Source organism: Gracilibacillus sp. JCM 18860 (assembly GCF_055395245.1).
In genome coordinates this window covers 288,358-403,700 of the sequence record NZ_AP043868.1, presented here as the reverse complement: position 1 = coordinate 403,700, position 115,343 = coordinate 288,358, and the positions used below count along the sequence as shown (strand labels likewise).

The 115,343-nt window shown below is 36.4% G+C and carries 112 protein-coding genes (2 of these 112 only partly in view); 13 read left to right on the top strand and 99 right to left on the bottom strand.

The window, feature by feature from the left end:
- The 4 genes in view from hisB to ACZ5R4_RS02085 are tightly spaced (at most 3 nt apart) and all read right to left on the bottom strand, a layout consistent with a single transcriptional unit that may run on beyond the window.
- On the bottom strand, positions 1 to 429 hold the 5' portion of the coding sequence (hisB, locus tag ACZ5R4_RS02100; RefSeq protein ID WP_054788435.1) for an imidazoleglycerol-phosphate dehydratase HisB. It extends 159 nt beyond the left edge of the window; the window shows 429 of its 588 coding nt (coding positions 1–429); the start codon lies at positions 427 to 429; its stop codon lies off the left edge, out of view.
- 3 nt (positions 430 to 432) lie between these two features.
- Positions 433 to 1,716: a histidinol dehydrogenase gene (gene hisD / locus ACZ5R4_RS02095; protein ID WP_464368013.1), complete on the bottom strand. Its 1,284-nt coding sequence runs from the start codon at positions 1,714 to 1,716 to the stop codon at positions 433 to 435.
- Positions 1,713 to 2,333, bottom strand: coding sequence for an ATP phosphoribosyltransferase (hisG, locus tag ACZ5R4_RS02090; protein WP_109984354.1), 621 nt, complete (start codon positions 2,331 to 2,333; stop codon positions 1,713 to 1,715). The genes hisD and hisG overlap by 4 nt, the downstream gene beginning before the upstream one ends.
- A complete protein-coding gene (locus ACZ5R4_RS02085; RefSeq protein WP_464368012.1) occupies positions 2,330 to 3,454 on the bottom strand; it encodes an ATP phosphoribosyltransferase regulatory subunit in 1,125 nt (374 codons plus the stop codon). The genes hisG and ACZ5R4_RS02085 overlap by 4 nt, the downstream gene beginning before the upstream one ends.
- A 194-nt stretch (positions 3,455 to 3,648) precedes the next feature.
- On the opposite strand from ACZ5R4_RS02085, the gene hisJ reads away from it, so the two are divergent.
- On the top strand, positions 3,649 to 4,485 hold the full coding sequence (gene hisJ / locus ACZ5R4_RS02080; RefSeq protein ID WP_342767737.1) for a histidinol-phosphatase HisJ: 837 nt from the start codon (positions 3,649 to 3,651) through the stop codon (positions 4,483 to 4,485).
- Between the two features lie 42 nt (positions 4,486 to 4,527).
- Here the strand turns inward: hisJ and ACZ5R4_RS02075 are convergent, their stop codons facing one another.
- From ACZ5R4_RS02075 to ACZ5R4_RS02060, 4 genes are all read right to left on the bottom strand, one after another.
- Positions 4,528 to 8,133 (bottom strand): dynamin family protein, encoded by a 3,606-nt coding sequence (locus ACZ5R4_RS02075; RefSeq protein WP_109984356.1) that lies wholly within the window; start codon positions 8,131 to 8,133, stop codon positions 4,528 to 4,530.
- Between the two features lie 155 nt (positions 8,134 to 8,288).
- Complete coding sequence (gene parC / locus ACZ5R4_RS02070; RefSeq protein ID WP_464368011.1) at positions 8,289 to 10,742, bottom strand: DNA topoisomerase IV subunit A; 2,454 nt, start codon at positions 10,740 to 10,742, stop codon at positions 8,289 to 8,291.
- Between the two features lie 21 nt (positions 10,743 to 10,763).
- Positions 10,764 to 12,716 (bottom strand): DNA topoisomerase IV subunit B, encoded by a 1,953-nt coding sequence (gene parE, locus ACZ5R4_RS02065; RefSeq protein WP_109984358.1) that lies wholly within the window; start codon positions 12,714 to 12,716, stop codon positions 10,764 to 10,766.
- A gap of 110 nt (positions 12,717 to 12,826) precedes the next feature.
- Positions 12,827 to 13,237, bottom strand: coding sequence for a CoA-binding protein (locus ACZ5R4_RS02060; protein ID WP_054788427.1), 411 nt, complete (start codon positions 13,235 to 13,237; stop codon positions 12,827 to 12,829).
- Positions 13,238 to 13,452: 215 nt separating this feature from the next.
- Between ACZ5R4_RS02060 and plsY the strand changes: the two genes are divergently transcribed.
- From plsY to yidD, 3 genes are all read left to right on the top strand, one after another.
- On the top strand, positions 13,453 to 14,037 hold the full coding sequence (gene plsY, locus ACZ5R4_RS02055; protein ID WP_109984359.1) for a glycerol-3-phosphate 1-O-acyltransferase PlsY: 585 nt from the start codon (positions 13,453 to 13,455) through the stop codon (positions 14,035 to 14,037).
- A 219-nt stretch (positions 14,038 to 14,256) separates the two neighbouring features.
- Positions 14,257 to 15,180 carry a GTP cyclohydrolase FolE2 gene (folE2, locus tag ACZ5R4_RS02050; protein ID WP_277678231.1) on the top strand — a complete coding sequence of 308 codons (924 nt, stop codon included), beginning with the start codon at positions 14,257 to 14,259 and terminating at the stop codon, positions 15,178 to 15,180.
- Between the two features lie 3 nt (positions 15,181 to 15,183).
- Positions 15,184 to 15,423 (top strand): membrane protein insertion efficiency factor YidD, encoded by a 240-nt coding sequence (yidD, locus tag ACZ5R4_RS02045; RefSeq protein WP_277678232.1) that lies wholly within the window; start codon positions 15,184 to 15,186, stop codon positions 15,421 to 15,423.
- Between the two features lie 63 nt (positions 15,424 to 15,486).
- On the opposite strand, the gene ACZ5R4_RS02040 is transcribed toward yidD, so the two are convergent.
- The 6 genes from ACZ5R4_RS02040 to ACZ5R4_RS02015 form a co-directional block, all read right to left on the bottom strand.
- The gene (locus tag ACZ5R4_RS02040; RefSeq protein WP_109984362.1) at positions 15,487 to 15,795 is read right to left on the bottom strand and encodes a hypothetical protein; all 309 of its coding nucleotides are present in this window, start codon (positions 15,793 to 15,795) and stop codon (positions 15,487 to 15,489) included.
- A complete protein-coding gene (locus tag ACZ5R4_RS02035; protein ID WP_054859445.1) occupies positions 15,795 to 16,217 on the bottom strand; it encodes a YbgC/FadM family acyl-CoA thioesterase in 423 nt (140 codons plus the stop codon). The genes ACZ5R4_RS02040 and ACZ5R4_RS02035 overlap by 1 nt, the downstream gene beginning before the upstream one ends.
- Entirely contained in the window at positions 16,214 to 18,487 is a 2,274-nt protein-coding gene (locus tag ACZ5R4_RS02030; RefSeq protein ID WP_109984364.1) for an AAA family ATPase, read from the bottom strand. Before ACZ5R4_RS02030 ends, ACZ5R4_RS02035 begins: the two co-directional genes overlap by 4 nt.
- Positions 18,488 to 18,557: 70 nt before the next feature.
- Positions 18,558 to 19,154, bottom strand: coding sequence for a redoxin domain-containing protein (locus ACZ5R4_RS02025; protein ID WP_054788424.1), 597 nt, complete (start codon positions 19,152 to 19,154; stop codon positions 18,558 to 18,560).
- Between the two features lie 150 nt (positions 19,155 to 19,304).
- Positions 19,305 to 22,010: an aconitate hydratase AcnA gene (acnA, locus tag ACZ5R4_RS02020; RefSeq protein WP_464368010.1), complete on the bottom strand. Its 2,706-nt coding sequence runs from the start codon at positions 22,008 to 22,010 to the stop codon at positions 19,305 to 19,307.
- A gap of 284 nt (positions 22,011 to 22,294) precedes the next feature.
- Positions 22,295 to 23,389 (bottom strand): ATP-binding protein, encoded by a 1,095-nt coding sequence (locus tag ACZ5R4_RS02015; RefSeq protein WP_109984368.1) that lies wholly within the window; start codon positions 23,387 to 23,389, stop codon positions 22,295 to 22,297.
- Positions 23,390 to 23,607: 218 nt separating this feature from the next.
- Between ACZ5R4_RS02015 and ACZ5R4_RS02010 the strand changes: the two genes are divergently transcribed.
- Positions 23,608 to 24,093, top strand: coding sequence for a DUF2621 family protein (locus ACZ5R4_RS02010; protein WP_109984369.1), 486 nt, complete (start codon positions 23,608 to 23,610; stop codon positions 24,091 to 24,093).
- Between the two features lie 26 nt (positions 24,094 to 24,119).
- On the opposite strand, the gene ACZ5R4_RS02005 is transcribed toward ACZ5R4_RS02010, so the two are convergent.
- From ACZ5R4_RS02005 to ACZ5R4_RS01980, 6 genes are all read right to left on the bottom strand, one after another.
- Entirely contained in the window at positions 24,120 to 24,545 is a 426-nt protein-coding gene (locus ACZ5R4_RS02005) for a Na(+)/H(+) antiporter subunit B (RefSeq protein ID WP_054789275.1), read from the bottom strand.
- 18 nt (positions 24,546 to 24,563) lie between these two features.
- Positions 24,564 to 25,268: a cytochrome c biogenesis CcdA family protein gene (locus tag ACZ5R4_RS02000; protein WP_109984370.1), complete on the bottom strand. Its 705-nt coding sequence runs from the start codon at positions 25,266 to 25,268 to the stop codon at positions 24,564 to 24,566.
- 161 nt (positions 25,269 to 25,429) lie between these two features.
- A complete protein-coding gene (locus ACZ5R4_RS01995) occupies positions 25,430 to 25,654 on the bottom strand; it encodes a YneF family protein (protein ID WP_054789276.1) in 225 nt (74 codons plus the stop codon).
- Positions 25,655 to 25,812: 158 nt separating this feature from the next.
- Positions 25,813 to 27,813, bottom strand: coding sequence for a transketolase (tkt, locus tag ACZ5R4_RS01990; protein ID WP_109984372.1), 2,001 nt, complete (start codon positions 27,811 to 27,813; stop codon positions 25,813 to 25,815).
- A 150-nt stretch (positions 27,814 to 27,963) separates the two neighbouring features.
- Positions 27,964 to 28,188 (bottom strand): DUF896 domain-containing protein, encoded by a 225-nt coding sequence (locus ACZ5R4_RS01985; protein ID WP_054859451.1) that lies wholly within the window; start codon positions 28,186 to 28,188, stop codon positions 27,964 to 27,966.
- An 82-nt stretch (positions 28,189 to 28,270) separates the two neighbouring features.
- A complete protein-coding gene (locus ACZ5R4_RS01980; protein WP_109984373.1) occupies positions 28,271 to 28,936 on the bottom strand; it encodes a YneB family resolvase-like protein in 666 nt (221 codons plus the stop codon).
- A 258-nt stretch (positions 28,937 to 29,194) separates the two neighbouring features.
- On the opposite strand from ACZ5R4_RS01980, the gene lexA reads away from it, so the two are divergent.
- Positions 29,195 to 29,815, top strand: a complete 621-nt coding sequence (lexA, locus tag ACZ5R4_RS01975; RefSeq protein WP_054789277.1) for a transcriptional repressor LexA — start codon at positions 29,195 to 29,197, stop codon at positions 29,813 to 29,815.
- Between the two features lie 59 nt (positions 29,816 to 29,874).
- Here the strand turns inward: lexA and ACZ5R4_RS01970 are convergent, their stop codons facing one another.
- The gene (locus ACZ5R4_RS01970) at positions 29,875 to 30,006 is read right to left on the bottom strand and encodes a hypothetical protein (RefSeq protein ID WP_277677881.1); all 132 of its coding nucleotides are present in this window, start codon (positions 30,004 to 30,006) and stop codon (positions 29,875 to 29,877) included.
- Between the two features lie 162 nt (positions 30,007 to 30,168).
- Between ACZ5R4_RS01970 and ACZ5R4_RS01965 the strand changes: the two genes are divergently transcribed.
- Positions 30,169 to 30,549: a hypothetical protein gene (locus tag ACZ5R4_RS01965; RefSeq protein WP_054789303.1), complete on the top strand. Its 381-nt coding sequence runs from the start codon at positions 30,169 to 30,171 to the stop codon at positions 30,547 to 30,549.
- A gap of 17 nt (positions 30,550 to 30,566) precedes the next feature.
- On the opposite strand, the gene ACZ5R4_RS01960 is transcribed toward ACZ5R4_RS01965, so the two are convergent.
- The 5 genes from ACZ5R4_RS01960 to ACZ5R4_RS01940 all read right to left on the bottom strand — a co-directional run bounded on the left by ACZ5R4_RS01960 (position 30,567) and on the right by ACZ5R4_RS01940 (position 34,363).
- Positions 30,567 to 30,911, bottom strand: a complete 345-nt coding sequence (locus tag ACZ5R4_RS01960) for an ABC transporter (RefSeq protein ID WP_109984374.1) — start codon at positions 30,909 to 30,911, stop codon at positions 30,567 to 30,569.
- Positions 30,912 to 31,031: 120 nt separating this feature from the next.
- The gene (gene ilvD, locus ACZ5R4_RS01955; RefSeq protein WP_109984375.1) at positions 31,032 to 32,705 is read right to left on the bottom strand and encodes a dihydroxy-acid dehydratase; all 1,674 of its coding nucleotides are present in this window, start codon (positions 32,703 to 32,705) and stop codon (positions 31,032 to 31,034) included.
- Between the two features lie 159 nt (positions 32,706 to 32,864).
- Positions 32,865 to 33,539 (bottom strand): FadR/GntR family transcriptional regulator, encoded by a 675-nt coding sequence (locus ACZ5R4_RS01950; RefSeq protein WP_054859456.1) that lies wholly within the window; start codon positions 33,537 to 33,539, stop codon positions 32,865 to 32,867.
- Positions 33,540 to 33,544: 5 nt separating this feature from the next.
- Positions 33,545 to 33,991, bottom strand: coding sequence for a hypothetical protein (locus tag ACZ5R4_RS01945; RefSeq protein WP_054789305.1), 447 nt, complete (start codon positions 33,989 to 33,991; stop codon positions 33,545 to 33,547).
- 189 nt (positions 33,992 to 34,180) lie between these two features.
- Positions 34,181 to 34,363, bottom strand: coding sequence for a YjzC family protein (locus ACZ5R4_RS01940; protein ID WP_054789306.1), 183 nt, complete (start codon positions 34,361 to 34,363; stop codon positions 34,181 to 34,183).
- Positions 34,364 to 34,593: 230 nt separating this feature from the next.
- Here ACZ5R4_RS01940 and ACZ5R4_RS01935 point away from each other — a divergent pair, with 230 nt between their 5' ends.
- Positions 34,594 to 34,878 carry a YrhK family protein gene (locus tag ACZ5R4_RS01935; protein WP_109984376.1) on the top strand — a complete coding sequence of 95 codons (285 nt, stop codon included), beginning with the start codon at positions 34,594 to 34,596 and terminating at the stop codon, positions 34,876 to 34,878.
- A 168-nt stretch (positions 34,879 to 35,046) separates the two neighbouring features.
- Complete coding sequence (locus ACZ5R4_RS01930; RefSeq protein WP_109984377.1) at positions 35,047 to 35,541, top strand: hypothetical protein; 495 nt, start codon at positions 35,047 to 35,049, stop codon at positions 35,539 to 35,541.
- 132 nt (positions 35,542 to 35,673) lie between these two features.
- On the opposite strand, the gene ACZ5R4_RS01925 is transcribed toward ACZ5R4_RS01930, so the two are convergent.
- Positions 35,674 to 36,174: a DUF3231 family protein gene (locus tag ACZ5R4_RS01925; protein WP_054789308.1), complete on the bottom strand. Its 501-nt coding sequence runs from the start codon at positions 36,172 to 36,174 to the stop codon at positions 35,674 to 35,676.
- 343 nt (positions 36,175 to 36,517) lie between these two features.
- On the opposite strand from ACZ5R4_RS01925, the gene ACZ5R4_RS01920 reads away from it, so the two are divergent.
- The 3 genes from ACZ5R4_RS01920 (at position 36,518) to ACZ5R4_RS01910 (ending at position 38,268) form a co-directional block, all read left to right on the top strand.
- Positions 36,518 to 37,522, top strand: a complete 1,005-nt coding sequence (locus ACZ5R4_RS01920; protein ID WP_464368009.1) for a DUF3231 family protein — start codon at positions 36,518 to 36,520, stop codon at positions 37,520 to 37,522.
- A 34-nt stretch (positions 37,523 to 37,556) separates the two neighbouring features.
- A complete protein-coding gene (locus ACZ5R4_RS01915; protein ID WP_109984379.1) occupies positions 37,557 to 38,027 on the top strand; it encodes a hypothetical protein in 471 nt (156 codons plus the stop codon).
- Positions 38,028 to 38,157: 130 nt separating this feature from the next.
- A complete protein-coding gene (locus tag ACZ5R4_RS01910) occupies positions 38,158 to 38,268 on the top strand; it encodes a YjcZ family sporulation protein (RefSeq protein WP_109984380.1) in 111 nt (36 codons plus the stop codon).
- Positions 38,269 to 38,614: 346 nt separating this feature from the next.
- On the opposite strand, the gene glnA is transcribed toward ACZ5R4_RS01910, so the two are convergent.
- The 8 genes from glnA to mutS all read right to left on the bottom strand — a co-directional run bounded on the left by glnA (position 38,615) and on the right by mutS (position 48,686).
- The gene (gene glnA, locus ACZ5R4_RS01905; protein WP_277677875.1) at positions 38,615 to 39,946 is read right to left on the bottom strand and encodes a type I glutamate--ammonia ligase; all 1,332 of its coding nucleotides are present in this window, start codon (positions 39,944 to 39,946) and stop codon (positions 38,615 to 38,617) included.
- Between the two features lie 23 nt (positions 39,947 to 39,969).
- Positions 39,970 to 40,359 carry a MerR family transcriptional regulator gene (locus ACZ5R4_RS01900; RefSeq protein WP_054859460.1) on the bottom strand — a complete coding sequence of 130 codons (390 nt, stop codon included), beginning with the start codon at positions 40,357 to 40,359 and terminating at the stop codon, positions 39,970 to 39,972.
- Positions 40,360 to 40,439: 80 nt separating this feature from the next.
- Positions 40,440 to 41,681: a methionine gamma-lyase family protein gene (locus tag ACZ5R4_RS01895; protein ID WP_464368008.1), complete on the bottom strand. Its 1,242-nt coding sequence runs from the start codon at positions 41,679 to 41,681 to the stop codon at positions 40,440 to 40,442.
- Positions 41,678 to 42,910, bottom strand: a complete 1,233-nt coding sequence (hflX, locus tag ACZ5R4_RS01890; protein WP_464368007.1) for a GTPase HflX — start codon at positions 42,908 to 42,910, stop codon at positions 41,678 to 41,680. Before hflX ends, ACZ5R4_RS01895 begins: the two co-directional genes overlap by 4 nt.
- A 73-nt stretch (positions 42,911 to 42,983) precedes the next feature.
- Complete coding sequence (hfq, locus tag ACZ5R4_RS01885) at positions 42,984 to 43,208, bottom strand: RNA chaperone Hfq (protein ID WP_054788850.1); 225 nt, start codon at positions 43,206 to 43,208, stop codon at positions 42,984 to 42,986.
- A gap of 38 nt (positions 43,209 to 43,246) precedes the next feature.
- Entirely contained in the window at positions 43,247 to 44,179 is a 933-nt protein-coding gene (gene miaA, locus ACZ5R4_RS01880; protein WP_109984386.1) for a tRNA (adenosine(37)-N6)-dimethylallyltransferase MiaA, read from the bottom strand.
- Between the two features lie 72 nt (positions 44,180 to 44,251).
- Positions 44,252 to 46,093: a DNA mismatch repair endonuclease MutL gene (gene mutL, locus ACZ5R4_RS01875; protein WP_464368462.1), complete on the bottom strand. Its 1,842-nt coding sequence runs from the start codon at positions 46,091 to 46,093 to the stop codon at positions 44,252 to 44,254.
- 7 nt (positions 46,094 to 46,100) lie between these two features.
- Complete coding sequence (gene mutS / locus ACZ5R4_RS01870; RefSeq protein WP_464368006.1) at positions 46,101 to 48,686, bottom strand: DNA mismatch repair protein MutS; 2,586 nt, start codon at positions 48,684 to 48,686, stop codon at positions 46,101 to 46,103.
- 148 nt (positions 48,687 to 48,834) lie between these two features.
- Between mutS and ACZ5R4_RS01865 the strand changes: the two genes are divergently transcribed.
- A complete protein-coding gene (locus tag ACZ5R4_RS01865; RefSeq protein ID WP_109984388.1) occupies positions 48,835 to 49,308 on the top strand; it encodes a DinB family protein in 474 nt (157 codons plus the stop codon).
- A gap of 213 nt (positions 49,309 to 49,521) precedes the next feature.
- Here ACZ5R4_RS01865 and ACZ5R4_RS01860 read toward each other — a convergent pair whose 3' ends face one another.
- The 64 genes from ACZ5R4_RS01860 to fliP form a co-directional block, all read right to left on the bottom strand.
- On the bottom strand, positions 49,522 to 50,085 hold the full coding sequence (locus tag ACZ5R4_RS01860) for an outer spore coat protein CotE (RefSeq protein ID WP_054788851.1): 564 nt from the start codon (positions 50,083 to 50,085) through the stop codon (positions 49,522 to 49,524).
- 218 nt (positions 50,086 to 50,303) lie between these two features.
- Positions 50,304 to 50,720 (bottom strand): YlbF/YmcA family competence regulator, encoded by a 417-nt coding sequence (locus tag ACZ5R4_RS01855; RefSeq protein WP_054859462.1) that lies wholly within the window; start codon positions 50,718 to 50,720, stop codon positions 50,304 to 50,306.
- Between the two features lies 1 nt (position 50,721).
- Positions 50,722 to 52,299 carry a tRNA (N6-isopentenyl adenosine(37)-C2)-methylthiotransferase MiaB gene (gene miaB, locus ACZ5R4_RS01850; protein WP_109984389.1) on the bottom strand — a complete coding sequence of 526 codons (1,578 nt, stop codon included), beginning with the start codon at positions 52,297 to 52,299 and terminating at the stop codon, positions 50,722 to 50,724.
- An 85-nt stretch (positions 52,300 to 52,384) separates the two neighbouring features.
- On the bottom strand, positions 52,385 to 53,299 hold the full coding sequence (locus ACZ5R4_RS01845) for a dipeptidase (RefSeq protein ID WP_464368005.1): 915 nt from the start codon (positions 53,297 to 53,299) through the stop codon (positions 52,385 to 52,387).
- A 69-nt stretch (positions 53,300 to 53,368) separates the two neighbouring features.
- Positions 53,369 to 53,629, bottom strand: a complete 261-nt coding sequence (locus tag ACZ5R4_RS01840; RefSeq protein ID WP_003468886.1) for a stage V sporulation protein S — start codon at positions 53,627 to 53,629, stop codon at positions 53,369 to 53,371.
- A 142-nt stretch (positions 53,630 to 53,771) separates the two neighbouring features.
- Positions 53,772 to 54,569, bottom strand: a complete 798-nt coding sequence (locus tag ACZ5R4_RS01835) for a TIGR00282 family metallophosphoesterase (protein ID WP_109984391.1) — start codon at positions 54,567 to 54,569, stop codon at positions 53,772 to 53,774.
- Between the two features lie 99 nt (positions 54,570 to 54,668).
- Complete coding sequence (locus ACZ5R4_RS01830; RefSeq protein ID WP_464368004.1) at positions 54,669 to 55,487, bottom strand: alpha/beta fold hydrolase; 819 nt, start codon at positions 55,485 to 55,487, stop codon at positions 54,669 to 54,671.
- A gap of 179 nt (positions 55,488 to 55,666) precedes the next feature.
- The gene (rny, locus tag ACZ5R4_RS01825) at positions 55,667 to 57,226 is read right to left on the bottom strand and encodes a ribonuclease Y (protein WP_054859464.1); all 1,560 of its coding nucleotides are present in this window, start codon (positions 57,224 to 57,226) and stop codon (positions 55,667 to 55,669) included.
- A gap of 354 nt (positions 57,227 to 57,580) precedes the next feature.
- On the bottom strand, positions 57,581 to 58,624 hold the full coding sequence (recA, locus tag ACZ5R4_RS01820; protein WP_109984394.1) for a recombinase RecA: 1,044 nt from the start codon (positions 58,622 to 58,624) through the stop codon (positions 57,581 to 57,583).
- A gap of 203 nt (positions 58,625 to 58,827) precedes the next feature.
- The gene (locus ACZ5R4_RS01815; protein WP_464368003.1) at positions 58,828 to 60,078 is read right to left on the bottom strand and encodes a competence/damage-inducible protein A; all 1,251 of its coding nucleotides are present in this window, start codon (positions 60,076 to 60,078) and stop codon (positions 58,828 to 58,830) included.
- On the bottom strand, positions 60,075 to 60,653 hold the full coding sequence (gene pgsA, locus ACZ5R4_RS01810) for a CDP-diacylglycerol--glycerol-3-phosphate 3-phosphatidyltransferase (RefSeq protein WP_054788856.1): 579 nt from the start codon (positions 60,651 to 60,653) through the stop codon (positions 60,075 to 60,077). The genes ACZ5R4_RS01815 and pgsA overlap by 4 nt, the downstream gene beginning before the upstream one ends.
- Before the next feature lie 84 nt (positions 60,654 to 60,737).
- Entirely contained in the window at positions 60,738 to 61,673 is a 936-nt protein-coding gene (locus ACZ5R4_RS01805; RefSeq protein WP_464368002.1) for a RodZ domain-containing protein, read from the bottom strand.
- Positions 61,674 to 61,973: 300 nt separating this feature from the next.
- Entirely contained in the window at positions 61,974 to 62,231 is a 258-nt protein-coding gene (locus ACZ5R4_RS01800) for a DUF3243 domain-containing protein (protein ID WP_054859467.1), read from the bottom strand.
- A gap of 87 nt (positions 62,232 to 62,318) precedes the next feature.
- On the bottom strand, positions 62,319 to 63,038 hold the full coding sequence (ymfI, locus tag ACZ5R4_RS01795) for an elongation factor P 5-aminopentanone reductase (RefSeq protein WP_464368001.1): 720 nt from the start codon (positions 63,036 to 63,038) through the stop codon (positions 62,319 to 62,321).
- A gap of 11 nt (positions 63,039 to 63,049) precedes the next feature.
- The gene (yfmH, locus tag ACZ5R4_RS01790; protein ID WP_054859693.1) at positions 63,050 to 64,333 is read right to left on the bottom strand and encodes an EF-P 5-aminopentanol modification-associated protein YfmH; all 1,284 of its coding nucleotides are present in this window, start codon (positions 64,331 to 64,333) and stop codon (positions 63,050 to 63,052) included.
- Positions 64,323 to 65,597: an EF-P 5-aminopentanol modification-associated protein YfmF gene (yfmF, locus tag ACZ5R4_RS01785; RefSeq protein WP_464368000.1), complete on the bottom strand. Its 1,275-nt coding sequence runs from the start codon at positions 65,595 to 65,597 to the stop codon at positions 64,323 to 64,325. Before yfmF ends, yfmH begins: the two co-directional genes overlap by 11 nt.
- A gap of 261 nt (positions 65,598 to 65,858) precedes the next feature.
- Positions 65,859 to 66,581 (bottom strand): GntR family transcriptional regulator, encoded by a 723-nt coding sequence (locus tag ACZ5R4_RS01780; protein ID WP_109984398.1) that lies wholly within the window; start codon positions 66,579 to 66,581, stop codon positions 65,859 to 65,861.
- Positions 66,582 to 66,670: 89 nt separating this feature from the next.
- On the bottom strand, positions 66,671 to 68,959 hold the full coding sequence (locus ACZ5R4_RS01775; protein ID WP_109984399.1) for an FtsK/SpoIIIE family DNA translocase: 2,289 nt from the start codon (positions 68,957 to 68,959) through the stop codon (positions 66,671 to 66,673).
- Positions 68,960 to 69,114: 155 nt separating this feature from the next.
- On the bottom strand, positions 69,115 to 69,336 hold the full coding sequence (locus ACZ5R4_RS01770) for a YlzJ-like family protein (protein ID WP_245902311.1): 222 nt from the start codon (positions 69,334 to 69,336) through the stop codon (positions 69,115 to 69,117).
- Positions 69,336 to 70,055 carry a ClpP family protease gene (locus tag ACZ5R4_RS01765; protein WP_054788859.1) on the bottom strand — a complete coding sequence of 240 codons (720 nt, stop codon included), beginning with the start codon at positions 70,053 to 70,055 and terminating at the stop codon, positions 69,336 to 69,338. The genes ACZ5R4_RS01770 and ACZ5R4_RS01765 overlap by 1 nt, the downstream gene beginning before the upstream one ends.
- A 111-nt stretch (positions 70,056 to 70,166) precedes the next feature.
- A complete protein-coding gene (gene dapA, locus ACZ5R4_RS01760) occupies positions 70,167 to 71,039 on the bottom strand; it encodes a 4-hydroxy-tetrahydrodipicolinate synthase (RefSeq protein WP_464367999.1) in 873 nt (290 codons plus the stop codon).
- A 102-nt stretch (positions 71,040 to 71,141) separates the two neighbouring features.
- The gene (gene dapG, locus ACZ5R4_RS01755) at positions 71,142 to 72,356 is read right to left on the bottom strand and encodes an aspartate kinase (protein ID WP_342767745.1); all 1,215 of its coding nucleotides are present in this window, start codon (positions 72,354 to 72,356) and stop codon (positions 71,142 to 71,144) included.
- A 27-nt stretch (positions 72,357 to 72,383) separates the two neighbouring features.
- Positions 72,384 to 73,427 carry an aspartate-semialdehyde dehydrogenase gene (gene asd / locus ACZ5R4_RS01750; RefSeq protein ID WP_464367998.1) on the bottom strand — a complete coding sequence of 348 codons (1,044 nt, stop codon included), beginning with the start codon at positions 73,425 to 73,427 and terminating at the stop codon, positions 72,384 to 72,386.
- Between the two features lie 94 nt (positions 73,428 to 73,521).
- Positions 73,522 to 74,112, bottom strand: a complete 591-nt coding sequence (locus tag ACZ5R4_RS01745; RefSeq protein WP_054859694.1) for a dipicolinate synthase subunit B — start codon at positions 74,110 to 74,112, stop codon at positions 73,522 to 73,524.
- Positions 74,113 to 74,266: 154 nt separating this feature from the next.
- Positions 74,267 to 75,142: a dipicolinic acid synthetase subunit A gene (dpaA, locus tag ACZ5R4_RS01740; RefSeq protein WP_109984403.1), complete on the bottom strand. Its 876-nt coding sequence runs from the start codon at positions 75,140 to 75,142 to the stop codon at positions 74,267 to 74,269.
- Positions 75,143 to 75,337: 195 nt separating this feature from the next.
- Positions 75,338 to 75,571: a YlmC/YmxH family sporulation protein gene (locus tag ACZ5R4_RS01735; RefSeq protein WP_109984404.1), complete on the bottom strand. Its 234-nt coding sequence runs from the start codon at positions 75,569 to 75,571 to the stop codon at positions 75,338 to 75,340.
- 27 nt (positions 75,572 to 75,598) lie between these two features.
- Positions 75,599 to 76,813, bottom strand: coding sequence for a M16 family metallopeptidase (locus ACZ5R4_RS01730; RefSeq protein ID WP_464367997.1), 1,215 nt, complete (start codon positions 76,811 to 76,813; stop codon positions 75,599 to 75,601).
- Positions 76,814 to 76,960: 147 nt separating this feature from the next.
- The gene (gene pnp / locus ACZ5R4_RS01725; RefSeq protein WP_109984406.1) at positions 76,961 to 79,069 is read right to left on the bottom strand and encodes a polyribonucleotide nucleotidyltransferase; all 2,109 of its coding nucleotides are present in this window, start codon (positions 79,067 to 79,069) and stop codon (positions 76,961 to 76,963) included.
- A gap of 341 nt (positions 79,070 to 79,410) precedes the next feature.
- Complete coding sequence (gene rpsO / locus ACZ5R4_RS01720) at positions 79,411 to 79,680, bottom strand: 30S ribosomal protein S15 (RefSeq protein ID WP_054788862.1); 270 nt, start codon at positions 79,678 to 79,680, stop codon at positions 79,411 to 79,413.
- A 123-nt stretch (positions 79,681 to 79,803) separates the two neighbouring features.
- Positions 79,804 to 80,748, bottom strand: a complete 945-nt coding sequence (gene ribF, locus ACZ5R4_RS01715) for a riboflavin biosynthesis protein RibF (RefSeq protein ID WP_464367996.1) — start codon at positions 80,746 to 80,748, stop codon at positions 79,804 to 79,806.
- A gap of 133 nt (positions 80,749 to 80,881) precedes the next feature.
- Complete coding sequence (gene truB / locus ACZ5R4_RS01710) at positions 80,882 to 81,775, bottom strand: tRNA pseudouridine(55) synthase TruB (RefSeq protein ID WP_054859470.1); 894 nt, start codon at positions 81,773 to 81,775, stop codon at positions 80,882 to 80,884.
- Between the two features lie 133 nt (positions 81,776 to 81,908).
- Complete coding sequence (gene rbfA / locus ACZ5R4_RS01705; RefSeq protein ID WP_054788996.1) at positions 81,909 to 82,262, bottom strand: 30S ribosome-binding factor RbfA; 354 nt, start codon at positions 82,260 to 82,262, stop codon at positions 81,909 to 81,911.
- 69 nt (positions 82,263 to 82,331) lie between these two features.
- Positions 82,332 to 82,610 (bottom strand): DUF503 domain-containing protein, encoded by a 279-nt coding sequence (locus ACZ5R4_RS01700; RefSeq protein ID WP_054859471.1) that lies wholly within the window; start codon positions 82,608 to 82,610, stop codon positions 82,332 to 82,334.
- Entirely contained in the window at positions 82,610 to 84,721 is a 2,112-nt protein-coding gene (gene infB, locus ACZ5R4_RS01695; RefSeq protein ID WP_109984409.1) for a translation initiation factor IF-2, read from the bottom strand. The genes ACZ5R4_RS01700 and infB overlap by 1 nt, the downstream gene beginning before the upstream one ends.
- Positions 84,722 to 84,725: 4 nt before the next feature.
- The gene (locus ACZ5R4_RS01690; RefSeq protein ID WP_464367995.1) at positions 84,726 to 85,046 is read right to left on the bottom strand and encodes a YlxQ family RNA-binding protein; all 321 of its coding nucleotides are present in this window, start codon (positions 85,044 to 85,046) and stop codon (positions 84,726 to 84,728) included.
- Between the two features lies 1 nt (position 85,047).
- Positions 85,048 to 85,317, bottom strand: coding sequence for an RNase P modulator RnpM (gene rnpM, locus ACZ5R4_RS01685; RefSeq protein WP_464367994.1), 270 nt, complete (start codon positions 85,315 to 85,317; stop codon positions 85,048 to 85,050).
- Between the two features lie 12 nt (positions 85,318 to 85,329).
- Positions 85,330 to 86,478 (bottom strand): transcription termination factor NusA, encoded by a 1,149-nt coding sequence (gene nusA / locus ACZ5R4_RS01680; protein ID WP_109984412.1) that lies wholly within the window; start codon positions 86,476 to 86,478, stop codon positions 85,330 to 85,332.
- A gap of 20 nt (positions 86,479 to 86,498) precedes the next feature.
- Entirely contained in the window at positions 86,499 to 86,969 is a 471-nt protein-coding gene (gene rimP, locus ACZ5R4_RS01675) for a ribosome maturation factor RimP (RefSeq protein ID WP_054859473.1), read from the bottom strand.
- A 303-nt stretch (positions 86,970 to 87,272) separates the two neighbouring features.
- A complete protein-coding gene (locus tag ACZ5R4_RS01670; protein ID WP_464367993.1) occupies positions 87,273 to 91,562 on the bottom strand; it encodes a PolC-type DNA polymerase III in 4,290 nt (1,429 codons plus the stop codon).
- 89 nt (positions 91,563 to 91,651) lie between these two features.
- The gene (locus ACZ5R4_RS01665) at positions 91,652 to 93,349 is read right to left on the bottom strand and encodes a proline--tRNA ligase (protein WP_109984414.1); all 1,698 of its coding nucleotides are present in this window, start codon (positions 93,347 to 93,349) and stop codon (positions 91,652 to 91,654) included.
- Between the two features lie 118 nt (positions 93,350 to 93,467).
- Positions 93,468 to 94,724: an RIP metalloprotease RseP gene (gene rseP, locus ACZ5R4_RS01660; protein WP_109984415.1), complete on the bottom strand. Its 1,257-nt coding sequence runs from the start codon at positions 94,722 to 94,724 to the stop codon at positions 93,468 to 93,470.
- Between the two features lie 52 nt (positions 94,725 to 94,776).
- A complete protein-coding gene (locus ACZ5R4_RS01655; protein ID WP_054859476.1) occupies positions 94,777 to 95,928 on the bottom strand; it encodes a 1-deoxy-D-xylulose-5-phosphate reductoisomerase in 1,152 nt (383 codons plus the stop codon).
- Between the two features lie 24 nt (positions 95,929 to 95,952).
- Positions 95,953 to 96,738: a phosphatidate cytidylyltransferase gene (locus ACZ5R4_RS01650; RefSeq protein ID WP_109984416.1), complete on the bottom strand. Its 786-nt coding sequence runs from the start codon at positions 96,736 to 96,738 to the stop codon at positions 95,953 to 95,955.
- 13 nt (positions 96,739 to 96,751) lie between these two features.
- Complete coding sequence (locus tag ACZ5R4_RS01645; protein ID WP_109984417.1) at positions 96,752 to 97,516, bottom strand: isoprenyl transferase; 765 nt, start codon at positions 97,514 to 97,516, stop codon at positions 96,752 to 96,754.
- A 223-nt stretch (positions 97,517 to 97,739) separates the two neighbouring features.
- Entirely contained in the window at positions 97,740 to 98,297 is a 558-nt protein-coding gene (frr, locus tag ACZ5R4_RS01640; protein WP_109984418.1) for a ribosome recycling factor, read from the bottom strand.
- Positions 98,297 to 99,022, bottom strand: coding sequence for a UMP kinase (gene pyrH / locus ACZ5R4_RS01635; RefSeq protein ID WP_109984419.1), 726 nt, complete (start codon positions 99,020 to 99,022; stop codon positions 98,297 to 98,299). The genes frr and pyrH overlap by 1 nt, the downstream gene beginning before the upstream one ends.
- Before the next feature lie 129 nt (positions 99,023 to 99,151).
- Positions 99,152 to 100,039 carry a translation elongation factor Ts gene (gene tsf / locus ACZ5R4_RS01630; protein ID WP_054859479.1) on the bottom strand — a complete coding sequence of 296 codons (888 nt, stop codon included), beginning with the start codon at positions 100,037 to 100,039 and terminating at the stop codon, positions 99,152 to 99,154.
- Between the two features lie 217 nt (positions 100,040 to 100,256).
- Positions 100,257 to 101,018 (bottom strand): 30S ribosomal protein S2, encoded by a 762-nt coding sequence (gene rpsB / locus ACZ5R4_RS01625; protein ID WP_054859480.1) that lies wholly within the window; start codon positions 101,016 to 101,018, stop codon positions 100,257 to 100,259.
- A 151-nt stretch (positions 101,019 to 101,169) separates the two neighbouring features.
- Positions 101,170 to 101,682 carry a DUF6115 domain-containing protein gene (locus ACZ5R4_RS01620; protein ID WP_054859481.1) on the bottom strand — a complete coding sequence of 171 codons (513 nt, stop codon included), beginning with the start codon at positions 101,680 to 101,682 and terminating at the stop codon, positions 101,170 to 101,172.
- 11 nt (positions 101,683 to 101,693) lie between these two features.
- On the bottom strand, positions 101,694 to 101,999 hold the full coding sequence (locus ACZ5R4_RS01615) for a hypothetical protein (protein ID WP_054789001.1): 306 nt from the start codon (positions 101,997 to 101,999) through the stop codon (positions 101,694 to 101,696).
- A 26-nt stretch (positions 102,000 to 102,025) separates the two neighbouring features.
- Positions 102,026 to 103,387, bottom strand: a complete 1,362-nt coding sequence (locus ACZ5R4_RS01610) for a DUF342 domain-containing protein (protein WP_464367992.1) — start codon at positions 103,385 to 103,387, stop codon at positions 102,026 to 102,028.
- A 33-nt stretch (positions 103,388 to 103,420) separates the two neighbouring features.
- Positions 103,421 to 104,173 (bottom strand): FliA/WhiG family RNA polymerase sigma factor, encoded by a 753-nt coding sequence (locus ACZ5R4_RS01605; protein WP_109984423.1) that lies wholly within the window; start codon positions 104,171 to 104,173, stop codon positions 103,421 to 103,423.
- Between the two features lie 31 nt (positions 104,174 to 104,204).
- Complete coding sequence (locus ACZ5R4_RS01600; RefSeq protein WP_054789004.1) at positions 104,205 to 104,699, bottom strand: chemotaxis protein CheD; 495 nt, start codon at positions 104,697 to 104,699, stop codon at positions 104,205 to 104,207.
- Positions 104,696 to 105,331: a chemotaxis protein CheC gene (locus ACZ5R4_RS01595; protein ID WP_464367991.1), complete on the bottom strand. Its 636-nt coding sequence runs from the start codon at positions 105,329 to 105,331 to the stop codon at positions 104,696 to 104,698. Before ACZ5R4_RS01595 ends, ACZ5R4_RS01600 begins: the two co-directional genes overlap by 4 nt.
- Positions 105,331 to 105,804: a chemotaxis protein CheW gene (locus ACZ5R4_RS01590; RefSeq protein ID WP_054789005.1), complete on the bottom strand. Its 474-nt coding sequence runs from the start codon at positions 105,802 to 105,804 to the stop codon at positions 105,331 to 105,333. The genes ACZ5R4_RS01595 and ACZ5R4_RS01590 overlap by 1 nt, the downstream gene beginning before the upstream one ends.
- A gap of 11 nt (positions 105,805 to 105,815) precedes the next feature.
- The gene (locus tag ACZ5R4_RS01585) at positions 105,816 to 107,819 is read right to left on the bottom strand and encodes a chemotaxis protein CheA (protein ID WP_109984425.1); all 2,004 of its coding nucleotides are present in this window, start codon (positions 107,817 to 107,819) and stop codon (positions 105,816 to 105,818) included.
- A 19-nt stretch (positions 107,820 to 107,838) separates the two neighbouring features.
- Positions 107,839 to 108,897, bottom strand: a complete 1,059-nt coding sequence (locus ACZ5R4_RS01580; RefSeq protein ID WP_109984426.1) for a protein-glutamate methylesterase/protein-glutamine glutaminase — start codon at positions 108,895 to 108,897, stop codon at positions 107,839 to 107,841.
- A gap of 29 nt (positions 108,898 to 108,926) precedes the next feature.
- A complete protein-coding gene (locus ACZ5R4_RS01575; RefSeq protein WP_464367990.1) occupies positions 108,927 to 109,787 on the bottom strand; it encodes a MinD/ParA family protein in 861 nt (286 codons plus the stop codon).
- Positions 109,788 to 110,876 (bottom strand): flagellar biosynthesis protein FlhF, encoded by a 1,089-nt coding sequence (gene flhF / locus ACZ5R4_RS01570; protein ID WP_054859488.1) that lies wholly within the window; start codon positions 110,874 to 110,876, stop codon positions 109,788 to 109,790.
- Positions 110,873 to 112,906 (bottom strand): flagellar biosynthesis protein FlhA, encoded by a 2,034-nt coding sequence (gene flhA, locus ACZ5R4_RS01565; protein ID WP_464367989.1) that lies wholly within the window; start codon positions 112,904 to 112,906, stop codon positions 110,873 to 110,875. The genes flhF and flhA overlap by 4 nt, the downstream gene beginning before the upstream one ends.
- Positions 112,907 to 112,945: 39 nt before the next feature.
- Positions 112,946 to 114,022: a flagellar biosynthesis protein FlhB gene (gene flhB / locus ACZ5R4_RS01560; RefSeq protein ID WP_109984430.1), complete on the bottom strand. Its 1,077-nt coding sequence runs from the start codon at positions 114,020 to 114,022 to the stop codon at positions 112,946 to 112,948.
- 4 nt (positions 114,023 to 114,026) lie between these two features.
- Positions 114,027 to 114,797 carry a flagellar biosynthetic protein FliR gene (fliR, locus tag ACZ5R4_RS01555; protein WP_277677850.1) on the bottom strand — a complete coding sequence of 257 codons (771 nt, stop codon included), beginning with the start codon at positions 114,795 to 114,797 and terminating at the stop codon, positions 114,027 to 114,029.
- A 3-nt stretch (positions 114,798 to 114,800) separates the two neighbouring features.
- Positions 114,801 to 115,070 carry a flagellar biosynthesis protein FliQ gene (gene fliQ / locus ACZ5R4_RS01550; RefSeq protein WP_054787554.1) on the bottom strand — a complete coding sequence of 90 codons (270 nt, stop codon included), beginning with the start codon at positions 115,068 to 115,070 and terminating at the stop codon, positions 114,801 to 114,803.
- Between the two features lie 18 nt (positions 115,071 to 115,088).
- Positions 115,089 to 115,343, bottom strand: partial view of a flagellar type III secretion system pore protein FliP gene (gene fliP / locus ACZ5R4_RS01545; RefSeq protein WP_181397502.1) — the 3' portion only. Its footprint extends 423 nt past the window's final position; only the last 255 of its 678 coding nucleotides appear in the window; the start codon falls outside the window, past its right edge — the gene reads right to left on this strand; it ends in the stop codon at positions 115,089 to 115,091.

The following is a 115,343-nucleotide window of genomic DNA, read 5'->3' as shown; positions in this document are numbered from 1 at the left end:
AAAGGCAAATGCTTGCAAAAATTCCTGAACTAATTCTGTATCAAAATTACCTAGTTTTGAGTTATCAAAGGATGCATCAAATACAAGAAACGGTCTACCACTAATATCCAGTGCAACAAATCCAAGTGATTCATCCATTGGCACATAAGCACTACCGTAGCGATTAATCGATTTCTTATCACCTAACGCTTCTTTTATTAACTGACCTAAGACAATTCCGACATCTTCAACAGTATGGTGACTATCAATATGCAAATCTCCATTTGCTTTTACTTCTAAACCAATTCGACCATGTCGCGCGAATAACTCGAGCATATGATCAAAAAAACCCACCCCTGTATCAATGTTGACTTCACTTGGATCATCTAAATGGACCGATATACTAATCTGGGTTTCAAATGTCTTTCTCTGTTTACTAGCTGTTCTCATCTATTATTTTCCCTCCAAGCGCTTGGAAACGGCTCTTCCGTGTCCTTCAAGCTGTTCTTCATTTGCTATATTAATGACATGTTCACTCGCTTCTTTAAGTGCGGTTTCTGAGTAATAGAGATAGGTAGTTTTTTTAACAAAATCATCGACTGATAGTCCTGAAGAGAATCTTGCCGTGCCGGATGTTGGCAATACATGGTTTGGACCTGCATAGTAATCGCCTAAAGCTTCAGGTGTATAGTGTCCTAGAAAAACGGAACCAGCATGTCTCACCTTATTCAAATAACTGATCGGATCCTTGACTTGAACTTCTAAGTGTTCTGGTGCAATTTTATTTGCGATTTGGAACGCTTCTTCTAGTGTCTTCACTACGACACCTGCACCTTTTTCTGTTAATGCGGCCTCTGCTATGGACTGTCTCGGTAAATCATCACATTGATTCTCAAGCTCTAGCTGTACTTGTTTCATCATTTCAGAAGATGTGGTAATTAAAAATGCACGTGCATTTGTATCATGCTCTGCTTGAGCGATTAGGTCTGCTGCAATAAAGATTGGATTTGCAGTTCCGTCTGCAATAATTGCTACTTCACTAGGACCAGCGATCATATCGATACCTACATCTCCAAACACTAGTGATTTAGCTGCAGCTACATAGGCATTTCCTGGGCCTACAATCTTATCAACTGCAGGGATCGTCTCCGTTCCATAAGCGAGTGCTGCGATTGCTTGTGCGCCACCAACCCGATAAATTGTTGTCACTCCTGCGATATCTGCTGCAACCGAAAGGATCGGTGCAATTTCTTCTCCATTTCTTACTGGTGTGACCATAATGACTTCCTTAACGCCAGCAAGTACTGCAGGAATGGCATTCATTAAAACAGAGGATGGGTAACAGGCTGTACCACCTGGAACATAAATTCCGACACGATCAATTGGACGGAAGAGCTGACCAGAAATAATACCATTTTCCGCTTGCATCATTCGTGAGTTATTAAGTTGCTTTTGGTGAAATGATTTAATATTTTCGGCTGCTTTTTCCAGTGATGTAATGATTTTTTGATCAACCTTATCCCATGCTTGTGTACGTTCAGCCTCACTTACAAGAAAAGAATCTGGTGCTTCTCCATCAAATTTTTCGATAAATTTGCGAACAGCTTCGTCTCCTCCACTTTGGACCTCGGCAATTATTTCACTAGCAGCTTGTATAAATTGCTGTTTATCTTGACTGTTTGTCTTGGTTGGATTGGCATGTGTTAAAAAATCCTCCACTGAAAATAATTTAATCATGCTTCTTTCACCCCTTTTTTGAATGATTCGATTACAGGAACTAATTGATCTCTTTTTATTTTTAAGGAAGAGCGATTGGCAATTAATCTTGCGCTAAAACTTAAGAACTCATCTTCTATTACTAGACCGTTCTCCTTTAATGTCGTACCTGTTTCGACAATATCCACTATAGCATCTGCTAAACCTAAGATAGGAGCTAATTCAACTGAACCTTCGAGTTTAATAATATCGACGGATTCGCCCTTATTACGGAAGTATTCCTTTGTAATATTTGTAAATGTACTAGCAATCCTTTTCTTGCGATTCGGCCATTGGTAGTTTGCCTTCGTAGCTAAGGCCATTCGACATTTGCCAAAAGGTAGTGGAAATAGATTGTAAACATCTGGCTGATGCTCAATTAAAATATCTCCACCGACAATGCCAAGGTCTGCAATCCCGTTTTCTACATAGGTGGTCACATCGGCACCCTTGGCAAAAAAGAAAGAAAATTGCTCTGTTTCCACTTGAAGCTTCCTACCTTTATTGAAAAGTGGCTCTATATCATAATTTAATTCTTGGAAAAATGCTAGAAATTGCTTTTCTAAACGCCCTTTTGTTAAGGCTATAACTGGCTTCATCGTTCAACCACCTTATATTGATTGTTTTCCTGAATAATTTTATAGAGTTTATCATACACCCCATCTGCTTGAACATCATATTGAATATCCACAATAGCTTCTGGCAACTCTTTTCTAAGAGATTCTGCAATGGCATGTGTTTTAGGACTAGCTAATATACAGGCTTTGTTCCTAGACGCCTCTGTAACCATATGCTGTGCAAGAATATCAACATCAAAAGCTAGACCTACAGCGGATGTCTCCTGTTTAAACTGTTTATAGAGTTTATCATATCTTCCGCCAGAAAAGCAGATAGAACCCCCCGATGTTAAAAACCCTCGGAACATAATCCCATCATAATATGGCAAGTTTTTCACACGCCCTAAATCAACGATAACCTCCGTCTCACCAGTCTGTTCTAATAAGTGAATAAGTTGTTCCAAATGGTTTAATATTTTTAATAGCTCTGCTTGGTCGTGCCATAAGTCATGGTATGTTGATAAAATCTCTTTGGAGCCATAGGCATCAATTAATTGTATTAATTGATCCTTTATCGCTAGGAGTCCTTCCTCCTCCACGATTTGTTCGACCAAATCACTTCGTTTATCATGCATCGCTATCCGCAGATTCTCTTCCTGCGCTTCTTTCAAGGAATAAGGTGCAATGATAGTTTCAAAAATTCCCGTATGTCCTAGTTCGATAACATATTGATCGATATTTAATGTATTTAAATATTGGACAGCAGTTAAGAGACACTCACTTTCGCCAAGAAACTGATCAGCATGCACAATCTCAATCCCTGCCTGCCTGCTCTCAATTCCATCTTTATCATTACGAAAAATAGAGCCCTGGTACGACCACTTCTGGAACGACGGATGTTGTTTAGCAATTGCCCGAGCTACTGCTGCCGTCCAATCAGGTCGCAATACTTCGATTTCTCCTTCATGATTAAACCATTTCAGCATGTTTTGAAGGTCCATTCCTGCGATTTCGTTCGTAAATGTATTGGCATATTCCACGACTGGGGTGGAGATTGCTTTGAAATTGCGTTTCTCTACTACTTGTCTAAACGTTTCTGATGCTTTTAAACGATTGGAAATAAGAACACCTGTCTCATCCTGACTACCAGCTGGTAAAAACATTCATTGTCACATCCTACATCTATACTTTATTAGTTTACCACTCTACTGTGGTAAAGCGATATTTTCTTCCTTAACTTTATCAAAACTCCTGTCTCCTGTCAATGCAGTTTTTATGTTAACTTAGATAAATGAAGTTCTTTTCATTTTCATGCAAACAGATTATAATAGCAGGATATAAATAAAGGAGATTAAGCATGATGAAATATTACGGTGATTATCATATTCATACTCATTTTTGCCCTCATGGTACTAAGGATACCATTTCAACCTATATCGAAAAAGCAATATTGCTCGGACTAAAAGAAATAAGCTTTACCGAACACGCCCCTTTACCTGAGGGTTTTACAGATCCAACACCGAATAAGGATAGCGCGATGAGATGGGCCGATGTAGAGGATTATATTCGTCAGATTCAACAATATAAAAAAGAGTACCAATCTGACATAAAAATCAATCTAGGCTTTGAGGTAGATTATATCGAAGGCTTTGAGCAAGAAACAAGGCAATTTCTAAATCTGTTTGGTGTAGAAATCGATGATGCCATTCTTTCTGTGCATATGCTGAAAACACCTGCCCAAAGCTATGTTTGTCTCGATTTTAGTAAGGAGATGTTTGCAGAAATTATCGATGAATTCGGCAATGTGGACAAGGTGTATCAAAAATACTATCAAACGATGGAACAAGCAATTCTTTCCGACCTTGGAACTTATAAACCAATACGTTTAGGGCATCTAACCTTAATTGAAAAATTCAAAAAGAGATACAAACCAAAAGCTGATTATGAGCGTACCATTACTTCATTATTGTCCTTAATCAAAGAAAGGAAAATGGCACTAGATGTTAATACGGCCGGTCTTTTCAAGGAAGATTGTGAGAGTATCTATCCATCTCTGCATTATGTAAGACTAGCTGAAGAAAAACAAATCCCTTTAGTACCAGGATCCGATAGCCACACAGCAGAACACCTAACTCGTGGGTTCGATCATATGCCAGCAGATATCCTATACAGTAGACCAACTGACAGAAAATAGATAGGCCCTCTAAATATGAATGACAAACAGCTAGGAAACTCCCTAGCCGTTTGTCCGGTTCATTAATTCTTGATTCAATTTCTCGAGTAATTCGATATTCTCGAAGTTATCTGTTAAGCCTTTCTTCACATTTTCAAAATAAGTAGATACTTCATTTGAATAATTTGCCCATACCTGTTGATCCTCTTTAATCCAAAGTTGTGCGTAGTGATCCTTTAAAGCTGATTGAATACGTGAAAATTCTTCTTGCCATTGCTTACTAAATACTTGTTTGAGTTCCTCTTCCAGTTTGTCACGATCATTTTGAGCAAAGAATGTTTTCGTATCTTTAAAGATATGGGCAAAACCTTGTACAGTTTTATCCTCTAGATCTATCTTCTGAAAAAGATTAGCTTCTTCTACTGACATTTCTTCTAATTCTGAAAGGGAAAAGCTTGAATCAACTTTTTGAAGCTGTCGATTGATTTCATTCCTCCATTGTTTCCATTCCACATTCCAAAAAGCATTTATTCGAATTAGGATTGCTTCTAATTCATATTTCATTCGTTCATTTATTTGTTTATTGAGTTCTTTAATGGCGATAACTAATTCTTCTTTCCCTTTTCTGCCATTCGATTGAATCGATCCAGGACTAATGAAATCCCGAAACATGTCAATAAATTGGATCATAAAACGTTGCATGACATAAAAGCATTGCTTTTCTAGTTTTTGTTCAATGGATTGAAAATAAGTGGATGTATTCCTTTGTTCAATGATATGGTGCATTTGTGCTTGATTATTTTCATTTTTCGCTAGGAATGCTTCACGCTTTGTTTGATCACTATGACTTAATTCTAGCCATTTGGTCACTAATGCATGAATTCGAGAGATATCGGTATAGATCGATTGCATGCTTAATTGGGTTAGCTCCTCTGTAATAAAAGAATAAAAAGAGCTTTCGAATGCCTTCATTCCAGATGGTGTCGTTGTTTGTCCCTCTTTTTTTAATTGCAATGCTTGCTGACTGGATACAGGGTACATTCTAGGATGATGAATATCAAAGCTTTTTAACTGTGTCTTTACATAGTCTGTAACGAGATTAACCTCCGTTTGATCCTTGGCCAGATCCATTGCATTGACGATGAAGAACATTTTATCCAGTTGAAATGCATCTTTAACACTTCCCAGCTTTTCTAAAAATGCTTTATCAGGCCGCGAAAAGGGATGGTTATAATACGTTACAAATAATATGGCGTCAGCATTTTTAATATAGGAAAAGGCAAGTTCTGTATGTCTAGCGTTCACAGAATCTGCGCCAGGTGTATCGACTAAGGTAATATGTTGCCGAGTTAATGGGCAATCATAATAGAGCTCCATTTCCTTCACAAAGCAGGATATCTGTTCTTCACGCACATAATTAGCAAACTGGTCAAAATGAATCTTAAAGGAACTACCAATTTTATTCTTCAGATTAGGAAGACCTGTATAAAAAGCATGTAGAAAGGTTTTATGTTGATCCTCGATTTGTAGTTTATCTATCTTATGTTTATGAATCCATTTCTCCACTTCGTCTAAATTTTGAAAAGCTACTTCACCCAAAATGGAGGTGATATCTGCAATAAGTTCACCTTCACTCTTTAAGTGAACATAAACTTCCTTGTGTTGAAATTCTTCATTTGGTGGACTTATTTTATTGATCGCTGCTGTCGTTGGGTTTGGTGAAACAGGCAGTACCCTTTCTCCCATCAAAGCATTAGCAAAAGACGATTTGCCTGCACTGAAAGCCCCGAACAGTGCAATGGTAAAATGACGATTTTCTAACCGCTCTCGTTTTTCCATTATTTCTTTTATAAATGGTTTTAATGAGTCTATTTCCTTCGTATGCTCCACCAACCATTCCACATCTTCTAATGTGGATTCCATCTGATAACGAGCATTTTTCTTCAAGGGAGGAACATTCTCATTTATATGTCCATCCTCTGTATCCTGGAAATTCCATTCCTTCTTCATAAGTTTTTTTATTTGCTCGCGCTCTGTTAATGTTCGTTGAAACGCTTCTATTTGTCGTTGATCTATTCTAAAGTCAGATGATAAATGCTCCTCGAGCTCATTTTTATAATGCATGAACGCTAATTTTTCTGCTTGAATTTCTTGTTTGATTTTTTGCGACTGTTCTAACACCTTAATCCTCTTATCTAATTGATCAATTTTTTCATTAAACTCACGAAATATCTCATTACTCTTCTCATGCCATTTGTCTTTATAATATTGTCTATATAGTTTCTTCAATTGGTTGGCAAGCTTGTCAGTATATACTAGAACATATTCACCAGTTGTCCTAACATTATCATTCATTTGTTCTACTAATTGTTCCTGACTAAATTGTTTGTCGAAAATAGACTCATTTAAAGCTGTCGACGTATATGGTAAAAGGAATTCAGTTACCTTATCACGTAGCTTCCATTCCAAAGTGGTTTCCACTTGTTTTTGGAGTGCTTGGTAAAAGGCTTCTAAACGTCTCGTGCGCTCAAGTTCCGTTTTTTGTTTCGATTTGAATAATCCTATTTTAAAAGTTGGCTCATATGCTTGTAGCATATCCTTTGCAAGCTCACGAAGCTCAAACGGCATTAATGGAGCATTTTTCAAGGTCTGCTCCACCATTTTCCTATACGTAGACTCTACATCATTTTTCGCTGTAATTAGATCAGCCTTCTTACTTTGTAGCTCTTGTTTACTTCGATCATCTTGTATTTCGATAGCACCCAATTCATCCTCTAATTCCGTCAGCTTTTGATCCATTTCTTCTTGTTTTTCTGCTATGCTCTCCTGAATGATATGATTAATCCCATGATAGGAGGTTTGATCCACTAGTTCTTGACATGGTTGAACCATTTTTTGTTGAATATTTGTTTGTAAGCTAGACCATTGATTGTCAGTCCATGCTTGTTCTTCTTTTAAAGATGTAAAAAATACATCAGTTGGTTGAATACCCCATTGTTGAAAGACTTTCTCGAGGCTTGATTTAAAATCATCGAAAGAGATTTCCTCTTCTTTATGCTTATCCATTTGATTAATGATCACCGCATAAGGCTTATTTAATGCTTCAAGATGTTTCAAAAATGAAGCATTCACTTCGGATTGGACATGATTGTAATCCATTACATAATAAAGAAAGTCAACGACATGCAGAGCAGATTCGGTCAGAATTCGATCTGCATCATCTGCAGCATCGATTCCAGGTGTATCCATTAGGGTTACCTGTGGTGGCAAATCCGTATTGTTTTTTATTATTTCCACCTTACAGATTTCTTCGCCATCTCGGCACAATGCATGTAACTCACTAAGAGAGATACTCGAATCTAATCTCACCGGCTTTTGCTCGGTAAAATGAATGATGTATGCATCTTCACCACGTTTTATTTCTACAATATTTGCACTGGTCGGAATGGGACTCTGTGGTAACAGTGCTTCATCTAATAAATGATTTAGAATGGTCGATTTACCTGCAGAGAAATGTCCACAAAAGCAGATATGCTGCATTTGTTTTTCCTTTTTCTGATAAAAATCAACCATTTTTTCTTTACGCTCCAATTGTTCATGTTGATCAAAATAGCAATACAATCCAACCATTTGTTCTAATTCATAAGACCTGACAGTTGTTGTCCCCATTTACGAAAACTCCTTCTCTTTAGACAGAAAACGCAGAAATATAATTTAATTATTTATTATACTAGTTTTAACACATTTCGCCAATAGCTCTTTTAACTACTTAAAGCTTTAGCATTATCCTATTTAAAAAAGAAAGCCGAGCACTAGTGCTCGGCTTATCCTTCCTCTGTATGAAAAGGTTTTTGTAACCTTGTATGGAGCCAGATTCTTTCCACTTCACCTTCTGTGTCTGTGTCAATTACGTAAGAACCGTTACTATAGCGCTCACTTAGAGGCAGCTCTAGTGGTGATAAAACGAGAGAGGTACCTTTTCGCGTTCGTAAAGCAACTTCGTCTAATTCATGTAGTAGCTCTAAACCAATTAAACGATGTGGTTTAGACTTTAATTCACGAAGCATGACAGAACCTTTTTTAGCTCGTGAAGATTTATCGAATTGATCTATTTTCATTCTTTTACAAGCTCCCCTTTGGGTCATCACAAATAGGTGCTCTTGTTCCTTCCATTCAGGGAAGACAATACCATTCACCACATACTCGTCTTTCTTCAATTGAATGGCTTTCACTCCAGCAGCTCGTTGGCCAATTGCTGAGACTTCTGTCTCGTCATACCATAGGCCATATCCTTTATTCGTTGCAATAAACAGATTACTGCTACCATTTGTTAGATGGACATTAAGTAACTGATCATCGTTCTTTAAATTTAAAGCAATGAGAGGTCTCGTGTATCGTTGTGATTGATATAAATCTAAACAACTTTTCTTTACCATTCCATTTTTTGTAAAGAAGATCAAGTTTTGTTTGGCATCAAACTCTCGTATTGGTATTGCCTTCACAATCTCTTCCTCTTTATCCGTAGAGGTAATATTGGATATATGTTGGCCCAGATCCTTCCAACGAATTTCAGGCAACTGATGTACTGGTATTGGCATATAGCGACCTTTATTTGTAAACAGTAATAGATGATCTGTCGTATTTATCTCAAACAAACTGAGTAGATAATCGTCATCTTTCATCATGAAATCATCGATCGAGGAGGCACTATAAGACCGAATGCTCGTTCTTTTCACATATCCTTGATTGGTGACAGAAACCACAACGTCTTCACTTGCAACGGTCACTTCTACATTTATTTTAAGTTCCTCTATTTTATCCTCAATAACAGTTTTTCTTGGATCTGCATATTTCTTTTTCATTTCACGTAAATCTTTTTTAATGACAGTGAGCAATTTTTTCTCGTCGTCTAAAATGAGTTGCAACTCACGAATAGCCTCTCGCAGTTCGTCTGCTTCCTTTTCTAATGCGGTAATATCTGTATTCGTCAAACGATATAATTGTAATGTTACAATCGCTTCTGCTTGCTCTTCTGTAAAACCGTACAATGCCTTGATTTGATTTTTGGCATCTTGCTTGTCCTTAGATGCACGTATCGTTTGAATAAGTTCATCTAATATGGAAACCGCCTTTATCAAACCTTCTACAATGTGTGCCCGCTTTTTCGCTTTATTTAAATCAAATTTGGTTTGTCTTGTAACAACATCCTTTTGATGTGAAATATAGGCATCAATAATTTCCAATAACCCTAACAGTCTAGGCGTCTTATCTTTAATCGCCACCATATTAAAGTGATACGTAATCTGCAGGTCTGTATTTTTATATAAATAATTGAGAATCCCTTGACTATCGGCATCCTTCTTTAATTCCACCACAATTCTTAAGCCGGTTCGATCCGTTTCATCTCTTACTTCTGCGATTCCTTCGACTTTTCGGTCTATTCGTAATTCATCCATTCGTTTGACGAGAACGGCTTTATTCACATCAAATGGTATCTCGTCGATCACAATTTGTTCTCGACTCGCCTTTAATGGTTCAATTTTCGCCTTTCCTCTAACTACTACTTTCCCTTTTCCGGTCTCGTACGCTTTTTTTAAGCCTTCCTTTCCTTGGATTATTCCTCCTGTTGGAAAATCTGGCCCTTTGATAAATTGTAACAAGTCATCAATGGTTACACTTGGTTTTTCTAATTTTTTAATAATGGCATCGATGACTTCACCTAAGTTATGTGGAGGTATTTCTGTTGCATATCCTGCAGAAATACCTGTAGAACCATTCACAAGAAGGTTAGGAATTTTTGCAGGCAGAACAACAGGTTCTTCAATTGAATCATCGAAATTAGGAATAAATTCTACCGTTTGTTTATCAATATCCCGGATCATTTCAGCCGCAATTGCTGATAACCTTGCTTCCGTGTAACGCATTGCAGCTGGGGGGTCGCCGTCTAAACTACCGTTATTTCCATGCATCTCTACTAGTTCGTTTCTTACCTTCCATGTCTGACTTAATCGAACCATAGCCTCATAGACAGAGGAATCACCATGAGGATGATAGTTACCAATGACCGTACCTACTGTTTTCGCTGATTTTCGGAATGGTTTATCATGTGTGTTCCTCTCTTCGTACATTGCATACAATATTCTACGTTGTACCGGCTTTAAACCGTCTCGTGCATCCGGAAGTGCACGATCTTGAATGATATATTTACTATACCGACCAAAACGATCTCCCATTACTTCTTCTAATGGTAGATCAAGATATTTTTCTTCTATTGCCAAAGGTATTCCCCCTAAACGTCCTTATATTTGAATATTCTCATTATCAATAATATTCTCATCTTCATCTAAACTAAACTGCACGTGTGATTCAATCCATTTTCTTCTTGGCTCTACTTTATCACCCATTAGTGTCGTAACACGCTTTTCTGCTCGTGCCAAGTCATCGATTGTTACGCGAATTAAGGTTCTAGATTCTGGATTCATCGTTGTTTCCCAAAGCTGCTCTGCGTTCATTTCACCAAGACCTTTATAGCGTTGTAGTTGATAGCCTGTTTTATATAACTTAGTGATCTTTTTCATTTCCTCTTCATTCCATGCATATTCTATCTTTGCTTTGGCCCCTTTACCTTTTGTTATTTGGTAGAGTGGTGGTAGAGCTATAAATACTTTACCTTCCTCAATAAGTGGTCGCATATAACGATAGAAAAAAGTAAGTAATAAAACTTGAATATGAGCACCATCTGTATCGGCGTCTGTCATGATGACAATTTTATTATATTGGATATCTTCAATGGAAAACTCACTTCCGACACCTGCACCGATCGTATGAATAATGGTAGAGATTTCTTCATTTTTCAGAATATCGACAAGCTTTGCTTTTTCTGTGTTAATTACTTTACCTCTCAGTGGTAAAACGGCTTGAAATTTCCGATCCCTCCCCTGTTTTGCAGAGCCTCCAGCTGAATCTCCCTCCACTAAATATAATTCATTCTTTGCAGGATTCCGTGATTGGGCTGGTGTAAGCTTCCCACTTAATAAAGCATCTTTACGCTTTTTCTTTTTCCCACTCCTTGCTTCTTCTCTTGCTTTTCGTGCTGCAAGCCTCGCTTCTTTCGCACGAATGGCCTTCTTGATCAACATCGAGCTAACATCTGCATTCTCTTCAAGGAAATAGAGTAAATGTTCTGCCACAATCGTATCGACAACGGATCTAGCCTCTGCTGTCCCGAGCTTTCCTTTTGTTTGACCTTCAAATTGAAGCTTCTCTTCTGGAATTTTGATCGAAATGACTGCAGTGAAGCCTTCACGTATATCATTTCCTTCTAAATTCTTATCCTTTTCTTTCAATAAATTAATTTTACGAGCATATTCGTTAAAGATTCGTGTAATCGCTGATTTTGCACCAATTTCATGGGTTCCACCATCCTTTGTCCGAACATTGTTAACAAAAGAAAGGATGCTCTCCGCGTATCCATCGTTAAATTGGAAAGCAAAATCAAGCTCCATCCCTTGCTGCTCTCCTTCAAAATTCACGACAGCATGTAAAGTATCCTTATCCTCATTCAGATATTCAACAAAATCCTTTAGGCCTTCTGGATAATGATACGATTCTTTTTCGTTTTCATTTCTTTCATCGATTAGCTCGATTGTAATCCCTTTGAGTAGAAAAGCTGCTTCTCTTAGTCTTTCTGCTAATATGTCAAATTGATAAACATCCGTAGAAAAAATCGAACGGTCTGGCTTAAAGGTAATGGTAGTACCCGTTTTCTTTGTTTTGCCTTTTTTCTCCAGAGTCGTTACAGGCTTTCCACCATTTTCAAATCTTTGATAGTATAGATGACCATCTCGTTCAATTTTTACCTCTAACCATTCAGATAAAGCATTAACAACGGATGCCCCGACACCATGTAGCCCTCCACTCGTCTTGTATCCACCTTGCCCAAACTTACCACCAGCGTGCAAGACCGTCAGAATAACCTCAGGAGTCGGTCTACCGGTTTGATGCATCCCTGTTGGCATACCTCTACCTCTATCCTGAACCGTAATACTTTGATCTTGATGAATGGTCACACGTATAAGGTCTCCAAAACCGGAAAGCGCTTCATCAACTGAATTGTCCACAATTTCAAACACAAGATGATGTAACCCTCTCGCATCCGTACTACCAATATACATTCCTGGGCGTTTCCGAACAGCTTCTAGCCCCTCTAATACCTGTATTGAATCATCCGAATAGGCTGTATTCTTCACCATAAAACACTTTCTCCTTCCGCACATATAGGAAACCTAAGTTTCTTCATTCTTTAAGTTCCGTTTATTACTTCTATAGTATCGAACCTACGTTCTGTTTGTAAAGTTATTTATTACATAAGTATCGAATGAGCAACTTTTATACAACGATCCATGATGACCTCTTTACCATGTTGTTGTAGAAATTGATAGGCAGATTCATTCACAACCCCCTGTTGCATCCAAACATAAGGAGCTTTAACTTGAACGATTTCTTCTGCAATTTCTTCTAAATATTCTGGTCGTCTAAAAATATTCGTAAGTTGAAAATCTTCTTTAATATCAAGGACAGATGCATAAGCCTTTTCCCCTAATACATTGTCAACATTTGGATTAACGGGAATTATCTTATAACCTGCATTTTGCATGGCCAAAGCGATTTGGTAGGATGTACGGTAAGGCTTATCAGATAATCCTACCACTGCAATCACTTTAGTTTCACTTAGTATTTTTTTCATCAATTGCTTTTCTTGATCCATGTTCATAAATAACACCTCATTTTATTGATTAAACCATTTTCCGCCAATCCATGCAAGTATAGCTATTATTTTATCGGAAAGTTTGACGACCTTGTCAAGTGATATTTCATTATTTTTGGTTTATAAACAGTCGGTTTATGAAAAAAATAATGAGAGAATATACTTTTTTTAAAGAATACATGATAGAATGGGGATACTACTTGTTAGTTAGGAGTATACTGATGGACTATTTTATTTTTATCGTTATTGCATATTTGCTTGGTTCAATACCTACAGGTTTAATAGTAGGAAAAGTCGGCTTCAAAATAGATATAAGAGAGCATGGTAGTGGGAACCTTGGCGCAACAAACACCTTCCGTGTCCTGGGAATAAAAGCAGGTATCATTGTAACGGTTTGTGATATTCTAAAAGGTACTTTAGCTGCAGTATTGCCCGTGATCTTTCATGCAGAGCAAGTTTATCCACTAGTAGTCGGACTATTTGCTGTGCTAGGTCATATCTTCCCGATATTCGCTAAGTTTAAAGGAGGAAAAGCAGTTGCAACCTCTGCAGGGGTTATCTTAGGTGTTAACCCATTATTATTTATTATCATGATATGTAGCTTTCTAATCATCTTATATATATCTAAATATGTATCTTTATCATCAATGGTTACTGGTATTATTACAATAATCGTTACGATCATTCAGCAAGAGGTCGGTTTAATGATTGTTACAAGCATCTTAACTATCGTGGTTATTTATCGGCATAAGGCGAATATCAAGCGAATTATCAACAAGACAGAACCTAAAATAACATGGATGTAGAGTTGAATGAAAGGGGTCTTACAGAATTACAGATCTCTTTTTTTATACGTTAGAATAAGTATAAAACTTCTACACAGTAGAAGTTTTCACACTGCTATAATTTTAAGGTATAGGAAAAACTATGTAAATGATCTTGCTAATCAGTTTTTAAAATTGAATAATAAGCCATAATTAAGTATACTAATAGGATAATTGTATTAGTTTGAAAGGAGCTTATCCATGGATCGTAACTATCCAATTCAGTTACCAAATAAATTAGAAAGACATAAACTATTCGGATCAGTAGAACCAGGTGAGAAAACGAAACCGACAGAAAAGGAAAAAATGCCAGACTTACAAAATACGAAAAAAGATTTTTTGTTCGATATAGATCACGTGGGGATAACCAATGTGAAACACCCTATCCTCGTTAGTAGTGAAACAAAGCCAACCACCCAAACAACGATTGGTACCTTGACGATGACCTCATCCATTAAAAAGAATCATAAAGGAACAAATATGAGTCGATTTACCGAGCTACTTCATGACTATTCTAACGGTGAGCCATTTGATATATCTATTAATAAACTCAAAGCATTTACGAAGGAGTTAACCGAGAAGTTGGAACAGGAAGATACACAATTACAAATTTCCTTCCCATGGTTTTTCGAGCGCAGTGGTCCAAGCTCAGATAAGACGGGGATGAATCACGCAAATGCCATGATCACTATCCACTATCACAAAAACACAGGCTATCAATTAGAAGTGGCATTAGAAGGAACGGTAACAACACTTTGTCCATGCTCTAAGGAAATCAGTGAGTATAGTGCTCATAATCAACGCGGCATTGTAAAAATGGCTGTAAGACTAGCTCCAGATTATGCGGAGGATCAAAAGGATTGGAAGCTTGCATTATTAGAAGCTGCGGAGAGTAATGCTAGTGCTCGAATCCATCCTGTTTTAAAACGTCCAGACGAAAAAATGGTAACAGAACAAGCATATGAGAACCCTCGTTTTGTTGAAGATATGGTGAGACTTGTTGCAGCAGATCTATATGAATTACCTTTTGTAGAACAGTTTTCTGTAACCTGTCAAAATGAGGAATCGATTCATCTCCATGATGCCATCGCTACTATTAACTATGATAAATCACTTGCGAGATAGGCGATGAAAAAGATTTTTATTGGTTTGATACGGTTTTACCAGAAATGGATCAGTCCAATGTTTCCACCAAGCTGTCGCTTCCAACCGACGTGTTCGCAATATAGTCTGGAATGCTTTCAGCAATTTAATTGGTTCAAAGCAACCTATTATTCCATAAGGCGTATCTTGAAATGTCATCCATTTCATCCAGGTGGCTATGATCCTGTCCCAATTGAAAAAAAACACACAAAAACGACCGAGTGATAGCTTTCACTCGGTTTTTATACTTCCATACCCGACAACGGTTAATTAGCTAAACCGATTAGGCTATTTAGTACTGGGATGAAATTTTTCCAGTTGATCCCATTGTTCTTCTGCAAACAAGATTTGTTTTTGGCGATCTCCGAACAGATCAAAATGAGGATACCGCTCATCTCGGTGAATCCATTCTTCTCTCAAGCCGTACTTACTACCCCATTCGGATAATTGTTCGTAATTATTGCAACCAACCTTCGTGACAGAAGTACATCCTGGAAATCTGTCATCTAGCCAATAGTGGGTTAAAAAAGCAATTTCCCCTCTGTCTACTTTTCTTTTCCATTTGTTTAACGTATTACGATCTATCCCAAATGCCATTACTGATTGTCCTCTAATGCTTGTTGATACGCATGATGCCAATGAGGAAACTTTTTTCTGAGAGATAGTGGTTTAAACGTTTCTTTATCGACTATTACGTGCTGCGTTTTTCCTGTAACTGCAACTTCCTTTTTATCATTTAAAATCCGATAGCCGTAGGTTGTACGAATCCCATTATAGTCTTCTATCCATGTCTCTACAAAAGCATCGCCGCCATAGCGAATCGGCTGTTTAAAAGAGATATTAGCATCCACCACTGGAGAAACCACTCCTTCTGCTTCCATCTCGTGATATTGAAATCCGAGCTCTTCAATAAATGCTGTTCTTCCAATTTCAAACCAAATTAAATAGTTTGCATGATAGACTACTCCCATTTGATCTGTTTCTTGATATCTTACTTTTATTGGTGATGTTACTTTCATTGTTCAATCCCCCTACTTGATTTCCATGCTAGTTCAAAATCTTCCTTCTTCAATAAGGCAAGTTGATTATAGGAATCTGAATCTATATCCATACGTAATGCTTGGTATTGAATGGCTTCATTAATTAAATTCACGACAAATCGGCCATTTCCACTAATCCTTGCATTTGAAAATTGCTCTAGCAAATAGTCTTGAACGTTTGGAGCTAGCTCATATTGATAGGCATCTATATGGTATAAAACCATCTCCAGTAATTCTTCCTTCTTATAGTCTTCAAAATGGAAGTATTTTTTAAACCTAGATTCTAAGCCTGGATTACTTTTAATAAACCGTTCCATTTCCTCTTTATAACCCGCTAAGATGACGACTAGATTTTCATTATGTTTGGTCATTTCATCAACTAATGTATCGATTGCTTCTTTACCGAAGTCCTTTTCACCTCGAAATAAAGCATAAGCTTCATCAATGAATAGTACGCCACCTAGTGCCTCTCTTATTTTATTTTTTGTTTTAATAGCAGTCTGTCCTACATAACCTGCAACTAGATCTCCTCTAGAGGCAATGACGAGATGTCCTCTTTTTAGTAGTCCACAATCCTTTAAAATCTTCGCAAATATTTTAGCAACCGTCGTTTTCCCTGTACCCGGATTACCAGAAAAGACGGAGTGTAACTGAATAGGGACATTTGGAAGATCCATTGCTTTTCTTTTTTGTTGGACTTTAACAAATGCCGAAAGCTTCTTCACTTCTTCTTTGACATGATTCAGACCAATTAATTGATCTAATTGCTTCATTGGGTCCTCGGAATTTCTCTGTTCATCTAACCGGTTGATGTCATGCGCGGTAATTCGCATGTGTTCAATCCAATTTTCTTTATCAGGCATGTTTTGAGTAGCGCCCATATAGAATATTACTTTTAATACTAAATCTCTTACCGTTCTCGCATTACCAAAGGATTCGTCTACTCTAGAGTTTTCGATTAATCCTTCGAAGGCTCGTAATGCATCCACTGTGAAAAAATAATCATTTTGTAATGCTGTTTCTTCCGCTATTTTGACTAATTCATTATCGGTGTAATCGGGTAGTTCAATAAAATTACCCTCTGGAAATCTACTTCTTAAGCCGGGGTTAGACCAAAGAAATTGATTCATTTCCTCTGGATAGCCTGCTATAATTACTGCAAATTTATTCGCATATTCTTTGGCTGTCATACTGGAAACTAATGTATCAATAACGGCTTGTCCATAATCATTACCCGTTTGGTCAGCACGCTTTAAATTATAGGCCTCATCAATAAACAAAACACCACCAAGTGCTTTCTTAACATAATTCAAGGTATTTTCTTCACTTTGTCCCATAAAAGAGCCCACTAATTGGGAACGATTCACTTCAATTAATTCATTGGACTCCAGCAATCCGAGCTGATAGTAGATGTTAGCTAGTAACCGTGCAATAGTAGTTTTACCTGTACCCGGATTTCCAGTAATCACCATGTGGAGACCTTGCTCATCAATCATCTGAAATCCTGCTTCTTTTCGTCGTTTTTGGTACTTGAGGTAGTGATAATATTGATTAATATATGCTTTTACTTGGGTTAACCCTATCATCTCATTTAGTTCTGTAAGAGGATCGGTCTCTGTTTCCTCTTTTAGAAATGATGGCAATGCTTGATAAAAAAACTGAATTAATCTCGTTAGTTTTTCAATTTCTTCATTATAAGAAGAGATTTCTTGAATCGATTTTTTTTGCTCAAGTCCGTGACTAATCATGTTCGCAATATCGATTAATTTTTCTACCTGATCAAAAATCGACGATGCGGCCGTTTTTATTTCTGACGTTCCTTTTGGTAGATAGCTTTGCAATGATTCAATATTCTCTAACTGTTTAATGAGTGCATTAACCTTTTTTAATTTAACTGGATCAAAGTCCGTCTCACGCACATAGTATTGTGAGAGATCTATATCGGTTAATTGATTATTTAGATACAAATATTTTTTTAATGATTGAACCTCTTCTACTACCGGATGATCTGTTTCTGTCATTAATTCAGTCAAAGATGAGTTCAAATGGTCATCTGTCACGTTGCGTTTTAAACGATAATAAATCAGCATAGCATAGAGAATGGCTAAGGCATCTTTACTTTCTAAACGGAGGGTATGTTGGTTAACTTCATCCATGATCCGCAAAAGCTCTACTTCTGTGAAAGGTGGATTCTTTTCTATATTCGTCCAACTATATATTTTCTCTTTTATTTTATCTATATTATTCAAATCATTTATCCCCCTTTATTTATCACAATCGATAGAAAAAACCTCTTAGTTCGCTAAGAGGAGACAATGGTTAGCTATTAATCTCGTGGAAAATTTGTTCCATCTGTTCAAGTGTCATGGGACCTCTCACCATTTTTACAATTTCAAGTGTTTCCGAATCAATGAAAAAGGAGGAAGGTACTCCAATAATGGAATAATTTTCGTATGTAGTCCCATCTTCATCTAAGAGAATTGTAAATGCATAACCACCTTCCTCCACGAATGGTCTAATCTTCTCGCGTTTCGTTTCAGTGGCGGTAGCATTAATGGCTAGGACTTTTACTTGATCGCCATACTTATCCTCAAACTGTTGAATGGCTGGCATTTCCTCTACACACGGCTTACACCAAGTCGCCCAAAAATTAACTAAAATAAGGTCCTTATCGACATCTGATAAAGATAATTGCTGACCTTGTAAATCCTTTAAGTGAAAGATTGGGGCAGTATCTCCTTCTTCCAGTACCTGATGATTAGGTGAAGTGATCATACCACCTTCAACTGATGGATCACCTGTGACATCAAATTCATTCGGTCCAGTATCTTCATTCGAGTTATTAGTGAAATTAGTATAGATAACAATGCCAGTTAGAATGACCAGAATTCCTAGTCCAATTATATTTTTCTTCATTATGTTTCATCCTTTTATATATTCCATTCTCATTATAAGCTAAACGATGGCGTTCGTCTAATAATCCAGTTAGTTTTACTAACAATAGTTAACATTTAACCTAACAAAAAGAGACAGCCAAGAAAATGGACTGTCTCTTCGTATTTACTATTAATTAGCAAGTTTGTTTCGTAATACCATTTGTAGAATGCCACCATGGCGATAGTAATCAATTTCCACATCACTATCAAAACGGGCAATTACTTCAAATTCAGTAGTTTTACCAGCTTCATCTGTTGCAGTTACTTTGATTAAATCACGAGGTTTAACAGTTTCATCAATTAGTACCTCAAATGTTTCCTTGCCAGTAAGTCCAAGTGAGTCTGCACTATCTCCTTCTTGGAACTGGAGTGGTAATACACCCATCATAACTAGGTTGGAACGATGAATACGTTCAAAGCTTTCAGCAATTACTGTTTTAATTCCTAAAAGATTTGTTCCTTTAGCCGCCCAGTCACGAGAGCTTCCCATACCATAGTCATTTCCTGCTAATACAACAAGTCCAGTACCATCTTGCTGGTATTTCATTGCTGCATCATAAATAGGCATTACTTCATTATCAGGCCAGTATGTTGTAAATCCACCTTCCGTCCCTGGAGCCAATTGGTTCTTAATACGGATATTTGCAAATGTACCACGCATCATCACTTCATGGTTTCCACGACGAGATCCGTAAGAGTTAAAGTTACGAGGTGATACACCATTAGCTTGTAAATATTTACCTGCTGGCATATCCTTTGCGATCGCACCAGCTGGTGAAATGTGGTCTGTTGTCACAGAATCTCCAAATTTACCAATTGCACGCATTCCGGAAAGTGTTTTTACTTTTCCTGCATCCTTGGAAAGTCCTTCAAAGAACGGAGGATTTTGAATGTATGTTGAATCACTATTCCATGAATATAATGGCTCGTCGGTTGTGTCGATTTCATTCCATTTTTCATTGGAATCGAACACATTCTCATATTCTTTACGGAAAATTTCCGGTGTTACAACTTTATTAACTTCCTCACGAACCTCATCCATTGATGGCCAAATATCATTAAAGTATACATTATTGCCGTCTTTATCCTTGCCAATTGGATCATTTTTAAGGTCGATATCAACCGTTCCCGCTAGTGCATATGCCACTACTAATGGTGGTGAAGCCAAATAGTTAGCTTTTACAAGTGGATGGATACGCCCTTCAAAGTTACGGTTACCAGATAACACAGAAGCAACTGTTAAGTCATTATCAGCAATACCCTTTTCAATTTCTTCACGTAATGGACCAGAGTTACCAATACATGTTGTACAACCATAACCAACAAGGTTAAAGCCTAATTGATCTAAGTATGGCATTAGTCCAGAGTTTTCTAGATAACTAGTAACAACCTTTGAACCTGGTGCCAATGAAGTTTTGACATATGCAGGCACTTCCAGCCCTTTTTCGACAGCTTTTTTCGCAAGTAATCCTGCTCCTAACATTACGTATGGGTTGGATGTGTTCGTACAAGAAGTAATTGCAGCAATCGCAACTGCTCCTGTTTCCATGACAGACTGCATGCCATTAGGATGATCGATTTCTACCTTTTTATCAAATTCTGACTTTTCTAAGCCAAACCCTTGATTTCCTGCAGGTGCAGTAATGGCTTCTTTAAAGGATTTTTGCATATCTGATAATGGAATTAAATCCTGTGGACGTTTTGGTCCTGATAGATTTGGTTCTAATTCTGATAGATTAATTTCCACTAGATCTGTAAACTCTGGATCTGGTTGATCAGCAGAGTACCATAGGCTGTTCTCTTTGCAATATTTCTCAACAAGTGCTATCTGATCTTCACTTCGTCCTGTTAGACGTAAATAACTTAAAGCCTCGGCATCCACTGGGAAGAATCCACATGTTGCTCCATATTCTGGTGCCATGTTTGAAATCGTTGCACGGTCAGCAAGTGGCATATCCTTTAATCCAGGTCCGAAGAATTCTACAAATTTACCAACTACTTTTTTCTCACGCAACACTTGTGTTACCTTAAGAGCTAAATCGGTAGCAGTCGTTCCGTTTGGAAAGCTTCCAGTAAATTTTACTCCGATTACTTCAGGTGCTGGAAAATAAGATGGCTGACCAAGCATTCCTGCTTCTGCTTCAATACCACCTACACCCCATCCTAATACACCTAAACCATTAATCATGGTTGTATGGGAGTCCGTTCCAACCAATGTGTCTGGGAATGCTTCTACTTCACCGTCTGCATTCTCTACTGCATGAACAACATTTGCAATATACTCTAAGTTCACTTGGTGGACAATTCCTGTTGCAGGTGGAACGGCACGATAGTTATCAAATGCTTTTTGTGCCCAGTTCAAAAATTCATATCTTTCTGCATTTCGTTCAAATTCTAATTCCATATTCGCTTGAAGTGCGTTCTTCGTTCCATACTCATCTACTTGCACAGAGTGGTCAATAACCAAATCTACTGGTACTTCAGGGTTAATTTCTTCTGGAGACCCTCCCATATCCACCATTGCTTTACGTAAAGAAGCAAGGTCAACTACTGCAGGTACACCAGTGAAATCTTGTAAAATAACTCGTGAAGGTTTGAATGGAACATCTTCTACTTTTCCTTTACCCCAGTTTGCTAGACTCTTTACATGGTCATCTTTAATAACACGTCCATCATGTTGACGTATTAATGACTCTAGCAATACACGAATTGAAAATGGTAAACGGTCAATTTTACTAAGACCAGCATTTTCTAATGCTTTTAACTGATAGTAAGTATACTTTTTACCGTTCAAATCAAATTCCTTTTTAGCTTGAAATGCATTCTCGTTAGTCATTTCTTAGCGTTACCCCCTTCAAAATGTTAGACCGAAAAACCGACCTATTCCTATCTCTTCAGATACTACATTATAGTATGCACCTTACTATTTTAAATGAAATCGGTTTATAAGTAAAATGATTCAACATATTTATCATAGTGAACCGTATAAGCCCCACTTAGGGTAATGGACGGTTCACATTCTATTCTGATACCATTAGTAGGAACAGGAACTAGAAGTCTCACTTTATTATATCACTAGATTCGATTCTTTTCACTCTAAGTAGATTGCTAGAATCGAGATCACGATATAGGTAGTCGAATACTAAATGTGCTTCCTTTTTTGACATCTGAAGTGATTTCTAAATGTCCATGATGGTTTTCGATGATTTGATTAGAGATCATTAACCCTAATCCTGTCCCGTGTTTCTTCGTTGTAAAAAAAGGTTCCTTCAATTTATGTAAAAGGTGTTTAGGAATACCTGGTCCCTCATCCTTGACATCAATAACACATGAATTTTCCTTTTGGCTAATTCGGAGTTCAATATTTCCACCATCCGACATTTCTTCAATCGCGTTTTTCACCAAATTAATAAACACTTGTTTCATTTGGGAGCGATCACAATGAATACTAATGTCATGGTCAACCACTAAGGATAACTCGATATTAAATAATTGTGCTTGAGTTTTTAAAAGTGTAACAACATCTGTTAGCATGTCCTTGACATTTTCTATATTTTTCTCATCTGTCATTGGTTTAGAAATAAATAATAACTCAGATGTGATCGTATTAATTTTTTCAATTTCATCCATCATAATTTTGTAATATTCCTGTTTATTATCCATTCCTGCTTGTAATAGTTGAATAAAACCTCTTAATGAAGTAAGTGGATTTCTAATTTCATGAGCGATACCTGCTGCTAATTGTCCAGCAATTGACATTTTTTCAGATCGAATAAGCATCTCCTCTGCTTGCTTCTTATCAGAGATATCCCTTGAAACAGTAAGTATTTTCTTTTCTCCATTCTCACATGTAATCACCTTCATGACCGATTCAAAAATAATATATTTTCCCATGGCATGACGGAAATGCAAATAATATTTTTGTTGTGACTCTTCCTCTACCTGGAAGGTTTTTCGAACATTTTTAAAATCGTCTTGCATGATATATCTCGAAACCGATTTTCCAATCAAATCCTGCTTCGCATATCCTAAGACACGTTCAACGGAATCTGAAACAAACCAAATCACTCCAGAAAGATCACTTATCGTGACAAGATCAGAGCTTGCTCGTTCAATTTGTTTGAGGATATCGCTTGGTAATTGGGATAGATTTGACTCTTTATCGAATGTTTGATTAGCTTTTGAATTTTTGTTGAGTCCTATATGACCTAACATGTATCCCCCTCCTCTCCATCTTAGAAAACAATTACATCCGTAACAGTGTAAAAAGTACAAATTTGTCGTTATTCATGCTATAATAGCGTGGTCCTATTCCATCATATGCGAATATTACATTTTTATGTCTATTAGTAGGATTCATAGTTATATTACTATAATTTTCCGCGAAAGCAAATTTTCTAGAAATTAGTTATATAAATAAGTGAGGGAAGACTATGACTTTTGAATTTATGATGTTCATTGTCGTTTGGACATTTATATTGATTGGACTCCTAGCAATCGGTGGCTATTTCATGTTTCGCAAATTCTTGAAAAGCCTACCAAAGAAAGATGGGAGATCTGATTTAGATTGGGAAAAATATTATTTGGAAAAGTCCAAGCATTTGTGGAGAAAGCCTGAAAAGGAATTTCTAGAAGAACTAATCTCACCAGTTCCTGAGCTTTTCAGAGATGTTGCTCGACAAAAAATAGCCAGCAATGTAGGAAAGCTTGCACTAACAAAAAAACAGTCTCAGATAACGCAAGAAACGTTAATCGAAGGATATATTCTAGCAACACCAAAAAGGGATCATAAATTTTTGAAAAAGAAGCTACAAGAACACCATATCGATGTCACTCCATATAACGACCTATTTAAGCTCTCCCCTGACGATTATAGTAATAAAAAATACACAGCAAAAGCACAAAAAAACTCTCGATAAATTTGTGCGATTGCTGTGTTCCTTTATTAGCGGTCTTCTGAGATATTGGTGATAATCGTTAACGTTACACCGATTACGGTTAAATAAACACCTAAATCAAATAACAGAGCAGTTGCAAGCTCCACTTCTCCAAAGATAGGAAAATGGAAGTAACCAAACGTTTGACTTAAGAACGGTTGCCCAAATAGGAAAGAACCTAATCCAGTAACCAGGGCAATGAGTAACCCGATGGAAATGAGCAATCGATAGTTAAGTGGTAGAATTTTGCTTAATGCTTTTTCCCCATAAGCCATATACATTAGCAGAATGGCAGCAGAGGTCATCAGCCCACCTACAAATCCACCACCTGGTGCGTTGTGTCCTGCTAATAATAAATAAACAGCGAATCCAAGCAAAATAAAGGAGATCAATACCGTCATTGTCCGTAAAATAAGATCATTTGTCCTCACCATACCATTACCTCTTTCTATTTAGAATCCTTTAAAATTAAAAAACCCTGATAAAAACGATGTTAGTTTTGTCATGAGATCGAAAAACAAGAAAAATCCCATAAAAATCATGACATAACCGCCTATTTTTACTAATTTGTTACTATTACGCTTAATCCAATTTAATTTACCTATGAAAAACGCTAGAATAAAAAAGGGAACTGCAAAGCCGAGTGAGTATGCTGTCATTAAAAGTATACCCGCTTCTGTATCTGTCGCCGCTAAAGAGATCACCGCCATTAGAATAGGCCCAGTACAAGGTGTCCAGCCAAGTGAGAAAGCCATTCCAATAAAGAAAGATCCTATAAAACCTGCTGGGCGATTTTTAAAATGAATTTTCTTTTCCTTCATTAAGAAGGAGAAATTCAATAGCCCCACGATGATCAAGCCAAAGAAAATAATGAGGATCGCTCCAACTTGTCTAATAAGGTCCTCCCAGCGAAATAAAAACTCGCCAATAAAACTTGTTGTAAAACCTAGTAAGATAAAAATGCTAGAAAACCCTAGAAGAAAGCATAACGTATGAATAATACTCTTATAATTAAACATACCTTGCTCTTCTTTTATATCATTCACGCTCATCCCGGTAATATACGATAAAAACGCAGGATATAGTGGTAGCACACATGGTGATATAAAAGACAAAAAGCCAGCGCCAAAAGCAATAAAAATGTTTATTTCCTGCACGGAAGTCACTCCATCTACCATATTCTTATTTCAAGTAGTATATTAATGGCAGTTATGGATTATGTATATTAGTTCTTAGCTCAACTGCCAAAATACCCTACATATAGCATAAAACCCTTGCTTCATAATAGCAAGGATTCTAATTCGACAATTATGTTACATTATTTATTATCCATTTGATTGTTCATGGCACGCATCATCTGTTTGATTTTCTTTTGCGATGGCTTCTGGCCCATTTGCATCATCATCGTGCGTAACATTTGTTCATTGATTGGTGGGTTTTTCTTTAAGTAGTTCATCATATATTTTCTCGCGATAAAAAAGCCAAGTGCAACACCGGCTAATAATGCAACCACGATAAATATAATCCAAAGAAAAGTGCTCATTAAAACGTTCCTCCTTCAAATTCTCTCTCATACAGTATAGTAAATGTCGATTAATAATACAAGCATCGGTAATAGAAAAATTGTGCTAAACGACAAATTTAAACAGATATGAGGCAAGTAAAAATCCTTAGCTCATGAGCTAAGGATTTCTACGACCATTAAAATAATGAATGAACATGCTTCACTACATTTTCTACTGTAAAGCCATATTCTTCGATAATTTTATTTCCATTAGCTGATGCACCAAAACGATCAATCGCAATGATAGCACCTTCTGTACCTACATAACGCTCCCAACCAAGGGATGATGCCATCTCAATACCTACACGCTTCTTGACTGCTTTAGGTAGTACAGATTCTTTATATGCTGCATCCTGCTTGTCAAAACGATCCCAAGAAGGAATACTTACAACACTCACATCTTTTCCTTCCTCTTTAAGTGCTACTTGTGCTTTTACCGCTAATTGCACCTCAGAACCAGTTGCTACGAGAATCGCATCAGGTGTTTCTTTAGAAGATGGGCTTACGATATATCCACCTTTTTTCACACCTTCATACGCCTTTTCCGCAGTCCCTTCAAGTGTTGGAAGGTTTTGACGTGTTAGAACAAGAGCTGTTGGTTGATCTGTTGATTCTATTGCTAAACGCCATGCAGCTTGAACTTCATTTCCATCAGCTGGACGAATCACTGATAAATTAGGCATTGCTCTAAATGCTGCTAATTGCTCAACAGGCTCATGTGTTGGTCCGTCTTCTCCTACTGCAATCGAGTCATGTGTTAATACATAAGTTACTGGTAAGTTTTGAATAGCAGATAAACGTACTGCTGGACGTAAATAGTCACTGAATACGAAGAATGTACCACCAAATACTTTTAATCCACCGTGAAGTGCCATACCATTTAATGCAGCTGCCATCGCAAATTCACGTACACCGAACCAGATGTTACGTTTGTCAGGCTCTGCTGCAGAGAAATCACCAGCATCTTTTAAGTTAGTTTTATTAGAGCCTGCTAAATCAGCGCTTCCACCAAATAAGGATGGTACAGTTTTAGCGATAGCATTTAATACTTCACCAGATGTTGCACGTGTAGCGGCTGTATCTTCTCCTGCCTTATATACAGGAAGGTCTTTATCCCAATTTTCTGGCAATTTATTTTGAATTGCATCATCTAGCTCTTTAGCTAGTTCAGGAAAAGCATTTTTGTAAGAAGCAAATAATTCGTTCCATGCTTTTTCTTCAGATTCGCCTTTATCCACAATTTTAGTTTGGAAATCTTGGTATACTTCGTCAGGAACGTGGAATGGTTCATGCTCCCACTTATAAAATTCTTTTGTTAAGGTCACTTCATCTGCTCCTAATGGGGCACCATGAGATGCAGAAGAGGCAGATTTGTTAGGTGAACCATAACCAATAACGGTTTTTACCTCAATTAACGTTGGTTGATCCGTATTTTCTTTGGCTTTCGCAATAGCTTCTGATATGGCCTTCGTATCATTACCATCTTCTACTAAGATTACTTGCCAGCCATATGCTTTAAAACGATCTGCTACATTTTCGGAGAAGGATTTATTTAATTCACCATCCAAAGAAATATCATTGGAATCATAAAGTGCAATTAATTTGCCTAGCTTTAAGTGAGCGGCTAATGATGCCGCTTCGTGAGAAATACCTTCCATTAAATCCCCATCACTTACAAGGGCATAAGTGTAATGATCTACTACATTATAATTGTCTTTGTTATATTTAGCTTCCAAGTGTTTCTCAGCCATTGCCATTCCAACACTCATAGCAATTCCTTGTCCAAGCGGACCAGTTGTCGCTTCAACCCCATCCGTATGATGCACTTCTGGATGTCCAGGAGTTTTGGAATCCCATTGACGGAAATTTTTTAAGTCCTCAATAGTAACTTGATAACCGGAAAGGTGTAACAGGCTGTATAAAAGCATGGAACCATGACCTGCTGACAATACAAAGCGATCACGATTAAACCATTTTGAGCTTTTCGGATTATGTGTCATATGTTCTGTCCATAGAGTGTAAGCCATTGGTGCTGCACCCATAGGTAAACCTGGATGACCAGAGTTAGCCTTTTCAATTGCGTCTATTGACAAAGTTCGAATCGTATTTATCGACATTTGTTCAACTTGATTTGACATGTAATTATCCCCTTTCAATAAGCAAAATATGTACGCACATCTATAATCCTATAACGAAATGCCAAATAAGACAAGTATATATACGAAAAAAGGTGTTTTTTTCTCGTAACTATTTGAAATGATGTACTTAAATCCGAGAAATAGTGTACACTATTTCTTGGATTTAAGTTTTTTAAGCTTCTCTGGTGTCACATCATTTCCATTTGGGTCAACGACTGTCATCCCTTTCATATGATTTTTAAATGATTTTCTCACATTTTGCAAATACTCTTGACGTAGCTGTTGTTGTTCCTCTTTTTCTTTATCAGATAAGCGGACTTTTTTTGCTTTATTGGCCAACTCATTAATTCGAGCAATTTTTTCCTTTGAAAGCATTTTTAAGCTCCTTTTTTTGATTACTAGGGTATAACCTTTTTCAAAATTAGAAAAAGAGCATACTCACAATTGTATACTCTCTTCATTGTAATTTATTTTTTTTATTTTTTTCAAGCATAATGTATTCTTGATAGCGTCTATGGATCGTGGCCTTAGAAACTTCATAGCCCATCCCTTTTAAGATCGAGGCAATCTCTTGAAAGGTTAGCTTATTTCCTTTTAACCGAACTACTTCATCGATTGGAAATTCCTTTCGTTCTCTTCCCTTAGCGAGATGTTGATTAGTTAGGTTGTCTGCTGGGTTATAACCATTTTGGACTGCCTTTTTCATCCCTCTTTTTATTTTAGCGTTATGTAGCTTTCGTTGGTATTCCTCTACAATAGATACTATTTGTAAGACCATGGAATCCCCTTCAGAAAGCTCTAACTTACCACCTTGCGATAATGAATAGATGTCTACCTCTAGCTTAGCTATTTGATGTAATAAGGCAATTTTTGCATTTCCCCTACCTAATCTTGTTTCGTCTTGGATAAGTAGAAGGTTTGCCTGCTTTCTTTGAAATGCTTCGAGCATATCAAAAATCCCTTCTCTTTCTACCTCATAGCCACTTTGCTTTTCTTTGATTATTTTTACTACATTTATATTGCTTTTTTTAGCAAACTCTATTAACTCCTCTGTTTGCCTTTTTAATGACGTTGACTGAGTATCCTTTTCTGTACTAACTCTACTGTATATAATGGCATGCACGGACTACGACTCCTTAAATACTAAAGATAATAGAACTATACAAGAAAATAAGCACTATAACAAAAGAAAATAAATAAAATAAGTCAATTTTCGATAACTTTTTTAACATTTTTACCCCTCCATAGAACTTTTGTTCGTACTTTTATTATATACGAACAGAAGTTCCTGTCAAGTGTTTTTTTCGAACGAATGTTTGTGAATTTAGAAATGGTATGATATACTATTTTTAATAAATCATACGCAAAAGGAGTTTCATAAATGACAAATTTATCAAAACGACAAGAGCAAATCCTTGCCTATATCAAGGAACAGGTCGATTTAAAAGGTTATCCTCCTTCTGTTAGAGAAATTGGCCAAGCCGTTGGGTTAGCTTCTAGTTCTACTGTTCATGGCCACCTTGCTAGACTTGAGAAAAAAGGATATATTCGCCGAGATCCAACAAAGCCTCGTGCTATAGAAGTACTAACTCAAGAAGGGGAAGCAGATATTCCTCAAATGGAAGCAATGTTTGCTCCTGTCATTGGTAAAGTTACGGCAGGTCTTCCTATTACCGCTGTTGAAAATATTGAAGAATATATTCCGATTCCAAGCACTGACACACATGACAGTGACCAATTATTTGTATTAGTAATTGAAGGAAACAGTATGATCGAGGCTGGAATATTAGATGGTGATAAAGTGATTGTTAAACAACAAAACACTGCACAAAATGGGGAAATTGTGGTAGCTATGACTGAAGATAGTGAAGCAACTGTAAAAAGATTCTTCAAAGAAAAGGATCATATTAGATTACAGCCCGAAAATGCTACAATGGATGCACTTATTTACGATAATGTGAGCATCTTAGGTAAAGTGGTTGGGTTGTATCGTCATTTATAAAAAGGAAAAACGAAGATCATAGGTCTATGATCTTCGTTTTTTTATACAATATATACGTTTTAATCTCGTTCTAACTTATGTTCCGTTTCCTCAAATAATATGTCTAATTCCTCTATTTTTCGGTCTATATCTTCTTTTGTAATCACATGCGGGAGACCTTCTTGTTCATGCTTTCGAATACTTAAACTCATACATATTCCTCCTGATATGATTTCTAGATATTATATTATTCGCCATTTATTCTCAGAATCCTTGTTAAGATTTGTAAAATTAACTATTTATTTTACATTGCATAAAATATAGAGATTCGACTATAATAGGAACATATGTTTGTTACCTGAGGAGTGAGTGTAATGAGATACATTGGTGAACAAGAATTTAAAACAGCAACACGATTCTTATTTCTCACGATGACCATTCAAGTCATCCAATCTGACATTAAGCGATTGGAAAAATTATCCCCTTTTAAAATTAATGAGCCCTATTTGGCACTACTGCATCGATTAGAGATCAAAGCTACCGCCGAAAGACGATTGTTAAAACAAGAAATGTACAAGGAAAATATACAAGTTATCTTATCTGACAAAGATGGCACGTTTACCGAATATACATTTATTTGCAAAGGAAAGGAAGAGAAACGAAGATACTTCAACCCCGCTATTCGTAGTAAGGTGAGGAATATGATAGAGGAACTAATTAGTGGTGAGGAAAACAAAACAGAAACCTGTCAATAAATGGTAGGTTCTTTAGGTCATGCGTAAGTGCGTCGCTTTAATGCACCATATACCTCTTGGGCATGTTGATCACCATGTTTAGAAAGATGATGTTCTATATCCACCCTTTTTTCTTCAAAAAAGGGGTGAACTTGGGTGGTGTCTGCTATATGATAGATCCCTATTAAAATCTCCACGCCTTCACTTAATAAGAAGCAGTCTACTGTCTTCAGTAAAATATGGATAATAGCTGGAATCTGAAGAAATGCCTCTTCAGAAGTTAATCCCTCGACCAGATTCTCATAGGCATTTTGAAAATACCATTCATCATTTTCTAACTTTTTCTCCCAATCCTCAAAAATATTTAAGATAGCATTCTCCATCCTTTTTCTGTACTTTCTCCAATTAGACTTTTGTTATATTTCTGCTGTGTAAAAATTAACATATAAAATAAACGTTTGGAGAAATGTCCAAACGTTTATTCGTTAATTAAGATAATGATATTAGATGCTCATAACGCCACCTTTGGAAGCATTTGTTACGAGTTTAGAATATCTACCCAACCAGCCATTTTTAATTTTAGGCTCAAAAGGTTTTAGTGATTTTTTACGTTCTGCTAACTCTTCATCGGATAAGTCTACATTTAATGTACGGTTAGGTAAGTCGATCTTGATAATATCTCCATTTTCAATTAACGCAATTGGACCACCTTCTGCCGCCTCTGGAGATATATGACCAATTGAAATACCACGTGATGCTCCCGAAAAGCGTCCATCTGTTAGAAGTGCCACTGTTTTCCCTAAGCCACGCCCCATGATAGCCGATGTAGGTGCTAGCATTTCTGGCATTCCCGGCCCACCTTTTGGTCCTTCATAACGAATGATCACAACATGCCCTTCCTTCACAGTGCCATCATCAATTGCAGCCTGTGCTTCATCTTGAGAGTTAAATACAATAGCTTCACCTTCGAACACTTTGATAGAAGGATCTACAGCACCTACTTTAATTACAGCACCTTCTGGAGCGATATTTCCGAATAGGATCGATAAACCACCAACAGGGCTATATGGATTGTCAATTGGACGAATAACTTCTTTATTTGTAATTTCATAGTCGCTGACAAGATCACCCATTGTTTTGCCGGTAATCGTTAAGCGTTCTGGATGAATGGCACTAGGTATCTTTGTTAACTCGTTAATGATCGAGCTTACACCACCGGCCCTATTAATATCATCCATCGAAATGTCGGATGCTGGCATAATTTTTGCAAGATATGGTACACGTTCAGCGACTTTATTAATGTCTTCAAGATCATATTCAATACCTGCTTCACGAGCAATGGCTAGTGTGTGCAATACCGTGTTGGTGGAACCGCCCATTGCCATATCTAGTGCAAATGCATCGTCAATTGCTTCTTTTGTAATAATATCACGAGGCTTTACATCCTCTTCAATCATACGAACTAAATGTTTTGCTGCTTCGTAGATTAGTTCTTTACGTTTTTCACTAGTAGCGACAATCGAACCATTTCCTGGAAGGGCTAAGCCTAGCATTTCCATTAAACAGTTCATGGAGTTTGCTGTAAACATACCAGAGCAAGATCCACAAGTCGGACAAGCATTCGCTTCAATATCGTTAAATTCTTCTTCCGTCATTTTACCAGCTTTATATGCACCGACACCTTCAAAAACAGATGTCAAGGAGAGTTGTTTTCCACTTGAACTCATACCAGCTTCCATCGGCCCACCTGAGACGAAAACAGAAGGTACATTTGTACGAGCAGCTGCCATTAACATACCTGGTGTAATTTTGTCACAGTTCGGAATGTAAAATACACCATCAAACCAGTGAGCATTAATTACTGTCTCTGCACTATCTGCAATTAATTCACGACTTGGCAAGGAATAACGCATACCAATATGCCCCATCGCAATACCATCATCTACACCAATTGTGTTGAATTCAAATGGAATACCACCTGCTTCAATAATGGCTTCTTTTACTACTTTCGCAAATTCTTGTAAATGAACATGACCAGGTATAATATCAATATAAGAGTTACAAACACCAATAAATGGTTTCCCCAAATCCTTTGCTTTTACTTTTCCTGTAGCATACAAAAGACTACGATGAGGGGCACGATCTACCCCAATCTTAATCGTATCACTTCTTCTCATCTGCACACACCCCTGTATTTTTTATATGTAATATGTATTTTATATCGACAGTTGTCTGCTGTCAATAGTGTTGTATGAGGTCTTAAAAAATTTCTATCATTATAGGCTTTACTTTTGCCACAAAAAAACATCCTGTGCTTAACAAGATGCCATATATCCTTATTCAATTCCTAATTCCTTCATAGCGTGTAGAATATGTATTTTCATGGCGCTTTTTGCACCTTCTGGATTACGATTTTTCATGAATTCCATAATCATTTTATGATCATTAATTGTCTCTTTAATCGCTAGCTCTTTTTTCTTAGAAAGAATAACTCCTTTGTCAATCGCTTGATAAATAACAGGCATAAGCTTTTCCATAAATTCATTATGGGTAGCTTTAACAATTGATTTATGGAAATTTTGTTCAACTGCTGTCCTATCCTCATTCCGGTTAATTCTCTCTTCAATTTGGAGTCCATATTCTAGAATTCGCTTTAACTCAACATCCGTCGCTCGAATCGTAGCATAATAAGCAGCTTCTGGCTCAAATATTAGGCGCATTTCATATAAATCCTTCGCGTTAATTTTAGCATCTGTCAAAAAACTTAAGGATTCTATGTTATTTACATCAATATCTTCTTTGATATAAGTACCTTTCCCTCTTTTAATCTCTACAATACCATTTGTCACTAAGATTCTAATCGCTTCGCGAAGGGTTGTCCTGCTAATATTAAGCTCCTCGGAAAATTCATTCTCGTTTGGAAGCTTATCGCCCGGGTGAAATCTTTTTTCAATTGCAATCATGGACATAATATCATCCGCTACGCTATCTGATAATCTTTTTTGCTCCATATAATTTATTCCACCTTATTGTCTTTTAGAAAAGACATTTCCAAATCTGTTATCCATTTCAAAAGTTCTTGCTGTGTTGTTAACAATTTAATGGCTGGTCCGCTGTCGGTTCCTATTTGATGATTTATTTGACCACTATCTAAAGTGATAAACAAGATTAATTCATTGTTTGCCAAATCGTTGGATCGAATATAGATGAAGCTTAAGTCAGGCTCTAAACCATTCAAATAATCTACCGAATCACCGATTAAAGGAATGGATTGGATTTGCTCCTTTAATAGTTGAATATCCTGCTCCGTCCAAATGATATTCGTTTCAATTGTAGAAAATCCGAAAGATAAATACGTGTCTAAACTTAATCGAATAGTGGCACCTACTTTTACTTTTTCCTTTAATTCCATTTTAAGCTCTACCCTACTATAATCATAGTGTAAATCTTTTAAAGAAACCAATATTAGCGCTCCTATTCTATTTTGAATTTATTCGTTTTCTATAGCCTTTTTTAGGTATAGTTGTATTATATACCCAAGCAATAGTTTCTGTACATACTATATTTAAATAAGCAGATACTTCTATTTTTCATAAATAAAATGATCTAAAATCAAGAAAGAGCCGCACCACGGCTCTTTCTGTTCATCTCATTATGCTTTTACCCAATTCACAGCTTTATTACTTGATGGAGAAGGAGGAAACTGTTCGCCTTCTTCCAATCTAATTTCTGTATCACCCTCGTTAGTGGATCCTTCGTTAACTAAACTGTCAATCTTGAATAAACCACTTTCCGGGGCCTTTTCTCCTGTTTTGTAAGTTTGCTTGTTTGCCATGATTCTCCACCTCCTAATAAATTCAAAAGCTAATTATTAGCTTTTCTATAAAAATGTATACCACTGATTTACGTATATAAACATTAAAAGGCTTTAAAATAGAAATGTAATATTTATGTAATATTTATGTAATTTTAATTGAACCTACGCTTATCTTTAATGTGTAGCTTTTTCTAAACATGGGTAATGTAGAGTGAAAATTCAATTTATGGAAGGAGCGGACTTAGTATATGCGAATACCAAAAATTAAAAATTATACAAATGGGGATACAAAGGACATAAGCATAGCGGGTCAGTCATTAGAAATTTATTTTAAAGAAAAATATGCTTCCTTACAATTACTTGGGGATATATTAGTTGGTATATTTTTTGTAAGCGGTAGTATATTAAATTTCTTCCAAAGTGTAAGCTTATACGGGAATATCCTTTACTTATTAGGAAGTATTTCTTTGACTATCCGCCCTTTATTAAAAATAACCAAAAGAATTTGGATTTACAAACAGAATCCTAATTAATTCTAGTTCACGATCTAATTGTGATTTGAGCATTAAGATTATACTGTATAATTACTTATACAAAGGTTAGCGGCACCTACCTTTTAAGTGGGTGCTTTAGTACTTTATTCTGGTAGTAAAAAAATCGAGTACTAATAATGACTTAAAAAGAATAGGAGCTTAAGCAAATTGGTTAAATTAAAGGATAGTAATATTGATTTCGATTGTAATAAAGAAACCCCCTATTTTCAAGTTACGTCAAAGCAAAGAATTAGATTGGCTATAGAAGATTTAAATATTAGCTTAATCCAAACAATTATTGGGGATATATTTAAAGAGGAGGATAAAATAAGTCTTATATTTTTATCCGAATACTATTTAAATAACATTCGTCGTTCTACAAGGTCCAGAATCGGGAAAATAATTAACATTACCAACTGGCATGAGACTGTAGTTAGAGAGGAAGCTAGTGGTAATGGGGAAGTATACGTTACGATAAAGAATTTAAATCGTGAGGATATATCGAAATATTGCTCAGCATTTTATAAAGGTCATACGGAAGCTTATATTTCTTTTTTTAACGATGAATTTCTGTTATATGTTAGCAGTGATGTTAGAAAAATAGAAAACTTAAAGCAAAATTATTCTGGTTTATTTAATAAATATCATGAAAACGGTTATTAAAATAACTAATTCCAAAATTTTGGATATGTAAGGTATAGTCCCTATCCACTGGCACTACAAGGAGCTGTGGCTAAGGATAAGGACTGAACATAAAGGGGACGACTTAAAATACTGAAACACTGTTAGTTTATTTTAGATTTTCTTGTGCAACGGTGGAACGATTAACCATCCTTTTTCTTTATTTAGTCGAAGGGCTTTTGCTCCAACTTGGACTTTGCTCATATGGAACTGTCCAAATAACATGGCAATGTCTTCACGTATAGATTGTCCAATGGCTTGACTACATGCAACAAGACCTTGAGAAATGTTCAAAGAGATGGCTGAACTGATTTCTGGATCGTTCAATCTTGCACCAACCGGAATATCTTCTAAATCGGCAACAGATTTATCTGGTGGAGCAGGTGGAAGAGCAACCCCATTGACCTTAAGTATTTCCTCTATTTCTTGAGTCTCCTGTTTACTTCCTTGTACAAGTTCTTCTAACAAACGTTTTAAGTCTTTATCTCCAGCATGGTTATACATGGTCTGATAACTGGAAGAATTTCCTTTAGCTACTGCTAGGAAACTCCAAAGACTAAAAACTTCACCATAGTGTAGAGGTTCTTTTTGTTGATATCCACTTAAAATACCCAAATAACTCACTCCTTCGTTTAATTACATATGTATTTTGAGTAGTTTTGAGCCAGTATATTCATAAAAATACAAAATCCCACCACTTTTTGGTGATTGGCGTTGAAAAATAGCAGTATTCATCATCGCATTGCTTTTATAGTTTGGATAAAATTATAAAAGATATATATTTCGAATTATATATTAAATGATGATTAATTTTTGTGGGTGTTGTTGTGAGCGCCTTAAATCCCAGGAGTGTTTGTATGAATTTAGACAACTCAATAAATTTGTCCAACATAAATATTTCTTATTTGTCAATAATATAACTAAATAATTCGTTTAACATAGTATAAGAGGTGATCATTTGGATAAAGAGGATTTAAGGCTCACATCAGCTGAAATTGGAACATTGTGGGGAGAATATGTAAATGGAACAGTCGTTGATATTGTAAACAAATATATGTTATCTATCATAGAAGACGAACAAATAAAAACTCTTTTTGAAGATGCTATAGAAACTTTTGGTAGCCAAAAGAAACAGATTTCAACCTTTATCGAAAATGAAGGATTCCCTGTACCGGTTGGATTTACGGAAGCAGATCTTAATAAAGAGGCAAAAAGGTTATTCTCGGACATTTTCTGTCTACATTATTTGCACATTATGACATTGCATGGGTTAATAGGGCATACGACTTCATTCAGTACTTCAGTGAGAAAAGATTTAAGAGATTTTTATGATTTATGCATCGATAGTGGTAAAAAAATGTACCATCAAACAATTGAATTACTATTAGAAAAGGGACATTTCCAAAGAGATCCGTATTTTTATCCTGAAATAAACCCAGATTTTATTTCGGGACAACAATTTTTGGATGGGTATTTTGGGGATCAACGTCCTTTGGCTGCAACAGAAATAATTAGCATCTCTTTTAACATTAAGAAAAAGATAATGGAAAAATCCCTTTCCATTGGATTCAGTCAAGTAGCACAATCAAAAGAAGTTAGAAAATTTTTAAAGTTAGCACAGAAAACATCTGATAAGCAAATTCAGTCATTTGGGGAAATATTGCATCAAGATAATTTACCTGTACCAATGTCATGGGAATCAGAGATCACAACCTCCCAAGATTCACCTTTCTCAGATAAATTGATGGTATATCATATAGGTTTTCTATTACAAACCGCACAAGCCTTCCATGGGGCTGGACTTGCAACAGCAATGCGAACAGACCTAGTTCTGAATTATGAACAAACCATCTTAAAAAGTTTAATGGTTACGAAAGAATGGTTTAATATTATGACGAAAAATAAATGGTTAGAACAACCACCACTCGCTCCAAATAGAAAAGAGATTGCAAAAGATAAATAAAATAATAAGAACATTTTTAAGAAGGTCTGTACCAATGAATAAGAGTGTTGTTGAAAAACTAATGTGGAGTATCGCTTTTCCGGGGTTTGGACAGTATTTAAACGGTAAGTTATTTAAAGGAACATTTCTTTTGATAATTGAAATTCTGATTAATGTACAAGCTAATTTTAATCAAATCATACTTTTTAGTTTCCATGGCGAGATCGGGAATGCCATAAACCATGCAAACTATCAGTGGTTGATGTTTTACCCATGTCTATATTTTTTTTCTATGTGGGATGCAGTGAAAGATGCAGGTGGGGGAAAAAGTCATTATTCTTTTCTCCCATATGTGTTTTCTGCATTTTTTGTAACAGTTGGGTTGATTCTTTCTTCAAACTTAACTATATTCGGGGTGTTATTGGGGCCAGTATGGCTTCCGATATTGTTTGTTTTGCCTGGATTAATAACAGGTATAATTATTAAAAAAATCATAACAATACTCAATAAACCTTCCAGATCATAATCATCCATCTTTTTCAATTCTCTTTTCACCAAGCTCCATTTATTTTAGAGTTTAGGTGACACCTGCCCGTTACAACTTTTAAAAATAAACATACAATACACTATCTGAGCTCAAGGAGGTGTTTCTAACTATGAGCGGTGGTACTGGTTATGGCTACGGTGGTGGCTTTGCATTGATTGTCGTATTGTTTATTCTACTAATTATTATTGGCGCATCCTTCTATGGTGGTTATGGTTATTAATATAATAATGATCTCGCACCCATAAAACCTCTTATTATGGGAGATACAGATAGGAAGTAACCTCCTTTCTGTATCTCCATTACATAGTCCATCACTCTTTTTCATCACTTACGACAAAAGAGACAATATTAGTTAGTTTCGGTATGAATGATTGTATAAAAAGCAAAATATACAACAGGATTTCCAAAATACAAAAAGGATGCCTTGGAAGAATCACGAAAACACAAAGCATCAATAAATTTTATGAGGCGAATTTGGGGTAAAGCATATGGGGACATAATATCCAAATATGTCCATAACCAAACAAAAACCCCTCAACACCAGAAGTGTCAAGGAGTTTCCTTCCTTAAAATGCGGAAATGTATTGTTCTCTTTCCCAAGGGTGAACCTGTGTACGGAACATATCCCACTCAATTTCTTTTGATTCGATAAAGTGTTCAAATAGGTGTTCACCTAATGCTTCAATGATTACTTCGTCTTTTTTCAATTCTTCTAAAGCATCAGCTAATGTTGCAGGTAAATCTTGAATACCATTAGCTTCTCTTTCTTCTTTGTCCATAATATAAATATTGCGATCAATTGCTTTTGGTGCTTCTAGATTATTTTTAATACCATCTAAACCAGAAGCTAATAGCACAGATAGAGCTAAGTAAGGGTTCGCCGCAGGGTCTACACTACGAACTTCCACTCTTGTACTTGCACCACGGGAAGAAGGAACACGAATTAATGGACTACGATTTGATCCAGACCATGCCACATAACAAGGTGCTTCATAGCCCGGTACTAAACGTTTATAAGAGTTTACTGTTGGGTTTGTTACCGCAGTAAAGGAAAGGGCATGCTTAATCGTACCAGCAATAAATTGATAAGCCGTTTCACTTAATTGTAATGGACCATTCTCATCTAAGAATGTATTCGTTTTTCCTTTAAACAAAGACATATTACAGTGCATACCAGATCCATTGACACCGAATAATGGTTTTGGCATAAATGTTGCATGCAAACCGTGCTTACGTGCAATGGTTTTTACTACTAACTTGAATGTTTGAATATCATCGGCATGTTTAAGAGCATCGGAATATTTAAAGTCAATTTCATGTTGACCTGGAGCTACTTCGTGGTGAGAAGCCTCTATTTCAAATCCCATTTCTTCTAATTCTAATACAATATCACGTCGGCAATTTTCACCTAAATCTGTTGGAGCAAGGTCAAAATAGCCACCTTTATCATTTAATTCAAGAGTAGGATCCCCTTTTTCGTCAAGCTTAAATAAGAAAAATTCAGGCTCCGTACCAATATTAAATGCGGTAAAACCTAAGTCTTCTGCAATTTTTAAATTGCGTTTCAAGTTATAACGCGGGCAGCCAGAGAAAGGAGTACCATCAGTATTGTAAATATCACAAATAAAACGTGCTACTTTACCTTTTTCTGATGTCCAAGGGAATACAACAAATGTGTTTAAATCTGGATATAGTTTCATATCAGATTCTTCAATTCGAACAAATCCTTCAATAGAAGATCCGTCAAAGACCATTTGATTATCCAAAGCTTTGTCTAATTGGCTTAGAGGAATTTCTACATTCTTAATTGTTCCAAGTAAATCTGTAAACTGTAAACGAATAAACTTGACATTTTCTTCTGCAATTTTGCGTTTGATCTCTTCTTTAGTTAATCCCATTCATTTATTCTCTCCTTTATTGTTTAATGGAAGAACCTAGATAGTTCTCCCTGTCTTAACGAAGTTTTGCCCAATCTGCCCGCATCCATTAATTCTTTTTGCAGGATTTTGCGAAGTTCTTTTTCCGATAATTCTTCTTCGCTTACTTTCTTTTCTTCCGTTTTTGGCATTTCCTTGATCAACATTACTTGTTTAATGCCAGCCAAATTAATTCCTTTTTCAATCAACTCTTTAATCTCCAATAGACGATCTACATCATTAAACGAAAAAAGACGTTGATTACCTTCTGTGCGAGAAGGATGAATTAATTGGTGTTGCTCATAATAACGGATTTGTCTTGCTGTTAGCCCTGTCAAGGACTTTACAATTCCGATAGAAAATAAGGGCATAGAACGTCGATCGATTTCGCTCATTACATAAACCCCTTTCTATAAAATTATGATATACTTATTATACATTATGCAGGTTATCTGTCAAGGGATGTTAGAAAACCTTACATATAAAATGGCGAATCATTCTTGATGCTATAAATTGCACTTGTGACGGCTAATTTAACATGAGCATAAGTTAAGCCACCCTGAACAAAAGCAATATAAGGGGGACGAATCGGACCATCGGCAGTTAATTCCAAGCTTGCACCTTGCATAAATGTACCTGCCGCCATAATTACCTCATCTTCGTATCCAGGCATTGGTGCAGGATATGGTACTACATGTGAATTAATCGGAGACTGAGTTTGAATGGTCTGACAAAATTGAATCATCTGTTCTGCTGTATCAAACTCTACCGATTGAATGAGATCTGTTCTTTTCTCATGATAACTAGGAGAAGTACGAAAACCGTGTGAATTCAATACATAAGAAGAAAAGACAGCACCGCGAAGTGCCTCACTCACGGTATGTGGTGCTAAGAATAATCCTTGATACATTTCTTGAAGCATGCCAAGGCTTGCACCAATTTCTTTCCCGATTCCAGGTGCAGTTAAACGAAATGCAGCCATTTCCACTAATTCTTTTTTTCCTGCTACATAGCCTCCCGTTCTCGCGATCCCTCCACCTGGGTTTTTGATTAAAGAACCTGCGATGATATCTGCACCAACTTCTAGGGGTTCCTTCGTCTCTACAAATTCGCCATAGCAATTATCTACGAAAATGATCAGATCTTTTTTTATTCTCCTAAGCTCTTCGATTGCTTTTTCTATTTTTTCAATAGAAAGTGATGGTCTACTATCATATCCTTTAGAGCGTTGAATGGCGACAACCTTTGTATTTGACTGGATAGATTTTTCTACTTCCTTCATATTAATGTCCCCATCAAGAAGTGGAACATAATCATACTCAATGCCAAAGTCTTCTAACGCCCCTCCCTTTCTATCATCTGATTTAATTACTTGTTCTAACGTATCATAGGGCTTACCTGTTATGTAAAGCAGATGATCATTTGGGCGAAGCACACCAAATAGCGCTAATGTTATGGCATGGGTACCGGAGGAGATTTGTGGGCGAACAAGGGCATCCTCGGCTTTGAACACCGAGGAATATACCGCTTCTAGCTTATCTCTTCCATAGTCGTCATAACCGTAGCCAGTAGTTGGATTAAAATCACTGTCACTTACCGCTAGCTTTTGGAACGCTTCTAACACCTTCTTCTGGTTATATAATTCGTTTGCTTGTATTCTTTGCAAATATGGCTCAATTTGTTTCTCTATTTTTTTAATTTCTTCTGAAATCGTCATTGTTGCTGGAACTCCTTTATTTCACGCATAATGGGATGGCTTTGGTCGACAAAGCCTTTCACTAAATAGCCCTCTGTTACTTCCTGATAAGCCAATTCATCTATAATAGAATGCTTTTTTAAACGATTAAGTGTTCGACTTTCACTTTCAGGAATAAGACATTGATATGGCTGCATTTGTTCGGAAAGAAATGCTTCGATTTTTTCCTTTAATTGTAATAAATCTGCCTCATTCCTCGCACTCATTAAATAATATGGATGGCTATGTGGGATAAAATCATCCGAATCGATCAAATCTTTTTTATTATAGATGGTCAATACCGGTATTTCACTAGCTTCTAGTTCCTTTAATTGCTGTAATACCGTTTCTTCATGATCCTCTTTATCTGGTGCTGCTACATCGATAACATGTAAGATTACATCAGCTTCTTTTACCTCTTCTAAAGTCGACCGAAATGCTGCGATTAGTGATGTTGGTAAATCCTGAATAAAACCAACTGTATCTGTTAAGATTAGTTCCAATCCTTTTGGAAGTCGTAGCTTTCTTGTCAACGGATCAAGTGTTGCAAATAACTTATCTTCCTGTAATGACTCACTTCGAGTCAAGGCATTAAAAATGGTTGATTTCCCTGCGTTCGTATAACCGACAATAGCAATTTGCAACAAGTGATTTTTCCTTCTTTTACTACGATACTGTTCCCTTTGATTGACAACTGACTTTAATTGATACTTAAGCTCATCCATTCTCCTTTGGATATGTCTGCGATCTGTTTCTAACTTTGTTTCACCTGGACCTCTTGTTCCAATTCCAGCCCCTAGTCTCGAGAGATCGGTACCCTGACCACGTAATCTTGGAAGCATGTACGCATATTGCGCTAATTCAACTTGCAATTTTCCTTCCCTTGTTTGCGCTCTTGCGGCGAATATATCTAGAATAAGCTGACTTCTGTCAATAATTCGAACTTCAAGGTAATCCTGAAGATTCCGAATTTGCCCCCCAGATAACTCATGATTGGCAATCACCACATCGATTTCTTCTTCTACACATATAGCTTTAATTTCTTCAAGCTTTCCTTCGCCGACATATGTAGCAGGATGTGGATTGATTCGTTTTTGTGTAAGGGTATGGACAACCATACCATCAGCTGTTTTTACTAAAGCCTTTAATTCCTCTAGTGAATAGATAAATCGGTCATTCTCGTCTTTCTCTGTCATAATTGCGATTAACAAAACTCGTTCTATTCTGATCACCTACTTTTTATCACTCAAATCAAATGGCGCTATTCATCATAGCGCCACTTTTTTATTCCTTATCTAGTGTTACATTTTTAGCTGGAGAAAATGTAGAAATAGCATGCTTAAAAATTAACTGCTGCTTACCTTCAGTTTCAAGCAGAACAGTAAAGTTATCAAAAGCTTTTACTACTCCTCTTAATTGGAAACCATTTGTTAAGAAGACCGTAACGGGAATGCGTTCTTTTCGTAATTGATTTAAGTATTGGTCTTGAATATTGACTGATTGAGACATTGCAAATCCTCCTCATTTTTCTCTATACTTTACTAATTCTATTTTTTTATTAGGAATCCTTCTAAATCACTTAAAATAATTCGAAAAACTTTCTCCTTCGTCTCAGGAAGTATGGAATACCATTGTACCGGCATTTTATTTTTGAACCAAGTATATTGTCTTTTGGCAAACCTTCTAGAATTTCTTTTCAAAAGATCCAAGGCACCTTCTAGTGATATCTCGCCTTTATAATATGGTATCAATTCCTTATATCCGATCCCACGCATAGACTGTGTGTGTTCATATCCATTATCAAGCAATTTCTTCACTTCTTCTAAAAGGCCATCTTCTACCATCTGATCCACTCTTGCATTAATTCGATCATACAATACAGCTCGGTCCATATCTAATCCAACAATATAAGCATCATAGAGCATCTCATTCTGATCCTGTTGGTATTCTGTCATCGTCTTGCCTGTCCGATCATATACTTCTAATGCTCTTATTAATCTTCGCTTATTATTGGGATGTATTTTCTCTGCTTGTTCAGGATCGATTTGCTTTAATCTCTCATAAACTGCTTCTATACCTTTTGTTTCGATTTCTGATTCAATTCTTTGCTGATAAATAGCATTACGTTCTTCCTCTGCGAACTGATAGTCATAAAGTACGGATTGGATATATAAACCCGTGCCACCGGCAATAATCACGGTTTTATTACGCGCAGCAATTTCTCGAATGGATTCTCTAACTCTTTTTTGAAAATCAGCAACTGAAAAAGAGTCTGCTGGATCTAAAATGTCAATAAGATGGTGAGGAATACCAGCCATTTCTTGCTCCGTTACTTTTGCCGTACCAATATCCATTTCACGGTATACCTGCATGGAATCTCCGCTAATTATTTCTCCATTAAATTCTTTGGCAACTTTAATACTTAAAGCTGTCTTACCAACAGCAGTTGGGCCTACTACTACGATTATTTTCTGCTTCATACTTGCTCCCTTTCATGGGTGAACACTTCTATCATCACTAGTATACACGATAACGATCATTTCTTCATCTTTTTACATAACTCGTTTAAACATTTTCTCCATTTCATATTTTGTAAATTGAATAATAATCGGTCGTCCATGAGGACAAGTAAAAGGCTCCTCGCAAGCTCTTAAATCATCTAGTAATCTTCGCATATCTTCCAAGTTTAAATAATGATTCGCCTTTATCGATCTTTTACACGACATGAGGATCGCTGCTTCTTCTCTTAACTTAGGAATATTTACTCTCTGATCCCGTATTAATTGATCGATAATCTCACGAATAATTTCCTCTTCTTCCCCTTTCGGAAACCAGCTAGGATAAGAACGGATAAGATACGAATGGTGGCCAAATGATTCAAAGAATAAACCTATTCTCTTTAACTCTTCCGAATATTGTTCAATAAACAGTGCTTCTTGCTGTGTAAATTCAAATGTGATTGGAACAAGTAAATCCTGCAGTTCTCGTTCTACCTCCCCAATTTTTTCACGGAAAAACTCATACTTTATCCGCTCTTGGGCTGCATGCTGATCAATGATATATAACCCTTCATCATTTTGAGCTAGAATATAGGTTCCATGATGCTGTCCGATTGGATAGAGTGTTGGTACTCGTTCCTCTATAGATTCGTTTTCTATCTCTTGTTTTTCGTCCTGTTCCAGCCAATTTTCATGAAGCAATATCTCCTCGGAAGATGTTGCGATATTGTCATCATGTTGTTGCTCGATGTTTGGCTCTACTAAAGGACCTTCATTAATCTGAAAATTAGATGCACTATCCTCCTGAAGAGTTGGCTGTTCCTCTGTTGGCTGAGAGGATTCTTCGAAATAAAACTGTGGCTGGGCCGTTTTTTCTTTTTCTACAGACTTAGGTGCACCACTTGGTATTAAGGTTTCTTGATGAAAAGCATCCTTAATCATTTGTTCAACAGCTGCAAATAGCTCTTTTTCTTTACTAAAACGCACCTCTAGTTTGGTTGGATGGACATTTACATCAATTAAGATTGGATCCATTTCGATTTGTAATACAACAATAGGCTGACGACCAATCGGAAGAAAGGTATGATATCCATTGGCAATCGCTTTTGCTAAACCAATACTACGAACATATCTCCCATTAATTACCGTTGTAATATAATTCCTCGACGCTCGTGTTATCTCTGGTTTTGCAATATACCCTTTCACTTCATAATCCATTGTCCGCGCTCTAACTGGAATCATTTTTTTCGCTACTGAAAAACCATAAATGGCTGCAATAATTTGTAATGTGTCCCCTTTTCCGGAAGTTTGAAAAATTCTTTTACCATTGTGTGTTAGTTCAAAACGAATATCCGGGTGGGAAAGTGCCATCCGATTAATAATATCAGTAATGTGCCCTAATTCAGTATGGACGGTTTTTAAATATTTTAACCGTGCAGGCGTATTAAAAAACAAGTCTTTTACCGTAATCTCTGTTCCTCTTCTCGCATCACTATATCCTTCTGATTGTAGCTCTCCACCTTCCAGCTCCAGCACGGTTCCTGCCTCTTCACCTGTCGAAGTCTGAATTCGCAATCTACTAACAGCGGCAATACTTGCTAATGCTTCACCTCTAAAGCCTAATGTCTTCACATGAAAAAGGTCATTTTCATTCGTAATCTTACTTGTTGCATGTCGTAGAAAAGCATTCTTACATTGATCAGCCGGGATTCCCACTCCATCATCTGTTACTTTAATGGTTTGAAGTCCTGCTTCTTCTATATCTACTTTTATCCAGTTACTTTTGGCATCTACACTGTTCTCTACCAGTTCCTTTACGACAGAAGCTGGGCGTTCTACTACTTCTCCTGCCGCAATTTTATTGGCTAGAAAATCTGGTAGTTCCATAATTTTCATCATAGAATCAACCCTTTTTTACCTGTTTTTGCAATTGATATAATTGATTCATTGCTTCCATTGGTGTCATTTCTAAAATGTTTAACTTTTTTAACTTATTGACAAGTTCTGACTCTGCTTGTTTTTCTTTTTGCTTCATTGGTTTCTCTTCCACAAAGAAGCTCATCTGCTCTATATCAGATGCTTCAGAGTCTATGGAACGATGAGTCATACTGCTGTCGTTATGTTCCAATTGCTCTAAAATGACGTTGGCTCGATTGATCAAAGAATCGGGTAAACCAGCAAGCTTAGCGACATGGATTCCATAGCTCTCATCCGCAGCACCTTGATGAATTTGATGTAGAAATACGACTTCCTCGTTAATTTCTTCTGCACGAACGTGAATATTTCTTAACCCATTGAGCTTTTCTTCTAAACTAGTTAACTCATGATAGTGTGTAGAAAATAGGGTCTTGGCATGGATATACTCATGAATATGCTCAATAATCGCTTGAGCAATGGCCATTCCATCATACGTGCTCGTGCCTCGACCAATTTCATCCAGTAGAATAAGACTATTGTTCGTTGCGTGTTGAACAGCATGCTTTGCCTCTAGCATCTCCACCATAAATGTACTTTGTCCAGATACAAGATCATCTGCAGCACCAATTCTAGTGAAGATCTGATCAAATATAGTAAGCTGTGCTGATTTTGCTGGAACAAAACAGCCAACCTGTGCCATGATGATAGTGAGCGCTAATTGTCTCATATACGTACTTTTACCAGACATATTTGGCCCAGTAATTAGTAACATAAACTTATCTTCATCTAATTGAATATCATTTGGGACAAATGCCTCTTCTTTCATGACTTTTTCTACTACAGGATGACGGCTTTCCACAAGCTTAACACTATTAGTATTTGTGAAGGTTGGGCGAACATAATTATTCTCTTCACTAACCGTTGCAAAGCATTGTAGAACATCGATTTCACTAATTCGTTCCGCTAGCTTTTGTAAGGCAGGGATATACTGTTTTACCTTCTCGCGAATTTCCAAAAATAATTGATATTCTAGCTCAACGCTTTTTTCTTCTGCTTCTAGTATCAGTTTTTCCTTCTCTTTTAAATCATTCGTAATAAATCTTTCTGCATTTGTTAAAGTTTGTTTTCTTTCATATCTACCTTCTGGAATAAGGTGAAGATTGGCCTTTGTTACTTCGATATAGTACCCAAATACTTTATTAAAGCCAACCTTTAATGACTTTATATTCGTTGCTAGCTTCTCTTTTCTTTCTAGCTCTGCTATCCAGTCCTTTCCATTACGGGAGGCATCTCTATACTGATCTAGTGTAGCATGAAATCCGTCCTTTAGGATATTGCCATCTGTAATCGATAATGGTGGCTCCTCGATAATACTTTCTTCCAATAAGTTGGTTAGTTGTGGTAAGGAATCTAACTCTTCTGCTAATTGATTTAGTGCTTTATTATCAAAATGATGTAGTAATTGTTGTATCAACGGAACATTTTTTAATGATTTTTTTAATTGAATGAGATCACGTGCATTAACATTTCCAAAGGAAACCCTCCCTGATAGGCGCTCTAAATCATAAATAGATCTTAATGCTTCCCGTAAACCTTCTCGTTCCATAAATTGATCATAAATACCTTCTACCATATCTAAACGGGCTTCAATCAACGAGCTTGTGAGCAATGGCCTTTCTAGCCATTTTTTTAATTTTCTTGCCCCCATTGCCGTTACTGTGCGATCAATGACCCATAACAAACTCCCGAATTTTTCTTTTCTCATCATAGAAGCGGTAATTTCCAAATTGCGTTTGGAATACATATCCAAGGTCATGTATGCTTCTAATTCAATTTCTTGCGCCTTCTTCAAATGTTCAAACGAACGTTTTTGAGTTTGAAAGAGATAATTGTATAGTGTCATACAAATATCGTGTAGCTCTCTATTCCTTACATCCTCAATTAATATCTGCATATTATCAGGAAATTTCTCGTGACGAGGGGTAGAAAGCGTCAATTGCATTTTTTCGATTAATTCGCGTTGATAATCCTCCTCTAGCTCCTTCTCTACAATAACCTCCTTTATCGGGCGATTAAATAATTCACTTAATACTGCTTGCCAGCCTCTGGTTATTTTCATTACGAAGGTTTCCCCTGTTGTCATGTCAGAATAAGCAAAAGCAAACGTAGATGGACCTATTTTTTCTATAGCTGCTAAATAATTATTCTCTCGGTCATTTAGCATTTTTCCTTCCATCACCGTACCAGGTGTGATCAATTGGACCACTTCCCGTTTTACTACACCTTTTGCCACTTTTGGATCCTCCACTTGCTCACAAATGGCTACCTTATAACCTTTTTCTATTAATGTTTTTATGTAATTTTCGGCAGAGTGGTACGGTACCCCACACATCGGAATTCTGTCTGCTGTTCCTCCATCTCTACTTGTTAACGTAATTTCTAGTTCTTGTGCAGCTTTCTTAGCATCTTCAAAAAACATTTCATAAAAATCGCCTAAACGAAAAAATAGAAAACTATCTTTATAGTCAGATTTTATTTTTAAATATTGCTGTATCATCGGCGTATAACCCATTATTTTTCCTCCAACATTGCTATCATTCATTCCACATTATAACACAGAATAAGAAGAGTTGAGAAAGGTTGAAGTCAAAAGCTATTACATGAAAGAAAAAGGAAGATTTGATATAGTTAAACTAGATGTTATAAAAGGAGTTGATAGAATGTATCGCAAGGTAGAAGATTTTTTAGTAGATTGGAAAAATGAAGCTGATGGAACAAGTAGGGTTCTTGCAGCGATGACAGATGATAAGCTCGAACAAGCTATTGTACAGGGGCATAACACATTAGGATGGCTAGGCTGGCATTTAGCAACATCTCCTGCTTTATTTGCAGGGTTAGTAGGACTTGATGTGAAAGCCAATTCTCAACAGGAAATACCAGATAAAGTACAAACAATTTTAGATGCCTATAAGAAAATAGTAAACGATATACAGGAAGCCGTCGAACAACAGTTAACAAATGAGTTACTAAATGAAGAAGTAGAAAGCTTTGGTTTGATGGTTCCACGTGGTGCCTTACTCAAGAAATTAGTGGATCATCAAACACATCATCGCGGACAAATGACCGTTCTCCTTCGTCAAGCTGGACTAACTGTTCCAGGTGTTTTGGGGCCTACTAAAGAAGAAAGTAATTAAGAGAATCCCATGTAGCAAACATCCATCGTATGGTTTGAGACATTGCTTAGCTTCTGGTGGTTCAAGTTACATATGCCAATTTGTATAGGAAGCCAAGCACTTAAACGTTCTGTATAAGTGCTTGTTTCTTATACATGAGTCTTCCATTAGTAGGAGCTTACGGACGATTTTGCAAAAAAAAAATACAGTGTGGAAATTGCCACACTGTAAGTATTACTCTTCCTCATCATTTGCAAGAAAATCTGGATCGATCGAGTCTAGTTCATCATCTGAGATGGCTAAATCCCATTCTTCATCATCGTAAACTTTTCCTTCTGGATCAACTTTTACGCAAACTTTCGTTTCTCCAACCACTTCCACAAGAAACTCACGTTCTACATCAACTTTGATCTTATTTCCTTTTGTTTCAATCGTACATTCTAAACAATTAGGCTGCTGAATGACCTTTGCAATTACTTCACATTCATCCCCTAGATGATGTTTGTCACGAATGGATAAAGGTATTTTATCGCAATATTCAACTCGTTCAGAAACTACCTCAGTCTTCGTATTATCATTGAAAGCATACCATACATTAGCATCATAGCTTCCTTTAATTTCAACTGTTTCGTCGTTGATAAGTTTTGCATGATAGTGATGATTTATAATCCAACAGCCAAGTATACTTGAAGGTCGATGAGTTGGTGTAATATAATTCGTATCTTGTTTGAACTTTCTACCTTTGCCAATTACCGCTTTCGTAATAATTTCTCGGTATTGTTGGTCAAGAAAAGACATGTAATGTTAACCTCCCTCTTAATTCATTTCCATCATATGCGAGATATTCACCTATAGTGCCTAAATCTTTTTAAGGAGTGTAGGCCATAGATTCTACTCCATCCTATGCAAATGCCTAGAAATGTGTACATAAAAGAGAGGATTTTTTCATTGAAAGCAATATCTAGAAGCTAATAAAAGCATCACTATAGAAATTCTATAATGATGCTCCATTTTTACTAACAATGTTCATTTTTACTGGAACCAGTAGTACCTGCAAGTACGTCCCCACCAGTTGAACGAATGACTTCATTGGTAATTTCACGAGCAATGGTGTTGGTTACTAATTGTAAAATATCATTAATAACAACCTGTGTATCCTTAAATTCTTGTACGATAGGAATTTCGTCAATTTCTGCTTGTAATCGGTCGATTTCTTTTTCTACCTTTTTCAAGGCTTCTTCCTTACCATATGCTTGAAAGTTAACTGCTTGCTTTTGCAATGCTTTGATTTTTTTAATCGTACTTTGAATTTTAGTACTTTCATTAAGTTTTGCTTCTAACTGCTTGAATCGCTCAATTTCTTCCATACTGGCCATCTTCCTAGCCAAATCATGCGCTTCTTCTAATACCTCTTTTTTTGTATATTTTGCCATATTAATTCACCTCAACTGCTGACTCAACTAATTCTCCATCTAATGTCCACGTTTTGGTATTCGTGATTTTCACTTCGACGATTTCCCCAATAATAGATTTTGGTCCTTTGAAATTAACTAATTTATTACGTTCTGTATATCCTGAAAGAACGTCTGGATCCTTTTTACTTTCGCCTTCCACAAGAACCTTGACCGTTTTACCTTCATAATGTTTCATAGCCTCTGCAGATTGTTTATTTACTAATGCATTCAGACGTTGCAATCTTTCTTTTTTCACTTCCATTGGAATATTATCTTCCCATTTAGCTGCTGGTGTACCTTCTCTCGGTGAATAGATAAAGGTATAAGCACTCTCAAAGCCTACCTCTTCGACTAATGACATCGTTTGCTCAAATTGTTCATCTGTTTCGTTAGGGAATCCTACAATAATATCTGTTGTTAATGTAGCATTCGGCATAGCTTCTCGAATCTTGCGGACAAGCTCTAAGTAATCCTCTCTTGTATAGCGTCGTGCCATAACTCGTAAAACCTCTGAACTACCTGATTGTACTGGAAGATGAATATGATCTAATAAGTTTCCACCTTTTGCGAGTACTTCAATTAAATGATCATCAAAGTCTCTAGGATGGGATGTCGTGAAACGAACTCTAGGAATATCAATCTTTCGGATTTCATCCATTAAGTCCCCTAAACCATAGTCTATGTCCAAATCCTTGCCATAAGCATTGACGTTTTGTCCAAGTAAAGTAATTTCTTTATAACCTTGGGCAGCTAAATGGCGAACTTCCTGAATAATATCCTCTGGACGACGACTTCTTTCCTTACCTCTTGTATATGGAACGATGCAATATGTACAGAACTTATCACACCCATACATAATATTCACCCATGCTTTAATCTTACCATTACGAACCTTAGGTAAATTTTCAATAATATCTCCTTCTTTTGACCACACTTCTACCACCATTTCTTTACCGAACATTGCCTCATTGATTAGTTTCGGTAATCGATGAATATTGTGTGTACCGAAGATAAGATCGACAAATGGATGCTTTTTCAAAATACGGTTTACTACTGATTCCTCTTGAGACATACAGCCACAAACACCAATAATTAAATCAGGATTTTCTGTTTTTAATGGCTTTAAGTGCCCAATTTCTCCAAACACTTTATTTTCCGCATTCTCACGAATTGCGCAAGTATTTAATAAAATGATATCTGCATCATCCGTACTATCTGTTGATTGATATCCCATATTCGTCAAAATACCTGCCATTACCTCTGTATCATGTTCATTCATTTGACAGCCATAAGTACGAATTAAAAATTTCTTCCCTTTTCCAACAGCTCGCATCTCTAAAGGAATATCAAAATCATAATGAATATCTACGTCTTTTTTTCGTCGACTTCTGGCTTTCTTTAAGTTTGGTGGCTCATAGGTAGTTTGAAAATATTTTGATATTAATTCATCACTGGAAAGCTTTTTTAAGCGGTCTAAATTGCGATTCGGTTCGGATTTTACGTCCGTTGAATCACTTTGCTTAATTTGTTGACTTTCTAATCGTTGTTTCTCGTTCATTCTTTTAAAACTCCTTTCACAAGATCAAGAAAAACTACTTCATCTATTATATGGGATATAGAGACGAATTACAAAATCTAATTACCTAGAATGGTAAATTTTCAACGAAATTGTTGGACGTAATTCGATTTAGCGTATAATCTGATAATAAAGTTTTTAAATAGGAAATAAAGGCTGGATATTGATCAATGTTCTTTAATTGATCTGCTAAGTCATCACTACCATCAAAATCTGATCCAAAAATGATATTCTTTTCTGCGCCTTTATGTAGTAAATAATCAATATGCTGGTAGATATCATCATACGTGACGTATTGCTTAGTAGTAAGGAACTCGCGAACAAAGTTAATACCAATTAGACCCCCTTTTTCTATCAATACCTGGATTTGCTTGTCATCTAAATTACGCGGATGTGGATGAACAGCTTGCACGTTTGCATGGGAGACCATTGGAAAATCAGCTAACTGAACGGCCTCAAAAAAACCACTATAAGATATATGGGCTAAATCTGTCCATATGTTGTATTGATTCAATAACTGGATTACTTCCTTCCCAAACACTGTTAATCCAGCACCTCTTTGCTCCATCACTCCATCTGTCACAAGGTTTGGATTATTCCAGGAGAGTCCGACCATTTTTACACCTAGATGTAGTAGTATCCTTAACTTATAAAGATCACTGCCAATTAAATCCAACCCTTCCAATGTAAGTATAGCCCCACGTTCCGTATTTTTTAGCGAGAGAATATCTTGCTTATTCGTAATAAATTTTATCTCGGGATATGGTTGAATGATTTTGTCGAAAAAGAGGTCAATCATCTGTAGTCCTGTCGTGAATTTCGCTTCCATTGGTACTTCAGGTGGTACAAAAATGGCAAAGCATTGAACTTGGACATTACTGTTCAGCCATTTCTCTCTATTTACAGATAAACGGGAGTCATTTGCAAATTCATAGGCTTTTGACCACATTTTCCAAAGTGCGTCACAATGACAATCAATCATTTCCCCTTCTCCTCCTATCTAAAAAACCTGTTTGTCCGGAAACAAACAGGTTAATCCATTATATCGATCTTATCTTGGTTCTACAATAAGTTTAATGGCCGTACGTTCTTCATTATCAATCATGATATCAGTAAAAGCCGGAATACAAATGAGATCTACTCCACTTGGGGCTACAAAACCACGAGCAATAGCAACTGCTTTCACTGCTTGATTTAATGCACCAGCACCAATTGCTTGAATTTCTGCGGAACCACGTTCACGTAAGACATTTGCAAGTGCGCCTGCTACAGAATTCGGATTTGATTTTGCTGAAACTTTTAATATGTCCATTCCCTAGTACCTCCTTCAATTCCTATTGTTATCCCACTTTTACTATATTCAGCTACATGAAAGATATTCCTTTTTATTATGAAGGATAAGATAAGAAAATTCAAATCTTTTGTCAGGTTTTCTCAGTACTGTCAAGGCTTGTTTAAGAGAAGAATGGATGATCATCATTGATTTGTACTCTATCAATCTGCTTGGATTTTCCAGTCACTGGATCTATATCAATAACCACTGCACTTAATTGTGTCGGACCGGATTTGGGAACTTCAAATCGAACAGGTAAACCAGTTAAAAATTTTTTTATAACGGCCTCTCTATCCATTCCCAATATCCCATCATACGGTCCAGTCATACCGACATCACTAATATAGGCTGTTCCATTAGGCAACACACGATTATCTGCTGTTTGTACATGTGTATGTGTCCCCACAACAGCACTTACTTTACCATCCAAATACCAGGCAAATGCTTGTTTTTCACTTGTCGCTTCTGCATGAAAATCTACAAATACGATATTGGTTCTTTTTTTCGCAAGTTTAAGCAGTTCATCTATTTTACGAAAAGGATCATCTGCTGGCTGCATAAAAGTGCGGCCAAGTATATTAATTACTGCAATTTCTTTCCCATTAGATTTTACAAAAACTACTTCCTTTCCTGGCGTACCAGGCGGTAGATTAGCAGGGCGGACCATGTAAGTTGCTTCATCAATAAACTGGAAAATGTCTTTCTTATCCCATGTATGATTTCCCATCGTAATCGCTTGAACGCCAGATTCCAACAAGTTTTTATAAATTTTTTCGGTTATTCCTTTACCTGCTGCTGCATTCTCACCATTTACAATCGTTACATGTGGTTGATATTTTGACTTTAATTTCGATAAATAGCTTTGCACCATTTCTCTGCCTGGAGATCCAACAATATCTCCGATAAATAATAATCTCATGTTTTGACTACCTTTCTCTGTTTATACCAACAGTTTTACATACTACGAGAAAAAAGTCCAATTCTTCTAATTTTAGAGGCAGAAATATAAAGAACCTAACTATTTAATTAAAAAAGCTAATATATGAGAAAATATTTGAGTTGGTTTTTCCTCTAATACTAAATGTCCAGAATCAGGAATAATATGGAGTATAGAATTTGGAATAGATTCATTAAGCTGGTGGGCTTTTTCAACTGGTATCCACTCATCTTTTTCTCCCCATAATATGAGTGTAGGGACATTCATATCTTTATATTGGGCTTCTATTTCTTTCGTATATTTCATATCTGATTGAGCAATCTGGCGATAGAATGCCTTTTTCCCCTTTTCATTACACCAATAGCTAACTATACTTTTGATAATGTTTTCATCTAATGGATTATATAAAGCACTCTTAACATAAGTTGTCACTAAATTCTCATGTATATAGTCTGGTAACCCTTGAAAGGCTTCTTCGTAGTTAGCTATATGTCGAAAGAATGGTGAACCCCATTCTCCTATAGCCACAGGATCTATTAAAACAATCTTTTCAAAATCTATTTGATTTACAATATGTGTTCTTAGTGCTGTACCCCCACCAAAATCATGACCAATTATGATAGGTTTAGAAACATCCAAATGTCTTAATAATTCATTTAATACTTCATTTTGTATCCCTAATGATACGTCAGTCTCTATTTTCTCTGATTGCCCGTAACCAATTAGATCATAAAAATATACCTTATACCAATCACTCAAAGCATCAATTAAATGTCTATAGTTATAAGCTGACCAAGGTGTACCGTGTACTAGAACCAAAGCTTTACCTTCCCCTTTGACGTCGTATTTTATTTTTCCATAGCTAGATTGAAAAGACTTGGTTAAACGAAAGTTACTCATTTCATCACTCCATAAAATTTAATTAAAAAATTCACCTTGGTTGATCACATGTATTTGCTAGTAAAAGGAGAAAAAATTTTATCTAATAAAATATCCGAACTCCATTTAGAATTTGATATTCTTAATGGATGTTCGGATATTTTGGTTAGCTTCATTCATTTGGCTCATGGCTCAAATAATTATTTCGCGTATTCTACGGATCTTGTCTCACGGATGACGGTTACCTTGATATGACCAGGATAATCTAATTCATCCTCGATTCGTTTACGAATATCTCTTGCAATCTTCGTTGCCTCTAAATCATCAATTTCATCTGGTTTAACAATAATGCGAATTTCTCTACCGGCTTGAATAGCAAATGATTTCTCCACTCCATCATATGATTCAGAGATTTCTTCTAATTTTTCTAAACGTTTAATATAATTCTCGAGAGTCTCACTTCTCGCTCCTGGTCGAGCAGCAGAAAGTGCGTCAGCGGCTGCAACAATAACAGAAATAGTAGATGTTGCTTCTTCATCACCATGATGGGAAGCAATGGCATTGATTACCACTTCATTTTCTTTATATTTACTTGCTAATTCCTTTCCAATTTCCACATGACTACCTTCCACCTCATGGTCGATTGCTTTACCGATGTCAAGCAATAGTCCAGCACGCTTTGCTAAGGTTTGATCTTCACCCAGTTCCGCTGCTAACAATCCAGACAAGTAAGCTACTTCAGTAGAATGTTTTAATACATTTTGCCCATAGCTTGTACGATATTTTAGTCGACCAAGGATTTTCACAAGGTCTGGATGAAGTCCATGAACACCGACTTCAAAGGTTGTTTGTTCTCCGTAATCACGGATATATTCATCCACTTCACGGCGGGATTTATCTACCATTTCTTCAATTCTCGCAGGGTGTATACGTCCATCCTGAACCAATTTCTCTAATGCAATTCTAGCAATTTCACGACGTATAGGATCAAAACCTGATAAAATAACCGCTTCTGGAGTATCATCAATAATAAGATCTATCCCTGTTAGTGTTTCAAGTGTTCGAATATTTCGACCTTCACGACCTATAATTCGACCTTTCATCTCATCATTTGGAAGATTCACAACGGAAACAGTTGTCTCAGCAACATGATCTGCAGCACAGCGTTGAAGTGCGAGCGATAAAATATTTTTCGCTTTTTTATCCGCTTCTTCTTTTGCCTTATTTTCAGCTTCTTTAATAATTAAAGCTGATTCATGTGTTACTTCCTCTTCAACTCGCTGTAAAATAATTTGTTTCGCTTGATCAGTGGTATAGCCTGAAATTCGTTCCAATTCTGTTTGTTGCTCGCGTAACATTTCTCCAACTTTGCTTTCCATTTCTTCAATTTGTTGTTGTTTTTCTGTTAGCGAACCTTCTTTCTTCTCTAACAATAACTCACGCTTATCTAATGTTTGATCTTTTCGATTAAGATTCTCTTCCTTTTGCATGAGACGACTTTCAAGCTTCTGTATTTCCACGCGTCGTTCACGAAGCTCTTGTTCTGCTTGCTGGCGAAATTTGTGATTCTCATCTTTTGCCTCTAATAAAGCCTCTTTTTTCGCTACTTCAGCATTTTTATTGCCTTCTTCGACAATTTGTTTAGCTAATTGCTCTGCACTCGAAATCTTCTTCTCAGCAATTGTCTTTCGAATCAGATAACCAACAACAATACCGACAAATGTAAGCAAAATGGAGATGATAATGCTTAAGGGTTCCATACTTTCACCTCCTCTTGCTATAAACTTGTACAACTTTTTTAAGTCGGCATGTACAATGAATACTCATTTAAATTTAAATTGTATAACAATTATAATTATACATTCTAATTTTAATCCTCTATATTATAGTTGTCAAGGATTGTAAAATTTTAGTGAGTAAAAATGGAACGCTTTCATCATTTGAATAATAGTCTTTTCTCCGATCCACCTTCTTCTAAAAGTAGTAGAATTGGAAAAAGAGTTGAAGACAAGTCATTTTATTAATTTCCCTAATAAAATGAAGCTTTTCCTCAACTCTATCACTTTTTATGAACGTAAGCTAACATGAAAACTCTCAATGATGGTAGGCTCGTATTATTCTTTTTCTAGCAGTTCTTGTTGTTCTTCTGACATATCACTCACTGGTACTTCTTCATCTAAATTATAATGTGTTCTAATTGCTAACTGAATTTCGTTGGCAATATCAGGATTTTCCTTTAGGAATTGCTTTGCGTTTTCCCTACCCTGTCCAAGTCGTTCTTCATTATAGGAGTACCATGCACCACTTTTCAATACAATATCTAAATCAGAGCCTATATCGAGAATTTCACCCTCTTTTGATATTCCTTCACCGTACATAATATCAACTTCAGCTTGTTTAAATGGAGGGGCTACTTTATTTTTCACTACTTTAATTCTAGTTTTATTCCCTACCATATCATTTCCTACTTTAAGCGTTTCTGCTCTTCGAACCTCTAGTCGAACAGAAGAGTAGAATTTAAGTGCTCTACCACCTGGGGTTGTTTCAGGGTTACCAAACATAACTCCTACTTTTTCACGGATTTGGTTAATAAAAATAGCCGTTGTTTTAGATTTATTAATAGCTCCAGACAATTTTCTTAGAGCCTGGGACATTAAACGAGCTTGAAGACCAACGTGAGAATCTCCCATTTCACCTTCAATTTCTGCTTTTGGAACTAATGCCGCAACAGAGTCAATGACGAGCATATCGATTGCACCACTGCGCACTAATGCCTCCGCAATCTCCAATGCTTGTTCTCCGGTATCTGGCTGAGATAGTAATAACTCATCTACATTAACTCCTAATTTTTTCGCATAGACAGGATCTAAAGCATGCTCAGCATCGATAAATGCTGCCTGTCCACCATTTCTTTGTGCCTCTGCAATAGCATGAAGGGAAACAGTCGTTTTACCTGACGATTCAGGACCGTAAATTTCTACTACTCTACCTCTAGGATAACCACCTACGCCTAAAGCCACATCTAATGCAATCGAACCACTAGAAACAGTTGCTACTCTTTGTTCAGCTCGTTCCCCTAATTTCATAATCGAACCTTTACCAAATTGTTTCTCTATTTGTTTCAAAGCCATATCTAAAGCTTGTTTTCTATCGCTCAACGTAATTCCTCCTTTAATCTACTAGTACTATCTTACACTGTTTTACTTTCGATTACAAGCAAAAAGACGAATAAATGTTCCCTTTTTTTCTACCCCTTATTTTGCTAATAAATCTTGTTTCTTCTTCAATAAAAGAGCATTTTTTCTAACGACAAGGTTGGAAAAAATGCTTTTTATATGAAAAAAATTTATGATAAGAGACTTTATTCCTTTAATAATTGAAATAATAATTCCAATCCTTTTTTTACTACTCGACGCTGAATGGTCTCTCGATCACCATTAAAATGGAATAAGTATGTATGACACTGATCGTTTGGATCACAAATGCTTATATAAACAGTACCTACTTCTTTTCCTTCAATTGAATCTGGTCCAGCAACACCGGTAAAGCTTATTCCTATATCTGATAAATAATGTTTTTTTACTTGTTGAGCCATGGCTTCTGCACATGCTTCACTAACCGTACCATGGTCCTCGATCAGATCCTGTGAAATGCCAAGTACCTTTTCCTTTATAACTGGTTGATAAACGGTTGCACTACCTTGAAAAACAGAAGAAGAGCCTTCCCGCTTTACTATTGCCGCAGAAAAAGCACCACCAGTCAAGCTTTCCGCACTTGCCAAGGTTAGTCCTTTCCCTTTTAGCAAACCGAATATTTTCTGATCCAACGTCACTTCATCATGACCATATAGAAAATCTCCAACAATACTAGCTATCTTTTGCTCTAATTCGTCTATCAATTTTTCCGCTAACTCTTTTGACTCGGCTTTTGCCGATAATCTTAATCCAACTTCTCCTTCTGTTGCTAATGGTGCAATCGTTGGATTGGTTTGATTCGAAATTAATAATTGCAACTCGTGCTCTAGCTGTGATTCACCGATTCCGATAAATCGAAGCATACGAGAATATATAATGGATTTAGTCGGATAAAGCTGTTCTATGTATGGGAGAATATGTTCGCTCATAATAGCTTTCATTTCTCGTGGAACACCTGGCATAAAGATCCAATAAGTATCCTGATATTCTTGAACGATCCCAGGTGCGATACCTACAGAATTATTAAAAACGGTTGAACCTTCGAACACACGTGCTTGCTTTCGGTTATTTGGAGACATAGACTTTTGACTATTTGAGAAAAACTGATGAATTTGATCCATCGTTTTTTTATCCTCGACAATTTTTAAGCCAGTCATTTTTTGAAAAGCTTCTCTCGTCAGATCATCCTCAGTTGGTCCTAGACCTCCTGTAATGAATACAATGTCCGATCGATTAGCAGCCGTTTGAAACACTGCTGCTAATCGATCAAGGTTGTCTCCAACTACACTATGGTAAAAAACAGATATACCTCTACTCGCCAGTTTTTCAGACATCCATGCAGCATTGGAGTTCACAATCTGACCAAGTAATAGCTCTGTACCAACAGAAATGATTTCAGCTTTTGGTTCCTTAATCACTTAGATTCCTCCATCACATGCCAATTTTTCACGAAGTATTCGATCCCTGAAATAACGGTAATGACAAGTGCTGCATATAACAAAATATCTCCAACTGAAAAGGCTAGTGCATTAAATGGAATATTATTTAACAATAAAACAATAATCGCTACCATTTGTAGTACTGTTTTAAGCTTTCCTAGTTTACCAGCAGCAAGTACTATTCCTTCACCAGCAGCGACTAATCGCAATCCTGTAACGGCAAATTCACGACTGATGATAATAATCACTACCCATGCAGGTGCGGAGCCTAAATCAATCAGTAAAATAAAAGCAGCTGATACTAATAATTTGTCTGCCAAAGGATCTAAAAATTTCCCTAAATTTGTTACTAATTGATACTTTCTCGCGTAATATCCATCAAGCCAATCAGTAGCCGCAGCCACTGCAAAGATAACTAATGCGACAAATTGTACAACGGAAAGCTCTGTATCATTTATCGTCCAACTTCCCCATTCAAAGGGGTAGGATAATAATAGAATAAAGATTGGGATAAGCATGATTCGTGAAATGGTTATTTTATTTGGGACATTCATCTATCGTTCCTCACTTTCCTTCTTTTCATGTGTAAAAATACCCTCCTTAAGCTGCAAAGAGGGTATAAATCATACCTGTTTGTATTAATTTTCATTATTTGATGAAACTGATTCCTTTTGAATATCAATCCACATTTTTTGAACTTGTGTAGTATTACCTAATTCTTCGGATAACTCCACAGGCTCTCCATTAATTTCGATTTGGATAGAGTTAGGTTCACCAAACCTTAAATACACTTGTGAGAAATCAGTAATATCAATACTTTCTGGGCTATTTTCGGTGGTTAATGTGGAATAATAAAAGCTTTCTCCATCCTGGTTTTCCACTTCTAACCAGTTTTGTCCTTCTGTTGAGATTACTAATTCCAGCTCTTCTTCTGTTGTAACTAGCGTGTAATTGGATTCATTATTTGCAAAACTATCTAAAGTAATGTCCGTTGAAGGCTCTTGATCTGTAGACTGCTCTTCCTCGTCTACTTCTTCCTCATTCTTTTCCGTATCTTCCACCTTCTCTTCCCCTTCTGTAGGATTCTTTGGTGGTAATTGAACTTGATTGCCTGCTCCATTATCAGATTCCGTTTGTTCCATATTCGCCCCTTTATCATCTCCATCAAAATATCCTTGGCTAAATAACCATACAACAAAAGCAATACCGATCAATAGAACTACAACAATTACGGTTGGCAAAAAAGAGAAAATAACTGGTGCTTTAGTTGACGAACTGTTCTTTTTACTACTATTCACCCGTGATAAAACGACCTTCTCCTCTTGATCAAATGGTAAATCATGATGATATTCTTCCATTAATTGTTCTGCATCTAAGCCTAAAGTCGTAGCATACTCCTTGATAAATGCCCGCACATAAAAAGAACCAGGCATCACATTAAATCGTTCCTGCTCGATTGCACTTAAGTAACGTGTTTGAATTTTCGTTTGCTTTTGAATGTCATTTAATGACAAATTTTTCATTTCCCGCTCTTGTTTTAGTCGTTCTCCAATTCCCATTTTAACACCATCCATCAATCATTTATCTAGTTAAAATCACATCGATTTTATGTATATATAGCAAATTTGCACGAATAATTTTCTATCTAATGAGTTTCCTATTCAAGAAAAAAATAACTTAATCATATCATATCTTAATTTTTGTCAGTTGAAAAGAGAAATCATATAGAATATTTCAAAAGATACATTTTGTGGATGATTGTTCTTTTTTGTTTAAATGTATCGAACAATGAACTTAGGTTTTTCTAAAACCAAATAATGAAAAAGCCTTATAAAACATTCTCGTTTTATAAGGCTTAAAGTCTTGATTTTTTTTTAATGTGACCCTTCGTTTTGAACGAGTTTTACCATGATATTAGCAATTGCGTGTTGTTCTTTTTCATCAGCAGCATTCCATAAATCACGCAAAATTCGTTCTTGGTCGTTTTTGGCTTGAACTTCTGTTGATAAGTAATTACCTATATCATACGCAATATCGTTGATGGCTTGATTACTTATACCTTTGCTTTGAGCATCATGTAATCGATCACCTAAGAAATCTTTCCATGAATCAAAATTATCCATCACAGACATGTCCATTCCTCCTTTTTTAGCATACACCTATATATTTCGATATTTTGAAAAAAATATGCATACAAAAAAGATTTTTCCGATACATGTCTACCAGCCACCATTTATGCGAATAATTTCACCAGTGATATAGCTTGCCTTATTACTAAGGATAAATTCGACTACCTTTGCAACCTCTTCTGGTTGACCAGGTCTCTGTAATGGGATCTCTTCAAATATTGCCTGTTGATCGCTCAGCTTAATCTCCTGATTCATTTTCGTGTCAATAAAACCAGGACTTACACCATTTACACGAATCCCACTTGGGCCAACTTCTTTCGCAAGTGCTTGGATAAAGGAGTTTTGACTACCTTTCACGGTAGAATAGACCACTTCACAGCTCGCTCCAACTTCTCCCCATATTGAAGTAATTAGCACAATTTGGCCATACTTCTTATGAAGCATAAATGGCAGTAAATGTTTTGAAATAGCTAAAGGAGCCTTAACATGTAAATGGATCATCTCATCCAACTCATCATCATGAACTTCTTGTAATAAACCGATATGTGCCCTACCGCTAGCTATCACAAGATGATCAATGTCATCAGGTAATCGAGATAAGAAATATGCCAAGCCGTCACTTTGAGATAAATCGGCTTGAATAACATCGAGCAGCTGAGAATCCTCTAACTTTTCGATTAGCTCATCCATCTTTTGTTGATTACGGTTATAATGTAGAACGAATTGAAAACCATCACTTGCTAACTGAAGAGTAATTGCACTGCCGATATCTCCGCTAGCACCGATTACCACACATTTTTTTTCAATCATCATCTCTCCTATTACTTAGCTCCCACAAAACAGATCGAAATCCGTTTTTCATCGATCCATTTTTGTATGAATTTATCTAAATCTTGATAAGTTAAAGCCTCTAACCATTCTATACTATCAAAAAAGTCAATTCCGAGCATCTGATAGTGTGTATATTGATTGGCAACAAATTCTAGTGAGTTTAAAGCTCGTAGCAATTGCCCATGTTTTTTTCTTTTTATTCTTTCGAAGGTGATATCATCCATTTTTTGATTTTTTATATTTAGTAATTCCTCTTTCACAACTTGTGCTAAGCGCTCTGGTTTATGAGAATTCCCACCAATAATGGAGAATCCAAAATTCCGTTCCAAATGGGATTCATAACTAAATGACTGATCAATTAATCCTTCTTCATACAACTTTTCATAGACTATACCACTTTTAGAAAATAAATAATCCATGATAATATCCATTAACCATTCTTTTTCCATAAAGATTTTTGGATCTGTTGGGATTTCTTTTTCTTTCAAACCGACTAATGCTTTTGGAACCTGAACAGGCATTGTAATTCTTAATTCCTGTTCTGCCACTTCCTCTTGCTCATCAGGAAACTTACGAGTGATTGGCTCAGGTTCTTTAAAGGATTTTTGCGTTTGATTGTCTTTAATCTGCTGCATTATTTCTTCTGGCTCAACATTTCCAGCGATGAACAATATCATATTATTCGGATGGTAAAACGTATGGTAGCAAGTATAAAGATCCTCTTTTGTAATCTTTTCAATCGAGTCTACCGTTCCCGCTATATCTATTTGGACCGGGTGTTCTTTATACATGCTTTTAATGGTACCGAAGAACGCTCGCCAATCTGGTTGGTCATCATACATCTTTATTTCTTGTGCAATAATCCCTTTTTCTTTTTCAACAGATTGCTCTGAAAAGTATGGATCCTGAACAAAATCAACAAGTATGCCAAGGTTTTCCTTGACACGGGAGGTTGCTGAGAATAAATAGGCAGTCTTTGTAAAGGAAGTAAACGCATTAGCAGATGCACCTAGCTTGGAAAAATCCTGAAAAACATCACGATCTTCTTTCTCAAAAAGCTTGTGTTCCAAAAAATGAGCAATACCATCTGGTACCGTAATTAAATCCTTTTGATCAATCGGTACAAATGATTGATCAATGGAGCCATAATTGGTAGTAAATATAGCGAACGTTTTAGCCATTTCTGTTTTTGGTAGGATACATACCTTTAAGCCGTTCTCTAAAACTTCTGTATAAATCGTCTCATCTATTTGATCATAATATTTATTTTTCATCTGGCTTTGCCCCCTCACTTTTTAGCAAATAGATCTTGTCTAATTGAACCTGATTAGCGACTTTGACAATTTGATCACGGGTTACGCTCTGAACTTGCTCAATAAGTTCAGTAATGGTTTTGTTTGATTGAGCCAACACCCTTTGATATGTTAGCTCAATCATTCCTTGAGGATTATCTAGGGTTTCTCTCAGTTGGTTAATAGTCATTTCCTTCGTCTCAGCTATCTGATCATCTGAAAAATCCCCCTTTCGCATCTGTTCCATTTGTTCGAGAATGATCTCACGAGCTTTTTCGTATTGATCTGGGGCAATTCCGCTAAAGACAAATAATAAGCCTTTGTGGCTTTCGATTCTTGAAGCAGCATAATAAGCCAAACTATGCTTTTCTCTTACATTCAGAAATAACTTTGAATTGGGAAAGCCCCCAAACAATCCATTAAACACATGAAGTGTAGCATAATCGTTGTCATCATAGGTTATATTGGTACGGTAGCCTAAATGTAATTTAGCTTGTTGAATTTGATCATATTCAATTAAAGTAGCTTCTTCTTTATTCACCACATTAATGGATGTCTTCTTCATTTCTACTTGCTGTTTTCTTTTAAGAAATTTCTCAAGAATTGGTTCCACATCAAGACCATCCATATCACCTACAACAAAGACATCTAAACGGTCTTCCTGAAGCATTTGTTGATAATAATCGTACAAAATCCTTGGTGTTATCCCATCTAAATCTTCTTCATAACCATGAACACGTAGTTGATAGGGTTCCTGTTCGCACATTTCCTCGATTAATCTTGTATTCGCAAAACTCATTTTATCTTCCGTTAGTGCGATCATTTTATTTTTTAATGTTTGCTTTTCACGTTCCACTAATTTCGGATCAAAAGCTTCATCAACTACCTTTGGCTGATAAACAATTTCTTCGAGAAGAGTGAGTGCTTCCTCAAGTAGATTCTCTTGATTTTTAATATAGCGTTGATTAGCTAATTCAAGCCGAACAGTTAAAATATTATGTTCCCCTTTTTTACTGCTATCAATATGTAAAACGGCACCATATAACTCATCTAGCTTCTGTCGCAATTGAATCGCTGTCGGGTAATTTTTCGTACCTTGTTGAAGTAAATAAGGTAATAATGCACGCTTCGTCACTTTATCTCTGGTTAGATTCGTGACAAATTTAAATGACAGATTGATGGTTTTAAATTTTTTTGTCGGTAATAAATGTAAATCATACCCTTGTTTCTTTATCCTTTTTTCCATCTCTTCTTACTCCTTTATTTTAGATTTCCTCCTTTTGAAATAGTATCTAAGGAGATTGTAAGCTTTAATTATCACAATGCTACCAGTTCATAAGACTCGAAAGAATAGTAGCATCCATATACAATTAGGTTTTTTTACAACAATGGAGTCCTGCTGTGGAAGTCTCCCTTTATTTTATCTATGTATACAAAATATTATGCTCTTAAAAGGAAGGAAAAGATCTGGTGACTTCCTACACCAGATCTCTATTCATTAAAGTTATTACATTCTTTTCCTTAACACGTAAAAGCTAAACACATCTGCACGGAAGAAATTTGCGGAAAAAAGCACTGGTTCATTTTCCTTCGTATAATGCATTTGTCGTAATAATAGGATTGCTTGGTCTGGCTCACAATTTAATAATGGTGAAATCTTCTCATGGTATCCTATTGGTTCAATATAGGCGACCGCAGAATCAATATCTTTCTTTGCATATGTCTTTAGTGAGGTAAAAATGGATTCTTGTGAATGAATTAATTCTAATGGTAATAATTTGTGATCCAGTTTATCAATACAGTATACAACCGGTTCTCCATCCGCTGTTCGAAGCCGCTCTAGCTTAGCAAACGTGTCAATATCTAAGGGGTCAAATCGTTTTCGATCCTCATCAGTTGGTTTAGTGAGCTCTGCAGAAATATATTGTACTCCGGGTTTTTTCCCAGATTGCATGATCATTTCCGTCACACTACCCAATTGTTCAATACCTGAGGAAAGAATTGGTTTACTATGAACAAAAACACCTACACCTGGCCTTCGAATAAGGATATTCTCTTGTTCCAATATAGTGATCGCTTCTTGTACATCTGTTCGCGTTACACCAAACTGTTGTGCTAGTTCGTATTCTGAAGGAAGTTTTTCTTTTTCTTTATAGTATCCTTCTTCTATAAGTGATTTAATCCTTTGTAGTACAGTACTAAATGATCCATTATTAGTATTAGATAGCATAGTTTCCCCCAACCATTCTATATCCAATTTAGAATTATTATTACTATCCAATATACCATTTTTAAATATATTAATAAAGATATTTTCGTTTAATCTTGTACTGTTGTTGAATTTTCACTAGCACTTTGCAGTACAGTTCTCGGCTTTGATCCTTCATACGGTCCGACAACCCCTCTTTGTTCCATAGCATCGATTAATCGTGCGGCTCTTGTATACCCGACTCGGAACCTTCTTTGTAGCATGGATACACTAGCACTTTGCATCTCAATTACTAGTGCAACAGCTTCTGGATATAAATCGTCATCTACTTCATCTACTACTTCATTTTCTTCTTCTGGGATCATTTCTTCCTGGTATTGTGCCTTTTGCTGCTCAATACAATGATCCACTACTCTTTCTACTTCATCATCTGATAGAAAAGCACCTTGAATACGTACTGGTTTCGACAGTCCTACAGGAATAAATAGCATATCACCACGACCTAATAGCTTTTCCGCTCCACCAGAATCTAATATCGTGCGTGAATCCGTTTGTGATGATACACTAAACGCTATTCTTGATGGAATATTTGCCTTAATCACACCCGTAATTACATCAACAGATGGTCTCTGGGTTGCAATGACTAAATGAATACCAGCAGCCCTCGCCATTTGCGCAAGTCGAGTAATCGCATCCTCTACATCATTGGAGGCAACCATCATTAAATCTGCTAGCTCATCTACAATCACAACAATATATGGCAATAGGGGTTGATCATCATCTGTATCTCGATTGTGTCTTATAATATAGTCATTATAGCCTTCCAGATTTCTCGTTCCTGTCTCAGAAAATAAATCATATCTCCTCTCCATTTCTGCGACTATCTTCTTCAAAGCTCTAGATGCTTTTTTTGGGTCTGTTACAACAGGTGATAGTAAATGTGGGATTCCATTATAAACATTTAGTTCTACTTTTTTAGGGTCGATCATCATCATTTTCACTTCATGTGGCTTAGCATACATGAGAATACTTGTGATCATGCCATTGATACAAACACTTTTACCACTACCGGTAGCTCCAGCTACTAAGAGGTGTGGCATTTTATTCAATTCAGCAACAACTGGTTCCCCTGATATATCCTTGCCTAACGCAAATGCAAGCTTATTTTGAGAAAGAGATTTCTTCGATTCTAATACTTCTCTTAAAGTAACCATTGCCGTTTCCTCATTAGGAACTTCGATACCAACAGCTGATTTTCCAGGGATAGGCGCTTCAATCCTAATATCCTTTGCAGCTAAAGCTAACGCTAGATCATCATGTAGTCCGACAATTTTACTAACCTTTACTCCTGCCTCTGGATATACCTCATATTTCGTTACAGATGGGCCGACATGCACCTTTGTAACTCTAGCCTTAACCCCGAAGCTTTGGAATGTTTTTTCCAGCTTTCGGACAACTCTTTGAATATGTGATTTTTCTTGTTGCTTCCCACCATGTTTAGGGGATTCTAGAATGTTGATTGGTGGTAATTGGTAATCCTCGTTTTCATAATTAGCCATTGGCAATGCATCTGTTGATATATCTATTTCCTCTTCATCTGTTTCTTGTTGAATTGCTTGTATAGGTGTTTCTTGAGTTGCTTCTACGATTTCCTCTTCCGCTGTTAATTCATTAGAGGAATAGGCAATGGATGGGAAATCCTCGATCACCTCTTGAGCTTCCTCTTCTTCCTTTTCTTGATTTTTTTGTCGCTTTCCATCTTTTTTCTTTTGGATCGTTTCCTTTATTCCATTCCATTTCTTTTGGCTAAATTGTTTCATACTATCTAATACTTTCCTGATTAAATCCCCCATGGAGAAATTAGCAAATAACATGATCCCAATAACCATCATAAAAATAGCAGAGATCTTTGCGCCAATATTCGAAAATAGAAAGTAGGTAATGGATAATAGAAAGGCACCTACCATTCCACCACCTAAATATTCAGCGGACCTTTCGTCTCTTATGTATTCGACAATAAAGCTAAAGCTTTGACGCAAAATCGATGGATATTGATTATTCGGATATATCGCTTCAAATGTCTGTATATGGCTAATAAGTAGGATGCCAGCAAGGACGATATAGGTACTTAGCCACTTTCTTGTTGTAAGAATTGGCATTTTTCGTTTTGCCATCAAATAAATACCGATAAAGAAAAATAAAATCGATACAACAAAATACCAATACCCAAAGAAAAAGCGGAAGATGTTTTCTAATAATGCAGACACGGCACCTTCACGGATCATGGCTGCACCACTTCCGAAAATGGCTAAAAAGATAAATAATAATCCATACAATTCGATTTTTATATTTACTTTTAAGGATTGTTTCTTCTTACGTCTTTTTTTCTTACGAGCCATTCTCTCCACTCCTAAATAGTACTAGCTTAATAGAATGTAAATGCTAGACAGTATAGTTCTTCCTTTAACTAGAAGCAACCCTTGCCATATTATTTGAGGCAAGGGCTTTGTTATACTCATTATAGCATAAACTTGTTTACAGAACGAACATTCTCTCAAGAAATTATAGAATTGCCTTTGATAATAGAACCAGGACTGAATTCAGCTAGTAAGAAATCATTTGGATCAGTTGACAACAACTGTACAAGTCTCATATCACCATTATCTAATTTTTCCATTAAACATTGTTTATTTTTATAAGTAATACATTGATATTTTTGATGTTCGCTTACTTCTACCGGATACATATCCTCATAACTAAGTGGCGTATAATGCATTATTGCACCAACTCCTTCGGTCCTTTGTTTTGGTCGATTAACTCATTTAATTTACTCATCGCGCCACTTATCCCACCAACTTCATTAATTAATCCATATTTCACGGCATCTTTTCCGACAACATTTGTTCCAATATCACGAGTTAAGTTCCCCTTATCAAACATTAACTCTTTAAATTTCTCTTCCTCAATATTGGAATGAGTGGTAACAAATTGAATGACTCTTTCTTGCATTTTGTCAATGTATTCAAAGGTTTGGGGTACACCAATGACAAGGCCTGTTAAACGGATAGGATGTATCGTCATCGTGGCAGATGGCGCAATAAAAGAATAATCCGTGGCAACAGCAATCGGAACCCCAATCGAATGTCCGCCACCTAATACTACGGAGACAGTTGGCTTTGACAAGGATGCAATCATTTCAGATAAAGCAAGTCCAGCCTCTACATCTCCCCCAACTGTATTAAGAACTACGACCAATCCTTCAATCTTTGGATTTTGTTCCACGGCTATAATCTGTGGAATAAGGTGTTCATATTTCGTTGTTTTATTTTGAGGGGGTAATTGGATATGTCCCTCAACTTGTCCAATAATAGAAAGGACATGAATATTCGAATCAGGTGCATTCGGTACACTGGCTTGACCTAATTGCTGTATTTTGTCAACTAAGGATGATGTCTGATTATCTTTTCCTTTTGTTTCTTCTTTCTCATTTTGCATCAAAAAAACCCCTTTCCTTATACTATTTATTAGTATAAACAAGGGGGTTATTTTCATACGAGTATCGAACAAAAGGATAAGAAGCTTCCCGACTAAGTGTCGTTCTGCCCTTTATTGAATGGATTCCAACAATCGAAACAAAGTTTGTTCCTCTAAGGCGGACAGTGGAACTAGAGGCAGTCTTACGGAGCCTACATCTATCCCATTCTTTGCAAGGGCAGCCTTAACAGGTGATGGAGAAGGCGCCATAAACAATGCTTTCATTACTGGCAATAACTCTCTGTGTAAATCAGCTGCTTTTTTGACCTTTCCTGATTCATATAAGGAAATCATTTGTTTCATTTGTGTACCGATGATGTGGGAGGATACAGAAACCACTCCTGCACCACCAATAGATAAAATTGGCAACGTCATACTGTCATCACCACTATAAACAGTAAAACCTTCACTTGCATGTTCGAGTACAGCAACAATCGCGTCCAAGTCTCCACTTGAATCTTTTACAGAAACAATATTATCAATTTGCGAAAGTGCTATTATCGTATCTGCATTTAAATTCACTACCGATCTTGATGGTATATTGTAGAGCATAATCGGGAGGGGGGTTTCCTTTGCAATAGCTGCAAAATGATGATATAAGCCCTCCTGACTAGGCTTATTATAGTATGGAGAAACTAACAAAAAAGCATCTACACCGATTTGTTCTACTTCTTTCGTTAACTCAATAGAAGCTTTTGTGTTATTGTTTCCTGTTCCAGCAATAATCGGGATTCGTCCATTTACTACTTTAACTACATGTTCAAATAATGTTAGCTTTTCCTTGTGTGAAAGGGTTGGAGATTCACCAGTAGTTCCACAAACGATTAAACCATCTGTTCCATTTTCGAGTAAATGCTCGATAATTTCCGTTGTTTTTTTGAGATCTAGTTGATTGTTTTGATCAAATGGTGTAACCATTGCGGTAAGTAATCTTCCAAAATCCATCTCATCCTACTCCCTTCCCATTCCTTCTAGTTCTTGCTTATACAAACAGTGGGATCTCCCTTATTCATAATTAGGTAAGATCTATCAAAATGCATCTTCAGATTATTTCTTAGTAGCATCTAATTGAAAAGCAACATGCAAGGCATTGATGGCTGTTTCCAGTTGTTCACTTTTCACTAATACCCAAATGGTTCGATGACTATCTGCCGATTGGAAAATGGGGATATGATGTTTTGTTAAAGTTTGGACGATTTTCGATGTGACTCCAGGTAAACCTGACATCCCTGCACCAACTAAAGAAATTTTAGCACAATTTTTGTTTAGTACAGGATCTAATCCAAGCTCTTCTAAAACTTGCATCGCTTTTTTCTCGTACTGATCAAGGATCGTGTAGGTAACTCCACTTGGTGAAATATTAATAAAATCAACAGAAATACCAGCATCAGCCATTGCCTTAAATACTTTTACATGCAACTGCTCTGGTTCATTTGGTGCTTCTACTTTTATTTGTGTTAAGTGATCCACATAAGCAATCCCTGTAACAAACTGGTCTCTTACTTCATTGTGCTCATTGCCCATTTCTGTTGTTGTAATGAGCGTACCTTCTTCTGTTGTTAATGTGGATCGAACACGAATTGGTATATTTGCTTGCATTGCTATTTCTACTGCTCGCGGATGAATAACTTTTGCTCCTTGATAGGCTAGATTACAAACTTCCGTATAACTTACTTTTTCCAGCTTGCGTGCAGTTGTTACCATTCTCGGATCTGCTGTCATAATACCATTAACATCAGAAAAAATATCGACATATTCTGCCTTTAAAGCAGCCGCTAGTGCTGTGGCAGAGGTGTCACTTCCCCCTCTGCCGATAGTGGTAGTTTCAAATTGGTCTGTTCTTCCTTGAAATCCTGCTACGACAACAACCTGATGTTGGTACAACAATGATTGAAGATTCTTCGTATTCACTTCCTTAATTTGTGCATTAGTAAATTCACTAGTTGTTACAATTCCAGCTTGAGCACCAGTAATAGCCATTGAATGAATGTCTTGCTGTAAAAGCTCATTGGAAAAAACAACTGCTGAAATGGTTTCACCACAAGACAGTAGCATATCTTTTTCCTTAGGAGACAGACTTGTAGACTGTTCTCCAATTAAATGTAGTAAAGAATCTGTTGCATATGGATCTGGATATCTTCCCATTGCTGATACGACTACTACTACTTTTTTTTCATCTTCTACAGCACGCTTAACATGCTGAATGGCTAAATTTCGAACATTTTTATCACGTACGGAAGTACCTCCGAACTTTTGAACCACAATTTCCAATAGCTACACCTCTAATTTTTAGAGCCAATTATTTTTAATTAATGATTCTGCGATTTGGACAGAATTCCATGCAGCTCCTTTTAGTAAATTATCTGAAACGATCCATAAGTGGAACCCATTGTCATGATCTAAGTCTTTACGGACACGCCCTACAAAGACATCGGCCTTACCTGCTGCAGATAAAGGTGTTGGGTATACCTGATTTGCCGGGTCATCCTCTAGTACGATACCATCTGCTTCTTTGATCGCATTCTGGATATCTTTCACACTAATGTTCGCATCATCTACTTCAATATAAACACTTTCTGCATGTGCAGAGAAGAATGGTAATCTTACACAAGTTGCTGCAACACTAATACTATCATCATGCATGATTTTTTTCGTTTCATTGATCATTTTTACTTCTTCAAATGTATAACCATTGTCCTGAAAAACATCAATTTGTGGTAGGGCATTAAAAGCAATCGGATAATGATGCTTTTCTCCACCTACAGGGAGGATTTCAGGATTCAACTCTTCTCCATTTAAATATGCTTGCGATTGTGTTTGTAATTCATCGACTGCCTTTGCACCGGCACCTGATACAGCTTGATAGGTTGATACGATAATTCTTGAAAGTCCAAATCTATCTTGAATAGGTTTCAGAGCAGCAACCATTTGAATAGTAGAGCAATTAGGGTTAGCAATGATACCATTATGTTTCTCAATGTCATTCTCATTTACCTCTGGAACTACAAGTGGAACATCTGGGTCCATTCGGAAGGCACTAGTATTATCCACCACTACTGCGCCTCTTTTTACTGCTTCATGAGCAAGCTGCTTGGAAACAGATCCCCCTGCTGAAAACAAGGCAATTTGTATTCCTTCAAAGCTTTCTGGAGTAGCCTCTTTAACCATGTAGGTTTCTCCTTTAAATTCTACTTCCTTTCCAGCAGAACGTTTTGAAGAAAGCAGATGTAATTCATTTATTGGAAAGTTTTTCTTTTTAAGTGTTTCTAGCATTTTTTCTCCAACTGCACCAGTAGCACCTACTACTGCAACATTATACCCTTTTGTAGTCATTACGATATGTCCCCTTCCCTATATGTGCATGTTTTTTTGATATTCTTCCCTATTTTAACATAATCAGCGGCATACTTTAATTATTTCATCATATTTATTCATTTCTTGCAATAATAACTGGTTGTATTTGTTTAAATTCTAAAGCAGTTTCAATCGTTTCAGCTATTTGAGTCATATCTGCAACTAAGGAGTTTGGTTTTTTGATAGGATCATCCTGACCAAAGGGTACAAAATAAATAAGTTTTGTTGCCATTAATCGCATGAGATTAACGCCATTTAATCCTAATGCATCATTTGTAGACACTGCTAAAACGACAGGTTTTCCATTTCTAATAGTTGCTTTCGTTGCCATCAACACGGCTGAATCCGTAATCGCATTGGCAAGACGACTCATCGAGTTTCCTGTTAATGGAGCTAGAACCATGCAATCTAACGGCTCTTTTGGCCCTAATGGTTCTGCGTCTACTATACTTGCAACCGGCTCACGTCCTGTTATTTCCCTTAGTTTATTCATATGATCATCAGCTTTCCCAAATTTCGTATCTGTCTCTTTAAACGTATTGGAAACAACTGGTACAATCTCGGCACCTAATGCTATTAATTTTTCGATTTCAGGAAAGACTGCGGCATAGGTACAATGAGACCCAGTTAAGCCAAACCCAATTTTTTTACCTTTCAAATCCACCATTATGATTACCTCCTATAAGTCAATGTTACATGGTGACGAAGCTACAAAAAGTGCTTGCTCACGCTTTTATTAGTGCTAATGCCCATTATATGTTCCTTGTGTTCCATCGGTGACTTAAAGGTAGGCACTGGTTGTGTTTAAAAGATATGTTTCAACTTGTTTCTTCTAACAGTTTTTCAATCGTATTGGCTAATATTTCACCAGCAGTTTTAGGTGCCACTAATCCCGGCAGGCCGAGTGCGTGAATAGCTTGCATGCCTCTTTTTTTGGCGAAATTGAAATCAATTCCACCCGGCTTCGATGCAAGGTCAATAATTAAAGCATTACTGGACATTCTTTCTAGTATCGCTTCATCAACTACTAATGCTGGAATTGTATTGATTAATATTTCACATGAAGCAATTGCTTTTGCACTGTCTTTTATGGAGCAGGTTTCATATCCCTGTTCATATGCTCGAGAAAGTTCTGTTTCGCTTCTTGAAACAACGGTAACGTTAGCTCCAAGGCCTGAAAATGTTTTGGCTGTCGTTTTTCCTACTCTACCAAAACCATAAACAAAGACATTTGCATGATGTATGGTTATATCGGTATGTTTTATAGCTAGCATAATTGCTCCTTCAGCTGTTGGTATGGAATTATAAATCGCAATATCATCGCGTTCCATCAATTTAGTTAAATAAAGATTTTCACACCATGAATCTAATGTTTGGTTTGAAATTCCTGTAAAGACGATACAATGCTTCGGTAATTTCTGAAACCATTCCTTAGATAATTGTATTTTGCGATTAGAAAATACAGCTTCCACAAAGCCTTTATCATCAATCCCGGTTATTGGTAAAACAATCGCATCATATATAGAAGGGTTCAGCTCGTCGATCAAAGCTTGGCGTACCCCTGTATAACTTTGTTCCACTTTTTCAAAACCTACGATCTCTATATCTAACCATTCCCATTTATGGAGAGCATGTATCAATGGTAAGTATCTCGCATCACCACCAATAATGGCCATTTTCTTTTTCTTTTGCATTCTTTCACCTCACCAGTCAAAATTCGTCCATCTAACTTATTTTATGATTTTGATTTTTAGAAGTGCTTCTCACCTAGCCTATTAGGCCTGTTCCCTTAAGAATAAGCAAAAGCCCAATAAGATTCACTTATTGAGTGAATGACTTTATTGGGCGTGCTATCTTCCTATAAAGATCGTTATCTCCCAAGGATTGACTTAATCTGTTTCTACAATAATCATGTCATCTCCGATTTTCTTTATTTGTTTCCAATTAATTCTTGAGTACACTTCTGATTTCTTGAAACCAAACATGCGGTATTGAGGAACAGTGAAGCTTAATATTTGACCGGTTTTCTCATCAATTTCAAGATCTGTTTGACCTAGCACTCCCAATCTAGTTCCTGTTGACAGATCGATCAATTCCTTATTACTCAAATCATGAAATCGCATCAACTCACCTCATATTGTTGATTTTATTTATTTCGGTATTATAACAGCACTGCTCGGCCTTGATAATGATAGACGATCAATTAAGTCAACTATTTCCGTAATCTCGACTTGATCGATGTCTTGTATAACATCCTCCATCGTATCGTGATTTTTTAACAGAAGTTCATTTCTTGCATTTCGACTCATCTTACTATTGGTGCTCTCCAAGCTCATCAAATACATACCTTTTAATTGCTGCTTACTATTGGTGAATTCTTTATTCGTTATACCATTTGCCATAATATCTTCTAATATTCTATTGATCATTTCACGAACCATTTCTAATTGATTAGGGGAAGTCCCTGCATATATTGTTAGAAGACCTGAATCAATAAATGCGCTATGAAAGGAATAGATAGTATAGGCCATGCCATGCTCTTCCCTAATTTCCTGAAAAAGCCGTGAACTCATACTCCCACCCAAAATATTATTAAAGATTAACAGAGGATAAATCTGGTCACTTTTGGCATTAACTCCTTCAAAGCCTAAACATAAATGGCTCTGCTCCGTGTCTTTTCTTTTAGAAACCGTTTCTGGAAAAAAGATTGGCTTTGTAACATTCTGGCTAGTTGACTCTACTTCGTTAAAAGTGAATAATTTCTCGATTTCGTAAATGAAGGATGCCTCTATATTGCCAACAATGGAAATAACCATATTCTCTGGTTGATAATGCTGCTTGTAGAACGCAAATAAATCATTTTGAGAAAAATGTGTGATCGTGTCCTTTGTTCCTAGAATTGGATAGGATAATGGATGGTGCTGATAAGTGGATGTCGCTAAGTAATCATGTATAATATCGTCCGGAGTGTCTTCTGTCATACTGATTTCTTCTAAAATCACTTTCTTTTCGCGCATAATTTCGTTTTCATCAAACACGGAATGCATCACCATATCAGCTAAAATATCCATAGCAACATCGATATGCTCATCGAGAACTTTTGCATATAGACAGGTATATTCTTTGGAGGTAAATGCATTAATTTCGCCTCCAATTGCATCAAAGGCTTCTGCAATATATTTTGCATGATATTTTTTTGTACCTTTAAATAACATATGCTCAATAAAGTGTGATATACCATTCATTTGTTTACTTTCATTTCTTGATCCCGTTTTAATCCATATTCCAATCGTGATGGACCTTACTGTATTCATTGGCTCTAACACAATTCTTAAGCCATTATTACATGTATGTCGATATAACAATCCCTAATCCCCCTGACTACTTCACCTCTTGGTTGGCAACTACTCGGACATATTTAAAGCCATAGTAGTTTTTCTCATCGATATCTCATTTGCTAAAATATATCCTTCATAATGAAAAAAGAAACTGGTTTGCCAGCTTCTTCTTTCCTATTGATTCTTTTCTTTTTGTTCCATTAACACGGCTTTGCGAGATAAATTAATTCTTCCCTGACGATCAATTTCTTTCACTTTTACCATAATCTGATCACCAATAGCGACAACATCTTCCACTTTTCCAATTCTCTCCTCAGCAAGCTCTGAAATGTGAACAAGTCCTTCTTTGCCTTTAAATAGCTCAACAAATGCTCCGAACTTTTCAATACGTTTGACTGTTCCTAAGTACATTTGGCCAACTTCTACTTCTCTCACAATATCTTCGATAATTTTCTGTGCTTTTTTATTCATTTCCGTGTCAGCAGAAGAAATGAAAATGTGACCATCCTGCTCAATATCGATTTTAACGCCTGTTTCTTCAATGATTTGATTAATTTGTTTTCCACTTGGTCCTATGACATCTCGAATCTTGTCTGGATTAATATCCATCGTTAGGATTTTTGGAGCATAGTTAGATAGCTCATTCTTCGGTTCACTGATTGTATCTAGCATATGGGATAAAATATGCATGCGTCCTTTTTTCGCTTGAGTTAGGGCTTCCTCTAGAATTTCTTTCGATAACCCTTCAATTTTGATATCCATTTGTAAGGCTGTAACACCTTTTTCCGTACCAGCTACTTTAAAGTCCATATCGCCCAAAAAGTCTTCCATCCCTTGAATATCTGTTAAGATCGTATAATCATCTCCCGACTTTACAAGTCCCATTGCAATACCAGCAACAGGGGCTTTGATCGGTACTCCTGCATCCATCATTGCTAGTGTACTAGCACAAATACTTGCCTGAGAAGTGGAGCCATTGGATTCTAAGACCTCAGATACGAGACGAATCGTATATGGGAAATCTTTTTCATCTGGTACAACGACTTCCAGTGCCCTTTCTCCTAATGCACCATGTCCGATTTCACGACGCCCTGGTCCACGAATCGGTCCTGTTTCACCGACACTAAATGAAGGGAAATTATAATGATGCATAAACCGCTTGGACTCTTCTGCATCCAGTCCATCTAAGATTTGAACATCTCCAAGTGCCCCTAGTGTACAAATGCTGAGAGCTTGTGTTTGTCCTCTTGTAAATAATCCAGAACCATGCGTCCTTGGTAATACACCAATGCGGGAGGATAATGGACGAATTTCGTCAATCTTACGACCATCTGGTCTCACTTTTTCTTTTGTAATGAGACGACGTACTTCTTCTTTTACAATTTTATCTAAAACATTGGATACTTGCTTTAATTTTTCATCATCTGCCTCTTCTTCTTGATAGGAAGCAGTGATTTTTTCCTTCACTTGATTAATGGCCTCTTCACGCGCATGTTTCTCCTGCACTTGAATAGCTTCAAGTAGAGGTTTTTTGGCTTTCTCTTCTACTTCAGACACCACCGCTTGGTCTAGCTCAAATAAAGTAACTTCCATTTTTTCTACAGCCATTGCTTGAATAATTTCTTCTTGAAAAGCTACTAGTCGTTTAATTTCTTCATGCCCAAACATAATTGCTTCTAACATAATTTCTTCTGGTACTTCATCAGCACCAGCTTCTACCATGTTAATCGCATCTTTTGTCCCAGCTACGGTTAAATCAATATCACTTTTTTCTCTTTCTTCTAATGTTGGATTGATGACGAATTCACCATCGACTCGACCAATTACTACTCCTGCAATTGGGCCTCCGAATGGAATATCAGAAATTCCAAGTGCTAAGGATGAACCAATCATTGCAGCCATCTCAGATGGTAAGTTTTGATCCACACTCATTACTGTACTAATTACTTGTACTTCATTTCGAAAACCATCTGGAAAAAGTGGTCGAATGGGACGGTCAATTAGCCTTGAAGCTAAAATAGCTTTTTCACTAGGTCTACCTTCTCTTTTAATAAATCCACCAGGAATCTTTCCAACTGCATATAATCGTTCTTCATAATTAACGGTTAAAGGAAAGAAAGGTAAATCCTTCGGTTCCTTCGAAGCGGTAGCTGTAGCTAATACAGCTGTATCACCATAGTGAACCATACAAGCACCATTAGCTTGTTTAGCGAGTTCACCAATTTCTACTCGAAAGCTTTGACCAGCAATCTCTGTAGTAAATACTCTTTTTTCATCTACCATTATGTATCGTACTCCTCTCAAAAAAGCATGAAGCTTTTTCAGACTATCAAAATTAGATAAGAACTATAATCAATATCCATTTTAACACTTCGTCCACCATCCGTGTAGTTTGATCTACGAATCCAGTAATATTTTAGACGATAAGGTGTGCTATTAATATAATCGACCAAAAATCGTTTTTTTATTAGTAAGTCGTCCAAATATACTCAATGAATGCAGTGCATGTAACCTAAAATAGATAACTAAAACCATAAAGGCGCTTTGGATGTTCTATTAGCATCTCTAATCAATTCTATTTTTACATACAGAAAAAGCGGGATAAATCCCGCTTCTTAACCGGCTTATCGACGTAAGCCTAACTTTTGAATTAAATCACGGTAACGAGAAACATCTTTGTTACGTAAGTAGTTTAATAAATTACGGCGTTTCCCTACCATTTTCAATAGACCACGACGAGAGTGGTGATCTTTCTTATGAATTCGTAAATGATTATTCAAATTATTAATTTCCTCTGTAAGGACAGCAATTTGAACTTCTGGAGAACCTGTGTCGCTCTCATGTGTTTTAAATTCATTAATTAGTTCATTTTTACGTTCTTGAGTGATAGCCATCCTATTCACCTCCTATAATGTAATGAAACCCCAATCCCCTAGCAATCGTCGGAGAATTCGAGTTGCCAAGTGGATGGTTCCGTAATTAAGAGTACAACTTTTTAAGCTCAAATGCAAGTATTTTCAGTCATTTAATGAAAAAAAATGACGAACGTTTTTTTCATCTTGACGTATTTGTTCGACAAGCTCTTCTACAGATGAGAACTTAACCTCATCACGAATATAGCTTTTCCAATTCACCTGCAAAATTTCACCATACAAATTCTGATTTAGATCAAATATATTAACTTCTAGTTTTGGATCAACGATCTGATCCGTAAAGGTAGGATTGTAACCTAAATTTGCCATACCGTAAAAAACGTTGTTCTCCATTATCACTTCTACTGCATACACACCAACGCGGGGTAAAAAGTAGGGTTCAGTGATTTTGAAATTAGCAGTTGGAAAACCAATCGTTCGCCCTCTTTGTTCTCCCCTTACTACTTCACCCACTACAGAGTATGGTCTTCCAAGTAATTTTTCTGTTAATTCAAGATTTCCTTCTTTTAGAAGGGAACGAATTCTTGTCGAGCTTACCTTTTGATCATGATAGCTTATTTTCTCCACCTTTGTAATTGCTAGAGGCTTGTCTATAAAAGTTTGAATATTAGACATGTTCCCTGCCCCTTTAAAACCAAAAGAGAAGTCGTATCCAGCAACAAGATGATCGATATTTAGCCCCACTATAAAATGCTCTAAAAATTCCTTTGGTGATAGTTGAGATAAGGTTTTATCAAACCTAATAATATAAAGATAATCAACATCTAGTTGTTCCATCAAGCTCTTTTTTACCGTTAATGGTGTCAAATATTGTACATCTGTCTTTTCTTTTTTTAAGACAACAGATGGATGTGGATCAAAGGTAATAACGGCCGATTTCATGTCTTGTTCCTTCGCTAGTAATTTAGCTTGATCGATTACCTTTTGATGGCCAATATGAATCCCATCAAAAAAACCAATCGCAGCAACGGTATTCGGAATCGATTCTTTTTTTAACTTATGTGGATAGGTTAAAGATATGAGTTCCATATCAATCACCTGCTTTCTAATTTTATTTCACTCGACCATTATATTACAGGTTTAGGAGATTGAAAAACCATATGAACTTGGAAAAACTTTTTTATGTACATAGAGTAGCTTTTCTGCAAACAACAATCCGAATTTATTTATTCGAAAATACTCGAGCAGGTTTTATCTCTTTTTGATTCTCATGGATATGATAAATAGCAAGAAGCATCCCTTTGTGTTCGATCCGGAAATACTTAGTTTTTGGTGTAGTGGATGGTAACGATAGCTTTTGTCCATTTTTCACCTTTTTCATTGTCTGCTCATCAACCTCTATAGCATCTAAATGAGCCAACCCGTGTTTTAAAGGAAGTAGCACCGTTTCATTCGTGTCATTTTCTAATTCCTCGAAAGTCCATGTATCTCCACTAGTAAAATGCCCACTTCTTGATCGAATTAGGTTGGACATATGTGCAGGGAATTGTAGTTTTTTTCCTAAATCTAGGCAAAGGGTACGGATATAGGTCCCTTTTGAACAGGTAACCTCGAATTGTATCGACTGGAACTGTCCTTTTTCATCATAGGAAGTAGTTATCAATCTTATATCCTCAATACAGACAGAACGAATAGGCCTTTCCACTCGTTCATTGTTTCTGGCATATTCATAAAGTTTTTTGCCATTTACTTTAACAGCTGAGTAATAAGGTACTTGTTGTTGAATTTTCCCTTGAAAAGAGTCGAGTGTCTCTTCTATCATCGTTGAGGAAAGCTTACTAGTAACAGGCTTTCGTTCGATTATTTCTCCCGTATGGTCCTCCGTTGTTGTGGAGGTTCCTATCGTTGCCGTTGCGATGTATGTTTTAACGGTATCTGTTAAAAATGGAACAATCTTCGTGGCCTCTCCGACACAAATCGGTAAAACACCTTCTACCTCTGGGTCTAGTGTCCCGGTATGACCTACCTTTTTCGTTTTAAAAAGCTTTCTAATTTTTATAACACAGTCATGGGAAGTCATTCCCTTGGGTTTCCATAATGGTAATATCCCGTTCATTCATACACCTCCGTCTTTTATAAATTAGAGAAAACCCTTGTTGATCGACAAGGGTTTTCTAAAATTGAAAGAACGGTAAAAAAGTAAAAAGTGGAGTGTTTCGTTTTCTATGCACTCTCTATTTTTTAGATAATTATTGTTCATCTGGATCATTGATTTTTCTCAATAGATCCTCAATTCGATTACCTCGTTCAATGGTATCATCAAAATCAAAAGACAACTCAGGAGTTTTGCGAAGGCGAATTCTTCGCCCTATCTCGGAGCGAATAAAGCCTTTTGCTTTTGCCAAACCGATCAAGGTTTCCTGACGTTTCTTTTCGTCTCCAAATACAGAGATAAATACCTTAGCTTGTTGCAAATCACCTGTTACTTCCACATCTGTTATTGTTACAAATCCTACTCGCGGATCCTTTATCTTTCGTGAAACGATATCTCCGAGTTCTTTTTTCATTTGTTCTGCTACACGATTTGCTCGTAATTCATTCATGACTGTCACCTCTTCCTACAGTGAAACATCATCTTTACTATCTGTCATAAAATATGCGACAGAGCATTATTATCGTTCTTCTACATCTGTTGTTGTTCTTTCTATTTCAGGAAAGGAATCCATCAAAGCAAGTGCTTGCTGGATCACTTTTTCATTGATTACTTTGGCATCTGAGACCGTTACAATAGCAAAGGCTGCTCTTTGCCATTGATTTTGATGGTCTATTTCTGCAATTGCTAAGTTTAAGTTCTTATTGAGACGATTTTTTAATCGTAATAATATAGATCTTTTTTCTTTTAGTGAATGGCAATCATATAAAATAAACTCAATCTCAGCATAAAGGAGCATTAGACTTCAATTTCCTCCATAACATAGGCCTCAATGACATCGCCCTCTTTTATATCATTGTAATTCTTGATCGTTATCCCACATTCATAATTCTGCGCAACTTCCTTTACGTCATCCTTGAAACGTTTCAATGTATCAATTTCTCCTTCATAGATGACCACTCCGTCACGAATCAAGCGCACACCGGAATCTCTTGTTATTTTACCATCTGTTACATATCCACCAGCAATCGTACCAATACGTGACACTTTAAAGATTTCACGAACCTCTACTTGACCAATAACCTTTTCTTCATATTCAGGGTCAAGCATTCCTTTCATCGCAGCTTCCACTTCTTCAATGGCCTTATAAATGACACGATGGAGTCGAATTTCTACATTTTCAGATTCTGCAGCTTTTTTAGCATTTGTATCTGGTCGTACATTAAACCCGATCACAATAGCATTAGAGGCAGATGCTAATATAATATCTGATTCCTTAATAGCACCAACACCTGTATGGATGATATTCACCTTTACTCCTTCGACATCGATTTTTTTCAATGATGCTGCAAGAGCTTCAACTGATCCTTGTACGTCTGCTTTCAATATAACATTAATATCTTTGATTTCACCTTGTTTAATCTTTTCAAAAAGATCGTCTAAGCTTACACGTGCTTTATCTCCACGCTTCTCTTCAATTTGTTTTTGTTGTCTTAATTCACCAATTTGACGTGCTTTTTTCTCATCCTTGAAGACAACAAAACGATCTCCAGCTAATGGAACGTCATTAAGACCAGTAATCTCAATTGGTGTGGACGGTCCGACAGATTTTACTCGTTTACCAAGATCATTTACCATTGCACGAACTCTACCAAACGTCGTTCCAACAACAATTGGATCACCTACTTTTAGTGTACCATTTTGAACGAGTAATGATGCAACAGATCCACGACCTTTATCTAATTGTGCTTCAATCACCGTACCATCAGCTAAACGATTAGGGTTAGCCTTTAATTCCTCAACTTCTGCAATTAACAGGATCATTTCTAACAAGTCATCAATACCTTCACCTTTTATTGCAGACAGTTGTACAAAAATAGTATCTCCACCCCAGTCTTCAGGAATTAATTCATGTTCTGTTAATTCTTGCATGACACGATCTGGGTTGGCTCCTTCTTTATCGATTTTGTTAACAGCTACAATGATTGGAACCTCTGCTGCTTTAGCATGATTGATAGCCTCAACGGTCTGTGGCATTACCCCGTCATCTGCTGCTACAACTAGGATGGCAATATCTGTTACTTCTGCACCACGTGAACGCATGCTTGTAAACGCAGCATGACCTGGGGTGTCTAGGAACGTAATTTTTTTCTCATTTGCTTCCACTTGATATGCACCAATATGCTGAGTAATTCCACCCGCTTCCCCTTCTGTTACTTTTGTGTTGCGGATGGAGTCAAGTAAAGTTGTTTTACCATGATCGACATGACCCATGATTGTTACAACTGGTGGACGTTCCATTAAGTTCGAAGGATCGTCTTCTTCAATATATGTTAAGAGATCCGTTTGATCTATTTCTACTTCTTGTTCAACCTCAACCCCATATTCACCACAAATCAATTCAATAGCATCTTCATCCAAGTCTTGGTTTTTATTTGCCATTACACCTAATAATAATAATTTCTTGATTATTTCATTTGTTGGTTTGCTTAGCTTTTCAGCTAATTCTGCCACAGTAATCGAACCAGAATAGGTAATTTTATTTGGTTCCTGTTTTTCTTCCTTCACTTTAGCCTGTTCTTTTTTCGGTTGATTAGGCTTATTATGATGTTTGTTCTGGTGTTTGTTATGGTTTTTGCTTTGTTTTTTCTTATTGTCATTAGGTTTGTTTGGTTTGTTCTGTTTTGATTGTTGCTGTGGGTTATGGTTCGATTTTTCTGATTTTTCTTGTTTCGTAGCTTTTTCTTCTACCTTAGGCTTAAAGCTTTGCTCTAATTTTTCCTTCATTTCGTCTGTAATTGTTGACATATGGTTACTAACTGGTAAATTAAGCTCTTTTAATTTTGTGATGACTTCCTTACTTGTTTTATTTATTTCCTTTGCATATTCATATACTCGTATTTTCGTCATACGTTCACCCCCGATTATTGTTGTCAAGTAGCGTTTTTAGCTTTTTTGCGAAACCTTGTTCATGGATCGATACTGCTACTCGACCGGTCTTACCTACTGCATGTGATAATGTCTTACGATCATCAATAAAAAAATATGGTATTTGATAGTATTGACACTTATCTGTAAGCTTTTTCTTCGTTTGGTCGCCTATGTCATTTGCTAGTAAAACAATTTTTGATTTTTTGGATTGAATTTCCTTCACAATTAATTCTTCTCCAAATGTGCATTTTCCGGCTCTATTTGCAATACCTAATATATTTAAATAAGCTTTTGGATCAGCCACTTTATGCTCCTTCTATTACTTTCTTTAATTCATCATAAATTTCATCTGGAATTGGAATTTCAAGATGCTTTTCAAGTACCTTCGTCTGTCTTGCTTTATCGACAACATCTAATTGTTTAGATATATAAGCTCCGCGTCCGTTTTTCTTGCCAGTTGGGTCAACAAAAACTTCCCCTTCTTTTGTTTTCACAATACGAAGCAGCGACTGCTTTGCTACCATTTCTTGTGTTACTACACATTTTCGCAAAGGTATTTTCCGTTTTTTTGGCATATGAAATCCTCCTTATTTAAACAAATCTTCATCCAAATCTTCCAAGGATTCATCATATTCCGATGTGTCATCATAATGAATGCTTTCTTTACTTTTATCAACATCTCCTGCTACTATTAATCCTTCATCTCTCGCTTCTGTTTCACTCTTTATATCGATTTTCCAGCCTGTTAATTTAGCTGCTAATCTAGCATTTTGACCTCTTTTTCCGATGGCTAGGGATAATTGATAGTCTGGAACAACAACCGTTGTCGCTTTATTTTCTTCATCCACAATTACCCGTACTACTTTAGAAGGGCTAAGTGCATTCGATACATAGACAATAGGATCCTCTGACCATTCCACGATATCAATCTTTTCTCCTTTTAATTCATCGACAATGGTTTGTACACGTTGTCCCTTTTGACCAACACAAGACCCAACTGCATCAACCTCTTCATCGCGAGCATAGACCGAAATTTTTGATCGATCCCCTGCTTCTCTTGCAACCGATTTGACTTCAACTGTACCATCATATATTTCGGGTACTTCCATTTCAAATAATCTCTTTAAAAGTCCTGGATGTGTACGTGAAACGAAAATATTAGGCCCTTTACTCGTATTTTCCACCTTTGTCACATATACTTTGATACGGTCATGAACCTGATAGGTCTCAGTTGGCATACATTCCGATTCTGGCAGTTTTGCTTCTACTTTTCCTAAATTCACATAGATGAATCGTCCATCCATGCGTTGAACAGTACCGTTCATAATATCATCTTCGCGGTCAATATATTCATTAAATATAATACCACGTTCTGCCTCGCGAACCCGTTGGGTGACTACTTGCTTAGCTGCTTGCGCTGCTATGCGACCAAAGTCTCTTGGTGTCACTTCAATCTCCACCACATCTCCCACTTCATAGGAAGGGTTGATCTGTGATGCCTCTTCAATAGAAATTTGTTGTTGAGGATCGTCGACTTGTTCCACAATTTCTTTTTGTGCATATACACTCATCTTACCGTATTCCTCGTTTAGATCTACTCGCACATTCGTAGCGGACTTAAAATTTTTCTTATATGCTGATATTAGCGCTGCCTCTAATGCTTCAATAAGTATACTTTTATTAATACCTTTTTCTTTTTCCAAAAAATTTATTGCCTCGAACAATTCTTTGTTCACAACTCTTCTCCCCCTTTGATTTAGAAAGTTACAGCTAAATGGGCCTTAGCAATTTTGTTAAATGGAATTTCTACTTCTTTTGTTTTTGTTTTTACTTTGTAGGCTATTTTCGCTGTTCCATCCATAAACTCCACTAACTCACCAGTAAATTCTTTTTCACCATCTATTGGTTCGTATACCTTCACATATACATTTTCACCAGTATATTTCTGAAAATCCTCTTCTTTTTTCAAGGGTCTCTCTACACCTGGTGAGGAGACTTCTAGGAAGTACGCCTGTTCAATTGGATCTGTTTCATCTAATTTCTCACTTAGCTTCTCAGAAACCTGCCCACATTCTTCAATATCTACTCCATTTTCTTTATCGATATAAACTCTTAGAAACCAATTTTGTCCTTCCTTTTCAAACACCACATCGACAAGCTCTAATTGTAGTTCATCTAATATCGGTTTCACTAAGGTTTCGGTTTGTTTGGTTACATTTTGTGCCATTCGCTGACCTCCTTTAATTGTGCTTTATGCATCTCTCGTCACATTACTATAATTCCCCAATTTAATCGAGCTTACACAAATAGAATCGTAAGCAGTCATTAGCACCACTTCTTGGGAATGTTAACGTGATAAATCCCTTGCCAGTGCTTGGCAAGGGATTTAATAGATGCCCTATTTGATCCGCTGGTTTGATAACTATGAAGAAAGAGTGGGGTGTCCCACTCTTTCTCCGTTCGTCTCAAATGAATTCTTTATAAAATATAACATGAATGGAGAAAAGATGCAAGCCATTACCTAGATGGATTAAAACAAGGATAATTGGTTCTTTTCTTCCATTCCTTCCAAACAACCATGTTGATCTAAATATTCTAAGACCGTTTTAGAGATCCTACTACGCTCTCTAAGGTCTTCCTTAGATAGGAACTCGCCATCCTCTCTTGCTTTTTCAATGTTGATCGCTGCATTGGTTCCTAAACCATCTACTGCATTGAATGGTGGGATTAAGGAATTACCATCTACTAAAAACTCAGTTGCTGAGGATTTATATAGATCAACCTTTTGAAAATGAAAGCCTCGCTCATTCATTTCGAGAGAAATTTCTAAAACGGTTAGTAAACTTTTTTCTTTAGGGGAGGCATCGTTACCCTTTGCATTAATTTCTTTTATTCGATTCTTAATCGCTTCAGAGCCTTTTACCATCGTATCAAGCTCAAAGTCATCTGCTCGGACAGTGAAGTATGCTGCATAGAATAAGATCGGATGATGTACCTTGAAATAAGCGATACGTACGGCCATTAAAACATAGGCAGCAGCATGTGCTTTCGGAAACATGTATTTAATTTTTTTACATGATTCAATATACCAATCTGGTACATCATGTTTTTTCATCTCAATAATCCATTCATCTTGTAGACCTTTACCTTTACGAACAAACTCCATGATTTTAAAAGCTAGCGAAGCATCTAGACCTTTGTGCATTAAATAAACCATAATATCATCACGACACCCAATTACATCAGGCAATTCACAAATTCCTTTATCGATAAGCTCTTGGGCATTTCCGAGCCATACATCTGTACCATGACTTAACCCAGAGATGATCACAAGTTCTGCAAAAGTTTTCGGTTTTGTATCTTCTAACATCTGTCTAACAAATCGTGTACCAAATTCAGGGACACCTAGTGTACCAGTCTTACACATAATTTGTTCTGCTGTAACTCCTAACACCTCTGGACCAGAAAATATTTTCATCACTTCCGCATCATCCGTTGGAATCGTTCTAGGATCTATACCACTTAAGTCTTGTAGCATCCGAATCACAGTTGGATCATCGTGTCCTAGTATATCGAGTTTCAACAAATTATCGTGAATAGAGTGGAAGTCAAAATGTGTCGTACGCCATTCTGAATTTCGATCATCCGCAGGAAACTGTATCGGTGTAAAGTCATAGATTTCCATGTCGTCAGGAACAACAATTATACCACCTGGGTGCTGGCCTGTAGTCCTTTTAGCACCAGTACAGCCTTTAACTAAACGATCTACTTCAGCATTTTTAATTACCATATTATGATCGCCTGCATAACCTTTCACATAGCCATATGCTGTTTTTTCAGCAACTGTACCTATCGTTCCTGCACGATAGACATTATCCTCTCCGAACAATACTTTCGTATAATTATGGGCTCTTGGTTGATATTCACCAGAAAAGTTCAAGTCAATATCGGGAACCTTATCTCCTTTAAATCCAAGGAAGGTCTCAAACGGTATATCTTGTCCATCTTTCTTAAGAGGAACCTCACATGTAGGACAATCTTTATCTGGCAAATCAAATCCACTACCTACAGAACCATCATTAAAAAATTCACTCTGTTTACAGTTAGGACAGACATAGTGTGGTGGTAATGGATTTACTTCTGTAATCTCCGTAAATGTCGCAATTAATGAGGAACCAACCGATCCTCTGGATCCAACAAGATAACCATCATCTAAAGATTTTTTTACCAGTTTATGTGAAATTAAGTAGATGACTGCAAATCCATGTCCAATAATACTTTTTAATTCTTTTTCGATTCTTTGTTCAACAATTTCAGGTAATGGGTCACCATAAATTGATTTTGCAAAAGAGTAGCTTAGCTCCCTTATTTCTTCTTCTGCACCATCAATATTTGGGGTGTATAAATCATCTTTAACAGGCTTTACATCTTCAATTTGCTCGACAAGTTGATGAGGATTAGTAATGACAATTTCCTTGGCCTTTTCTTCTCCTAAAAAGTGAAATGCCTCTACCATTTCATTCGTTGTTCTGAAATAAGTATTTGGCAATGTTTGTCGATTTAATGGATTTCCACTTTGAGAGGCAATTAATATTTTTCGATAAAGTCGGTCATTTTCTTCTAGATGATGTACATTACCTGTTGCCACACAAGGTTTTCCAAGACTATCAGCCATTTCGACAAGCTTTCTTATAATATCATAAAGCTGTGCTTCATTTTGCACCAGCTCTTTGTCCAATAAATGTACGTAATTTGCCGGGGGTTGTACTTCGATATAATCATAAAATTTAGCTACTTTTTCTGCTTGCTCCTTTGATTTTTGCATCATTGTTTCAAAGACTTCTCCTTGGTCACACGCAGTACCAATTAGTACACCCTCACGATGCTCTTGGAGTTTGGACCTCGGAATACGAGGTACTCGGTAGAAGTAATGAATATGAGCAAGAGAAATTAGTTTAAAAATATTTTTAAGTCCTACTTCATTCACTGCAAGTAATGTAGCATGAAATGGTCTTGAACGTTGATAGGCATTACCTTCCCCCATATGTTTATTGAATTGATTATGATTTGTAATGCCATTTTCGTGAGATAGTTTAATAAATTTCCATAATAAATAGCCAGTAGCCTCAGCATCATAGATAGCACGGTGATGTTGGGTTAACTCGATGTCTAGCTTTTTACATAAGGTATTTAAACGATGATTCTTCAGTTCTGGAAATAGAAATCGAGCTAATTCCAATGTGTCTATGACAGGATTTGTGGCTTCCTCTAGTCCAATTTTCTTGAAGCCTGTATTGATGAAGCCCATATCAAAATCTGCATTATGTGCTACCAGAATATCATTCTCCATCCATTCATGAAAATCCTTTAAGACATCCTCTATTTCCGGCGCATCCTTCACCATATCATCAGTAATTCCCGTTAAATTAATTGTTGTTTCCGATAATGGATGATGTGGATTGGCAAAGGATTCAAATCGATCAATGATTTCGCCATTTTTCACCTTTACGGCTGCAAGCTCAATTATTGTGTCATACACAGCTGATAAGCCGGTTGTTTCGACATCAAACACGACATACGTATCATCTAAGAGCTCTCGATTTGCAGCATTATAGGCAATAGGAACACCATCATCGACAATATTTGCTTCCACCCCATAAATAATTTTAACTCCGTGTTTTTTCCCAGCTGCATAAGCCTCTGGATAGGCTTGTGCAACAGCATGATCGGTTATGGCAATCGCTTTGTGTCCCCACTTACCTGCTTGTTCAATTAATTTAGACGCAGATACGACAGCATCCATTTGACTCATTAATGTATGTGTATGCAGTTCAATCCGCTTCTCACCATCTAATCCGTTATCTTCTCTAGTAATGGAGGGGATTTGTTGAATGTCCTTTGCCATCATGGTTAATTCGTTGGAAAAGGTATCGGTTTGAATCATACCTTTAGCTTTCAACCACATACCAGCTTTCAATTGCTTATACTTTTCAACATCTTGATCACCTTTAGAGAACATTTTAATTTGAAAAGAATCGCTATAGTCCGTTAATTTTAACATCAATAAGTGACGTCCAGACCGTAATTCCCTGATTTCCACATCAAATAAGTATCCTTGAAAAACGACATTTTTCTCTTCTTCTATGATGTCTTTCATTTGTACTGATTCATCCTTAATCGGATATCCAATTAGTATAGGACCAGTGTCCTGTTCTTCTTTATTTTCTTTCACTTTTTGTTCTTGTTGTTTAAAAGCTTCCTCCACACGTTTTCTATCCTCTAAGGCTTTTTCTTGTTGAAATTTTTCCAACTCTGCCTGCTGATCTACTACTTCCATTTCGACCATTTTTCGTTCTGTGCCAATTTTTACACAAAATTCATCCAATTTTGTTTGTAGCTCTTGCTTTAATGAATGTAGTTCAATTTCATTGCTTACAGTTAACATAATGTTATTATCGTTAACTAACGGCCTTTTATTCTCTAATGCTCGATACTTAGGTGAATGGTGGATTAATTCTGAATAGAAAACACTCCAATAATTTCCCCATTCCTCATTGGATAAGATAGAGTTTTGGGTTTTAAATACCCAAGATACTTTAGCGATTGTCGAAAATGCTTCGGTTAGCTTCAGTGCAAACAGTTGATAAGCTTCCGCTGGTAATACATTTTCGATAAGTAAATGAAACTGCCAGATTTTTGATTGGCGATAAACCTCTAATTTTTCTATTGATCCATTTTGGAAATATTTATTTTTCATATCATCAGGTATACCGATTTGCTTCATTAATAATTCAAATCGTTCTTTATTCGTTGTATTCATGTTCTCGCCCCCTCGCCTTCTAAACATTGAATATTTGTGTCCTAAATGATAATTCCCTTGTCTTATTATAAAGGACAAGGGAATATATTTTAAGCTAGCAGTGATTGAATTTTCGACATAATTTCTGATTCATGAAGATCAAATTGCTCCCCAGTCGTACGTAGCTTGCATTCAACAATCCCTTCATTTGCTTTTTTACCAACTGTAATACGAATCGGTAAACCAATGAGATCACTATCTGCAAACTTTACTCCTGGACGTTCTTTACGATCATCATATAAAACAGATACGCGCTGGTCCATTAATTGATTATATAGCTTATCTGAAAGCCTGCTTTGTTCTTCGTTTTTAGGATTCACTACAATTAGATGTATATCATATGGACTGATTTCTTTTGGCCATGTGATGCCTTTCTCATCATGATATTGTTCTACGATAGCAGCGAGTGTTCGAGAAACACCGATTCCATAACACCCCATAATCATAGTCTCTTGTTTACCTTGTTCATTCAAATAGGTCGCACCTAACTTATCTGCATACAGCTGTCCTAATTTGAAAACGTGTCCCACTTCAATCCCCTTAGCAAATCTAATCGTACCTTTACCGTCCGGCGATGGATCTCCTTCCTGAATAAAGCGTAAATCTTCATAGTTTTTGACTTGAAAATCACGAGATGGATTGACATTGATAAAGTGTTTATCGTCTTCATTTGCCCCACAATAACCATTGACGATAAATTCCACAGCATTGTCGGCAATCACTTCTACATTACTTACATTGATCGGACCTAATGAACCTACCTTTGCACCTAATACTTGAAGAGCTTCTTGCTCTGATGCTAATTCAATATCTGTTGTTTGATACAAGTTTTTCAACTTTATATCATTGATTTCATGATCACCGCGTGAAAGAACAAGGACAAATCGTTCATCTACTTTAAAGAGGATGGATTTAATGCCTTTATCTAACGGTTTGTTTAGATATTGCGAAACCTCTTGCATCGTTTTATAGCCAGGTGTTTCCACCTTGTCAAGTGACATTAACTCTTCGTTTTCTTTTCGATAATCAACAAGAACTGGTGCCATTTCAATATTGGCTGCAAAATCAGAGCTATCAGAATAGGCGATTGTATCTTCTCCAATTTCGGACAGAACCATAAACTCATGTGTATCTTTGCCACCCATTGCACCAGAATCAGCAATCACTGCACGAAAATCTAGTCCACAACGCTCAAAAATAGTAGAATAGGCTGTCACCATCTTGTCATAAGCTTCATCAAGGCTTTCAAAGGAATCATGAAAGGAATAAGCATCCTTCATAACAAATTCCCGACCACGCAACAAACCAAAACGCGGTCTTTTTTCGTCACGGTATTTTGATTGGATTTGAAATAAAGTAATTGGGAGCTTTTTATAGCTTTTTACTTCATCGCTTATTAAGTTAGTAATTACTTCTTCATGAGTTGCCCCTAGTGCGAACTCTCGATCATGACGATCATTAATTCGCATTAATTCTGGACCAAACGTATACCATCTACCTGTTTTTTTCCACAGATCCGCAGGCTGTAATGCTGGCATGAGCATTTCTGCCGCTCCTGCCTTCTCCATTTCTTCTCTAACAATATTTTCTACCTTTTTTAATACTTTATTTCCTAATGGAAGGAAGCTGTATACACCAGATGCTGTTTGACGTATAAAACCTGCTCGAACTAATAGCTGATGGCTTTTAATTTCGGCATCTGCTGGAACTTCTTTTAATGTTGGAATGAGTGTTTGACTATGTTTCATCTCGAAAATTCACCTCAAGCTTAAAAATAAAATTTACAAAAAGAATTATTTCTCTGTTCACCATATCATAATCGTCATCATGAAGATAATCTTTAATGATGGGTAAAGCAATCTTCACCTAAAGAAAGAGTCGTTGGATATCATTCCATGTTACGACAATCATTAGTAGCATTAATAATGCAAAACCTATGAAATGAACGACACCTTCTTTCTGAGGATCGATTGGCTTTCCTCTTACTGCTTCTAATCCAACAAATAATAAACGTCCGCCATCTAATGCAGGTAATGGCACTAAATTAACGATCCCTAAGTTAACACTTAATATAGCAGTCCACATCATAAAATTCATAAATCCTGTCTGAACGACTTGATCTGTCGCATCATATATACCAACTGGTCCTGATAACATATCAATCGAGAACTGACCAGTAACTAATTTTCCTAGATTTGTTAATATCAATGTAGACCATTCATAGGTTTGCTGAAAACTATATGGAATAGACCGAATAAATGATTTTTCAGAAGCTTGAACCACACCTACTTGCCCAAATGACTCCTGTTCTAGTTCAACTAAAGCTGGAGTAACCTCTAAAGGAATCTTTTCCCCATTTCTTATTACAACCATATCTACTGATTCTTCTGGACTTGCTTGTACAATTTCTTCAAATTCGGACCATTTTCCAACAGATTCACCGTTTATTTCAACAACTTTATCTCCTGCCTGGAAGCCAGCTTCTTCTGCTGGGCTGTTCTCCACAACAGAACCAATTTCAATATCTTTCACAGGTACACCTTGAATCATTGCTAACCCAGCAAAAATTACGATAGATAATAGAAAGTTCATCATAGGACCAGCGAACAATTGCATTGCTCGCTGCCCAACTGTTTTGGATGCAAATTGCCGATCGTATGGAGCAATTTGGGTTGGTTTTTCATCCATAATAAAATGAGCCTTTTCGTCTACTTGGAAGGAGAAATGTTGTTCATCTCCTACTTCATAGCCTTCCATTTTCAATCGGTGGTCTAGATCAATATTTTCTACTTCTATCACTAGTGCATCTGGGTGCTTATCTTTGTTATTGACAATAATTTGATTGACTTTTCCTGCCTCATTAAAAGTAACACCAATATGCTGACCTGGTTTTATATCAACAATTTCCGGATCATCACCAGCAACTCGCACATAGCCACCCATAGGCAACAAACGAATGGTATACAGGGTTTCATTTTTCGTTGTAGAAAAAATTTTAGGCCCAAATCCAATGGCGAACTCTCTTACTAGCATACCTGCACGCTTTGCGAAAATAAAATGACCAAATTCATGAACAAATACTAAGAGTCCGAACATTAGAATAAACGCTATGATCGTATTCAATCAACATACACTCCTTCCATTTCTTTACGGGGGATAGATAATTTGAAAATTCTTACTTATACTGCGATAAAATCCTCATTCTAGTGCTTTGATCAACTTCTTGGATTGTAACTAAATCTGGATCTTCAATTGATTGATGGTCGCTAATTGCTTTTTCAATAACTGATTCAATTTCTAGAAAACTAATGTTTCCTTTTAAAAATAAATCAACAGCTATTTCATTTGCTGCATTTAACACAGTGGGCATCGTTCCGCCTTTTTTCCCTGCATCATAGGCATATTGTAAGCAAGGAAAACGTTGCAAATCCATTTTTTCGAAATGGAGCTTGCCTACTTCAAGCAAATCTAAGCTTTCTGTTTGAGAGAATGGTAATCTATCTGGATAGGTTAGTGCATATTGAATTGGGACCCTCATATCAGGCGTACCAAGCTGTGCGATGACACTCTTATCAACAAATTCAACCATAGAATGGATGATGCTTTCTTTATGTTGAATAACGTCAATTTTTTCATAGGGTAAACCAAATAGCCAATGTGCTTCCATAACCTCTAATCCTTTATTCATCATAGTGGCAGAATCAATCGTGATTTTTGCCCCCATGCTCCAGTTTGGATGATTCAATGCATCGGCTATGGTTACTTCTTCAAGGTCGGCTCTTGATTTGTCACGAAAGCTTCCTCCTGATGCAGTCAAAATAATTCTGCTTACTTGGCTAGAAGCTTCTCCATTTAATGCTTGAAATATTGCAGAGTGTTCACTGTCAATTGGTAGTAAGTCTACACCATTTTCTTTTGCTTTTCTCATAACGAGATGTCCTGCAGTGACAAGAGTTTCTTTATTTGCGATAGCTATTTGTTTCTTTTCGTCAATAGCGGCTAGTGTTGCGGCAAGTCCAACACTTCCCATTACCGCATTAACTAACACATCTGTCTTGGGATGACAACTAACTTCTACTAGTGCTTCTTCACCAACTAATATTTCTATAGATGTATTATTAGAAGGTGAAAATAATTCCTTTTTTACTTTTTCATTTTTTACGACAATTTTTTCTGGCTGAAATCTTTCCAAAATAATTTTTGCCTTTTCTATATTTTCTCCAAATGAGATAGCAAATAGTCGGAAATCTTCAGGATGCTCAGCGATAACATCCAGAGTTTGCATACCAATGGAACCCGTAGCTCCAAGTAGTGTAATATTTTTCATATCTGAATAACGCCCCAGTATAGTTTATTGTATAAAATTAATAAAATGAAGTAATGGAAAGACAAATAACCAACTATCAAATCGGTCAAGTATTCCACCATGACCAGGCAATAATTTTCCTGAGTCTTTCACATTGTAATATCGTTTAATAGCCGATTCTACCAAGTCACCAACTTGTCCACCAATCGATGCTAAAATCGTAACTAATATAACGATGATTAAAGAATCATGCACGGGGAAAAAGGTATGAAAAATGACAGCAACAACACAGGCTATCAATATCCCACCAATGGCACCCTCGATTGTTTTATTAGGACTGATTTTTGGCCATAGCTTTCTCCTTCCAAATGCCCTTCCAAAAAAATACGCTCCCGTGTCCGTTGAAAGTATAACTAGAATAGCATAAAAGATATAGACAAGTCCATCATTGTCAACATCTCTCGTTTGGATAAAATAATAAAAGCCAAGTCCGACATAAATGGTTGATAATATTAAAAAACCTGCATCCTCAAAAGTGAATTTATTCTTCACTAAAACAGTATAAGCGAGCAATAACAGTACAAAAAACATTAACAGTTCGGTTCTAGTAGAGAAAAAGATAAATTCACCTTGAAAAAGTAATCCCCATAATAATATAACTGTTAAAATAGTTGGAATTGGATATGAGGTAGTTTTTCGCATATGTAATAATTCTAATAACCCTATAGTCGCAATGATATACATTGCAATCTGAAATGGTAAGCCATTCATAAACACTAAGGGAAAAAAGATAAGTATAGCAACTATTGCTGTAATTATTCTAATTTTCATCAATATTCACACCTTAAATTCCGCCGTAACGACGTTTTCGCTTTTGAAATTCGTTAATAGCTTTTTCAAAATCTTCTTCATTAAAGTCTGGCCATAATGTATCCGTAAACCATAATTCTGAGTATGCTGATTGCCAAAGCAAGAAATTACTTAATCGAATTTCACCACTAGTCCTGATTAAAAGATCTGGATCAGAAATATCAGAAGTATATAAATGACGGCTAAACATTTGCTCATCAATTTCTTCTATGGAATAATTCCCTTCTAGAACCTCCTTACAAATAGCTTTCACAGATTGGATCATTTCATAACGGCTACCATAATTTATAGCTATATTTAGGATCAATCCAGTATTCGCAGAAGTCTTATCAATTGCACTCATAATGGCTGCACTTGTTTTATTAGGAAGGTGCTCTAAATCACCAATCGTTTCTATTTTCACATTCTCTTCCATTAATTCCGGTAAATAATGCTGAAGAAAATCTATTGGTAGTTTCATTAGATATTCTATCTCATTAGACGGTCTTTTCCAATTTTCAGTCGAGAATGCGTAAAGGGTGAGAATCTTCACATTATAAGAATTGGCAATTTTCACGATCCTTTTAACATTATCCATCCCCTGTCTATGTCCCGCGACACGAGGTAATCCTTTATTTTGAGCCCATCGCCCATTTCCGTCCATGATGATGGCGATATGTTCAGGTATTCTCTCTACTTGTAGCTCAGGCCTTACTAAATTTTTTTCTTTTTTTAAGAAAGGAAGTTTAAACAAAGCCATTTTTGATCCTCCATTGTTCAACACATTGAAATACTTCTTCATTTCATATAGAGACTACTTAACGAAACTATAGCTTGCTTCCCTTATCTACTATGTACGTTAACGTATTATTATTCTTATCATTACTTTTTTCATACTCTAATGGGAAGAAGCGATAAAGTGGAAAAACCCTCTTCTTCACAAGAGGGTTTATTCTCACATTTTCATTCTACCTTTTTTTAGCTTATACTTCCATAATTTCTTGTTCTTTTTCTTTTGTTAATCCATCAATTTGGCTAATGTGCTCATCAGTAGCACTTTGTACTTCGTCCTGATAACCTCTTAATTCATCTTCTGTAATTTCACCATTTTTTTCGTCTTTTTTCAATTGGTCATTCGTATCACGGCGAATGTTACGAATTTGTACTTTGGACTCTTCCGCAAATTTACCAACAACTTTTACCAATTCTTTACGTCGTTCTTCGGTAAGTGGCGGAATACTTAAGCGAATGACATTTCCATCACTAGAAGGTGAAAGGCCTAAATCAGCCTTTTGAATCGCCTTTTCAATATCACCAATAGACGATTTATCAAATGGAGTGATAAGAAGTAAACGCGCCTCTGGTACTGTAATGGATGATAACTGATTTAATGGGGTAAGCGCTCCATAGTATTCTACTTGAACACTATCGAGAAGAGCAGGATTTGCTCTACCAGCTCTTACCGTTGCTAAATTTTTAGAATAAGCCTTTACTGCTTGTTCCATTTTTTCCTTCGTTTCTTTTAACAATACATCTGACATTATTCTTTCCCCCTTATAATGGTACCGATATTTTCACCAACTACTGCTTTTTTAATATTTCCTTCTTCTGATATTGAAAATACTAGTAATGGAATATTGTTATCCATACAGAGAGAAGAGGCTGTAGAATCCATTACACCTAATCCTTCATTTAAAATTTCTAAATAAGATAATTGATCATATTTCTTAGCATCCTTATCCACCTTCGGATCAGCTGTATAAACCCCATCGACGTTATTTTTCGCCATCAAAATAACATCTGCTTCAATCTCTGCCGCTCTGAGTGCTGCTGTTGTATCTGTCGAGAAGTATGGGTTACCTGTACCTGCTGCAAAGATAACTACCCGTTTTTTCTCTAAGTGTCTGATTGCTTTACGTCTTATATATGGTTCTGCTACTTGACGCATCTCAATAGAGGTTTGGACCCTCGTTGGTATACCGAGGTTTTCTAGACTATCCTGCAGTGCTAGAGAATTCATGACAGTAGCCAGCATGCCCATATAATCTGCATTTGCTCTGTCCATTCCCATCTCACTTCCGATCTTACCTCGCCAAATGTTTCCACCACCAACCACCACAGCAACTTCAACACCTAATTCCACGACATCCTTGACCTGTTTCGCAACAGATTGAATGATAGATGGTTCGATTCCAAAACCTTGTTCACCACTTAAAGCTTCACCACTTAATTTTAACACAACTCTTCTGTAGTTAGCAGTAGCCATAATAACCTCCGTATATGTAAATATTATAATAAAAATACGATTTGATCGCAAAACGTTTCTTATTCATCGATATTACTTTTTTACAGTGCAAAGAAAAGGGACACCTGGTGCCCCTCCAATTTGGTTAAATTATTTTTTATTAACTTGGCTCATAACTTCTTCAGCAAAGTTATCTACACGCTTTTCAATACCTTCGCCAACTTCATAACGAACAAAAGATTTTACTGAAGCATTTTTATTTTTCACAATTTGTTTTACTTTTTGATCAGGGTCTTTGACAAAGCTTTGCTCTAATAAACAAATTTCTTCAAAGAATTTTCCTAAACGACCTTCTACCATTTTTTCTACAATATGTTCAGGCTTTCCTTCGTTTAAAGCTTGTGTTTTTAATACTTCTCTTTCTTTTTCAACATCTTCTTGAGCTACCGCATCACGAGATAAGTAGCGAGGGTTTACGGCAGCGACATGCATTGCAATATCTTTAGCAAGCTGCTCGTCTGTTGTACCTTCCAATACAGTTACAACACCGATATTCCCCCCCATGTGAATGTACTCACCAAATACATCTTGATCTGTTTTAGTGAAAAGGGCAAAACGACGTAAAGAGATTTTTTCACCAATCTTAGCAATGTTAGAATTAATAAATTCTTCCACTTTTTCACCTTCACCATTTAAAGGTTGTGCTAATGCTTCTTCTACACTACCTGGCTTTTCAGATAAGATGTGCTTAGCTAATGCTTGTAGAAGTGATTTAAATTGATCATTTTTAGTGACAAAGTCTGTCTCACAGTTAACTTCAAGAAGCACTGCATCGTTACCCTCAACTTCAACATATGCTGAACCTTCTGCTGCAATACGGTCTGCTTTTTTCGCTGCTTTTGATATACCTTTTTCACGTAGGTAGTCAATCGCTTTATCGATATCACCATCTGTTTCTTGAAGTGCTTTTTTACAATCCATCATACCTGCACCAGTTTTTTCTCTTAATTCTTTTACTAACTTTGCAGTAATTGCCATAAATCTTCCTCCTTTAAGTAATGTATACTTATTGTCTATTGCTTTAGAAAAACTCGCATTCGCTCTTCTTTTGCGAATGCCTAGTTTTTGTTTATACTTGGCACCTTAAAATGTAGCTGCGTAGAAACTTCTGCTGTGTAAAATTTTATACTTACCTAACGTGTAAAAAAGGTGATAAAAGGTCCCCCTCTTATCACCCAAAACCTTCTTTACTCTTTTACTCTTCTGCAGTTTCTACTTCTGCATTTGCTTCTTCTTGTTCTTCCGCTTGCTCTTCAGCAACTTCTTCCGTTACTTCACCTTGTTTTACTTCTAAAATAGCGTCAGCCATTTTTCCAGTAAGTAATTTAACTGCACGGATAGCATCATCATTAGCTGGGATAACATAATCGATTTCGTCTGGATCACAGTTAGTATCTACGATCCCTACAATTGGAATATTAAGTTTATGTGCTTCCGCAACTGCAATGCGTTCTTTTCTTGGATCAATAATGAAAAGAGCATCGGGAATTTTGTTCATTTCTTTAATACCACCTAAGAATTTAACAAGTCTTTCTTTTTCTTTTAATAGACCTACTACTTCTTTTTTAGGAAGTACTTCGAATGTTCCATCTTCTTCCATTTTTTCGATATCTTTTAAACGATTAATACGTTTACGAATAGTTTCAAAGTTTGTTAATGTCCCACCTAACCAGCGTTGGTTTACATAAAACATTCCTGAACGGATTGCTTCTTCCTTCACTGATTCTTGTGCTTGCTTCTTGGTACCTACAAATAAAACAGTACCATCATTTTCTGCGATTTCTTTAACGAAATTGTACGCTTCTTCTACTTTCTTTACGGTTTTTTGTAGGTCAATAATGTAAATACCGTTACGTTCTGTGAAGATGTATTTTTTCATCTTCGGATTCCAACGACGAGTTTGGTGACCAAAATGCACACCAGCCTCTAATAGCTGTTTCATTGAGATTACTGCCATTTTCTTTCCTCCTGTAAATTGGTTTTTTATCCTCCATTTGTATCATTAGATAAAAGGACTAAATCAATAGCACCACTTTTACCTTCCACAAACGTGTGTATTTAACACCATGAACAAATATAACATATTGATTTTATGCAATCAAGCTATTTTATCTGTTTTTTTGTTGAAATTTTAATAATAGTTCTATTTCTGTCTTTCCTTTATCCAATTTCTTAGCAATTTCATCAGAAGTCATGCCTTTTTGAGAAAGGTGGAGAATTTGTGCAGTCAAGGATTGTTCTACTGTGTCTTTTTGTATCCCATCTGTAATCGGTTGATAGTCTTCGTATTCATTATCTTTGGGAATTCTCACAGTTCCTTCTTCTGGTTTATTCGGTTGAGGTACTTCATTCGTTGTCTTCTTTTTTAGTTGATTTTGTTGAACAGCTTCTGTTATCTCCACTGATGGATTGTCCATTGAATCTATTTGCTCCAAGAATTTCTGATTCTCTTCTTTCATTTCTACTAAATATAATGCCAAAGAATCCTCCATTTTTTCCACTTGCTCCAAGACATTTGCTTCAATATCTTCTATGTTTTGTTGTTTCATTTTTAAATGACGAATAACAATAAATGTAATAATATGAATAAGAAAACTTAATAATAGCAATAAATATATCATAAATACCCTTCTTATCTCTTAATATCAATCCGCTTTCCTAAATAAGGATGTTGCTGGTTCGCTTCCTTTTCCTCTTCTGTTGAAGGAGAACGTTCATTATCATGATGACCCTTTTCTTTTTGGTTATTTTTCAATCTCAATTTCTCTGATTCTTGTTGCTTGATAACTCGCTGTCTTTTTCTGATCTCTTCTAATACTTGAGATTGGGCCAATTGTTCCTGGCCTAGTCTTCCTTGTTGCTGTAAGTGCTCTTGGATTTTCCCTGCATCCTGTGTTCGCGGTAACGCTACTTGCATCTCTACTGATTTCCAACTCACTCGGAATCAATCCCTTGCTCCCATATTTAAAGTGGTTCCATCACGATCTCCATGTCTTTTAAATAGGATTTAAAACAACTATGCTCATCCTTTAAGAGACGACTATATTTACCGATATTTAATTCAACATTTCCGAATGCTTTTCCGTAAACATTAATCGACATTTCTGTAAAATTACCGATTGTCCATTGCAATTCTGTCATTTCTAATTGTATCTGTTCTATATCTTTCGTAACCTTCTCCAATGAATGACGTTGTTTTAGTAGGACAATTCGTTCTTTTGTATTCAACCCACTCTGTTTTTTCTTTTTCTGTAATTGGTTACCGAGTAAAACCAATTTGTTTTGATTATCCTTTAATGCCGACAGCTGTTCATTCAATTGTTCCACCTGTTCACTAACTTTCTTGTTAATTCCCAAGGCTAATTCTGTCTTTGTAAAAGCAAAATTGCCCACATTCTTTACTTCAATTTGTCTTCCTGCTGAATTGGAACCGCCAATAATACTTCCATTCTGACATATAATATCTCCTTCAGCAACACAATCACTATGAAGAATCGACTTTTTTACAACAAGATTATTTCCTGTTTCTATCTTCGCCTGATTAATGTAATTGGTTTCAATATTTCCTTCAGCTTTAATGTAGGCTTTGTCCATACCTGAGATTCCTTCATTGATAACAATATTTCCCCCTGCTTGTAGAAATGCCCCTTCCACAAGACCACTGATGAACAAATCTCCTTTTGCTTTCACAGAATAGCCTGTACCAACATTTCCTCTTATCGTAACAGAACCGACAAAATCGATATTCCCTGTTTCTAGAGATAAATCTCCGCTTAATTCATATAGTGGAAATACATGTATAAATTTTGTCGTGATGGATAACTGTCCTTCAGCAGTTGCAACAAATACATTCGTTTCTTCCTCTATCTCTACATTTTTTCCTGCTTTCGTTCTAACTCCGACCCCTTTTTTCTGACGAATAGGATTACCGAACACATCCGTTCCTTCTTTCCCCTCTGTTGCAGGTACTATCGTCGCAATCTTGTCACCTTTATTAACACTTGGTATTTTGGTCACATCACGAAAAGAGAATTTTTCTTCCTCAGAAATAGATGAATTTAATGTTATTTTCCATTCTAAATAGCCATCCTCGCCATTCTCGGGTGGAATCCCTTTTGCAATTATTAAAGGTTGATGATTAGCAAGGATCTGTTTCCAATCTGATTGTTGCCATTCTACTAAACCAAAGTTGATTTTTGCTTTTTCTATTAAAAAACCTACATCTTCCTCTGTAACTTCATCGAAAAAACTTGAATCGAGCAATTCAATCCAAGCCTTTAACTTATCCTTTGAATAATTCACGCGAAGAACATCTTTAAGTTCCATCTTATTCATGCCCCATTTACACATTATTTTATTCTAGGAGAACATCTGTCTGATTTTAAAAATTGCCTGTTTATGAATTTGAGAAATTCTAGAGGTTGTTAAGCCTAAAGCTTTGCCAATCTCTGTGAAGGTCAATTCCTTATCATAGAATAAACTTAGAACCAATTGCTCGTTCTCATTCAATTTTTGAATATGTTGACTTAATTGATGAAGTTTTTCCTGCTTTAATACATTTTCTTCAGGCGTTAGTTCTTTTTCGTCTGGTATATGATAACCAATTCCTTCTTTATATTCATCATTTGCCCCTTTGTCCTCCATTGAAAGTAAGTTGGAAAAGAAACTATCCTTAATTACTTCCTCAACTTCTTCTTTTTTCATTTTTAGATGTGCAGCAATTTCTTCAGCACTTACTTCTCTTTGAAGTTGTTGTTCTAATGCTTCCACAGCAAAATCAATCTTTTTCACTTTTTCTCGAGCTGATCTCGGTAACCAATCTTCCTTGCGTAGGCCATCGATAATGGCACCTTTTATTCGAAAGGATGCATAGGTATCAAACTTCAAGTCCCGATTTGGGTCAAATTTAAGGATAGCATCATATAACCCGAATAACCCCAAGCTTCTTAAATCTTCTTTTTGAACACTTTTCGGCAGATTGGATGCGATTCGTTGGACATGATATTGTACTAAATACATATAATGGTCAATTAATTGATTGGTATTATCTTCGTTTTTATTCTGAATCCATTCGTTCCATATTGACCTTTCTTCAATACCAACCTTTCCCATCTAACCACCTCTTTCCTTAATTTCTTCTATCTTAGATACATTTCATTTCACTATTAACGGTTTTGATTGATAGTAGACCAGTATCTGGATCAAATTCTATTGTTCTACCTTTATTCCCACCTACATCCTGCGCAAGAATAGGAATATTTAGTTGATTAAGTTTAAGAATAACTGCTTCCACATTCCGTTCACCTATACGAAGCATTTGGTTGTCCGAACGAAAGGCAAACATATGAGCACCACCAGCTAATTTCGCTTTTAGGGAATGCTTATTTACTCCCTGCTTTATAAGTAATTCCAATAATAAATCAATTCCCGTATCAGCATATTTCATTCCATTTCTATTCTCTCTTTTTGATGCAGTAGAATCTGGTAACATGATATGAGCTAGTCCTGCTACTTTTAGCTTTAAATCATAAATAACGACTCCAACACAAGACCCTAATCCTGACGTTTTTAAAAGGTGAGGAGCGTTCGCTACTTTTACATCAGCAATTCCAACCTTTACTATCGTTGAAGTTATCATTGGTTTTGTACTCCTAACGCTCGGAAGATTTTAGCAAAGGATTCTGGATCAGGAAGCAAGAAAAAATGCCCTTTTACTTGTGTTCCGCCATTTTCCCCTTCTTCAATCATCGTATCAATCATAATGGCGTAATCACTCTCTTGCGATATTTCTACTAGACCTTCCATCAATATAGCGGCAGCCATATCTATGACAAGTGTTGGGACAGTTGGTTGAAGGTTCAGTGTTGTAAAATCGGACAAGGATGATAAATACGATCCAGATAAAATATTACCAACCTCTGACAATGCCGAATAGGCAAGGGGGTTATCCTCCATTAAAGTCGTTTGGAAATGATTATCTCCTGTTAATTGCTGTGCGAGTGTATCTGCTTCCTCTGGTGAAAGGATGAAAAACATACTCCCAGGTGCATCACCTTGAATTCGCAAAAATACCGCAACGATCAGTCTTTCCGGCCCACCAACCAAATCTATTAACTCATTAAAATCAACAATCTTAATATACGGGATGGACATATCGATTTTTTTATTTAATAGCTCGGATAAGGCTGTCGCTGCATTTCCTGCACCTATGTTGCCAATTTCTTTTAATACATCAAGATGTATTTGGGTCAACTGATCTAAACGATCCATTATTTTTGGACCTCTTCTGCTTCTATCTTCCCTTGATAGGAATCAGCTGAGAGTACCTTTTCTAAATTCAATATCATGACTAATCTTTTGCCTATTTTCGCAACACCTTCTATATAATCCACATCTACTGTGCCAACTACTTTTGGTGCAGGCTCTATGTCTTCTGATTGTATATCTATGACATCGTAGGCAGCATCTACAATAAGTCCAATGTTGTATTTATCCTGATGAATGATGATAATCCTTGTGCTATCTGTTTGCGGAATACGATCCATGCCAAATCTTTCACGAAGATCAATAATTGGTGTGACAACTCCACGTAGATTAATGACACCTTTTACAAATTTCGCAGTTTTAGGAACTCTCGTTATTTGTTGCATTCGCTCGATTCCACCAATTATTTCAACTGGAAGTGCATATTCTTCCTTATCAAGTTCAATGATGATCGATTTTTTCACTTGCTTTTCTTCCATGACGACACCTCCTAACTAATTAATGTATTCGTATCTACAATCAAGGCTACCTGACCATCGCCTAAAATGGTTGCACCAGAAATCGCAAATACGTCCCCTAGATAATCCCCTAGTGATTTTAAAACAATTTCATGCTGTCCAATAAATTTATTTACAATTAAACCAGCCATTTTCTCCCCTTTGCGAATGATGACAACCGAATAATGCTCCTCTTCGGTTTCTCCAGCTGGTATTTCAAACACATTTTTCAAGGAAACTAATGGTACTACCTTTCCTCTAAAGTCAATGACTTCTTTATTATGGGCATTCAGAATATCGTTCTTGTGAATGATTGCTGTTTCAATAATAGATGAAAGTGGTATGGCATATTTTTCTTCTTCCACTTCGACGAGCAACACAGAAATTATGGATAAAGTTAGTGGCAATTGAATCGAAAATAATGACCCTTTTCCTTCTTCAGATTCAATGGTTAAAGTTCCACCAAGTGATTCAATAGTATTCCTTACAACATCTAATCCAACACCTCGTCCAGAAATGTCTGAAATCTTATCAGCCGTAGAAAAACCACTTGACATAATTAATTGATGTACCTGTTGATCAGTCAATGTTTCTGCTTCCTCTGAAGTAATTACCTGATTGGCAATAGCTTTCTCAAGTACCTTCTCTCGATTAATACCCGCACCATCATCTGCTATTTCGATAAAGACATGGTTACCACTGTGATATGCCTTTAATGTCAAATGACCCTCTTCCTGTTTGCCTTTAGCCTTACGCTTTTCAGGAGTTTCGATACCGTGGTCTAAAGAATTGCGAATTAAATGAACCAAAGGGTCACCAATTTCATCAATAACCGTACGATCTAATTCTGTTTCGGCACCAATTATTTCAAGATTAATCCTTTTACCTAAATCCTTCGACAGCTGTCGAACCATTCTTGGAAATCGATTAAATACTTGCTCTACAGGAACCATTCTCATATTCAAAATGATGTTCTGCAAATCACCAGTTACTCTTGTCATTCTCTCCACCGTTTCGGATAGATCTGGATTCTTTAAGTTTGTAGCGATTTGTTCTAGCTGGCCACGATCAATGACTAATTCCTCAAAAAGGTTCATTAATCCATCTAGACGATCGATATTCACTCGAATTGTTTTGCTCGTAACTGCTTTTTGCGTGTTATTTTTTTCAGACTCTTTTTCTTGTGGCTTGGATGTTTTTGGTTCATCTTTAGCTTTTGGTGGTTCTGATTGGGTTTGAAATGAAAATTCTCGAACAGTTACTTTATCGATTTCCGATACTTTCCTTACTCTTTGTTCAATGTCATTTGCATCGTGTTTTGTAATAAGTAATACATGAAAATCTAAATCAAAATTTTCTTCTTCTAATTCTTGAACAGCCGGTTCTGACTTAATTACCTCACCGACTTGTTCTAACACCTCAAAGATCATATACACTCGAGCTGCTTTTAGTAAACAATTATCATTTAATTTGACGTATACTTCGAAATTCTTAAAGTCCTTCTCTGCTGATTGTTGGAGAACAGCCATTTCAAATTCATCGAGTTTACTGAAATGGACATTATCACTAGTAGTTTGTTCGCTTTCTTCAATTATTTGCACCTCACGATCTGGTGCCTCGTTGTTTTCAATCTGTTGAAGCTGTTTGACAAGCTGTTGTACATCAGAAGAACCATTTCCTCCCTCAGCAATATCGAAAACCATACCTTCTAACTGGTCAACCGCTTGAAATATTACGTCAATCATCGTAGAGTTGACCACTATCTTTTCATTTCTTACAGCATCCAATACATTTTCCATTTTATGTGTCAAATCAGCAATGTCTTGAAAGCCCATCGTAGCAGCCATGCCTTTAAGTGTGTGTGCTGAGCGAAATATTTCGCCAATTGTATTCAAATTAGTAGGTTCCTTTTCTAGAACAAGCAGCTGATCATTTAGGGACTGGATATGTTCTTTACTTTCTTCGATAAAGACTTCTAAATACTCATTATTTTCCAATTTCCTCACCTCTCATATGTTAGACTTTTTCCTGCAAGATTGTGCTTATATCTTGGATATCTAAAACATAATCTACTAAACTAGTTCTTTCGGCGGCTTGTGGCATTCCATAAACAACACAGGTTTCTTTAGATTGGGAAATGGTAATCGTTCTCGGATGCCTCTGTTTCAATTGAACTATACCATTAGATCCATCCTTCCCCATTCCTGTTAGAATAATAGAAAGGGGATGACAATGAGGTAACCTTGCAATCGAACCAAACAAGACATCCACCGAGGGTTGGTGACCATTTACCGGTTCGCGCTTTGACACTTTAGCAATCAATTCCGCCCCATTCCCTATCACCTCAAACTGTTTCCCACCTTCTGCTATGTAGACCTTACCCTTTTCAATTAAATCACCATTTTCCACTTCTTTTACTTCTACATTGGATAATTTATTCAAGCGATCTGCAAGTGATTTGGTAAAACCTTTTGGCATATGTTGCACAACTACAATTGGTGCCTTAAAATCACTTGGTAAATTGGTGATAATCTCCTGTAATGCTCTCGGACCTCCCGTTGAAGAGCCAATCGCAATGATCGGGTTGACCATAGGGCGATTACGTTTTAGAAATCGGCTTTCTGTATCCAAAGAGACCGATTTTGCTTTCTCTCTTTTTTGAAAGGTGGATATGTTAGAAACTACTGCCTGCTCGACTTTACTGATAATCTCTTGTTGGATCTCTTTAATATTCAATGAAATCGAACCAGATGGCTTTGCGATAAAATCAACTGCGCCTAATGACATTGCTTCCATTGTTTTATCTGCACCTATTTTAGTCAAACTGGATAACATAACAACTGGCGTTGGACTCTTCTCCATCATATGAGTTAATGTCGTAATCCCGTCCATAATAGGCATTTCGACATCCATTGTCACTACATCAGGCTTCCACTTTTCTACTTTTTCGAGCGCATCTTCTCCGTTTCTCGCTGTAGAAATCACCTCGATTAGTCTAGATTGATTAATAATATCTGTGATCATCTTTCTCATGAATGCTGAATCATCTACAACTAACGCAGTATATTTTTTCATTCAGTTCTACCTTCCTGTCATTGGCTAAGTTAAAGTCGAGATAAATATTGTTTCAATTCCTTTAGAAAATCTTTACCTTTCCGCTTTTTTCTTGGCGCGATTCCTAAAAATTGGTCAGTGATTTGATCAATGGCCACAGATGCCTTCGATTTTGGGTTCTTCAGTAAAAAGGGATGCTGTTCGATAACTGCCGACATCACAACAGGATCATCCGGAACCATACCTAAAGGAAACATATCATACTCAAGAAAACGTTTAATTGCCGTAATCATACGATTCGTTATCATATCTCCTTGTTGCTTATTCATCACCCTATTTAAAATAAGATGGACCTGTGTTTTTTTATACGATAGAATATGTTTCACCATTGAATAAGCATCTGTGATCGACGTTGGTTCAGGTGTCGTTACAACAAGACAGTCATCCACAGCCTTCATATAATGAATCGTTTCTTGTGTTACACCTGCTCCCAAATCAAAGATTACATAGTCATAGTCATTAAGTATTAGTTCTAATTGTTCTAAAAAATGGACTAATTTCTCCTCACCCAGTTGAAAAATACTTTCTTGTGCATTCCCACCAGGTATATAGGACAGTGTATTTGGTCCTGATTCTATAATATCATAAATAGACGAATTTTTCTCGAAAATTTTAAGGATAGAATGCTCAGATGATCTTCCAAGTAATATTTCGATATTCCCCATCCCGATATCCAAGTCAAATAATAGTACTTTTTTACCTTTTTTTGAAAGAGAAAGGGAGAAGTTAAGTGCGATATTTGACTTACCTACCCCTCCTTTTCCACTTACAACCGCAATTGTTTTAGCAAGATTTTGATGATGGATTCCTTTCATTTTAGCTCTTAGGTGTGATGCTTGATCTGTATTCATTTAATCACCAACTATAAGTTTTGCAATATGATCAATCGAAGCTTCTTCTATGTCATCCGGTACATCTTGACCTGTTGTTAGGAATGCTATTCCAATGTTGTGTTGCAAAGATAAATTTAGAGCAGCACCATAAGAAGTTGTTTCATCCTTTTTTGTGAAAATAATTTGTTTAACAGGAACATGACGAAATTGGTCATAAATTGCCTCGAGATCATTACTTTTTGTTGTTAAAGATAAAACTAGATAAGTATCTACTTCTTCATTTAAATCCATTACATTGCCCAATTCTTCCACATATTTTTCATCCCTGAAATTACGACCAGCTGTATCAACAAAAACGAGATCAAAATCTGAAAATTTTTCTCGTGCTTTGTTGTAGTCCTCGAGATTATATGCAACTTCTATCGGAACATCTAAAATTTTTGAATAGGTTTTCAGCTGTTCGATTGCAGCGATTCGATACGTATCCGTTGTAATAAGCGCCACTTTTTTACGTTCATTAAGAACACTGTGTGCTGCAAGTTTGGCAATGGTCGTTGTTTTCCCAACACCTGTTGGTCCTACAAGATGAACGAATTGATTTTGATAATCTGATTTTCCAAAGCTTCCTTTATTAGCTAATCGATGCTTTATTTCAAATGCTAGCTTTTTCTTCAGTTTCTCCATATCCTCTTCCTGCTCGTTGCTCGTATGGATTGTGTCCACTAGCTCCATTGCTATGTCTTTATTTACTTCTTGATTTTCTAAATGGTCAAGTAGTTCTTGATAAGGTAAAGGAAACGTGTGATCTTGATTTTTTTGTTGAATTAATCGCTTCATATCTTTGATTTCTTTTAATAGATGATCTTGTTTGCCTTCTGCTAATACTGAACTCATAGGCTTTGCAACTACTGGTTTAGATGGAACAGGCTTTTTACGAGGACTATCAATTCCAGCCAGTACTTCTAACTTTCTTTTTTTAAATAGTCCTAAAAAACCCCCCTCATGAATGACCTTAGAATTCAGAATAACGGCATCTTCTCCTAATTCTCGGCGAACTATCTGCATTACTTCTGGCATTGTCGAACCTTTGATTTTTTTTATTTTCATGCTACATTCACCACTCCGATGCTTTTTATTTCCGCTGTTGGCTCGATTTCGTTATAGGAAAGCACAATCACCTGTGGGAAAAATCGATCCAATAATTGCTTCATATACATTCTTATAGTAGGAGAACATAGAATAATAGGATTTTCTTCCTGAAGTGACATAACTTCCACATTTTCAGAAACAGACTGGATAACTTGCTGTTGCGTATCAGGATCCATTGCTAAATAACTTCCATGTTCTGTTTGCTGGATATGTTCTGCGATCACTTTCTCTACCTCACCAGCTACAGTAATAACTTTTAGTTCATTTCTACCTTGTAGCAAATCAGCGGTAATTTGGGCGGAAAGAGATTGTCTAGCATATTCAGTTAGTAAATCTGTATCCTTTGTCATTTTTCCAAAATCCGCTAATGTCTCAAAAATAACAGGTAAGTTCTTAATCGAAACATTTTCTCTCAATAACTTAGCCAATACCTTTTGTACATCTCCAATTGCGAGCGGTTCTGGTGTAACCTCCTCCACTAATATTGGATAACTCTCCTTTAGATGATCGACCAATTGCTTTGTCTCTTGGCGACCAAGAAGTTGGTGAGCATTGCGCTTAATAATTTCCGTAATATGTGTGGAAACGACAGAAGGTGGGTCCACTACTGTATATCCAGACAATTCGGCATCATCCTTTGTTTCTTCTGTAATCCACTTTGCTGGAAGTCCAAAGGCAGGTTCAGTTGTTTCGATTCCATCTAGCTCATCATCCTCAATCCCTGGACTCATTGCTAAGAAATGATCTAGTAACAATTCACCACTTGCCACTTCATTTCCCTTTATTTTTAACCGGTATTCATTTGGGTTTAATTGAATATTGTCTCGTATTCTGACAACAGGGATAACCAGTCCTAGTTCAATAGCAAGTTGCCTTCTAATCATGACAATTCGATCTAGTAAATCCCCACCTTGATTGGAATCTGCCAATGGGATTAAACCATACCCAAATTCAAATTCAATTGGGTCCATGTTAATCAGACCTACAACATTTTCAGGTGCTTTCATTTCTTCAGATTCCGTTTCATCTACCTCTGATTCGGTAACATTCGCTTCTTGTTTAGCTTTTTTAGATATCATATAAGCAGTACCAATTAATACTATCGCAATAAGGGTTGTTAAGAAGGGATTAATTGGTGTCAGTCCTAGTAAGAAAATAGTACCCCCCGCAATATAAAGCAAGTTAGGATAACGTAACAATTGTTGACTAACATCCGCACTCAAATTACCATCAGAGGCTGCTCTTGTTACTACAATACCAGTCGCAGTTGAAATCAATAATGCAGGTATTTGACTGACCAAGCCATCTCCCACTGTTAATCGCATATACACATCGATCGCTTCATTAAAGCTTAATTCTAATTGCATCATACCGATGATTAAACCAAAAATAATATTAATTAGAACAATAATAATACCAGCAATAGCGTCACCTTTGACGAATTTACTCGCACCGTCCATTGCTCCATGAAAATCTGCCTCTTGTTCAATTTTTTCTCTTCGTTCTTTAGCTTGCTGTTCATTAATCATACCGGCATTTAAATCTGCATCTATACTCATCTGTTTTCCTGGCATTGCATCTAATGTAAAACGTGCCGCAACCTCAGATACACGCTCACTACCCTTAGTAATAACTAGAAATTGAATAATAACTAGAATAATAAAAACAACAAATCCTACTAATGGGTTATCACCAATAACAAATGTTCCAAATGTATCCACAACATTTCCTGCATCCGCTTCAGATAAAATGGACCTCGTTGTGGAAACATTTAATCCTAGTCGGAACAATGTTAACAATAATAGCAATGACGGGAATACTGAAAATTGTAAAGTGTCAACCGTATTCATTGAAACAAGGATAACGATTAATGCTAGAGATATATTTGTTAAAATTAATATACTTAATAACCACCCTGGTAATGGTATAACTAACATAATAATGATGAGAATAACACCTAGTAAAACGGAAAAATCTCTAGCTTTCATGTCATACAACTCCTTTAAGCTTACAAAACATAAACATGGTTAAATTTTCTTCTGAACTCGATATACATAGGCAAGTATTTCAGCCACTGCCTGAAAATACGCTTCATCTATTATCTCGCCTATTTCAGTTTGACTATATAATGCTCTTGCTAGAGGCCGATTTTCTACCATGACAATCCGGTGATTACTAGCAATCTCTTTAATTTTCATTGCAACAAAATCAACACCTTTAGCAACAACATACGGAGCGTCTGCCTTCGATTCGTCATATTTTAATGCAATCGCATAATGAGTTGGGTTTGTAATAATGACATCTGCTTCAGGAACTTGACTCATCATCCGTTGCATAGCCATCTGCCTTTGTTTTTCCTTTATTTTTGACTTAATTAAAGGATCCCCTTCTATATTTTTGTACTCATCCTTCACATCATCTTTTGACATTTTATTTTGTTTCTCAAAATCGAAACGTTGATAGGCATAATCAAAAACCGATACGATTAATAGACCTATAGCGGCAGCAATCCCCATTTGAATAGTCATACTTCCAAAAAAGGCTAACGCACCATGTACATCCTTATCAACAAGCATTAGCATTTCATCCTTGTTTATCCAGATGATCGCAAAGGTAATAGCCCCAACAACTAAAATCTTTAATAAAGACTTCACTAATTCCACTAGAGCACGTACGGAAAAAATTCTTTTTGCACCTTGAATTGGATCAATCTTACTTAGCTTCATTTTCAACGGTTCTGTTGTAAACAAAAAGCCAACTTGTAAGAAATTAGAAGCTAATCCTGCCACAATAGCAATAAGTAGAATTGGTGCAATGGTTAAGGCAATCTGCCATCCGAAATCTAAAAAGATTTCAAAAACTTGATCTTCCGTAACTTCTAAATGGATATATTCCGTGAATGACTTGCTATACATATCTGTCATCATTGTTTTAAAACTATTACCAGTTACAAATAGTACAATAAAAACTAAAAATAATAGAATAGCAGTATTCACATCTTGGCTTTTTGCCACTTGTCCTTTCTTTCTAGCATCTTGACGCTTTTTTGGAGTTGCTTTTTCGGTTTTTTCTCCAGCAAAATACTGCAGATTAAGTTTTAACATTTTGTTAAGCACCTCCAAATAAATGAATCAATCCTTCCATTGTGTCAAGGGTCAAGGAGAACAACTGTTGTACCATGGCAATATAAAAAGGAATAAACATGAACAACACTAGAAAAGATACGAGTATTTTTAAAGGTAATCCAACAACAAATACATTCAATTGAGGGACTGTTCTTGCAATTATTCCTAATGCTACGTCTACAAGAAATAAGCAACCGACAATAGGAATGGATAGTTGAAAAGCAATTAAAAACATTTTACTAAAAGTTAATAAAATAAAATCAAGGTTGCTAAATGAAAAAAATTGATCCAAAGGAATAACTTCAAAACTATATACTAAGCCATTAAGGAGTAAATGGTGACCATCTACTACTAAGATAAAGAGAATGGCGATAGTATAGAAATACTGCCCTATTAACGGACTTTGTGCTCCTGTTTGAGGATCGACGACATTCGCAATTGCAAACCCCATTTGAAAATCGATAAATCCACCAGCTATTTGTATTGCAGCCAAAATGATATATGCGATTAGTCCTAAAAGTAACCCGATGATCGCTTCTTTTATAATAAGCAACACATATTGGTCATCAAAAGCTAGTTCTGGTGTTGGTATAGTATACAGCATGATCCATGCTAAAAAGATTCCCATTCCGATCTTTAAAGGTAAAGGAACATTACGATAAGAGAATACCGGGATGGTAACGAAAAAAGCTATTATTCTAACTAATATTAAGATAAATGCAGGCAGGATATTGATGTCTATTAATTCAAACATAGGCTATCCTACAAACTGATTTAGATTTTGAAATAAATTAGCAGCAAATTCCACCATTGTTGACAGCATCCATGGTCCAAAAATCACTAATCCAACTAAAACCGCAACAATTTTTGGGATAAAGGCTAATGTTTGTTCTTGAATTTGCGTTGTTGCTTGAAAAATACTAACAAGTAGTCCTACTGCCAATGCTAATATTAATAATGGTCCTGTTACCATTAAAATGGTATAAATCCCTTGCTCTGCTAATGATATTACAAATTCACCACTCACTCGTAACTTCCTTTCTTATCATAATGGCAAAAACCCATCCAATAAAGAATGCGTAATTAAGTACCACCCGTCCACTAAAACAAAAAGTAAAATTTTAAATGGTAATGAAATCATTACTGGTGGTAACATCATCATACCCATGGACATCAAAACACTTGCCACTGCCATATCAATTACTAAAAATGGAACAAAGATCATAAATCCCATTTGGAAGGCTGTTTTTAATTCACTAATAGCAAATGCTGGTACAAGTGTTGTAAGTGGTATATCCTC

Excerpts from the sequence above, each read along its gene's own strand:
- hisD (WP_464368013.1), bottom strand. The coding sequence starts at position 1,716 with ATGATTAAATTATTTTCAGTGGAGGATTTTTTAACACATGCCAATCCA.
- hisG (WP_109984354.1), bottom strand. The coding sequence starts at position 2,333 with ATGAAGCCAGTTATAGCCTTAACAAAAGGGCGTTTAGAAAAGCAATTT.
- ACZ5R4_RS02085 (WP_464368012.1), bottom strand. The coding sequence starts at position 3,454 with ATGTTTTTACCAGCTGGTAGTCAGGATGAGACAGGTGTTCTTATTTCC.
- hisJ (WP_342767737.1), top strand. The coding sequence starts at position 3,649 with ATGATGAAATATTACGGTGATTATCATATTCATACTCATTTTTGCCCT.
- ACZ5R4_RS02075 (WP_109984356.1), bottom strand. The coding sequence starts at position 8,133 with ATGGGGACAACAACTGTCAGGTCTTATGAATTAGAACAAATGGTTGGA.
- parE (WP_109984358.1), bottom strand. The coding sequence starts at position 12,716 with ATGGTGAAGAATACAGCCTATTCGGATGATTCAATACAGGTATTAGAG.
- ACZ5R4_RS02060 (WP_054788427.1), bottom strand. The coding sequence starts at position 13,237 with ATGAACATGGATCAAGAAAAGCAATTGATGAAAAAAATACTAAGTGAA.
- plsY (WP_109984359.1), top strand. The coding sequence starts at position 13,453 with ATGGACTATTTTATTTTTATCGTTATTGCATATTTGCTTGGTTCAATA.
- folE2 (WP_277678231.1), top strand. The coding sequence starts at position 14,257 with ATGGATCGTAACTATCCAATTCAGTTACCAAATAAATTAGAAAGACAT.
- yidD (WP_277678232.1), top strand. The coding sequence starts at position 15,184 with ATGAAAAAGATTTTTATTGGTTTGATACGGTTTTACCAGAAATGGATC.
- ACZ5R4_RS02040 (WP_109984362.1), bottom strand. The coding sequence starts at position 15,795 with ATGGCATTTGGGATAGATCGTAATACGTTAAACAAATGGAAAAGAAAA.
- ACZ5R4_RS02035 (WP_054859445.1), bottom strand. The coding sequence starts at position 16,217 with ATGAAAGTAACATCACCAATAAAAGTAAGATATCAAGAAACAGATCAA.
- ACZ5R4_RS02025 (WP_054788424.1), bottom strand. The coding sequence starts at position 19,154 with ATGAAGAAAAATATAATTGGACTAGGAATTCTGGTCATTCTAACTGGC.
- acnA (WP_464368010.1), bottom strand. The coding sequence starts at position 22,010 with ATGACTAACGAGAATGCATTTCAAGCTAAAAAGGAATTTGATTTGAAC.
- ACZ5R4_RS02015 (WP_109984368.1), bottom strand. The coding sequence starts at position 23,389 with ATGTTAGGTCATATAGGACTCAACAAAAATTCAAAAGCTAATCAAACA.
- ACZ5R4_RS02010 (WP_109984369.1), top strand. The coding sequence starts at position 23,608 with ATGACTTTTGAATTTATGATGTTCATTGTCGTTTGGACATTTATATTG.
- ACZ5R4_RS02005 (WP_054789275.1), bottom strand. The coding sequence starts at position 24,545 with ATGGTGAGGACAAATGATCTTATTTTACGGACAATGACGGTATTGATC.
- ACZ5R4_RS01995 (WP_054789276.1), bottom strand. The coding sequence starts at position 25,654 with ATGAGCACTTTTCTTTGGATTATATTTATCGTGGTTGCATTATTAGCC.
- tkt (WP_109984372.1), bottom strand. The coding sequence starts at position 27,813 with ATGTCAAATCAAGTTGAACAAATGTCGATAAATACGATTCGAACTTTG.
- ACZ5R4_RS01985 (WP_054859451.1), bottom strand. The coding sequence starts at position 28,188 with ATGCTTTCAAAGGAAAAAATTGCTCGAATTAATGAGTTGGCCAATAAA.
- lexA (WP_054789277.1), top strand. The coding sequence starts at position 29,195 with ATGACAAATTTATCAAAACGACAAGAGCAAATCCTTGCCTATATCAAG.
- ACZ5R4_RS01970 (WP_277677881.1), bottom strand. The coding sequence starts at position 30,006 with ATGAGTTTAAGTATTCGAAAGCATGAACAAGAAGGTCTCCCGCATGTG.
- ACZ5R4_RS01965 (WP_054789303.1), top strand. The coding sequence starts at position 30,169 with ATGAGATACATTGGTGAACAAGAATTTAAAACAGCAACACGATTCTTA.
- ACZ5R4_RS01960 (WP_109984374.1), bottom strand. The coding sequence starts at position 30,911 with ATGGAGAATGCTATCTTAAATATTTTTGAGGATTGGGAGAAAAAGTTA.
- ilvD (WP_109984375.1), bottom strand. The coding sequence starts at position 32,705 with ATGAGAAGAAGTGATACGATTAAGATTGGGGTAGATCGTGCCCCTCAT.
- ACZ5R4_RS01950 (WP_054859456.1), bottom strand. The coding sequence starts at position 33,539 with ATGGAGCAAAAAAGATTATCAGATAGCGTAGCGGATGATATTATGTCC.
- ACZ5R4_RS01940 (WP_054789306.1), bottom strand. The coding sequence starts at position 34,363 with ATGGCAAACAAGCAAACTTACAAAACAGGAGAAAAGGCCCCGGAAAGT.
- ACZ5R4_RS01935 (WP_109984376.1), top strand. The coding sequence starts at position 34,594 with ATGCGAATACCAAAAATTAAAAATTATACAAATGGGGATACAAAGGAC.
- ACZ5R4_RS01915 (WP_109984379.1), top strand. The coding sequence starts at position 37,557 with ATGAATAAGAGTGTTGTTGAAAAACTAATGTGGAGTATCGCTTTTCCG.
- ACZ5R4_RS01910 (WP_109984380.1), top strand. The coding sequence starts at position 38,158 with ATGAGCGGTGGTACTGGTTATGGCTACGGTGGTGGCTTTGCATTGATT.
- glnA (WP_277677875.1), bottom strand. The coding sequence starts at position 39,946 with ATGGGATTAACTAAAGAAGAGATCAAACGCAAAATTGCAGAAGAAAAT.
- ACZ5R4_RS01900 (WP_054859460.1), bottom strand. The coding sequence starts at position 40,359 with ATGAGCGAAATCGATCGACGTTCTATGCCCTTATTTTCTATCGGAATT.
- ACZ5R4_RS01895 (WP_464368008.1), bottom strand. The coding sequence starts at position 41,681 with ATGACGATTTCAGAAGAAATTAAAAAAATAGAGAAACAAATTGAGCCA.
- hfq (WP_054788850.1), bottom strand. The coding sequence starts at position 43,208 with ATGTCTCAATCAGTCAATATTCAAGACCAATACTTAAATCAATTACGA.
- miaA (WP_109984386.1), bottom strand. The coding sequence starts at position 44,179 with ATGAAGCAGAAAATAATCGTAGTAGTAGGCCCAACTGCTGTTGGTAAG.
- mutL (WP_464368462.1), bottom strand. The coding sequence starts at position 46,093 with ATGAAAATTATGGAACTACCAGATTTTCTAGCCAATAAAATTGCGGCA.
- mutS (WP_464368006.1), bottom strand. The coding sequence starts at position 48,686 with ATGGGTTATACGCCGATGATACAGCAATATTTAAAAATAAAATCTGAC.
- ACZ5R4_RS01865 (WP_109984388.1), top strand. The coding sequence starts at position 48,835 with ATGTATCGCAAGGTAGAAGATTTTTTAGTAGATTGGAAAAATGAAGCT.
- ACZ5R4_RS01860 (WP_054788851.1), bottom strand. The coding sequence starts at position 50,085 with ATGTCTTTTCTTGACCAACAATACCGAGAAATTATTACGAAAGCGGTA.
- ACZ5R4_RS01855 (WP_054859462.1), bottom strand. The coding sequence starts at position 50,720 with ATGGCAAAATATACAAAAAAAGAGGTATTAGAAGAAGCGCATGATTTG.
- miaB (WP_109984389.1), bottom strand. The coding sequence starts at position 52,299 with ATGAACGAGAAACAACGATTAGAAAGTCAACAAATTAAGCAAAGTGAT.
- ACZ5R4_RS01845 (WP_464368005.1), bottom strand. The coding sequence starts at position 53,299 with ATGATTGATTGTCATTGTGACGCACTTTGGAAAATGTGGTCAAAAGCC.
- ACZ5R4_RS01840 (WP_003468886.1), bottom strand. The coding sequence starts at position 53,629 with ATGGACATATTAAAAGTTTCAGCAAAATCAAATCCGAATTCTGTAGCA.
- ACZ5R4_RS01835 (WP_109984391.1), bottom strand. The coding sequence starts at position 54,569 with ATGAGATTATTATTTATCGGAGATATTGTTGGATCTCCAGGCAGAGAA.
- ACZ5R4_RS01830 (WP_464368004.1), bottom strand. The coding sequence starts at position 55,487 with ATGAGTAACTTTCGTTTAACCAAGTCTTTTCAATCTAGCTATGGAAAA.
- rny (WP_054859464.1), bottom strand. The coding sequence starts at position 57,226 with ATGGAACCCTTAAGCATTATCATCTCCATTTTGCTTACATTTGTCGGT.
- pgsA (WP_054788856.1), bottom strand. The coding sequence starts at position 60,653 with ATGAATGTCCCAAATAAAATAACCATTTCACGAATCATGCTTATCCCA.
- ACZ5R4_RS01805 (WP_464368002.1), bottom strand. The coding sequence starts at position 61,673 with ATGGATGGTGTTAAAATGGGAATTGGAGAACGACTAAAACAAGAGCGG.
- ACZ5R4_RS01800 (WP_054859467.1), bottom strand. The coding sequence starts at position 62,231 with ATGTCTGTGATGGATAATTTTGATTCATGGAAAGATTTCTTAGGTGAT.
- ymfI (WP_464368001.1), bottom strand. The coding sequence starts at position 63,038 with ATGATTGAAAAAAAATGTGTGGTAATCGGTGCTAGCGGAGATATCGGC.
- yfmH (WP_054859693.1), bottom strand. The coding sequence starts at position 64,333 with ATGAAAAATAAATATTATGATCAAATAGATGAGACGATTTATACAGAA.
- yfmF (WP_464368000.1), bottom strand. The coding sequence starts at position 65,597 with ATGGAAAAAAGGATAAAGAAACAAGGGTATGATTTACATTTATTACCG.
- ACZ5R4_RS01780 (WP_109984398.1), bottom strand. The coding sequence starts at position 66,581 with ATGCTATCTAATACTAATAATGGATCATTTAGTACTGTACTACAAAGG.
- ACZ5R4_RS01775 (WP_109984399.1), bottom strand. The coding sequence starts at position 68,959 with ATGGCTCGTAAGAAAAAAAGACGTAAGAAGAAACAATCCTTAAAAGTA.
- ACZ5R4_RS01770 (WP_245902311.1), bottom strand. The coding sequence starts at position 69,336 with ATGCATTATACGCCACTTAGTTATGAGGATATGTATCCGGTAGAAGTA.
- ACZ5R4_RS01765 (WP_054788859.1), bottom strand. The coding sequence starts at position 70,055 with ATGCAAAATGAGAAAGAAGAAACAAAAGGAAAAGATAATCAGACATCA.
- dapA (WP_464367999.1), bottom strand. The coding sequence starts at position 71,039 with ATGGATTTTGGAAGATTACTTACCGCAATGGTTACACCATTTGATCAA.
- asd (WP_464367998.1), bottom strand. The coding sequence starts at position 73,427 with ATGACTACAAAAGGGTATAATGTTGCAGTAGTAGGTGCTACTGGTGCA.
- dpaA (WP_109984403.1), bottom strand. The coding sequence starts at position 75,142 with ATGCAAAAGAAAAAGAAAATGGCCATTATTGGTGGTGATGCGAGATAC.
- ACZ5R4_RS01735 (WP_109984404.1), bottom strand. The coding sequence starts at position 75,571 with ATGCGATTTCATGATTTGAGTAATAAGGAATTGATCGATCTGTCAACA.
- pnp (WP_109984406.1), bottom strand. The coding sequence starts at position 79,069 with ATGGTAGATGAAAAAAGAGTATTTACTACAGAGATTGCTGGTCAAAGC.
- rpsO (WP_054788862.1), bottom strand. The coding sequence starts at position 79,680 with ATGGCTATCACTCAAGAACGTAAAAATGAACTAATTAATGAATTTAAA.
- ribF (WP_464367996.1), bottom strand. The coding sequence starts at position 80,748 with ATGGAACTCATATCTTTAACCTATCCACATAAGTTAAAAAAAGAATCG.
- truB (WP_054859470.1), bottom strand. The coding sequence starts at position 81,775 with ATGAACGGGATATTACCATTATGGAAACCCAAGGGAATGACTTCCCAT.
- rbfA (WP_054788996.1), bottom strand. The coding sequence starts at position 82,262 with ATGAATGAATTACGAGCAAATCGTGTAGCAGAACAAATGAAAAAAGAA.
- ACZ5R4_RS01700 (WP_054859471.1), bottom strand. The coding sequence starts at position 82,610 with ATGCTCCTTTATGCTGAGATTGAGTTTATTTTATATGATTGCCATTCA.
- infB (WP_109984409.1), bottom strand. The coding sequence starts at position 84,721 with ATGACGAAAATACGAGTATATGAATATGCAAAGGAAATAAATAAAACA.
- rnpM (WP_464367994.1), bottom strand. The coding sequence starts at position 85,317 with ATGCCAAAAAAACGGAAAATACCTTTGCGAAAATGTGTAGTAACACAA.
- rimP (WP_054859473.1), bottom strand. The coding sequence starts at position 86,969 with ATGGCACAAAATGTAACCAAACAAACCGAAACCTTAGTGAAACCGATA.
- ACZ5R4_RS01670 (WP_464367993.1), bottom strand. The coding sequence starts at position 91,562 with ATGAATACAACGAATAAAGAACGATTTGAATTATTAATGAAGCAAATC.
- ACZ5R4_RS01665 (WP_109984414.1), bottom strand. The coding sequence starts at position 93,349 with ATGAAACATAGTCAAACACTCATTCCAACATTAAAAGAAGTTCCAGCA.
- ACZ5R4_RS01655 (WP_054859476.1), bottom strand. The coding sequence starts at position 95,928 with ATGAAAAATATTACACTACTTGGAGCTACGGGTTCCATTGGTATGCAA.
- ACZ5R4_RS01650 (WP_109984416.1), bottom strand. The coding sequence starts at position 96,738 with ATGAAAATTAGAATAATTACAGCAATAGTTGCTATACTTATCTTTTTT.
- ACZ5R4_RS01645 (WP_109984417.1), bottom strand. The coding sequence starts at position 97,516 with ATGGCTTTGTTTAAACTTCCTTTCTTAAAAAAAGAAAAAAATTTAGTA.
- frr (WP_109984418.1), bottom strand. The coding sequence starts at position 98,297 with ATGTCAGATGTATTGTTAAAAGAAACGAAGGAAAAAATGGAACAAGCA.
- pyrH (WP_109984419.1), bottom strand. The coding sequence starts at position 99,022 with ATGGCTACTGCTAACTACAGAAGAGTTGTGTTAAAATTAAGTGGTGAA.
- tsf (WP_054859479.1), bottom strand. The coding sequence starts at position 100,039 with ATGGCAATTACTGCAAAGTTAGTAAAAGAATTAAGAGAAAAAACTGGT.
- rpsB (WP_054859480.1), bottom strand. The coding sequence starts at position 101,018 with ATGGCAGTAATCTCAATGAAACAGCTATTAGAGGCTGGTGTGCATTTT.
- ACZ5R4_RS01620 (WP_054859481.1), bottom strand. The coding sequence starts at position 101,682 with ATGATATATTTATTGCTATTATTAAGTTTTCTTATTCATATTATTACA.
- ACZ5R4_RS01610 (WP_464367992.1), bottom strand. The coding sequence starts at position 103,387 with ATGGAACTTAAAGATGTTCTTCGCGTGAATTATTCAAAGGATAAGTTA.
- ACZ5R4_RS01605 (WP_109984423.1), bottom strand. The coding sequence starts at position 104,173 with ATGGGAAAGGTTGGTATTGAAGAAAGGTCAATATGGAACGAATGGATT.
- ACZ5R4_RS01600 (WP_054789004.1), bottom strand. The coding sequence starts at position 104,699 with ATGATAACTTCAACGATAGTAAAGGTTGGAATTGCTGATGTAAAAGTA.
- ACZ5R4_RS01595 (WP_464367991.1), bottom strand. The coding sequence starts at position 105,331 with ATGGATCGTTTAGATCAGTTGACCCAAATACATCTTGATGTATTAAAA.
- ACZ5R4_RS01590 (WP_054789005.1), bottom strand. The coding sequence starts at position 105,804 with ATGGAAGAAAAGCAAGTGAAAAAATCGATCATCATTGAACTTGATAAG.
- ACZ5R4_RS01580 (WP_109984426.1), bottom strand. The coding sequence starts at position 108,897 with ATGAAAAAATATACTGCGTTAGTTGTAGATGATTCAGCATTCATGAGA.
- ACZ5R4_RS01575 (WP_464367990.1), bottom strand. The coding sequence starts at position 109,787 with ATGAATACAGATCAAGCATCACACCTAAGAGCTAAAATGAAAGGAATC.
- flhF (WP_054859488.1), bottom strand. The coding sequence starts at position 110,876 with ATGAAAATAAAAAAAATCAAAGGTTCGACAATGCCAGAAGTAATGCAG.
- flhA (WP_464367989.1), bottom strand. The coding sequence starts at position 112,906 with ATGAAAGCTAGAGATTTTTCCGTTTTACTAGGTGTTATTCTCATCATT.
- flhB (WP_109984430.1), bottom strand. The coding sequence starts at position 114,022 with ATGTTAAAACTTAATCTGCAGTATTTTGCTGGAGAAAAAACCGAAAAA.
- fliR (WP_277677850.1), bottom strand. The coding sequence starts at position 114,797 with ATGTTTGAATTAATAGACATCAATATCCTGCCTGCATTTATCTTAATA.